Annotated in this window: 104 protein-coding genes (2 of these 104 only partly in view); 50 read left to right on the top strand and 54 right to left on the bottom strand. The window is 72.7% G+C overall.

Annotated elements, in window-relative coordinates; all coding sequences use genetic code 11:
• A protein-coding gene (locus tag HNR20_RS06250) for a low temperature requirement protein A (RefSeq protein WP_184177242.1) crosses the window boundary here: on the bottom strand, positions 1 to 532 show its beginning. The gene continues 806 nt to the left of window position 1, outside the view; the window shows 532 of its 1,338 coding nt (coding positions 1-532); it begins with the start codon at positions 530 to 532; its stop codon lies off the left edge, out of view.
• 212 nt (positions 533 to 744) lie between these two features.
• On the opposite strand from HNR20_RS06250, the gene HNR20_RS06245 reads away from it, so the two are divergent.
• Positions 745 to 1,680 carry an SDR family NAD(P)-dependent oxidoreductase gene (locus tag HNR20_RS06245; protein WP_184177241.1) on the top strand — a complete coding sequence of 312 codons (936 nt, stop codon included), beginning with the start codon at positions 745 to 747 and terminating at the stop codon, positions 1,678 to 1,680.
• A gap of 62 nt (positions 1,681 to 1,742) precedes the next feature.
• Here the strand turns inward: HNR20_RS06245 and sucB are convergent, their stop codons facing one another.
• Entirely contained in the window at positions 1,743 to 3,587 is a 1,845-nt protein-coding gene (gene sucB / locus HNR20_RS06240; protein WP_184177239.1) for a 2-oxoglutarate dehydrogenase, E2 component, dihydrolipoamide succinyltransferase, read from the bottom strand.
• Positions 3,588 to 3,652: 65 nt separating this feature from the next.
• On the bottom strand, positions 3,653 to 5,044 hold the full coding sequence (lpdA, locus tag HNR20_RS06235; RefSeq protein ID WP_184177237.1) for a dihydrolipoyl dehydrogenase: 1,392 nt from the start codon (positions 5,042 to 5,044) through the stop codon (positions 3,653 to 3,655).
• 178 nt (positions 5,045 to 5,222) lie between these two features.
• On the opposite strand from lpdA, the gene HNR20_RS06230 reads away from it, so the two are divergent.
• Complete coding sequence (locus HNR20_RS06230) at positions 5,223 to 5,552, top strand: hypothetical protein (RefSeq protein WP_184177235.1); 330 nt, start codon at positions 5,223 to 5,225, stop codon at positions 5,550 to 5,552.
• Positions 5,553 to 5,599: 47 nt separating this feature from the next.
• Here HNR20_RS06230 and HNR20_RS06225 read toward each other — a convergent pair whose 3' ends face one another.
• The gene (locus HNR20_RS06225; RefSeq protein WP_184177233.1) at positions 5,600 to 7,174 is read right to left on the bottom strand and encodes a leucyl aminopeptidase; all 1,575 of its coding nucleotides are present in this window, start codon (positions 7,172 to 7,174) and stop codon (positions 5,600 to 5,602) included.
• A gap of 162 nt (positions 7,175 to 7,336) precedes the next feature.
• On the opposite strand from HNR20_RS06225, the gene gcvT reads away from it, so the two are divergent.
• Positions 7,337 to 8,467, top strand: coding sequence for a glycine cleavage system aminomethyltransferase GcvT (gene gcvT / locus HNR20_RS06220; RefSeq protein WP_184177231.1), 1,131 nt, complete (start codon positions 7,337 to 7,339; stop codon positions 8,465 to 8,467).
• 133 nt (positions 8,468 to 8,600) lie between these two features.
• Here gcvT and HNR20_RS06215 read toward each other — a convergent pair whose 3' ends face one another.
• The 4 genes from HNR20_RS06215 to HNR20_RS06200 all read right to left on the bottom strand — a co-directional run bounded on the left by HNR20_RS06215 (position 8,601) and on the right by HNR20_RS06200 (position 14,533).
• Positions 8,601 to 9,890, bottom strand: coding sequence for a DUF2314 domain-containing protein (locus tag HNR20_RS06215; RefSeq protein ID WP_184177229.1), 1,290 nt, complete (start codon positions 9,888 to 9,890; stop codon positions 8,601 to 8,603).
• A gap of 68 nt (positions 9,891 to 9,958) precedes the next feature.
• Complete coding sequence (locus tag HNR20_RS06210) at positions 9,959 to 10,732, bottom strand: adenosylcobinamide-GDP ribazoletransferase (RefSeq protein WP_184177227.1); 774 nt, start codon at positions 10,730 to 10,732, stop codon at positions 9,959 to 9,961.
• Positions 10,722 to 12,632 carry a bifunctional adenosylcobinamide kinase/adenosylcobinamide-phosphate guanylyltransferase gene (locus tag HNR20_RS06205; RefSeq protein WP_184177225.1) on the bottom strand — a complete coding sequence of 637 codons (1,911 nt, stop codon included), beginning with the start codon at positions 12,630 to 12,632 and terminating at the stop codon, positions 10,722 to 10,724. The genes HNR20_RS06210 and HNR20_RS06205 overlap by 11 nt, the downstream gene beginning before the upstream one ends.
• Positions 12,633 to 12,691: 59 nt before the next feature.
• The gene (locus HNR20_RS06200) at positions 12,692 to 14,533 is read right to left on the bottom strand and encodes a serine/threonine-protein kinase (protein ID WP_373291044.1); all 1,842 of its coding nucleotides are present in this window, start codon (positions 14,531 to 14,533) and stop codon (positions 12,692 to 12,694) included.
• A gap of 143 nt (positions 14,534 to 14,676) precedes the next feature.
• On the opposite strand from HNR20_RS06200, the gene HNR20_RS06195 reads away from it, so the two are divergent.
• Both HNR20_RS06195 and HNR20_RS06190 read left to right on the top strand, forming a co-directional pair.
• A complete protein-coding gene (locus tag HNR20_RS06195) occupies positions 14,677 to 14,877 on the top strand; it encodes a hypothetical protein (RefSeq protein WP_121652208.1) in 201 nt (66 codons plus the stop codon).
• Positions 14,877 to 15,674 (top strand): site-2 protease family protein, encoded by a 798-nt coding sequence (locus tag HNR20_RS06190; RefSeq protein WP_184188066.1) that lies wholly within the window; start codon positions 14,877 to 14,879, stop codon positions 15,672 to 15,674. Before HNR20_RS06195 ends, HNR20_RS06190 begins: the two co-directional genes overlap by 1 nt.
• 58 nt (positions 15,675 to 15,732) lie before the next feature.
• Here the strand turns inward: HNR20_RS06190 and HNR20_RS06185 are convergent, their stop codons facing one another.
• From HNR20_RS06185 to nadA, 6 genes are all read right to left on the bottom strand, one after another.
• Positions 15,733 to 16,731: an aldo/keto reductase family protein gene (locus HNR20_RS06185; protein ID WP_184177223.1), complete on the bottom strand. Its 999-nt coding sequence runs from the start codon at positions 16,729 to 16,731 to the stop codon at positions 15,733 to 15,735.
• A gap of 44 nt (positions 16,732 to 16,775) precedes the next feature.
• A complete protein-coding gene (locus tag HNR20_RS32640; protein ID WP_268240288.1) occupies positions 16,776 to 21,545 on the bottom strand; it encodes a WG repeat-containing protein in 4,770 nt (1,589 codons plus the stop codon).
• A 384-nt stretch (positions 21,546 to 21,929) separates the two neighbouring features.
• Positions 21,930 to 22,490 carry a helix-turn-helix domain-containing protein gene (locus HNR20_RS06175; protein ID WP_184177222.1) on the bottom strand — a complete coding sequence of 187 codons (561 nt, stop codon included), beginning with the start codon at positions 22,488 to 22,490 and terminating at the stop codon, positions 21,930 to 21,932.
• Between the two features lie 283 nt (positions 22,491 to 22,773).
• Complete coding sequence (locus HNR20_RS06170; protein ID WP_184177220.1) at positions 22,774 to 23,367, bottom strand: DUF3043 domain-containing protein; 594 nt, start codon at positions 23,365 to 23,367, stop codon at positions 22,774 to 22,776.
• 74 nt (positions 23,368 to 23,441) lie between these two features.
• Positions 23,442 to 24,809, bottom strand: coding sequence for a UDP-N-acetylglucosamine 1-carboxyvinyltransferase (gene murA, locus HNR20_RS06165; protein ID WP_260322043.1), 1,368 nt, complete (start codon positions 24,807 to 24,809; stop codon positions 23,442 to 23,444).
• A gap of 200 nt (positions 24,810 to 25,009) precedes the next feature.
• On the bottom strand, positions 25,010 to 26,209 hold the full coding sequence (gene nadA, locus HNR20_RS06160) for a quinolinate synthase NadA (RefSeq protein ID WP_184188061.1): 1,200 nt from the start codon (positions 26,207 to 26,209) through the stop codon (positions 25,010 to 25,012).
• A 67-nt stretch (positions 26,210 to 26,276) separates the two neighbouring features.
• Between nadA and HNR20_RS06155 the strand changes: the two genes are divergently transcribed.
• From HNR20_RS06155 to HNR20_RS06145, 3 genes are all read left to right on the top strand, one after another.
• Positions 26,277 to 27,416, top strand: coding sequence for a glycerate kinase family protein (locus tag HNR20_RS06155; protein WP_184177216.1), 1,140 nt, complete (start codon positions 26,277 to 26,279; stop codon positions 27,414 to 27,416).
• 182 nt (positions 27,417 to 27,598) lie between these two features.
• Positions 27,599 to 27,967, top strand: a complete 369-nt coding sequence (gene erpA / locus HNR20_RS06150; protein WP_030337969.1) for an iron-sulfur cluster insertion protein ErpA — start codon at positions 27,599 to 27,601, stop codon at positions 27,965 to 27,967.
• Between the two features lie 211 nt (positions 27,968 to 28,178).
• Positions 28,179 to 29,159 carry a carbohydrate kinase family protein gene (locus tag HNR20_RS06145; RefSeq protein WP_184177214.1) on the top strand — a complete coding sequence of 327 codons (981 nt, stop codon included), beginning with the start codon at positions 28,179 to 28,181 and terminating at the stop codon, positions 29,157 to 29,159.
• A gap of 102 nt (positions 29,160 to 29,261) precedes the next feature.
• Here the strand turns inward: HNR20_RS06145 and HNR20_RS06140 are convergent, their stop codons facing one another.
• A complete protein-coding gene (locus tag HNR20_RS06140; RefSeq protein ID WP_110564157.1) occupies positions 29,262 to 29,495 on the bottom strand; it encodes a sulfurtransferase TusA family protein in 234 nt (77 codons plus the stop codon).
• Positions 29,492 to 30,643, bottom strand: coding sequence for a cysteine desulfurase family protein (locus HNR20_RS06135; protein ID WP_184177212.1), 1,152 nt, complete (start codon positions 30,641 to 30,643; stop codon positions 29,492 to 29,494). Before HNR20_RS06135 ends, HNR20_RS06140 begins: the two co-directional genes overlap by 4 nt.
• A 229-nt stretch (positions 30,644 to 30,872) precedes the next feature.
• On the opposite strand from HNR20_RS06135, the gene ctaC reads away from it, so the two are divergent.
• Both ctaC and HNR20_RS06125 read left to right on the top strand, forming a co-directional pair.
• Positions 30,873 to 31,844, top strand: coding sequence for an aa3-type cytochrome oxidase subunit II (gene ctaC / locus HNR20_RS06130; protein WP_184177210.1), 972 nt, complete (start codon positions 30,873 to 30,875; stop codon positions 31,842 to 31,844).
• A gap of 9 nt (positions 31,845 to 31,853) precedes the next feature.
• Complete coding sequence (locus tag HNR20_RS06125; protein WP_184177208.1) at positions 31,854 to 32,279, top strand: cytochrome c oxidase subunit 4; 426 nt, start codon at positions 31,854 to 31,856, stop codon at positions 32,277 to 32,279.
• Positions 32,280 to 32,544: 265 nt separating this feature from the next.
• Here the strand turns inward: HNR20_RS06125 and HNR20_RS06120 are convergent, their stop codons facing one another.
• From HNR20_RS06120 to HNR20_RS06105, 4 genes are all read right to left on the bottom strand, one after another.
• Positions 32,545 to 32,751 carry a hypothetical protein gene (locus HNR20_RS06120; RefSeq protein WP_184177206.1) on the bottom strand — a complete coding sequence of 69 codons (207 nt, stop codon included), beginning with the start codon at positions 32,749 to 32,751 and terminating at the stop codon, positions 32,545 to 32,547.
• Positions 32,752 to 32,900: 149 nt separating this feature from the next.
• Positions 32,901 to 33,947 carry an anthranilate phosphoribosyltransferase gene (trpD, locus tag HNR20_RS06115; RefSeq protein ID WP_184177204.1) on the bottom strand — a complete coding sequence of 349 codons (1,047 nt, stop codon included), beginning with the start codon at positions 33,945 to 33,947 and terminating at the stop codon, positions 32,901 to 32,903.
• Between the two features lie 91 nt (positions 33,948 to 34,038).
• Positions 34,039 to 34,434: a response regulator gene (locus HNR20_RS06110; protein ID WP_184177202.1), complete on the bottom strand. Its 396-nt coding sequence runs from the start codon at positions 34,432 to 34,434 to the stop codon at positions 34,039 to 34,041.
• 102 nt (positions 34,435 to 34,536) lie between these two features.
• Positions 34,537 to 35,457: a cytochrome c oxidase assembly protein gene (locus tag HNR20_RS06105; protein ID WP_373291043.1), complete on the bottom strand. Its 921-nt coding sequence runs from the start codon at positions 35,455 to 35,457 to the stop codon at positions 34,537 to 34,539.
• Between the two features lie 108 nt (positions 35,458 to 35,565).
• Here HNR20_RS06105 and ctaE point away from each other — a divergent pair, with 108 nt between their 5' ends.
• From ctaE to HNR20_RS06080, 5 genes are all read left to right on the top strand, one after another.
• On the top strand, positions 35,566 to 36,165 hold the full coding sequence (ctaE, locus tag HNR20_RS06100) for an aa3-type cytochrome oxidase subunit III (RefSeq protein ID WP_130403103.1): 600 nt from the start codon (positions 35,566 to 35,568) through the stop codon (positions 36,163 to 36,165).
• A gap of 70 nt (positions 36,166 to 36,235) precedes the next feature.
• Positions 36,236 to 37,072, top strand: coding sequence for a cytochrome bc1 complex diheme cytochrome c subunit (qcrC, locus tag HNR20_RS06095; protein WP_184177200.1), 837 nt, complete (start codon positions 36,236 to 36,238; stop codon positions 37,070 to 37,072).
• Positions 37,073 to 37,136: 64 nt separating this feature from the next.
• Positions 37,137 to 38,225, top strand: a complete 1,089-nt coding sequence (gene qcrA, locus HNR20_RS06090) for a cytochrome bc1 complex Rieske iron-sulfur subunit (protein ID WP_184177198.1) — start codon at positions 37,137 to 37,139, stop codon at positions 38,223 to 38,225.
• Positions 38,222 to 39,853, top strand: a complete 1,632-nt coding sequence (gene qcrB / locus HNR20_RS06085) for a cytochrome bc1 complex cytochrome b subunit (RefSeq protein WP_184177196.1) — start codon at positions 38,222 to 38,224, stop codon at positions 39,851 to 39,853. The genes qcrA and qcrB overlap by 4 nt, the downstream gene beginning before the upstream one ends.
• Positions 39,854 to 40,045: 192 nt before the next feature.
• Positions 40,046 to 40,732 (top strand): DUF4142 domain-containing protein, encoded by a 687-nt coding sequence (locus HNR20_RS06080; RefSeq protein WP_184177194.1) that lies wholly within the window; start codon positions 40,046 to 40,048, stop codon positions 40,730 to 40,732.
• A gap of 61 nt (positions 40,733 to 40,793) precedes the next feature.
• On the opposite strand, the gene HNR20_RS06075 is transcribed toward HNR20_RS06080, so the two are convergent.
• From HNR20_RS06075 to HNR20_RS06055, 5 genes are all read right to left on the bottom strand, one after another.
• Positions 40,794 to 41,081 (bottom strand): Lrp/AsnC family transcriptional regulator, encoded by a 288-nt coding sequence (locus HNR20_RS06075; protein WP_110564145.1) that lies wholly within the window; start codon positions 41,079 to 41,081, stop codon positions 40,794 to 40,796.
• Complete coding sequence (locus tag HNR20_RS06070; protein ID WP_184177192.1) at positions 41,078 to 42,016, bottom strand: nucleotidyltransferase family protein; 939 nt, start codon at positions 42,014 to 42,016, stop codon at positions 41,078 to 41,080. The genes HNR20_RS06075 and HNR20_RS06070 overlap by 4 nt, the downstream gene beginning before the upstream one ends.
• The gene (locus tag HNR20_RS06065) at positions 42,013 to 42,555 is read right to left on the bottom strand and encodes an NUDIX hydrolase (protein WP_184177190.1); all 543 of its coding nucleotides are present in this window, start codon (positions 42,553 to 42,555) and stop codon (positions 42,013 to 42,015) included. The genes HNR20_RS06070 and HNR20_RS06065 overlap by 4 nt, the downstream gene beginning before the upstream one ends.
• 53 nt (positions 42,556 to 42,608) lie before the next feature.
• Complete coding sequence (locus HNR20_RS06060; protein WP_184188056.1) at positions 42,609 to 44,402, bottom strand: RelA/SpoT family protein; 1,794 nt, start codon at positions 44,400 to 44,402, stop codon at positions 42,609 to 42,611.
• 128 nt (positions 44,403 to 44,530) lie between these two features.
• Positions 44,531 to 46,285: a DEDD exonuclease domain-containing protein gene (locus HNR20_RS06055; protein WP_184177188.1), complete on the bottom strand. Its 1,755-nt coding sequence runs from the start codon at positions 46,283 to 46,285 to the stop codon at positions 44,531 to 44,533.
• Between the two features lie 128 nt (positions 46,286 to 46,413).
• Here HNR20_RS06055 and HNR20_RS06050 point away from each other — a divergent pair, with 128 nt between their 5' ends.
• The 5 genes from HNR20_RS06050 (at position 46,414) to HNR20_RS06030 (ending at position 50,920) form a co-directional block, all read left to right on the top strand.
• On the top strand, positions 46,414 to 47,865 hold the full coding sequence (locus HNR20_RS06050) for an NYN domain-containing protein (RefSeq protein ID WP_184177186.1): 1,452 nt from the start codon (positions 46,414 to 46,416) through the stop codon (positions 47,863 to 47,865).
• 239 nt (positions 47,866 to 48,104) lie between these two features.
• Positions 48,105 to 48,323 carry a hypothetical protein gene (locus HNR20_RS06045; protein WP_184177184.1) on the top strand — a complete coding sequence of 73 codons (219 nt, stop codon included), beginning with the start codon at positions 48,105 to 48,107 and terminating at the stop codon, positions 48,321 to 48,323.
• Between the two features lie 73 nt (positions 48,324 to 48,396).
• Positions 48,397 to 48,543 carry a hypothetical protein gene (locus HNR20_RS06040; protein WP_184177182.1) on the top strand — a complete coding sequence of 49 codons (147 nt, stop codon included), beginning with the start codon at positions 48,397 to 48,399 and terminating at the stop codon, positions 48,541 to 48,543.
• Positions 48,540 to 49,799 carry a M48 family metalloprotease gene (locus tag HNR20_RS06035; protein WP_184177180.1) on the top strand — a complete coding sequence of 420 codons (1,260 nt, stop codon included), beginning with the start codon at positions 48,540 to 48,542 and terminating at the stop codon, positions 49,797 to 49,799. The genes HNR20_RS06040 and HNR20_RS06035 overlap by 4 nt, the downstream gene beginning before the upstream one ends.
• Positions 49,796 to 50,920: a glycosyltransferase family 4 protein gene (locus HNR20_RS06030; protein WP_184177178.1), complete on the top strand. Its 1,125-nt coding sequence runs from the start codon at positions 49,796 to 49,798 to the stop codon at positions 50,918 to 50,920. The genes HNR20_RS06035 and HNR20_RS06030 overlap by 4 nt, the downstream gene beginning before the upstream one ends.
• Before the next feature lie 102 nt (positions 50,921 to 51,022).
• On the opposite strand, the gene HNR20_RS06025 is transcribed toward HNR20_RS06030, so the two are convergent.
• The 9 genes from HNR20_RS06025 to HNR20_RS05985 all read right to left on the bottom strand — a co-directional run bounded on the left by HNR20_RS06025 (position 51,023) and on the right by HNR20_RS05985 (position 61,048).
• Complete coding sequence (locus HNR20_RS06025) at positions 51,023 to 51,949, bottom strand: endonuclease/exonuclease/phosphatase family protein (RefSeq protein ID WP_229687201.1); 927 nt, start codon at positions 51,947 to 51,949, stop codon at positions 51,023 to 51,025.
• A 160-nt stretch (positions 51,950 to 52,109) separates the two neighbouring features.
• Positions 52,110 to 52,781, bottom strand: coding sequence for a lysophospholipid acyltransferase family protein (locus HNR20_RS06020; protein WP_184177175.1), 672 nt, complete (start codon positions 52,779 to 52,781; stop codon positions 52,110 to 52,112).
• Between the two features lie 22 nt (positions 52,782 to 52,803).
• A complete protein-coding gene (locus HNR20_RS06015) occupies positions 52,804 to 53,385 on the bottom strand; it encodes a TetR/AcrR family transcriptional regulator (protein WP_184177174.1) in 582 nt (193 codons plus the stop codon).
• Positions 53,386 to 53,612: 227 nt separating this feature from the next.
• Positions 53,613 to 54,068, bottom strand: coding sequence for a hypothetical protein (locus HNR20_RS06010; protein WP_184177173.1), 456 nt, complete (start codon positions 54,066 to 54,068; stop codon positions 53,613 to 53,615).
• Positions 54,069 to 54,116: 48 nt separating this feature from the next.
• Entirely contained in the window at positions 54,117 to 55,775 is a 1,659-nt protein-coding gene (locus HNR20_RS06005) for a putative bifunctional diguanylate cyclase/phosphodiesterase (RefSeq protein WP_221310194.1), read from the bottom strand.
• Positions 55,776 to 55,854: 79 nt separating this feature from the next.
• The gene (locus HNR20_RS06000) at positions 55,855 to 56,664 is read right to left on the bottom strand and encodes an SAM-dependent methyltransferase (protein ID WP_184177171.1); all 810 of its coding nucleotides are present in this window, start codon (positions 56,662 to 56,664) and stop codon (positions 55,855 to 55,857) included.
• A 187-nt stretch (positions 56,665 to 56,851) separates the two neighbouring features.
• The gene (locus tag HNR20_RS05995; RefSeq protein ID WP_007072219.1) at positions 56,852 to 57,520 is read right to left on the bottom strand and encodes a response regulator transcription factor; all 669 of its coding nucleotides are present in this window, start codon (positions 57,518 to 57,520) and stop codon (positions 56,852 to 56,854) included.
• Between the two features lie 7 nt (positions 57,521 to 57,527).
• Positions 57,528 to 59,219: a GAF domain-containing sensor histidine kinase gene (locus HNR20_RS05990; RefSeq protein WP_184177170.1), complete on the bottom strand. Its 1,692-nt coding sequence runs from the start codon at positions 59,217 to 59,219 to the stop codon at positions 57,528 to 57,530.
• Positions 59,220 to 59,233: 14 nt separating this feature from the next.
• Positions 59,234 to 61,048 (bottom strand): AMP-dependent synthetase/ligase, encoded by a 1,815-nt coding sequence (locus HNR20_RS05985; protein ID WP_184177168.1) that lies wholly within the window; start codon positions 61,046 to 61,048, stop codon positions 59,234 to 59,236.
• Positions 61,049 to 61,166: 118 nt separating this feature from the next.
• On the opposite strand from HNR20_RS05985, the gene HNR20_RS05980 reads away from it, so the two are divergent.
• From HNR20_RS05980 to HNR20_RS05955, 6 genes are all read left to right on the top strand, one after another.
• The gene (locus tag HNR20_RS05980) at positions 61,167 to 61,622 is read left to right on the top strand and encodes an SRPBCC family protein (RefSeq protein WP_110564133.1); all 456 of its coding nucleotides are present in this window, start codon (positions 61,167 to 61,169) and stop codon (positions 61,620 to 61,622) included.
• A gap of 31 nt (positions 61,623 to 61,653) precedes the next feature.
• The gene (locus tag HNR20_RS05975; protein WP_184177166.1) at positions 61,654 to 62,358 is read left to right on the top strand and encodes a hypothetical protein; all 705 of its coding nucleotides are present in this window, start codon (positions 61,654 to 61,656) and stop codon (positions 62,356 to 62,358) included.
• 76 nt (positions 62,359 to 62,434) lie between these two features.
• Entirely contained in the window at positions 62,435 to 63,382 is a 948-nt protein-coding gene (locus HNR20_RS05970) for an ROK family glucokinase (RefSeq protein ID WP_184177164.1), read from the top strand.
• Between the two features lie 11 nt (positions 63,383 to 63,393).
• A complete protein-coding gene (locus HNR20_RS05965) occupies positions 63,394 to 64,098 on the top strand; it encodes an endonuclease/exonuclease/phosphatase family protein (RefSeq protein ID WP_184177162.1) in 705 nt (234 codons plus the stop codon).
• 112 nt (positions 64,099 to 64,210) lie between these two features.
• Positions 64,211 to 65,617 carry a flavin-containing monooxygenase gene (locus HNR20_RS05960; protein WP_184177160.1) on the top strand — a complete coding sequence of 469 codons (1,407 nt, stop codon included), beginning with the start codon at positions 64,211 to 64,213 and terminating at the stop codon, positions 65,615 to 65,617.
• 20 nt (positions 65,618 to 65,637) lie between these two features.
• Positions 65,638 to 66,432, top strand: a complete 795-nt coding sequence (locus tag HNR20_RS05955) for an alpha/beta hydrolase (RefSeq protein WP_184188053.1) — start codon at positions 65,638 to 65,640, stop codon at positions 66,430 to 66,432.
• A gap of 59 nt (positions 66,433 to 66,491) precedes the next feature.
• Here HNR20_RS05955 and HNR20_RS05950 read toward each other — a convergent pair whose 3' ends face one another.
• From HNR20_RS05950 to HNR20_RS05940, 3 genes are all read right to left on the bottom strand, one after another.
• A complete protein-coding gene (locus tag HNR20_RS05950; RefSeq protein ID WP_229687200.1) occupies positions 66,492 to 67,988 on the bottom strand; it encodes an alpha,alpha-trehalose-phosphate synthase (UDP-forming) in 1,497 nt (498 codons plus the stop codon).
• 158 nt (positions 67,989 to 68,146) lie between these two features.
• Positions 68,147 to 68,989 (bottom strand): DUF308 domain-containing protein, encoded by an 843-nt coding sequence (locus tag HNR20_RS05945; protein ID WP_184177156.1) that lies wholly within the window; start codon positions 68,987 to 68,989, stop codon positions 68,147 to 68,149.
• A gap of 290 nt (positions 68,990 to 69,279) precedes the next feature.
• On the bottom strand, positions 69,280 to 72,753 hold the full coding sequence (locus tag HNR20_RS05940) for an ATP-binding protein (RefSeq protein WP_184188051.1): 3,474 nt from the start codon (positions 72,751 to 72,753) through the stop codon (positions 69,280 to 69,282).
• 137 nt (positions 72,754 to 72,890) lie between these two features.
• On the opposite strand from HNR20_RS05940, the gene HNR20_RS05935 reads away from it, so the two are divergent.
• A complete protein-coding gene (locus tag HNR20_RS05935) occupies positions 72,891 to 73,154 on the top strand; it encodes a hypothetical protein (RefSeq protein ID WP_184177154.1) in 264 nt (87 codons plus the stop codon).
• An 80-nt stretch (positions 73,155 to 73,234) separates the two neighbouring features.
• Here HNR20_RS05935 and HNR20_RS05930 read toward each other — a convergent pair whose 3' ends face one another.
• Positions 73,235 to 73,927, bottom strand: coding sequence for a Crp/Fnr family transcriptional regulator (locus HNR20_RS05930; protein WP_007463121.1), 693 nt, complete (start codon positions 73,925 to 73,927; stop codon positions 73,235 to 73,237).
• Between the two features lie 272 nt (positions 73,928 to 74,199).
• Here HNR20_RS05930 and HNR20_RS05925 point away from each other — a divergent pair, with 272 nt between their 5' ends.
• From HNR20_RS05925 to HNR20_RS05905, 5 genes are all read left to right on the top strand, one after another.
• Complete coding sequence (locus HNR20_RS05925) at positions 74,200 to 74,703, top strand: polyadenylate-specific 3'-exoribonuclease AS (RefSeq protein WP_110564193.1); 504 nt, start codon at positions 74,200 to 74,202, stop codon at positions 74,701 to 74,703.
• Between the two features lie 89 nt (positions 74,704 to 74,792).
• Positions 74,793 to 75,296 (top strand): pyridoxamine 5'-phosphate oxidase family protein, encoded by a 504-nt coding sequence (locus HNR20_RS05920; RefSeq protein ID WP_184177152.1) that lies wholly within the window; start codon positions 74,793 to 74,795, stop codon positions 75,294 to 75,296.
• Positions 75,297 to 75,465: 169 nt separating this feature from the next.
• Positions 75,466 to 76,494: a 6-phosphofructokinase gene (locus tag HNR20_RS05915; protein ID WP_184188048.1), complete on the top strand. Its 1,029-nt coding sequence runs from the start codon at positions 75,466 to 75,468 to the stop codon at positions 76,492 to 76,494.
• A 71-nt stretch (positions 76,495 to 76,565) separates the two neighbouring features.
• Positions 76,566 to 77,384 (top strand): pyrroline-5-carboxylate reductase, encoded by an 819-nt coding sequence (gene proC, locus HNR20_RS05910; RefSeq protein WP_184177150.1) that lies wholly within the window; start codon positions 76,566 to 76,568, stop codon positions 77,382 to 77,384.
• A 46-nt stretch (positions 77,385 to 77,430) separates the two neighbouring features.
• Positions 77,431 to 77,781, top strand: coding sequence for a DUF2203 domain-containing protein (locus HNR20_RS05905; protein ID WP_184177148.1), 351 nt, complete (start codon positions 77,431 to 77,433; stop codon positions 77,779 to 77,781).
• 57 nt (positions 77,782 to 77,838) lie between these two features.
• On the opposite strand, the gene HNR20_RS05900 is transcribed toward HNR20_RS05905, so the two are convergent.
• Positions 77,839 to 78,528, bottom strand: a complete 690-nt coding sequence (locus tag HNR20_RS05900) for a class F sortase (protein WP_229687199.1) — start codon at positions 78,526 to 78,528, stop codon at positions 77,839 to 77,841.
• Positions 78,525 to 79,394, bottom strand: coding sequence for a DUF4397 domain-containing protein (locus tag HNR20_RS05895; protein WP_184177146.1), 870 nt, complete (start codon positions 79,392 to 79,394; stop codon positions 78,525 to 78,527). The genes HNR20_RS05900 and HNR20_RS05895 overlap by 4 nt, the downstream gene beginning before the upstream one ends.
• A gap of 168 nt (positions 79,395 to 79,562) precedes the next feature.
• On the opposite strand from HNR20_RS05895, the gene HNR20_RS05890 reads away from it, so the two are divergent.
• Positions 79,563 to 81,164, top strand: coding sequence for a glycosyltransferase 87 family protein (locus HNR20_RS05890; protein ID WP_184177144.1), 1,602 nt, complete (start codon positions 79,563 to 79,565; stop codon positions 81,162 to 81,164).
• A gap of 28 nt (positions 81,165 to 81,192) precedes the next feature.
• On the opposite strand, the gene HNR20_RS05885 is transcribed toward HNR20_RS05890, so the two are convergent.
• A complete protein-coding gene (locus tag HNR20_RS05885; protein WP_184177142.1) occupies positions 81,193 to 81,867 on the bottom strand; it encodes an NADPH-dependent F420 reductase in 675 nt (224 codons plus the stop codon).
• A 333-nt stretch (positions 81,868 to 82,200) separates the two neighbouring features.
• A complete protein-coding gene (locus tag HNR20_RS05880) occupies positions 82,201 to 82,695 on the bottom strand; it encodes a glutathione peroxidase (RefSeq protein ID WP_184177140.1) in 495 nt (164 codons plus the stop codon).
• A 168-nt stretch (positions 82,696 to 82,863) separates the two neighbouring features.
• Between HNR20_RS05880 and HNR20_RS05875 the strand changes: the two genes are divergently transcribed.
• The 4 genes from HNR20_RS05875 (at position 82,864) to HNR20_RS05860 (ending at position 87,755) form a co-directional block, all read left to right on the top strand.
• Positions 82,864 to 84,498: a glycosyl hydrolase family 18 protein gene (locus HNR20_RS05875; protein ID WP_184177138.1), complete on the top strand. Its 1,635-nt coding sequence runs from the start codon at positions 82,864 to 82,866 to the stop codon at positions 84,496 to 84,498.
• A 180-nt stretch (positions 84,499 to 84,678) separates the two neighbouring features.
• The gene (locus HNR20_RS05870) at positions 84,679 to 85,188 is read left to right on the top strand and encodes a nuclear transport factor 2 family protein (protein WP_184177137.1); all 510 of its coding nucleotides are present in this window, start codon (positions 84,679 to 84,681) and stop codon (positions 85,186 to 85,188) included.
• An 87-nt stretch (positions 85,189 to 85,275) separates the two neighbouring features.
• Positions 85,276 to 86,682, top strand: coding sequence for a class II 3-deoxy-7-phosphoheptulonate synthase (locus tag HNR20_RS05865; protein ID WP_184177135.1), 1,407 nt, complete (start codon positions 85,276 to 85,278; stop codon positions 86,680 to 86,682).
• A 38-nt stretch (positions 86,683 to 86,720) separates the two neighbouring features.
• On the top strand, positions 86,721 to 87,755 hold the full coding sequence (locus HNR20_RS05860) for a threonine aldolase family protein (RefSeq protein WP_184177133.1): 1,035 nt from the start codon (positions 86,721 to 86,723) through the stop codon (positions 87,753 to 87,755).
• Positions 87,756 to 87,849: 94 nt separating this feature from the next.
• Here HNR20_RS05860 and HNR20_RS05855 read toward each other — a convergent pair whose 3' ends face one another.
• Entirely contained in the window at positions 87,850 to 88,722 is an 873-nt protein-coding gene (locus HNR20_RS05855; protein ID WP_184177131.1) for a deoxyribonuclease IV, read from the bottom strand.
• Entirely contained in the window at positions 88,722 to 90,710 is a 1,989-nt protein-coding gene (pknB, locus tag HNR20_RS05850; protein WP_184177129.1) for a Stk1 family PASTA domain-containing Ser/Thr kinase, read from the bottom strand. Before pknB ends, HNR20_RS05855 begins: the two co-directional genes overlap by 1 nt.
• Before the next feature lie 189 nt (positions 90,711 to 90,899).
• Between pknB and HNR20_RS05845 the strand changes: the two genes are divergently transcribed.
• Positions 90,900 to 91,289 (top strand): Rv2175c family DNA-binding protein, encoded by a 390-nt coding sequence (locus tag HNR20_RS05845; protein ID WP_307813257.1) that lies wholly within the window; start codon positions 90,900 to 90,902, stop codon positions 91,287 to 91,289.
• A gap of 123 nt (positions 91,290 to 91,412) precedes the next feature.
• Here the strand turns inward: HNR20_RS05845 and HNR20_RS05840 are convergent, their stop codons facing one another.
• Together HNR20_RS05840 and HNR20_RS05835 are read right to left on the bottom strand one after the other, a co-directional pair.
• Positions 91,413 to 92,495 carry a polyprenyl synthetase family protein gene (locus HNR20_RS05840; RefSeq protein ID WP_184177127.1) on the bottom strand — a complete coding sequence of 361 codons (1,083 nt, stop codon included), beginning with the start codon at positions 92,493 to 92,495 and terminating at the stop codon, positions 91,413 to 91,415.
• Between the two features lie 9 nt (positions 92,496 to 92,504).
• Positions 92,505 to 92,894, bottom strand: a complete 390-nt coding sequence (locus HNR20_RS05835) for a helix-turn-helix domain-containing protein (protein WP_184177125.1) — start codon at positions 92,892 to 92,894, stop codon at positions 92,505 to 92,507.
• 252 nt (positions 92,895 to 93,146) lie between these two features.
• Between HNR20_RS05835 and metF the strand changes: the two genes are divergently transcribed.
• Entirely contained in the window at positions 93,147 to 94,064 is a 918-nt protein-coding gene (metF, locus tag HNR20_RS05830; RefSeq protein WP_184177123.1) for a methylenetetrahydrofolate reductase [NAD(P)H], read from the top strand.
• Between the two features lie 44 nt (positions 94,065 to 94,108).
• Positions 94,109 to 94,798 carry a CDP-alcohol phosphatidyltransferase family protein gene (locus HNR20_RS05825; protein WP_184177121.1) on the top strand — a complete coding sequence of 230 codons (690 nt, stop codon included), beginning with the start codon at positions 94,109 to 94,111 and terminating at the stop codon, positions 94,796 to 94,798.
• A gap of 35 nt (positions 94,799 to 94,833) precedes the next feature.
• Here HNR20_RS05825 and HNR20_RS05820 read toward each other — a convergent pair whose 3' ends face one another.
• The 6 genes from HNR20_RS05820 to HNR20_RS05795 all read right to left on the bottom strand — a co-directional run bounded on the left by HNR20_RS05820 (position 94,834) and on the right by HNR20_RS05795 (position 100,158).
• Positions 94,834 to 96,321 carry a phytoene desaturase family protein gene (locus HNR20_RS05820; RefSeq protein ID WP_184177119.1) on the bottom strand — a complete coding sequence of 496 codons (1,488 nt, stop codon included), beginning with the start codon at positions 96,319 to 96,321 and terminating at the stop codon, positions 94,834 to 94,836.
• Between the two features lie 10 nt (positions 96,322 to 96,331).
• Entirely contained in the window at positions 96,332 to 97,456 is a 1,125-nt protein-coding gene (locus HNR20_RS05815) for a glycosyltransferase family 2 protein (protein ID WP_184177117.1), read from the bottom strand.
• Positions 97,453 to 98,289, bottom strand: a complete 837-nt coding sequence (locus tag HNR20_RS05810; protein WP_184177115.1) for a carotenoid biosynthesis protein — start codon at positions 98,287 to 98,289, stop codon at positions 97,453 to 97,455. The genes HNR20_RS05815 and HNR20_RS05810 overlap by 4 nt, the downstream gene beginning before the upstream one ends.
• On the bottom strand, positions 98,286 to 98,837 hold the full coding sequence (locus tag HNR20_RS05805) for a GNAT family N-acetyltransferase (protein WP_184177113.1): 552 nt from the start codon (positions 98,835 to 98,837) through the stop codon (positions 98,286 to 98,288). Before HNR20_RS05805 ends, HNR20_RS05810 begins: the two co-directional genes overlap by 4 nt.
• A complete protein-coding gene (locus tag HNR20_RS05800; protein WP_184177111.1) occupies positions 98,834 to 99,604 on the bottom strand; it encodes a monooxygenase in 771 nt (256 codons plus the stop codon). The genes HNR20_RS05805 and HNR20_RS05800 overlap by 4 nt, the downstream gene beginning before the upstream one ends.
• A 65-nt stretch (positions 99,605 to 99,669) precedes the next feature.
• A complete protein-coding gene (locus HNR20_RS05795) occupies positions 99,670 to 100,158 on the bottom strand; it encodes a YbaK/EbsC family protein (protein ID WP_184177110.1) in 489 nt (162 codons plus the stop codon).
• Between the two features lie 443 nt (positions 100,159 to 100,601).
• Between HNR20_RS05795 and HNR20_RS05790 the strand changes: the two genes are divergently transcribed.
• The 10 genes from HNR20_RS05790 to HNR20_RS05745 all read left to right on the top strand — a co-directional run bounded on the left by HNR20_RS05790 (position 100,602) and on the right by HNR20_RS05745 (position 111,075).
• A complete protein-coding gene (locus HNR20_RS05790) occupies positions 100,602 to 101,051 on the top strand; it encodes an SAV_6107 family HEPN domain-containing protein (protein WP_007463070.1) in 450 nt (149 codons plus the stop codon).
• 101 nt (positions 101,052 to 101,152) lie between these two features.
• Positions 101,153 to 101,878, top strand: coding sequence for a DnaE2-dependent mutagenesis accessory factor ImuA' (gene imuA' / locus HNR20_RS05785; protein ID WP_184177109.1), 726 nt, complete (start codon positions 101,153 to 101,155; stop codon positions 101,876 to 101,878).
• Complete coding sequence (locus tag HNR20_RS05780; protein ID WP_184177108.1) at positions 101,875 to 103,437, top strand: DNA polymerase Y family protein; 1,563 nt, start codon at positions 101,875 to 101,877, stop codon at positions 103,435 to 103,437. The genes imuA' and HNR20_RS05780 overlap by 4 nt, the downstream gene beginning before the upstream one ends.
• Complete coding sequence (locus tag HNR20_RS05775) at positions 103,430 to 103,639, top strand: hypothetical protein (RefSeq protein WP_184177107.1); 210 nt, start codon at positions 103,430 to 103,432, stop codon at positions 103,637 to 103,639. The genes HNR20_RS05780 and HNR20_RS05775 overlap by 8 nt, the downstream gene beginning before the upstream one ends.
• Positions 103,636 to 107,031, top strand: a complete 3,396-nt coding sequence (locus tag HNR20_RS05770; protein WP_184177106.1) for an error-prone DNA polymerase — start codon at positions 103,636 to 103,638, stop codon at positions 107,029 to 107,031. The genes HNR20_RS05775 and HNR20_RS05770 overlap by 4 nt, the downstream gene beginning before the upstream one ends.
• A 92-nt stretch (positions 107,032 to 107,123) precedes the next feature.
• Positions 107,124 to 107,300 carry a hypothetical protein gene (locus HNR20_RS05765; protein WP_167454721.1) on the top strand — a complete coding sequence of 59 codons (177 nt, stop codon included), beginning with the start codon at positions 107,124 to 107,126 and terminating at the stop codon, positions 107,298 to 107,300.
• Positions 107,297 to 108,067 carry a methyltransferase domain-containing protein gene (locus tag HNR20_RS05760; RefSeq protein WP_184188039.1) on the top strand — a complete coding sequence of 257 codons (771 nt, stop codon included), beginning with the start codon at positions 107,297 to 107,299 and terminating at the stop codon, positions 108,065 to 108,067. Before HNR20_RS05765 ends, HNR20_RS05760 begins: the two co-directional genes overlap by 4 nt.
• Positions 108,064 to 109,236, top strand: a complete 1,173-nt coding sequence (locus tag HNR20_RS05755; RefSeq protein WP_184177105.1) for an alkaline phosphatase family protein — start codon at positions 108,064 to 108,066, stop codon at positions 109,234 to 109,236. Before HNR20_RS05760 ends, HNR20_RS05755 begins: the two co-directional genes overlap by 4 nt.
• Before the next feature lie 62 nt (positions 109,237 to 109,298).
• On the top strand, positions 109,299 to 110,558 hold the full coding sequence (locus tag HNR20_RS05750; RefSeq protein ID WP_184177104.1) for a DNA polymerase IV: 1,260 nt from the start codon (positions 109,299 to 109,301) through the stop codon (positions 110,556 to 110,558).
• Between the two features lie 118 nt (positions 110,559 to 110,676).
• Positions 110,677 to 111,075 (top strand): SCO2097 family morphological protein, encoded by a 399-nt coding sequence (locus HNR20_RS05745; RefSeq protein WP_110564093.1) that lies wholly within the window; start codon positions 110,677 to 110,679, stop codon positions 111,073 to 111,075.
• 393 nt (positions 111,076 to 111,468) lie between these two features.
• On the opposite strand, the gene HNR20_RS05740 is transcribed toward HNR20_RS05745, so the two are convergent.
• Together HNR20_RS05740 and HNR20_RS05735 are read right to left on the bottom strand one after the other, a co-directional pair.
• Positions 111,469 to 113,946, bottom strand: coding sequence for a transglutaminase TgpA family protein (locus tag HNR20_RS05740; protein ID WP_184177103.1), 2,478 nt, complete (start codon positions 113,944 to 113,946; stop codon positions 111,469 to 111,471).
• A 16-nt stretch (positions 113,947 to 113,962) separates the two neighbouring features.
• Positions 113,963 to 114,145 carry the final stretch of a DUF58 domain-containing protein gene (locus tag HNR20_RS05735; protein ID WP_184177102.1) on the bottom strand. It continues 1,116 nt past the right edge of the window, so the window shows 183 of its 1,299 coding nt (coding positions 1,117-1,299); its start codon lies beyond the right edge, outside the window — the gene reads right to left on this strand; the stop codon is at positions 113,963 to 113,965.

The raw sequence follows: 114,145 nt of genomic DNA, 5'->3' as shown, positions 1-114,145 counted from the left end.
CCCGGTCAGGGTCGGCGATCTGCGGCGGGATCAGCGCAGCGGCCAGCAGCAGCACGATGCTCACCGCCAGCTCCGGGGCGAAGCGCCGCAGTTGCCGGCGCTCCTGTGGGCTGTTGCGCACCACATGGGCGTAGAGGATCATGTGGACGGCGCGGACCACGACGTAGCTGATCGCCACCAGCATCGGGCCGGCAGCGCTGCCCTTCGGGTCACTGAACGCCTGCGGCAGCCCGAGCGCGAACGCGAACAGGGCGGCCATCGCGATCACCATGAGCACCGGGACGTAGCCCTCGCCGAGCCGGACCCGGGTGGCGACCAGACTGTGCACCACCCAGCACCACCAGAGCACGGCGAGCACCAGACCGGCATGCAGCAGTTGTTTGCCGGAGATGTTCGCGGCGGTCGCCCGGGTGATGATGAAGAACGAGAAGACGAAGACCAGGTCGAAGAAGACCTCGAACTTGTCCACCCGGGCACCGGGGGCGATCGGGACGGCAGGGCCCAGTTGCCCACCCCGCCGGTAGCCGCCCACGGTCCCACTCTGGCAGCGTCCGGACTGGTCGGAGGCCCGAACGGCGATGGCGGCGGTGCCGCGTGTTACCTCCGGCCCGGGGCGGGAAAACACCGGGACCGGCCTTCATTCGGTCCGGAGCGCCGCCTGTCGGCGCGGAGGCCGAATCATGGCCGCCTACGGCCTCCGGCAGTGGGCCGGTCGGTCCGACCCGCCCTGGACAAGGATGGATCATGACGACGAGCAAGCCGATCACCACTTCGTTCGCCCATACCTCCACGGCCATGGACGTGATCAAGGGCGTGGACCTCGTCGGGCGGCGGGCGATCGTCACCGGCGGGTCGTCCGGCATCGGCGTGGAGACCGCCCGTGCCCTGGCCAGCGCCGGTGCGGAGGTCACCCTGGCCGTCCGAAACCCCGACGCCGGCCAGAAGGCCGCCAACGACATCACCGGCACCACCGGCAACGACCGGGTCATGGTCGCCCCGCTCGACCTCGCCGACCAGGGTTCGGTCGCCGACTTCGTGGCCAACTGGGACGGCCCGCTGCACATCCTGGTCAACAACGCCGGCATCATGGCCTCCCCGGAGATGCGTACGCCGCAGGGTTGGGAGATGCAGTTCGCCACCAACCACCTGGGGCACTTCGCGCTCGCCACCGGGCTGCGGCCGGCGCTCGCCGCCGACGGTGCGGCGCGGATCGTCTCGGTCAGCTCCGCCGCCCACCTGCGCTCACCGGTGGTCTTCGACGACATCCAGTACGAGCGCCGGGAGTACGAGCCGTGGCAGGCGTACGGGCAGTCGAAGACGGCCAACGTGCTCTTCGCCGTGGAGGCGAGCCGCCGCTGGGCCGACGACGGCATCATGGCCAACTCGCTGATGCCCGGAGCGATCCAGACCAACCTGCAGCGCTTCGTCAGCGAGGAGGAGCTCAACCGGATCCGCGCGGGCAATTCCGCGGCCTGGAAGACCGTCGAGCAGGGTGCCGCCACCTCGGTGCTGGTCGCCGCGTCGCCGCTGCTCGACGGCGTGGGCGGGCGCTACTTCGAGGACTGTCAGCAGGCCGCCCCCGCCCAGCCCGGCGGACGGACCGGTGTCGCGGACTACGCGCTGGACCCGGAGGCCGCCGAACGGCTCTGGCAGGTCTCGACCGCCCTGCTGAAGGGCTGAGGACCGCAAACGGAAGGGCGCCCCGGTCGACGACCGGGGCGCCCTTCGGCGTTGGTGCTGAATCAGGCCAGGCCCAGCTCCGACTCGAAGTTGCCGGCCTCCAGCCGCTCCTTGACCGCGGCCAGGAAGCGGGCCGCGTCGGCGCCGTCGATGAGCCGGTGGTCGTAGGACAGGGCCAGGTAGACCATCGACCGGACCGCGACGACCTCGCCCAGCTCCGGGTCGTTGACCACGACCGGACGCTTGACCACGGCACCGGTGCCGAGCATCGCCGACTGCGGCGACGGCACGATCGGGGTGTCGAAGAGCGCGCCCCGGCTGCCCGTGTTGGTCAGCGTGAAGGTCGCCCCGGCGATCTCGTCCGGGCTGATCTTGTTGGTCCGGGTCCGCTCGGCCAGGTCCGCGACCCGCTTGGCGATGCCGCCCAGGTTGAGGTCGCCGGCGTTGTGGATGACCGGAACCAGCAGGCCCCGCTCGGTGTCCACCGCGATGCCGAGGTGCTCGGCCTCCGGGTAGGTGATCGTGCCGCCGGCCAGGTCCATCCGGGCGTTGACGATCGGGTACGTCTGCAGCGCCTCGACGGCGGCGAGGGCGAAGAACGGCAGGAAGGACAGCTTGACGCCGTGCCGCTGCAGGAAGGAGTCCTTCGCCTGCGACCGCAGCTTGGCGATCCGGGTGACGTCCACCTCGATCACCGTGGTGAGCTGCGCCATCTCGTGCAGCGACTCCTGCATCCGCGTGGCGATGGCCTTACGGATGCGGGGGAGCTTCTCGGTGGTGCCCCGCTTGCCGCTCGGCTGCGGCTTCGCGGCCGGCTTGGCCGGGGCGGCCGACGGCGCGGCGGCCGGCTGCGCGGCGGCGGGAGCGGCCTTGGCCGCCTTTGCCTTCTCGGCCGCGTCGAGCACGTCCTGCTTGCGGATCCGGCCACCAACGCCGGTGCCGTTGAGCGAGGACAGTTCGACGCCGTGCTCGCTGGCGAGCTTGCGCACCAGCGGGGTGACGTAGCCGGCTGCCTCTTCGCCACCACCCTGCGCGGGGGCAGACGGGCGCGGCGGCGTCGAGGTCGGCGCGGCCGGCTGCGAAGCCTGCTCGGTCTTCGCCGGTTGCGCCGAGCTCTCGGTCTCCGCGGACGGCTCGTTGTACGACAGGCCCGGCGTCGGCTCCTCGACCTTCGGGGCCGGCTTCGGCTCGGCCTTCGGCGCCGGCGCGGCCTCCGCCTTCGGCTCGGGCTTCGGCTCGGGCTTCGCCTGCGCGGGGGCCGCACCGGCAACGCCGATGATCGCCAGGTCGGCGCCGACCGCGGCGGTCTCGTCCTCGGCGACCTTGATCTCCAGCACGGTGCCGGCGACCGGCGACGGGATCTCGGTGTCCACCTTGTCGGTGGAGACCTCCAGCAGCGGCTCGTCGACCTCGATGGTCTCGCCGACCTGCTTGAGCCAGCGGGTGACCGTGCCCTCGGTGACACTCTCACCCAGGGCCGGCATCTTCACCGCGGTGCCCTCGCCCGACGTGGCGGCGGCCGGAGCCGGCGCCTCGGTCGGCGCCTCGTCCTGCGCCACCTCGTCGGCGGTGCCCTCGGCGGCGGCGGTCGGCTCGGTGACCGGCTCGACCGCGGCCGGGGCCTGCTGCTGCTCCTGCGGGGCGGCCTCGCCGCCACCGGTCGACTCGCCCTCACCGGCGATGACGGCGAGCTCGCTGCCGACCTCGGCGGTCTCGTCCTCGCCGACCACGATCCGGCTCAGCACGCCCGCCGCTGGCGACGGGATCTCGGTGTCGACCTTGTCGGTCGAGACCTCGAGCAGGGGCTCGTCGACCTCGACCGTGTCGCCCTCCTGCTTGAGCCAGCGCGTGACGGTGCCCTCGGTGACGCTCTCGCCGAGCCGGGGCATGGTGACCGATACCGGCATTTTCTGAGACTCCTTCATTCCCCTGGTGGGATCTTCGCCCGTCGCCGGACGCCGCGGTTGGATGATCAGGCGTGTGCGTGCAGCGGCTTGCCGGCGAGGGCCAGGTGCGCCTCGCCCAGGGCCTCGTTCTGGGTCGGGTGGGCGTGCACGAGCTGGGCAACCTCGGCCGGGTAGGCCTCCCAGTTGTAGATGAGCTGCGCCTCACCGATCAGCTCACCCACCCGGGCGCCGATCATGTGTACGCCGACGACGGGGCCGTCCTCCACCCGGACCAGCTTTACGAAGCCGGTGGTCTTGAGGATCTGGCTCTTGCCGTTGCCACCCAGGTTGTAGTTGTACGTCTTGACCTTGTCGGCGCCGTACTGCTCCTTGGCCTTCGCCTCGGTCAGACCCACCGACGCCAGCTCCGGGTCGCAGTAGGTCACCCGCGGGATGCCGACCTCGTCGATCACGGCCGGGGTCTGCCCGGCGATCTCCTCGGCCACGAAGATGCCCTGCTGGAAGCCCCGGTGCGCGAGCTGGAGGCCGGGCACGATGTCACCGACCGCGTAGACGTTCGGCACGCTGGTGCGCAGCCGCTCGTCGGTCAGCACGTAGCCGCGGTCCATCTTGACGCCCTGCTCCTCGTACCCGAGGTTGGCGGTGTTCGGGCCGCGACCCACGGCGACCAGCAGCAGCTCGGCCTCGACGGTCTCGCCGCCCTGAATGGTCAGCTTGACGCCGCTCTCGGTCTTCTCGACCTTCTCGAACGGCTTGCCGACCTTGAAGTTGATCTTCCGCTTGCGGAACGCCCGCTCCAGCGCCTTCGACGACTCCTCGTCCTCGGCGGCGACCAGTCGGGGCAGCGCCTCGACGATCGTCACGTCCACGCCGAAGGACTTCCACACACTGGCGAACTCGACGCCGATCACGCCACCACCGAGCACGATCACCGACGACGGCACCCGGTCCATCGTGAGCGCGTGGTCACTGGTGATGATCCGCTCGCCGTCGACCTCCAGGCCGGGCAGGCTCTTGGCGAACGAGCCGGAGGCCAGGACCACGTTGCGGCCGGTGTAGCGCTTGCCGTCGACCTCGACCACGTTCTTGCCGACCAGCTTGCCGTGGCCCTCGACGATGGTGATTCCCTTGTTGCCCTTCAGCATGCCCTGCAGGCCCTTGTAAAGGCGGGCGATAACGCCGTCCTTGTACGAGTTGACCCCGGCCATGTCGATGCCGATCAGCTCGGCCTTCACACCGAACTGCTCCGACTCGCGGGCCTGGTCGGCGATCTCGGCCGCGTGCAGCAGGGCCTTCGTCGGAATGCAGCCGTTGTGCAGGCAGGTGCCGCCGAGTTTGCCCTTCTCAACCAGCGCGACCTTCAGGCCCAGCTGGACGGCGCGCAGCGCGGTCGCGTAGCCGCCGCTGCCACCTCCGAGAATGACGATGTCGAAGGTCGCTTCGTTCGGCTCGCTCACGTCCAACTCCCAGGTCGCGTCGCTGCATCGGGGGTCACAGAGGTGTAACACAGACACACCCCACCTCGGTCATCTTGTCACCACCGGGCACAGGGTGCGTACCGAGGTGCCCAACGACACGTCATCGACACGTACCCTTGGCACCGTCGTCGATGACACAACGTGGGGGAGAGGTCCGGTGGGGTTGTTCCGGCGCCGCAAACAGGCGGCTGTGCCGAGTCATGACCGTGCCGCCGATCGGGGCGACCTGGACCATCTCGAGAATTTCATTCGGAGCCGGCGCGGTGTCGAGGCTTACATCGAGCCCCGGACGACGGTGACGGAGACCACGGTCATCCTGATCGCCGACGACGGAGAGTGGACCCGCCGGCGCATCGACGGCCCGGACGGCGCCCGACGCTTCGCGTACCGGATGGGCATCCCGGTGTACGACGTCCGGCTGATGGGCTACCCGCAGCGGATGCGCGACTTCAACGAGCGCCGCAAGCGTCGGCCCGAGCGGGGCTGAGACGCACGGAGGGGCCCCCACCCGGGGACCCCTCCGCATCACTTCCGTCAGCCGTTGGCCGCGACGTCCTCGACGAGCTGCACCAGCGTGCGGACCGGCACGCCGGTGCCGCCCTTGGTCCAGTAACCGGTCGGCTCGCCGGAGTGGTAGCTCGGCCCGGCGATGTCGATGTGCGCCCAGGCCACGTCGTCGGTCACGAACTCGCGCAGGAACACCCCGCCCTGCAGCATGTGACCGGCCCGGTCCATCCCGGCGTTGACCTGCGAGATGTCCGCCACGTCGGACTCCATGCCCTTACGCACGTCCTCAGGCAGCGGCATCGGCCAGGCGGGCTCGCCAACCGCGTCGCCGACCACCTGGACCCGCTCGCACAGCTCCGGAGTGCCCATCACACCGGCCACCCGCTTACCCAGCGCGACCACCTGGCCGCCGGTCAGGGTCGAGGTCTCGAACAGGTAGTCGGTGCCGTCCGCGCAGGCGCGGGCGATGGCGTCGCCCAGGACCATCCGGCCCTCGGCGTCGGTGTTGAGCACCTCGACCCGCTTGCCGTTGAACATGGTGATCACGTCACCCGGCCGGTAACTGGTGCCCGACGGCATGTTCTCCGCCATCGGCAGGTAGGCGCTGACCGCCACCGTCGGCTTCAACGCGGCGATCGCCAGCATGGCCGCGCCCACCGCGGCCGCGCCGCCCATGTCGGACTTCATCTCCCACATGCCCTGCGCGGGCTTGATCGAGATGCCGCCGGTGTCGAAGGTGATCCCCTTGCCGACCAGCGCGACCCGCTTGCCGTTACCGCCGCCCTGCGGCGTGTAGGTGAGCTTCACCAGCCGCGGCGGAGCCTCCGAGCCCTGCCCGACCGCGACGATGCCGCCGTACCCGCCGGCGGCCAGCGCCGCCTCGTCCAGCACCTCGACGCCGAGGCCCGCGTCACGGGCGGCGTCGGCGACCGCGTCGGCGAACGACGGCGGACGCAGCTCGTTCGGTGCGGTGTTCACCCAGTCCCGGGTGAGCCGGACCGCGTCCGCCACCACCTGCGCCCGGACGACCTCCGCCTGAGCGCCCGCGTCGCCGGCGTCCGGCACCGCGACGAGCACCTCGCCGACCGGCTCCCGCCGGGTCGGCTGGGGACGGGTCTTGTAGCCGGCGAACCGGTACCCGCCGAGCAGCGCGCCCTCGGCGACCGCGCGCAGCTCCGCCGACGCGTCCGCGTCGTCCGGCAGCGGCAGAGCCAGCGCGACCTTGGGCGCGCCCGCCAGAGCCCGGATCGCCGAACCCGCGGCCCGGCGCAGCGTCTCCGGAGCCGGTGCGGCACCCGACGGCTCCGGGCCGAGCCCGACCGCGGCCACCAGCGGGGCGGTCACGGTGCCCAGCGTGGCCAGCTTGATGACCTCGCCCGGCCCACCGGTCGCGCCGAGCAGCGCCAGCGTCTCGGTCAGCTTGCCGTCGAAGGCGGCGGCAATGCTCTCCGCGCCGCTGGCGAGCAGCAGGGTGCCGGCGAGGCCGCTGGTGGCGCCCTGCTCTCCGGGCTGGCTGTGCACGCCGATCACGATCGCGTCGACGGCGAGCTCGGCCGGGTCGGTGTCGACCAGGCTCAGGTTGGTGGTGCGGGGTGATGTCACTGAAGCTACTCCGGGCGGGCCGGGCCGGTCGCGGCGTCGCGTACCAGCGGTGAAGGTCTCCGGCGGAACGTACCCGCCGGACGTGATGGTTGTCCCGCCGACAGGGCCAGCGGGCTCCCGCCGATGCTAACCAGCGACGTTGCCCCCGGTAAGTTGCCACCCATGACCGACGTGACCTACGACGCCGCCGCGACCCGGCTGCGCCGTTCCCCGCTGCACGAGCGGCACATCGCCGCCGGCGCCAAGTTCGCCCCGTTCGGGGGCTGGGAGATGCCGCTGGAGTACGCCGGCGGCGGGGTGCTCAAGGAGCACACCGCGGTGCGTACCGCGGTCGGGGTCTTCGACGTGTCGCATCTGGGCAAGGCCCGGGTGAGCGGCCCCGGGGCTGCCGACTTCGTCAACGCCTGCCTCAGCAACGACCTGGGCCGGATCGGTCCGGGGCGGGCGCAGTACACGCTCTGCTGTGACGACGCCACCGGCGGCGTGGTCGACGACATCATCGCCTACCTGTACGCCGACGACCACGTCTTCCTCATCCCGAACGCGGCGAACACCGGTGAGGTGGTGCGCCGGTTGCGCGCCGCGGCGCCCGCGCAGGTCACCGTCACCGACGAGCACGAGGCGTACGCCGTGCTGGCCGTGCAGGGCCCCCGCGCGGCCGAGTTGCTGGCCGCTCTCGACCTGCCCACCGAGCACGGCTACATGAGCTTCTCCGCGGCGAGCCTGGCCGGGGTGGAGCTGACCGTCTGCCGTACCGGCTACACGGGCGAGTTGGGCTACGAGTTGGTGGTGCCGGCGGAGCACGCGGTGGCCGTCTGGGACGCGCTCTTCGCCACCGGGAAGGCGTTCGAACTGCGGGCCTGCGGCCTGGCCGCCCGGGACACGCTGCGTACCGAGATGGGCTACCCGCTGCACGGGCAGGACCTTTCCCTGGACATCACCCCGGTGCAGGCCCGCTCCGGCTGGGCGGTCGGTTGGGACAAGCCGGCCTTCTGGGGGCGTGACGCGCTGCTCGCCGAGAAGGCCGCCGGCCCCCGGCGTACGCTGCGCGGCCTGGTAGCCGTCGACCGGGCCATTCCGCGGCCCGGGATGACCCTGCACGTGGGCGACACCCAGGTCGGCACGGTAACCAGCGGCACCTTTTCCCCGACCCGCAAGCAGGGCATCGCGCTGGCCCTGCTGAACACCGACGCCAACCTGTCCGAAGGCGACGAGGTCGAGATCGACATCCGAGGCCGCCGAGCCCCCCTGAAGCTAACCAAACCCCCCTTCGTAACCCCCTCAGTGAAGTAACCCCCGCCCCAGAACCCTGTTGATCATGAAGTTATTGCCACGACACGCCGACGGCGGTGGCAATAACTTCATGATCAACGCGGGGGGCCGGCGGGGGTCCGGCGGGGGTCCGGCGGGGTGGGCCGGGGTGGGGTTAGGGGGTTGGGGGTTCGCCGGAGTCCAGGACGGCTTGGGTCCAGCCGCCCTCGATGACGCCGGTGGCGTCCAGGACCGCCCAGTCGACCACCTCGGTCGCCTCCACCACCACCGGAGCGCCGATCCGCACGCTCGGGTCGGTGGCGGCGTCGCTGGCGCTCACACCGATGATCCGCTCCGCGGTCTCCCACGAGGTGACGCCGGCCCAGACGTACTCCGGGCCGTCGTCGCCGGGCAGGCCGTACTTGACCACCAGCTGCGACTCCGTTGGGAGACGGCCCGCGACGAACCGGGCCCGCGCGTCACCCAGCGCCGCCCGGGCAGTGGCGACCGCCCGGCTCATCGCGTCACCCGATCGGGCGTAGCGCACGTCCGGTTGGATCCCGGAGAACAGGGTCGCGCAGGCCGCCGCGTAGTAGCGCCCGTCCGACCCCCGGTGCCCGGCCGGCGGACGCAGGCTGAGGAACGAGTCGGCCTCCGGGTCGGTCGCCGGGTCCAGTTCCAGGCGCAGCAGCACCGGGGCGGTCGCGCCGTGCTGTTCCGGGTTGCCGTACGCCACCGCGATGTCGTGCCCGGTGACCGTGGCCAGCACCGGCAGTTGCACGAACGCCGGCACCTCCTCGCCGGTGAGCCCGTCGGTCCAGTCCCGCAGCAGTCGGCGTGCCGCCCCGGTCATCACCGCACCCCAGGCGCGGGTGAGGTGGTCGGGCACCCCCTGGGTCTGCAACTCGAGCAGCCCGAAGCGGCGCAGCCCCTTGGTGGTGAACCACAGCCCCTCGGTGTCCGAGGAGTACGGCACCAGCACCCAGTCGACCAGCCGGATCCGGCCCTGCTCGTCGGGGAGTGAGCGCAGCGCGGTCGCCGGGTCGAGGAACTGCAGACCGAAGACGTCCACCACGTCGCTGTCGACGGACTCCGCCACGGCAGCCGCGACCGCGCGGGCCGCCCACTCGTGCGCGGGCGGCCAACCGGGCCGGTATTCGGCCTGCACGACCACCAGGTGGGTCGCCGCGGCCAGCCGGGCCAGCTGCTCCTCGGTGGCGCCGAACGCCGTGAGCAGGTCCGGCGGCAGCTCGGGAAAGTCGGCGATGGGCCGGGTGTCGACGCTCATCAGCGGGCTGTCCAGCATCTGCCGGGCCAGCCCGTGCACCGGCTCGGCCAGCCGGCCGGTCAGCGCCGCCACCGCGGTCTTCGCGCTGACCTTCGGTAGCCCCGCCATCGGCACCAGGTAGGTCGCGCTGAGCGACTCCGGCACCGGTACGGGCAGGAAGTCGTCCGTGATGAGCATTTTGGGGTCCCCCGGTGGCCGACGCCGGTGCTGTCGAGGCGAACGCTACCCGGCCCGCCGCGCCCGGTTCAGCCGGACAGCACCAGACCGAGGTAGACCAGCGTGGTGACCACCTCGACGGTCGCGCCGAGGACGTCCCCGGTTATCCCGCCCAGCCGTCGTACCACGTGGGTCAGCAGGCCGACCGCGACGGCGAGCGCGGCCGCGACGGCCAGTGGCCCCTGCCACGGGTGGCCCGGCACCGCGGGCACCGCCAGCAGCACGACGGCGACCGCGCCGACGGCCAGTGCCACCGGGCCGACCGTGCCGGCCACGAGCGCGCCGAGCCCGTCCGGCCGGGCCGCCGGCACTCCCCGCCGACAGGCCAGCGTGACGCCGAACCGCCCGGCGGCGGTCGCCGCGGCCACCGCCGCGAGACACGCCGGCCAGGACCGCCCCGCCAGGTCGGCGAGCGCCGCCGCCTGCACCAGGAGTACGACCACCAGCGCGACCACCCCGAACGGGCCGACGTCCGGCTTCTTCATGATCTCCAGCGCTGCCGCGCCCCGCCGGTACGAGCCGAGCGCGTCCACGGTGTCGGCCAGCCCGTCCAGGTGCAGCCCGCGGGTGAGCAGCGCGGCGGCGCCAACCGTCACACCGGCGGCCACCAGCGGGGGAGCGAACGCGCCGGTCAGCAGCAGCACGCCGGCCAGCAGGGCGCCGAGCAGCGCTCCGACCACCGGGGCGAGAGCCATCGCGGTGCCGGCGACCGGGCGGTCGATTCGTCCGGCCCGCACCGGCAGCGTGGTGAACGTGGTGACCGCCAGCCGGGTTCCCGCGAGGAACCGCGACTCAGCCGGCACGCCAGCCCGACGCCGGCTGCTCGTCCGCCCCGGTGGTGGCCGGGCCCGGGCCGGCCGGCTCCGGCTCGGCGAAGTCCGGCTCGGCGAAATCGGGCTCGGCGAAATCCGGCTCCGGTTCGTCGGGGGCCGGGCCTGGCTCCTCGTCACCGCCGAGCGACGGGTGGACCGGCAGCGCGGCGGCCAGCGCCAGCACCGAGCGCAGCAGCGGGAGCGCGACCAGCGCGTTCGCGCCCTCGCCGAGATCCAGCCGAAGGTCGAGCAGCGGGGTGAGACCGAGCACGTCGGCGGCGAGCCGCACCGCCGGGTGCCCGCCGTGGTCGGCGAGCAGGCACCAGTGTCGGGCCTGCCCGGCCAGGTCGCGGCTGACCATGCCGGCGGCGACTCCGACCGGCCCGTCGAGCAGCACCGGCACCCGACGGGCGGTGGCACCGAGCAGCACACCGGTGGCCACCGCCACGTCGCCACCGCCCAGCTCGGCCAGGATGTCCTTGGCGCCGCGCGACGAGCGGCGGGTGCGGTGCAGGGCGTCGCGTACCGCCGCGCAGCGGATCATCCACGCCGCGTCGTCGATCTCGCCGGCGTCGGTGATCACCCGGCCCAGCACGGCGGGCGGCTCCGCGCCCGCGGTCGCCGCGAGAACCGCCGCGGCCGCGGCCTCGGTGCCGGCTCCGCACGCCCCCAGCACCAGCAGCTGTACGCCGGCGTCGGCGGCCTGCTCGGCGAGCCGCCAGCCGTAGCGCAGCGCGGACTCCACCTGCTCGGGTGAGAGCGCCGGCTGGTCCTCCATCGCCGCGGCGGCCGGAGTGTCCACCACCTGCAGGCTGGCGCCACTCTCGGCGGCCAGCCGCGCCAACGCGCCCCGGCCAGCGCGGGCCTGCGCGGCCCGGCGCGCCGACTCACCGGCGACGGTGCCGGCCGACGCCCCGCCAGCGTGGTCGCCGTGCAGCAGCAACACCCGCACCGAACTCCAGGCCTGCGGGGTCGAGGTGCCCTGGGTGGCGGCCGCGAAACCGACCGCCCGGTCCAGCACGCCCAGCCCGGCCCCCGGCACGTCCAGCGTGGCCAGTCGGTCCACCGCCTGCGGGCCCGCGTACTCGTCGGGCATCGGCAGCTCCATGCCCGGCTGGATGACCAGACCGGTGGCCACCATCGGCAGCGCCATGGTCGGGGCCGCCCAGGGGTTGCCGGGCTCCTGGTTCGGGACGACCGGAGGCGTGTGGGTCAGCACATCGGGCAGCTGCACCTCGGGGGTGGGCTCGGCGTCGCCCAGGCTCGCCCCGACGGGTGCGGTCGCGGTGGCGGGAGCAGCCGGCAGCGTCGCGGTGGCGGGAGCCGCCGGCGCGACCGTGGTGGCGACCGGCTTCAGCCAGACCGGCTGGCCGGCGACGACCAGCGCCACCGCGTCGCAGGCGTCGGCGACCGCGCGGTTGGCCGCGCCCAACGCGTCGGTGAACGCCCGGCCCAGCGGGGTCGTCGGCACCAGCGACAGCCCCACCTCGGGGCTCACCAGCACCACCCGCGCCGAGCAGGTGCGGATCGCCTCGGCCAGCTCCGCGATCGTCGCCACGTCGTCGGCGGGCTGGTGATCCGGGTCGAGCAGCACCGTCACCCAGCCGCCCAGGTCGTCGACGAGCAGCGTCTCGTTGGGCTCGGCGGACGCGAGCACGTCGGCCAGCCGGCGTGGCTCCGCGGCGGTCTCCTCGGTGGTCCAACTGCCCGGCCGTCGGGCGCGGTGCGCCGCCAGCCGGGTCGCCCACTCGGTGTCCTCCGGGTCGCCCTCCGGCGCGGTGGCGAGGTAGCGGACCACCGGCGCGTCGGTGACCAGGGACTCGGCGAACTCGGACTTGCCGGACCGGGTCCCGCCGAGCACCAGGACCGTGTTCCACCCGTCTACGGACATGCCCGTACCTTAAGGCCGCCGGTGCTCGTGCTGCCTGCCGGCCCGGCGCTCACCGTTGATCAGTCGCAGTGTTCGAACCCACTGCCGTAACTGACCCCGCCGGTGGTGCCGCCCCACTTCACGCACGTCCCGGCGGCGCTGGCCCGCACCGGCCCGGCGTAGTAGTCGAAGGACCCGCTGTCGGTGCTGCGGGTCCGCCCCTGCACCTCCAGGTACGCCGAGGCCGCCGTCTTCGTGCCGACCGCGGTGTCCTTGAGGGTGACCACGCAGTTGGCGCCGGTGCCCGAGTGGTACATCAGGAAGACCCGGCCCTTGCGCTGGCCGTCGCCGCCGGTCAGCGTCGCCGAGTCGATCACCTGGTAGCCGCTGCCGCACGCCTGCGCGGCCGTGTACGGGTTGGGCCGGCCGGCCGCGCTGCCGGTGGGCGTCGGTCGGCTGCTGGCCTTCCCGGTCGGGGTGCTGCCCGGCGTCGTGGTGCGCGGGTCCGGGGCGCTCGTCGGCGCGTCGGTCCGGCCGCCGGAGCCGGTCGGCGCGGCGGACGCGGTGCGGCTGGCGTCCGGGGCGCCGCTGGGCGGAGGTCCCGAGGTGCTCGCATCTCCGGGGTTCAGCGCGACGTCGTCCGGGGCCGCCGCCGATTCGCCGGCCAGCGCCGGCGGACGGTCCGTCCCACCCGGCTCCTGGCCGGGCCGCAGGGCCACCACGGCCACGGCGATCAGCGCCACGAGGGCGACCGCGCCGGCCCCGATCAGCAGTTGCCGGCGTCGGCCGGACGATCCCTCCCGGAACACGTCCTCCCGGGTCGACCCCGACCCGGTCGTCGGCGAGGCCGCGAAGCCCGCCGGCGTGCGCACGGCAGCGGCCCCGATCGGCGCGGCCCCGATCGGCGCGGGCTGCCCGGTCGGCGTCGGCCCGACCGAGGGTGTCGGTGCGGCCGGCGGCGCGGGGGTCGGTGCGGGCGGTGGCGCGAAGGCCGGGACGGGCGGTGTGGCGGCCGGGGTGGCCGAGGGCGTCCCGGGGGTGGGCGCGGCCAGCGCCCACGGTGGGCGGGCGGAGACCGGGATGCTCGCCAGGGTCGAGTCGCGGGCGTCGGCGGCGGCAGCGGCCATGTCAGCGGCGCTGCCGAACCGGTCCGCCGGACGTTTCTCCAGCGCGCGGGCGACCACGGCGGCGACCGCCGGTGGGGTGCCCGGCGGCAGCGCCGCCGGCTCCTCCTGGGTGTGCCGCAGCGCCACCGCGAGCGGGTTGTCGCCCTGGAAGGGCGGCTGCCCGGCGAGGCAGAAGTACGCCACCGCGCCGAGCGCGTAGACGTCGGTGGCGGCCGAGACCGACTGCCCGGTGGCCTGCTCGGGGGACATGTACGAGGCGGTGCCGAGCACCATGTTCGCGGCGGTGAGCCCGGCCATGCTGCGGGACCGGGCGATGCCGAAGTCCACGAGCACCACGCTGCCGTCCGCCTTGACCAGCAGGTTGCCCGGCTTCACGTCCCGGTGCACGATGCCGGCGAGGTGGGCGGTGTGCAGCGCGTCCGCGGCCTGCGCCAGCACCGACATGGTGGTGGCCGGATCCAGCCGCCCCGCCGCGCGCACCCGAGCGGACAACGGCTCACCCTCGACGTACTCCATCACCAGGTAGTCGACCTGGCCGCCGTCGGCGAGCACGGCCTGCCCGACGTCGTGCACCGCGACCACGCCGGGATGCCGCAGCGCGGCCAGCATCCGCGCCTCGGCCCGGAACCGGGCGGTGAATTCCTGGTCGGCGACCAGCGACGGCAGCAGCACCTTCACGGCGACCTCGCGTTCCAGCAGCACGTCCGTGCCGCGCCAGACCGCGCCCATCCCACCTGTCGCCACCCGCTCGCTCAGCCGGTACCGGTCACCGAGCAGCACTCCCCGAGTCAGCACCGGGCCACCGTACCGGCCGACGCCAACGGGATTGATCCACCCTTGGACCCTGCGGGGGCGAGCGAGCGGCCGTCGCGCGCCGGGCCGACTACGCTGGCGAGGGTTCGTCCCACGGGGACTTCAGCGGCGAGGGGAGACGCGGCATGGCGTGGAGCTGGCGGTACGAGGGCACGGACGGCCAGACGGTCGAGGGACCGGCGGAGTCGTTCGGCAGCCAGGCCGACGCCGAATCCTGGATCGGTCAGTCCTGGCGGGAGCTCGCGGCGTCCGGCGTCACCTCGGTCGCGCTCGTGGAGGACGACCGGGTGGAGTACCGGATGAGCCTGCTACCCACGGCCGAGTGATGGCCTACGACCGGCCGGGCGGCGACGGGCTGGTTCTCGGCGTACCGAAGGCGGCGTTCCGGCCCAGCCCGGTCTTCCTCGGCCTGGTCGCCCTCTTCGCGGTCAGCGGGGTGCTGACCTGGAACGGTTACGGCAACGTCCGGTTCGACGTGTTCCTCTTCGTGGTGTCCGGCTGGCTGGTCTCGCTCTGCCTGCACGAGTACGCCCACGCGGTGGTCGCCTACCGGGCCGGCGACCGGGACATCGCCCACCGTGGCTACCTGACGCTCAACCCGTTGAAGTACACCCACCCGCTGCTGTCGATCGTGTTGCCGGTGGTGGTGGTGCTGCTCGGCGGCATCGGTCTGCCCGGCGGCGCGGTCTGGGTGGACCGGCACGCCATCCCGGGCCGACTGCGGCACACCCTGGTCAGCCTCGCCGGCCCGGCGACCAACGTGCTGTTCACGCTGGTGCTGGTGGCGGCACTGCGGATCGGCATCGAGTCGGGTGGCCCGGTGGAGTTCTGGGCCGGGGTGGCGCTGCTCGCCTTCCTGCAGCTCACCGCGAGCGTCCTGAACCTGCTGCCGGTGCCCGGCCTGGACGGCGGCAACATGATCCAACCGTGGCTCAACCCGCAGTGGCGCAAGATGTACGACCTGTTCGCCCCGTACGGGTTCCTGCTGCTCTTCGCGCTGCTGTGGAACCCGCGCATCGGCGGCTGGTTCTTCGACGTGGTCTTCGCGGTGGGTGACCTGCTCGGTCTGCCCTCGTGGCTCTACGCCACCGGCCTCGACCTGATCCGCTTCTGGCAGAGCTGAGCTGACCGAACCGGTCCGGTCGGCGCGAGAGGTTCGCGCCGACCGGACCGGACTGGCGTCAGGGACGCTGCGCGGGGGACTCGGTCTTCGCCGCGTCCCGCTCGGTGACCGGCTCGACGATCTCGTCGATCGCCTTGAGCAGCGCGGCGTCGAGCTTCACGCCGGCCGCCTTCACGTTGTCGTGCACCTGCTCGGGGCGGGACGCCCCGATGATCGCCGACGAGACGTTCGGGTTCTGCAGGACCCACGCCACGGCGAGCTGGGCCATGCTGAGACCGGCCTGCTCGGCGAGGGGCTTGAGCTGCTGGACCCGGGTGAGCACGTCGTCGCCCATCCACCGGGAGATGAAGCCCGCACCGGACTTCTCGTCGGTGGCGCGGGAACCGGCGGGCGGCGGCTGCCCCGGCAGGTACTTGCCGGAGAGGACGCCCTGCGCCATCGGGGACCAGACGATCTGTCCGATGCCCAGCTCCTCGCTGGCCGGCACGACCTCGGTCTCGATGACCCGCCAGAGCATCGAATACTGTGGTTGGTTGGAGACCAGCGGGATGTGCAGCTCGCGGGCGAGCGGGTGGGCGGCGCGCAGCTGCGCGGCGGTCCACTCGGAGACGCCGATGTAGTGCGCCTTGCCGGAGTGGACGACGTCGGCGAAAGCCTCCATCGTCTCTTCCAGCGGGGTGCTGGTGTCGTAGCGGTGAGCCTGGTAGAGGTCCACGTAGTCGGTGCGCAGTCGGCGCAGCGAGCCGTTGATCGACTCCATGATGTGCTTGCGGGACAGGCCACGGTCGTTGCGGCCCGGCCCGGTCGGCCAGTAGACCTTGGTGAAGATCTCCAGGCCTTCGCGGCGCTCGTTCTGCAGCGCCCGGCCGAGCACGTCCTCAGCCCGGGTGCCGGCGTACACGTCGGCGGTGTCGAAGGTGGTGATCCCCGCGTCGAGGGCGGCCCGGACGCAGGCGAACGCGGCGTCCTCCTCGACCTGCGAGCCGTGGGTGATCCAGTTGCCGTACGAGATCTCGCTGACCAACAGGCCGGAGCGGCCCAGGTGTCGGAATTCCATGTACCGACCCTAGCTCTAGTGGATCAACATCGTCGACCGGCCACTCAGAGCACCGGATTGGCGTCGGTGAGTAGTCGGTCGATCTCCTCCAGCACCTCGGCGCGATCCCGGTGCACCGGGTCGATCAGCGCCGCGCCGCGCCGGTCCAGGGCACCCCACCGCCCGGCACCACTGGCGACCAGGAACGCCACCGGGTGGATGACCAGCATCGCGTGCGACGGCGGGACCAGCACCGTGCCGGTGCGGTCCACCACCCCGCGCCGGCCGGCCACGTCGACCACGGCGAGCCCTTCGTCGGTGAAACCGTCGACCTGCTGGCCGTCGGCCAACTCGGTGACGAACCCGTGGTAGCGGGTGGGCACGACGATCCGGCCGGTCCGGTCGACCGCCCCCCACCCCTCGCGCCGGACGGCGGCCAGCCCGCGGCGGAACGGTCGTACCTCGGCGAAGTTGGGTGCGACGTGCACCGCGCCGGTCGCGTCGATCGCGGTCCAACCGCCCTCGCCGACCACCCAGGCCAGGCCGTCACTGAAGGGGTGGGCCGCCCGGAAGGACGGCGGGATCACCGTCGTACCGAGCAGGTTGATCAGCGACCACCGGTCGGTGTCCGGCCGGCGGACCCAGGCCAACCCGTCGTGGAACGGCTGCGCCTCGGCGTACCGGGCGGGGATGACCAGGTCGCCCTCCGGGTCGGTGTAACCCCACAGCGGCCCGTCGCGCTCCGGCAGCGGGGGCCGGTCACGGTCGAGCACCTCGTCCCGACCCCGGCGGTACGGCCCGAAGCCGTCCGTCGTGGCCCGGGCGGCGACCGCGTCGAGGGCCACCCGGACCCGGTCCAGCAGTTCGGCGTCGCCAGCGCCGCGCAGGTCCAGCGCCTGCTCGAAGTGCTGGCAGGCCTCCATGAGCCGTCCCTGGTCGTAACACGACCGCCCGGCGTGCTCGTGGAGTGCGGCCCGCAACCGGTCCGGCAGTTCGACCGAGTTGGCCTGTGCGAAGAGCTGGTCGGCCTCGGCGAAGTTCCCGCGCCAGCGCAGGACGTGGGCCAGCCGGGCCTGGGCCAGCGCGGTCCGGCGCAGCTCGCCGGTCGCCTCGGCGTAGGTGAGGGCGAGTCGACCGTCGGCCAGCGCGTCGTCCAGGTCGCCGAGGATCCGCGAGGTCACCGCCCGCAGGCTGAGTAACCGGGCCCGGGCGCGGTTGTCGATCGCCGACCCCAGCTTCTCGGTCAACCGCCGCCGGATGGCCCGCAGGTCGTCCGGCTCCGTCAGCTCCTCGCGCAGGGTCACCGGGTCCAGCCGCCAGCGGTACGCCGCGAGGACCTGCTCCGGATCGCCCGGGTCGGCCAGTGACGGTCGGGTGGCCGTCGGCGGAGCGTCGCCGGGTGGCGCGGAAACGGGCACGTCCTCCTCACGCGCGCCGGTCCTCGGGCCGGGAACGGTCGACGCGGGTGGGGCGGACGTCGGCACCGCCGACGCGGGTGGCGCGGAGATGGGTGGCGCGGACACGGGCGCTGCCGACAGCGGTGCGGGGGCCGTCGGCGGTGCGGAGACGGGCGCCGCGGGGGGCGGTGGCGCGGACGCAGGCGGCGCGGACACGGGTGGTGCGGACATGGGTGCCAGGGCTGCCGGCTCCGCCGGTGCGGGCGGCGCGAATACAGGTGCTGCGGGAATGGGTGCGGCGGAGTCTGGTTCTGCGAAGCCGGGTACCGGGGTGGTCGGCGGCGCGGACACGGGTGCTGCCGCGAACGGTGGCGCGGAGACGGGTGCGGCGAACGGTGGCGCGGACACGGGAGGCGCGGTGAACGGCGGCGCGGACACGGGTGCTGCGGCGAACGGTGGCGCGGACACGGGAGGCGCGGACACAGGTGCTACGGCGAACGGCGGCGCGGAGACGGGAGGCGCGGAGACGGGTGCCACGGAGGCCGGCGGTGCCGATGTGGGAGGTGCGGAGACGGGTGCCACGGAGGCCGGCAGCGTTGGCGCTGGCGGCGCGGAGATGGGCGCAGCGGCCGGTGCCGGGACCCTCGGCGCGGGGTTGTCAGCAACCGGCGGGGCCGACACGGGCGCTGCCGCGACGGGAGGGTACGTGTCGTCGTCAGCCGTCTCGGGTAGGGCTGGCAGCGCGGCGTCGACCGACCAGTCGGTTCGCCAGTCGTCCGTCGGACCTGCGGTGTTCGGATCGCCCTCCACGTCCGACGATCGGTCGCGCGGCTCGGCGTCGTCCGTCGGGTCGTGCTCAGCCGGGTCGGTGTCCCCGACGGGACGAGCGGCGGCCGGCTGGTGGTCGGCCTCGACGGCGGTTTCGGCCTGGTGGTGGGGTGTCGCGACGGTCGGTGTCGACGGCTCGGTATCCATTGTGGTCGGTGCGGTGGAGAGCTCGGGATCGCCGGCCGTCGACTCGTCGTCGGGGAACTCGGGCGACTGCCGGTCCGGCGCAGGCTCGCCCTGGTCGGTCTCGGCCGGCTGAGCGGGGCTGAACCACGCGTCCGGTCCACGGGTACCCGGGACCTCCTCCGACGCCGGAACGGGAGCGACCGGGCCTTCCGAGGGCGGCGGCGGTACGTAGCGGCGCGGTGTTCCGGGGGCGGGCGGGAGCGCCACCTCGGGGTCCTCCACCGAGGGCTCCGGGGCCGCAGTCGTCCGAGCCGCAGACGTCGGGGCTGCAGAAGTCGGGGCCGCAGAAGTCGGGGCCGCAGAAGTCGGGGCCGCAGAAGTCGGGGCCGCAGCCGTCGAGGCAGACGGTGGGTCAGGGACCTGCCAGGTTGGCGGCGGCGCGACCGGCGGGCGTGCCTCGGCCGCCGGATCCACCCGCTCCGGCGAGTGCGGGCGCTGCGGCGAGAGCGGTCGGTCCGGGGAGTGCGGGCGCTCCGGTGAGGCCGGGCGATGGTCGCTCGGCGCGGTGGAACTCGGCGCGGTGGAACTCGGCGCGGTGGAACTCGGCGCGCCGCCGATCCGGTGGCGGTCTGGGGTCGGCTCCCCGCCGCGCCGCTGGTCCACCGGGCGGTCCCCGTTGTCCGGGCCGGGGTAACGCGGCGGTGCGGTGGGATGCGCCCCGGCAGCCGGTGCCGGTTCGGTCGGTGGCCTGCGCCCAGGCGACGGGACATCCGACCGCTCGTCGGCGATCGGCGGGTCCACCGGCGCGGGCAGGTACTCCAGCCGAAGGCGTGCGGCGGGTGGACCCGAGATGGGCACGTCGGAGGCAGGGGATACCGGGGCGGCCGACACCGGGCGGTCTCGGCCGGGTGCGGCGGGGGAGACGGGCGCGGGCGACACCGGTCGCTCCGGGGAGACCGGCGGAACCGGCATGGCGCGGCCGGACGAGGCCGGTGCCGGCGGAGCCGACGCGGCTGGGCGCACCGGTCGCTCGTCGTACCGGGACGGGGTGGCCGCCGGTCGCTCGGGCCGGGCAGCCGGCCGCGGCGGGATACCCGGCTCGGCGCCGCGGTGTGGGTCCGCGGTGCGGTGCGGATCCGGAGTGCGGTGCGGATCTGGAGTGCGGTGTGGGTCCGGCGTGCGGTGCGGCTCGGCGCGGGGATCCGGCTCGCGGCTGCGGTCCGGGCGGAGCGGACCCGGTGGCGGCCAGGGCAGGCTGCCGTCCGGCCGTTGACCGGGCTGCGGCCGAAGCTCGCGGTGCCCGTCGTCGCGAGGCCGGTCCTCGCGGTGCCCGTTGTCGCGAGGCCGGTCCTCGCGGTACACGTTCTCGCGACGTCCGTCCTCGCGGTACGCGTCCGGGCGGGCCTCTTCGCGGGGACGCCGATCCGGGTACGCCTCGGCGCGGGCCGCGGTCTCGCGGGGCTGTTGCCGGTGCGGGTCGGGGTCGCGACGCCGCTCGTCGTCGCGGCGGGGCTGTTCGGGCATCTCCGGCTCGGGCCGGTGCCGTCGTCCACCGTTCGGGGACGGTGCTGCGCCGGCGCCCTCGTCCGCGCGGTAGCGCCGTTCCGGGCGGCGGACGTCGTCGGCGTTCCGGTCCGGGTACCCGTCGGCGCGGTACCGCGTGCGGCCGTCCACGTGCGCCCACGGGTCGGCGGCGTCGGCGACCCGGTCGTCGGCCATCCGGCCGTCGTGGTCCCGGGTGGGTCGTGCGCCGTACCCGTCGCCGGGGTGCCGCTCGTAACCGGCGGCCGGTCGCTCCTGCGCGCCGCGCCGACGCGGCGCATCGTCCGGCTCCGGCACCCGGCCGGAATCGGACCGGGGCGCGGGGGAGACCGGTGGCGTGCCCGGGTAACCCCGGTCCCACTCGGTGGGCTCCTGTCGCGGGCGGCGGCTGTCGTACCGCTCGGAGGTGGGCTGCTCCCGGTGCCAGGCGGCCTCCCGCGCCGGTCCTCGCTCCTCGGCGGGGCGTCGGTCGGACCAGGCGGTACGCCGGTCCGACTCGGGGGAGCGGCGGTCGTCGCGACGGGGTGGTTCGGGTAGAGGGCGACGGTACGGCTCGTGGTCGTAGTGGCGGGAGTCGGCGGTGTCGGACCGGCCGTAACTGGACGCGTCGGCCGGGCGCTCGTCGGCCCGGGGCCGACCGTAGGTCGGTGTCTCGCCCGGCTCGTCGTCCACCCAGGACCGGCCGTGGGGTGCCGGCTCGGCCGGTGGCTCGTCGGCCCAGGACCGGCCGAGGTAGGTGCCGTCCGGGCGGGTGGGCGCGAGCGGCGGCACCTCGGCCCGGCCGGTCACGGTCGCCCGTCCGCGCGGTGGCGGCTGATGGATCATGCCGATGTCGCCGGGGTAACGCTGACCGGGGAACTGGGGGTGCCATTCGGTGGTCGGTTCGGCCACCCAGGACGGCTCGTTCGGGTCTGGCCACGGGTCGTTGTAGCGGCCGTTCATTGACCGAGCCCGTCGCCACACCCGGCCACTCGGCCGATTCTCGCCGAAGGTGAGCTGTGCGTAGCCAGCGCCGAGTGACCGCTGGGCGTCCGGTCGCCGCCTGCCACGCCCCGGTGGCCGGCTCGCGTCCGCTCGCTCACGCGTTGTCACCTCGTTGCAAATTGTCGCGCTGGGGCCTCGCGTGCCGGTCAGGTCGCCCGCACCGGCAGGCCGTGGCTGCGGATGGAGGGTAACGGCGTGGGCTCGCTCACCGCCACTGTGCCGCCGCCCACGGGCGCAAACGTTATCCCAATGGTTTCGGACATTTGGGTCTATAACCCAATCTGGACTTCGACCCTACCGCATTCGACGACCGCCCGGCTCGGGCGGGATCGTCGCCCTCGGTCAGGGATGCTCCAGGATGAGGACGGCGAATGTGCCGGGAGCGAGCGCCTCGTAACGGTGCGGGGCGTCACCGGGGAACGTGGCGTAGTCGCCGGGGTTCAACTCGACCGAAGCCGCCTCGGGGCCGACCCGCAGTCGGCCCGCGGCGACCACCACGTGTTCGACGCTGCGCGGGGTGTGCCCGTCGGCGGCTCGGACGGCGCCCGGTTCCAATTCGATCAGGTAGACGTCCCGGCGCAGGTGTGCCGCCCCGGGGCTGAGCAGCGTGCCGGTGAAGTCGGCCTGCTCGGAACGGACCCGGGGCCCGTCCCCTGCCCGGATCACCCGTACGCCGTCATGGTCGGGCTCCACCAGCCGGCTGAACGGCACGCCGAGGGCCGCGCCCAACGCCCAGAGCGTCTCCACGCTCGGGTTACCGGTGCCCGACTCCAGTTGGGAGAGCGTGGACTTGGCCACCCCCGCCCGGCGGGCGAGCTCGGTCAGCGAAATGCCGACCCGTTCCCGTTCCCGGCGCAGGGCGGCGGCGATGGTGGCCAGCGGGGCGGCCGGTTCCGGAGACATCCGTTCGCTCCATCGGGATCAGCGTTCGTTGTGACGAACAGCATCAGCCTGTTCAGCATGATGAACCAAGCGCACGGTACAACGAACAGTGGGCGTCCGGATGCCGCACGGCGTGCTTGCCCTCCCGCGCGGCATCGAATGCCGGCAGCCCGCCCAAAAGCAAGATCCGCACAACGGCGGGGAGGCCGCTTCCTCCAGGCGTACCGGAGGTGCTCGTCCCCGCTGCTGTGCGGATCTTGGCAGGTGCGTGGGGGATTCTCACCCCGTCCGCCCGGAGGCGGGGTCAGACCTTGTCGCCCAGCTTGACCTGGGGGGCGGGAGCGCGCATCCGCCGGAACGTGATCGACCGCATGACCGCGTAGAGGAAGAGCGAGCCCATCCGCTGGCCGGTCTTCGGGAAGCGCTCCCGGACCAGCCTGCTGATCTTGCGGCAGATCAGCACCGAATCGACGACCACGCCCAGGGCCAGCGCGCCCCAGAGCACGTTGGAGATCAACCGGACCAGCGGCGGCATGGCCGCGTTCGACCCGATCAGCACGATCAGCGCGCCGCCGAAGAACCAGGTGCCGACGGTACGCCGGGAGTCGACCACGTTTCGGGCCAGCAGCCGCTCCGGGCCACGGTCGCGGGGGCCGCCCTCGCGGCGGAACTCCGACGCGGCCTCGCTGCGCAGTTGGCGACGGCGTTCCCGCTCCTCCTCCTTGGTGAGGGGGCGGCTGGGGCCGGCCGGGCGGCGGCCGACGGTCGGCCGCTTCGGCGTCTCCCGGCCCTTGGCCGGGGTGTAACCCCGGGCACGCTCGGCGGTCTCTTCGGGGGTCACCGAGGAGACGGCCTCGTCAACGAGGTCAGTGGACTTGCGGCGAAAGAGCGACGGCACGCGGCAAGGGTAGCCAACGGTTCGCGCCCGGTGCACATCGCGGTGCACCGGGCGCGAACGGAAGGTGATCGCGGTTACGGACGCTCGGCGTGCGCGCCCAGGTCGGCGAGCTTCGCCTCGAAGTCCTCGTAGCCCCGGTTGATCAGGTCGACGCCGTACACCCGGGAGGTGCCCTCGGCCGCGAGCGCCGCGATCAGGTGGCTGAAACCGGCCCGCAGGTCCGGGATGACCAGGTCGGCGGCGTGCAGCTTGCTCGGCCCGGCGATCACCGCCGAGTGCTTGAAGTTGCGCCGGCCGAAGCGGCACGGGGTGCCGCCGAGGCAGTCCCGGTAGACCTGGATGTTGGCGCCCATCGAGTTCAGTGCCTCGGTGTAGCCCAGCCGCTGCTCGTAGACCGTCTCGTGGACGATCGACAGGCCGCGGGCCTGGGTGAGCGCCACGACCAGCGGCTGCTGCCAGTCGGTCATGAAGCCGGGGTGCACGTCGGTCTCCAGCGCCACGGCGTTCAGCTCGCCGCCCGGGTGCCAGAAGCGGATGCCGCCCTCCTGGCCCGGGTCGCCCAGCTTCGGCGCGCGGGCGTCGGTGACCTCGTACTCGCCGCCGACCGAGCGGAAGACGTTCAGGAAGGTCATCATGTCGGCCTGCTGCGCGCCGAGGACCTCGACGTGACCACGGGTGGCCAGCGCGGCGGCCGCCCAGCTCGCCGCCTCGATCCGGTCCGGGATCGGCCGGTGGGTGTAGCCGTGCAGCTTCGGCACACCCTGAATCTCGATCACCCGGTCGGTGTGGACCTTGATGATCGCGCCCATCTTCTGCAGGATGCAGATCAGGTCGATGATCTCCGGCTCCACCGCGGCGTTGCGCAGCTCGGTGACGCCCTCGGCCATCACGGCGGTCAGCAGCACCTGCTCGGTGGCGCCGACGCTCGGGTACGGCAGGGCGAACTTGGTGCCGTGCAGCCCGTTCGGCGCGGACAGGTGCAGACCCTCCGGCCGCTTGTCGACGGTGGCGCCGAACTCCCGCAGTGCCTGCAGGTGGAAGTCGATCGGGCGCGGGCCGATGTGGCAGCCGCCCAGGTCCGGGATGAACGCGTGCCCGAGCCGGTGCAGCAGCGGGCCGCAGAACAGGATCGGGATCCGGCTGGAACCGGCGTGCACGTTGATCTGATCGGTGCTGGCGCTCTCCACGTTCGCCGGGTCGAAGACGAGCTCGCCGTCCTCGGCGCCGTCGGTGACCTTGACGCCGTGCAGACCGAGCAGACCCCGGACCACCTCGACGTCGCGGATCTTCGGCACATCGAACAGCCGGCTCGGGCTGTCGCCGAGTAGCGCGGCGACCATCGCCTTCGAAACCAGGTTCTTCGCGCCGCGCACGCGGATCCGCCCTTCAAGCGGAGTGCCTCCGTGTACGACCAGGACGTCGTCGGTCAACGCAACCTCCAGCGCGTCGGTGCTGCCGTGTTTTTGGGGGGGAGCCTGAACGTCGTCGGTACCCCGAATGCGGCCAAGTCGAAACGGCCCGCGTGTGTCGTCGCTCCGGCAGCATAGCCCTCGGTGACGAAAAACGACTCGGTCACATCGGCGTGTGTGGCATTAATCGGTGATCCGGCGCTTTTGCGTACCAAGAGCACTACGGATCGTGATCAGGACGCGGCCGGCGGCGGGGTGTCCGCACCGGGCAGGGCGAGCATCTGGTCCAGCGCGACCCGGGCGTGGTGCGCGGTGTCGGCGTCGACCGTGATCTGGTTGACGACCCGACCCGCGACCAGCTCCTCGAGAGCCCAGACCAGGTGCGGCAGATCGATCCGGTTCATCGTCGAGCAGTAGCAGACGGCCTTGTCCAGGAACATGATCTGCTTGTCCGGGTGCGCCAGCGCGAGCCGGCGAACCAGGTTCAGCTCGGTGCCGAGCGCCCACGCCGAACCGGCCGGAGCCGCCTCGACGGCCTTGATGATGTATTCGGTGGAGCCGACGTAGTCGGCGGCGGTGACCACCTCGTGCCGGCACTCCGGGTGGACCAGCACGTTGACCCCGGGCACCCGGGCCCGTACGTCGTTGACGCTGTCGAGGGTGAACCGGCCGTGCACCGAGCAGTGCCCCCGCCAGAGGATCATCTTGGCGTCGCGAAGCTGCTCCGGTGTGAGCCCGCCACCGGGCTTGTGCGGGTCGTAGAGCACGCAGTCGTCCAGCGACAGGCCCATCTCCAGCACCGCCGTGTTGCGGCCCAGGTGCTGGTCGGGCAGGAAGAGCACCTTCGACCCCTGCTCGAACGCCCAGTCCAGGGCGCGCTTGGCGTTGGACGAGGTGCAGACCACACCGCCGTTGCGGCCGACGAAGCCCTTGATGTCGGCCGAGGAGTTCATGTACGTCACCGGCACGGTCTCGGCGGCGATGCCCAGCTCGGTCAGGGTGTCCCAGGCGGCCTCGACCTGGCCCAGGACCGCCATGTCCGCCATCGAGCAACCCGCCGCGAGGTCCGGCAGGATCACCCGCTGGGAGTCGGTGGTGAGGATGTCCGCGCTCTCGGCCATGAAGTGCACGCCGCAGAAGACGATGTACTCCGCGTCCGGGCGGGCCGCGGCCTCCCGGGCCAGCTTGAACGAGTCGCCGGTCACGTCTGCGAACTGGATCACCTCGTCGCGCTGGTAGTGGTGCCCCAGCACGAAGACCTTGCTGCCCAGCTTCGCCTTCGCGGCCGTGGCGCGGGCCACCAGATCCGGATCGCTGGGCGCCGGCAGGTCGCCCGGACACTCGACGCCACGCTCGGTGTCGGGGTCGCTGCCCCGGCCGAGCAGCAGCAGAGCCGTCGCCGTGTTGGAGGGTTCCACCCAGGTCGAAGTCACGTAGCCATGGTCCCACAGCGCGAGCGCGACGCAGCTTCCCTCGGTGTGGGCTGCCACACTGCTCGGCATGCGCGTGCTGCTCTGTCCGGACAAGTTCGCCGGCACCCTGCCCGCACCGGAGGTGGCCGCCGCGGTGGCCGCCGGCTGGCGCACCGTCACCGACGGGGACGACCTGCTGATCCGGCCGCTGGCCGACGGTGGGCCGGGCTTCGTGGAGGTGCTCGCCGAAGCCCTCGGCGGCCGACGGGTGCCGGTGTCGACGGTCGACCCGCTGGGCCGTCCGGCGGCCGGTGAGATCCTGCTCACCGCCGACGGCGCGACCGCCTACCTGGAGAGCGCCCAGGCGTGCGGGCTGCACCTGCTCGCCAGCGCCGAACGTGATCCGAAGACCACCACCTCGTACGGGCTGGGCCTGTTGGTGGCCGCCGCGGTGGAGAGCGGCGCCCGGACGGTGGTGATCGGGCTGGGCGGTTCCGGCACCAACGACGCCGGAGCCGGAATGCTCGCCGCGCTGGGCGTCACCCCGCTCGACCCGGGCGGCGCCGCGCTGCCGTACGGCGGGGCGGCGCTCGCCGCGGTCGACGCGTTGGACGGCGTACCCCGGTTGCGTGGCGTCCGGCTCGTCGCGGCCACCGACGTGGACAACCCGCTGCTCGGCCTGCACGGGGCGAGCAACGTGTTCGGTCCGCAGAAGGGCGCCGACCGTGCCGACGTGCTGCTGCTCGACGCCGCGCTGGAGCGTTTCGCGGCCGTGCTGGAACGGGATCTGGCCGGTTGCCCGGCGGGGCTCGGCACGTTGCCCGGAGGCGGGGCCGCCGGTGGCATCGGCGCGGCCATCCTCGCCCTGGGCGGCGGCTGCGAGTCCGGAATCGGCCTTGTCACCCGGGCCACCCGACTGGACGCCGCGCTGGACACCGCCGACCTGGTGATCACCGGCGAGGGGTCGTTCGACCACCAGTCGCTGCGCGGCAAGGTGGTCGCCGGGGTGGCCGGCGCCGCCCGCGACCGGGGCGTCCCCTGCGTGGTGGTGGCCGGGCAGGTGAGCACCGGCCGGCGGGAGGCCGCCTCGGCCGGGGTGACCGACGCGTACAGCCTGGTCGAGCACTTCGGTGGCGAAGAGGGCGGCGGGCTCGACGCCGCGCTGAGCCGACCCGCGGAGGGCCTGCGTGAACTGGGCGCCCGGCTGGCCCGGCAGTGGAGCCGCTGAACGTCCCGACCACCCCGCCGGCCCGCGCAGGAGCGGGTCGACCTGCGGCGGGGGTTACGCCACGCGGGTGAGTCCGGCCGGGGCGGCGTACGATCGGCAGAGGACCACAACCGGGAATCACTGGACGGCGCGCGGCGTTGGCCAGTGCGTCCGGACCCAAAACCGCGCAGGGAGACTTCCACGTGACCACGCCAGCGCAGACCGAGTCGACCGAGGCCCAGGCCCCTACTTCCGTCGTCCTCACCGACGTCGCGGCGCAGAAGGTCAAGGCCCTGATCGAGCAGGAGGGCCGCGACGACCTGCGGCTCCGCGTCGCCGTGCAGCCGGGCGGCTGCTCCGGCCTGCGGTACCAGCTCTTCTTCGACGAGCGTTCGCTCGACGGCGATGTCGTCACCGACTTCGGTGGTGTCGAGGTCGTTGTCGACCGGATGAGCGCCCCGTACCTTTCCGGCGCGACGATCGACTTCGCCGACCGGATCGACGCCCAGGGCTTCACCATCGACAACCCCAACGCGGGCAGCTCGTGCGCCTGCGGTGACTCGTTCAACTGAGTCACACCACACCAGCACAGACGGGGCCGTCCTTCGGGACGGCCCCGCTGTCGTAGCGGTGTGAAGTCGTAGCGGTGTGAAGTCGTACCCGTTGGGAACGGTCGAAGAAGCGGCGGTGTCGGGCCGGTTGCCGATGACCGACCGACCGGTCAGTGTCGGGTTGCCCGGCCGGTAGGCTGACCGCGCCCTGCTCCCGACCCCGAGGGTTGACATGAAGATCGCCGTCACCGGCTCGATCGCCACCGATCACCTGATGAGCTTCCCCGGTCGCTTCGCCGACCAGCTCATCGCCGATCAACTGCACAAGGTGTCCCTCTCCTTCCTGGTGGATGACCTGGTGCTCCGTCGCGGCGGCGTGGCGGCGAACATCTCCTTCGGTATGGGTCAGCTCGGGCTGCGCCCGGTGCTGCTCGGCGCGGTGGGGGCGGACTTCGCCGACTACCGCTCCTGGCTGGAGCGCCACGGCGTGGACTGCGACTCGGTGCACATCAGCGAGGTGGCGCACACCGCCCGGTTCGTCTGCACCACCGACACGGACATGTGCCAGATCGCGTCGTTCTACGCGGGTGCGATGAGTGAGGCGCGCAACATCGAGCTCGCCCCGGTCGCCGACCGGCTCGGTGGGCTCGACCTGGTGCTGGTCGGTGCCAACGACCCCGAGGCGATGCTGCGGCACTCGGCCGAGTGCCGCACCCGGGGGTACGCCTTCGCCGCCGACCCCTCCCAGCAGCTCGCCCGGATGCCCGGCGAGGACGTGGTGGCGCTGATCGAAGGTGCCGAGTACCTGATGACCAACGACTACGAGAAGTCGCTGCTGCAGAGCAAGGCGCAGCTGAGCGACGACCAACTGCTGGACCTGGTCAAGGTGCGGGTCACCACGCTGGGCAAGGACGGTGTGGAGATCGCCGGGCGGGGCATCGACCCGATCCACGTACCGATCGCGCGGGAGATCCGGGCGGTCGATCCGACCGGGGTGGGCGACGGCTTCCGGGCCGGCTTCTTCACCGCGCTCTCCTGGGGGCTCGGCCTGGAGCGGGCCGCCCAGGTCGGCTCGCTGCTGGCCACGCTGGTCCTGGAAACCGTCGGGACCCAGGAGTACGACGTCCGGCGCGACCTGTTCGTCAAGCGAATGGCCGAGTCCTACGGCGACACCGCGGCGGACGAGATCCGCCCCCACCTCCTCCCGGCGTAGTCCCCACCCCCCATCCTCGGCGATCTTGCACTCTGTGTCGCCGGTTCGCGGCTTTTCATGGGTCTTGTCGCGCCAGAAAGTGCAAGATCGCCGGGGCGGGGGTCAGTGTTGGCGGCGGACGTCGTAGGCGGGGCCTTCGGGTCCGTTGACCGACCCTAGGAACTCCTGACCGCGCATCCGGCACCAGGCGGGAATGTCGACCGCCGCCGCCGGGTCGTCGGCGAGCACCCGGACCACCGTGCCCACCGGCACCTGCGGCAGCCGCCGGGCCGCCGCGATCACGGGCAGCGGGCAGCGCTGCCCCCGGCAGTCGATCACCTCGTCCGGCATCGTCACAGCCCCACCACCCCAGCCTCGGCGCGCAACTCGGCGATGATCCCGGGCAGTTCGGTGAGGAACCGCTCGACGTCCGCCTCGGTCGTCTCCCGATGCAGGCTGACCCGCACGTTGCCATGCGAGAGCACCCCCATCGCCTCCAGCACGTGTGACGGGCGCAGCGTCGACGAGGTGCAGGACGACCCGGACGACACGGCGAAGCCCCGCCGGTCCAGAGCGTGCAGCAGCGCCTCGCCGTCAACGTACAGGCACGAGAAGGTGACCAGGTGGGGGAGCCGGAGCACCGGGTCGCCGACCACCTCCACGTCCGGCACCTCCGTCGCGACCCGCGCCCGGATCCGGTCCACCAGCGGGGCCAGCCGGGTCGCCTCGGCCGCCGCGTCGGCCGCCGCCGCCCGCAGGCTCGCCGCCGCCGCCACCACCGCGGGCAGATTCACCACCCCGGGGGTACGTCCACCCTCCCGCTCGTCGGCCGGCCACGGTGACTCCCAGCGGGTGCCCTTACGGACCGCCAACACGCCCACCCCGGGCGGGCCGCCCCACTTGTGGGCGCTCGCGCTGAGCACCGACCAGCCGGCCGGCACGGGCACCCGGCCAACCGACTGTGCGGCGTCCACGTAGAGCGGCACCCCCACGTCGGCACAGGCGGCGGCCGCCTCGGCGACCGGCTGCACGGTGCCCACCTCGTGACTGGCGGTGATCAGCGCGGCCAGCGCGACCCCGGGGCCCTGCACAGCGGCCGACCACGCGGTCAGGTCCAGTCGGCCCGACCGGTCGACCGGCACCCCGGTAGCGGTCCCGCCCGCCGCGACGTGCCGCTCCGCGGCATGCAACACCGCCGAGTGCTCGATCGCCGAGTGCACCAGCGTCGACCCGACCCGATGCCGCCCCGCCAGGCCTCCGAGCACCGCGCCGTGGGCTGCGGTCGTACCGCTGGGGGTGAAGGACACCTCGTCGGCACGGACGCCGAGCGTCAGCGCGGTGGCCTCGCGGGCGGCGTCGAGCAGTTGCCGCGCCCGGCGGGCCTGGGTGTAGAGCTTGCCCGGGTCGGCCCAGCCGTCGTCGAAGGCGGCCAACAGCGCCTGCCGTGCGACCGGATGCATCGGCGCGGCAGTCGCCGCGTCCAGGTAGACCGGGGATGCGCTCACAGATCCGCCTTCGTTCGCGACTGCGGGGCTCGCAGCCCCGGCTCACTCCTCGCGCTCACAGATCCAAACGTTATCGCGGTGGTATGCCCAGGATCCCCCCGATGGGGGCGGACAGTGACCCCACCACGGTCGAGTCCGTCATGGTCGAGTAATCTGCGACCGTCGGTGACGCCTTTGCCGCCGGTGCTGAGGAAAGACGCACCGCGGCGCGCTAGGGAGGCAGGACCAGGTGGTCGCAAGGAGTTCGGAGGTACGGCCGTCGGCCGTACGGCACAGCGCTTCCCCAGGGGTCGGTGGACGCCGGGGGCGTGGTGCTGGTCGGTTGGCCGGGCTCGGTCTCGGTGGTGTGGCGCTGCTGGTTCTGCTCACCGGCTGTGACGTCGGTCAGACGTTCCACGGCTTCGGCTGGCCGCAGGGCGGCATCTCGCCGGAGTCCAAGCGGATGTACGACCTGTGGATCGCCTCCTGCATCGCGGCTCTCGCCGTCGGCGTCTTCGTGTGGGGCCTGATCTTCTGGTGCGTCGTGCGCTACCGCAAGCGTGGCAACGCGTTGCCGGTGCAGACCCGCTACAACATGCCGATGGAGTTCCTCTACACCATCGCGCCGATCCTGATCGTCTCCGTGCTCTTCTACTACACGGCGATCGTCCAGACGGACGTCGACAAGCTGTCGAAGAACCCGGACGTCACGGTCGAGGTCGTCGCCTTCAAGTGGAACTGGCAGTTCAACTACCGCGACGGCCAGGGCACCGAGGCCCGCACCACCGCGTCGACGCTCGGCACCAGCGAGGTCATCCCGGTGCTGGTGCTGCCGACCAACCGGTCCATCCGGTTCGAGGAGACCAGCCGCGACGTCATCCACTCGTTCTGGGTGCCGGAGTTGCTGTTCAAGCGGGACGTCATGCCGGGCAAGATCCGCAACGTGTTCGAGGTCTCCAGCCTGGACGCCGAGGGTGCCTACGTCGGGCGCTGCGCCGAACTGTGCGGCAGCTACCACGCGTTCATGAACTTCGAGCTGCGGGTGGTCTCGCCGGAGAAGTACGACCAGTTCCTGGCGGCCAAGCAGGCCGGCAAGTCGACCCAGGACGCGCTGACCGAGATCGGCGAGCAGCCGTACGCGGGGACCACGCAGCCGTTCGACACCCGGCGGACGCAGGACAACTTCAACCCGGACCACGCTCCGGCCCGCACGGGAAGCTGAGGCAGCCGCATGAAGACCGAGTGGCGTATCTTCCTGATCATCGCCGCGTTCCTTCTCGGCGCCACGATCCTCTATGGCGCCTGGACGAACGGCGCGTCGGGCGGCGTCGAGTGGGTGGGGACCGTCGCCCTGCTGCTGTCCTTCCTGCTCTGCTCGATGTGCGGTGGCTTCTTCTGGTTCGTCTCCCGCCGGATCGACCTGCGTCCGGAGGACCGTGCGGACGCCGAGATCGCTGATGGCGCTGGCGAGGTCGGCTTCTTCAGCCCGGGCAGCTACTGGCCGTTCGGTCTGGCGCTGGCCGCCGCGATCGCCGCGATGGGCATGGTGTTCTGGCAGTACTGGCTGATCGGCGCCGGTCTGCTGGCGGTCGTCTTCTCGGCCTGCGGGCTGCTGTTCGAGTACTACAGCGGCACCCGGCGCACCGCCGAGCACTGATCCACCCGGTCGCGGTCGCGACCGACCCGTACGCCACGAAGGCCCGTTCCCCCAGGGGAGCGGGCCTTCGTCGTGCCCCGGCCGCACGTGCTTTCGCGCCGGTGGTCGAATGATCGACTCCAGGTCGCCGATGTGGGGGTGAAAGCGTGATCGGATACCGCAACGTCGGCGATATGGAGTTGATCGAGACGCTGCGCGACCGAGAGGAGGCCTGAATGTGCCCGGACCGTGGGCGGAGTGGTGCCGGGCGGGGCGGGAGTGGGTCTCAGGCGGCGTGGCGGCGGGCGGGCTGGGGGCGTCGGCGTTCGGCCAGTCGGGTGACGGGGTAGGCGAACGTGGCGATCACCACGGCCGCGCCGCAGCCGGTGCAGATCAGCTCGGGGCAATCGGCGTCGTGGCCGTCGACGCAGGGCGGCGTCTCGAACGGCGCCATGCCCTCGCAGATGTCGCAGTAGAGCTCGCGGTGCGACACGGGCGTCTCCTTCTCACCTCAGGTGGACCCGCCCCGGACGCGACAGCGGCGCACAACGGGCACGGAGAACTACTCGGCTGTAGTTTTCCACGCGGGTCCGACAAATCCCCGACCACCGCCGGCCCGTTGGCAGAGGTTGGACGAGCGGGTCAGACGGTGGTGGCGGTCTCGATCCAGCGGTCGAGGGTCGCGGCGGCCGCGCCGGAGTCGATCGACTCGGCCGCGCGGTCCAGGCCGGCGCGTAGCGCCTCGGTCAGGTCGCCGTCGAGCGGGCCCTGGGTGGCGAGCGCCGCGGCGGCGTTGACCAGCACCGCGTCCCGGACCGGGCCCGTCTCGCCGGCCAGCAGGCGACGGGCCACGCCGGCGTTGTACGTGGCGTCACCGCCCCGCAGGTCCGCGAGGGTGGCCCGGGGTACGCCCAGGGCCGTCGCGTCCAGCACAACCTCGCGTACGGTGCCGCCCTGGGCCGCCCAGACCCGGGTCGGCGCGGCCGTGCTGAACTCGTCCAGCCCGTCCTCGCCACGCATGACGATGGCCGAGTCGCCGCGGGCGGCGAAAACGCTGGCCATCACCGGGGCCATCCGCAGGTCGAAACAACCGACGGCGCCGGCGCGGGGCCGGGCCGGGTTGGTCAGCGGGCCGAGGAAGTTGAAGAAGGTCGGCACGCCCACCTCGCGGCGGACCGGCCCGGCGTGCCGCATCCCGGGGTGGAACCGGGCCGCGAAGCAGAACCCGATGCCGGCCTCCTCGACGCAGCGGGCAACCTGCTCGGGACCCAGATCCAAGGGGATGCCGAGGAACTCCAGCAGGTCGGCGGTGCCGCACAGCGAGGACGCGGCCCGATTGCCGTGCTTGACGACGCGGACGCCCGTGCCGGCGACCACCAGCGCGGTCATCGTGGAGATGTTGACCGTGTGGGCGAGGTCACCGCCGGTGCCCACCACGTCGAGCGCGGTGCGGCGCAGCTCGTCGGGGAGCACCACCGGGATCGAGCGACCCAGCATCGCCTCCACCAGGCCGGCCAGCTCGCCCGGAGTCTCGCCCTTGGCCCGCAGCGCCACGGCGAAGCCGGCGATCTGCGCGGCGGTCGCCGAGCCGGTCATGATCTCGCCCATCGCCCAGGCGGTGTCGGCGGTGGTCAGCTCCTCGCCGCGCAGCAGCGAGTTGAGCAGGTGCGGCCAGGTCCGATCGCCCATGGCGGGCCTCCCGAGCGTACGAAGTGCGGGTGGGCTGGAATCGGCGCCGAGGAGATCCGGCGCCGTGACGGTGCCGGAGAGCTTGGGGACGTCAGGCGGGTGCGTGCGTCCGCAGCAGCTCGGCCACCGTGCCGCCGGTGGTCACCGGGTCGAGCGGGTGTACCAGCGTGGCGTCGACCTCGGCGTACGCGGCGAGCCATCGGTCGGCGGCGCGGGCGATCACCAGGCACGTCGGAGGAGCGTCGTCCCGGTCGTCCTTGATCTGCCGGGCGATGCCGATGCCGCCGCCCGGGCTCGCCTCACCGTCGAGCAGCAGCAGGTCGATCTCGTAGTCGTCGACCAGCCGGATGGTCTCCGCGTAGGTCGACGCGTCGACGAACTCGATCTGCAGCCCGGGTGCGGGCCGGGTGCCGACCGCCATCCGCATCCGATCACGAACCTGCGCGTCGTCGCTGTAGAGCAAGACGGTGCAAAGACGATCGCTCATGCCGGCACTCCCACCTCGTAGCTGCCCGCCGATCGTACCGGTCGGCGTGACGTAGCTGACATCCCGCCCGCCGCGCTCGCCGGGGCGTACCGTCCGGGCAGCTCAGGCGGCCGCGGCGTCGGCGGCGCGCTCGCGGGCCTCCTGGCGGTCGAGCTCGCGGTCGACCCGGCGGGCCTCCCGCTCGGACTGCTTGACCCACTGCACCACCAGCACCGCGAGCATGGTCACACTGACGAACTCACCGCCGGCCCAGAGGATGCCGCCGGCGACCACCTGGTCCGCCCAGGGGTCGACCCAGCTCAGGTTGAGCGACGGGTACCAGTCGCCGCCGAAGAGCGTGCTGCTCTGCATGATGGTGAGGCCGAGCACGGTGTGGAACGGCACGGAGAGCAGCATCAGCAGCGCCCGCGCCGGGTACGGCCAGCGGCCGGGCAGCGGGTCGAGGCCGAGCAGCGGCCAGAAGAACACGCAGCCGGTCATGATGAAGTGCGCGTGCACCAGCTCGTGCGCCCAGGCGTGTTCGAGGGTGAAGCGGTAGAGGTCGCTGAAGTACAGGGCGAACGGGTTGACCACGAAGATGGCGAACGCCACCAGCGGGAAGCTGTAGACCCGGGCGACGCGGCTGTGCACGATCGCCAGCAGGCGCTTGCGCGGCCCGACCGGCAGGGTGCGCAGGGCCAGGGTCATCGGCGCGCCCAGCGCCAGGAAGATCGGCGCCACCATGGACAGCACCATGTGCTGGATCATGTGCACGGAGAGCATCGCGGTGTCGTACGCGTGCAGCCCGCTGACCGTGACCAGCGCGATGCCGCCCAGCCCGGGGCCGAGGAAGAACACGGTACGGGTGATCGGCCAGCGGTCCCCGCGAAGGCGCAGCCGGTACACCCCGTAGAGGTACAGGCCGGCGGCGAGCACCAGGCCGAGGGCCAGCCAGCTGTCCAGGCGGGTCTCGGTCAGCACCGCGCCGACGGTGAAGGGCGGTGGGGCCGAGGTGGCGGCGAAGATCGGATCGACGTGCAGCACGCTTTTCAGGCTAGGCCAGGCGAACCGGACCCCGACGCCCGGGCCACGGAAGGCGCAGGTTTGCCACCCCGCTGATCGCGAGCCCCGGTCAGGGGCAATAATGACGGCGTGACTGCGGCCCCAGCCATTGACAAGAGCCGGATCCACTCTCTGACCCGACCGAACATGGTCAGCGTCGGGACGATCGTGTGGCTCTCCAGCGAACTCATGTTCTTCGCGGCGCTGTTCGCGATGTACTTCTCCATCCGCGCAGCTGCGCCGGAGCAGTGGGAGAAGCACACCGAAGCGCTGAACATTCCGTACGCGACCACCTTCACGGTGATCCTGGTGCTGTCCTCCGTGACGTGCCAGCTCGGCGTCTTCGCGGCGGAGAAGGGTGATGTGCACGCGCTGCGGCGCTGGTTCACCGTCACCTTCGTGATGGGCCTGATCTTCGTGCTCGGCCAGCTGAACGAGTACCGGCACCTGGTCGCCGACGGCGTCAAGATCAACGGAGACGGGTACGGGTCGGTGTTCTACCTGACCACCGGCTTCCACGGCCTGCACGTGACCGGCGGTCTGATCGCCTTCATCATCTTCATGGTCCGTACGACCATGGGCCGGTTCACCCCGGCGCAGGCGACCTCGGCGATCGTCGTGTCGTACTACTGGCACTTCGTCGACGTCGTGTGGATCGGGCTGTACGCCATGATCTACTGGCTCCAGTGATCTTGCGCGTCACATTCCGCGCTGCTGCTCCGTCCCCTGAGACAGGTCCAACCGGTTAAGGACACCGCTCATGACTTCTGACAACGACCGCCGACGCGGTCTGCTCGCGCGGTTGCGCGAGCGGCCCGCCGCGCGCAGCAGGGGCCGCCGCCGGCTGGGCGCCGCGGTCCGGCTGATCGCCGCGCTGATGCTCGCCGGCGGCGCCTACACCGTCTTCGCCCCGGGTGCCCAGGCGCAGGACAACCCGCAGCTGACCGGCGCCGCCGCCGAGGGCAAGGCGCTGTTCGACGTGAGCTGCGTGACCTGTCACGGCCGTAACGCCCAGGGTGTCGAGGGTCGCGGGCCGAGCCTGATCGGCGTCGGCGCGGCCTCGGTCGAGTTCCAGGTCAGCTCCGGGCGGATGCCGCTGGCCCGCCAGGAGGCCCAGGCGCACCGCAAGCCCCCGGTCTTCACCGACGAGCAGACCCGTCAGCTCGCCCAGTACATCCAGGAGCTCGGCGGCGGCCCGGTCGTGCCGGACGGCGACGATCTCCGCGAGGACGGCAACGTCGCGGCCGGCGGTGAGCTGTTCCGGATCAACTGCTCGCAGTGCCACGCGTTCGGTGGCGGCGGCGGTGCGCTCTCCTCGGGCAAGTTCGCCCCGAGCCTGCACCCCGCGACCGACCGCCAGATCTACGCGGCGATGCTGAGTGGCCCGCAGAACATGCCGGTGTTCGGCGACAACCAGCTTCGGCCGGAGCAGAAGGCCGACATCATCGCCTACATCCAGGAGACGCTGAAGCACGACCAGGACCCGGGTGGGTTCAACCTCGGACGGTACGGCCCGTCCACCGAGGGTCTGGCGATCTTCCTGATTGGCATCGTGGCGCTCGTCTTCGCTAGCCTGTGGATTGCGGGTAAGTCGTGACCGAGCGGATCATCCGAATCAGTGCTGTGGTGCCGCTCGGCGCCACCCGTAGCGAGGTGACGGCATGAGCACCCACACCGAGCACCAGGCCCCGCAGGGCCGGGAGCCGCTCGACGTGAACGACCCCAAGCTGACCCGGTTCGACATCGTTCGTGAGGGCGCGCGCCGGGACGACATCGAGATCGTCCACTACGAGCCGCAGGTGCTGCCCGGCACCAAGGCAGAGCGTCGGCTCTCCCGCGTGGTCGCCGGGTTCTTCCTGATCACCGGACTGGCCGCGACCGCCTTCCTGGCCATCTACATCTGGTGGCCGTGGAAGTACGAGGCGGGCCGCGGCGGCGACAAGTTCTACACCCCGCTGTTGGGCTTCACCCTCGGCGTGGCGCTGCTCGCCGTCGGCTTCGGCATCCTGACCTGGGGCAAGAAGTTGCTGCCCAAGGAGGTCTCGATCCAGGACCGGCACGAGGGCGCGGTTGACGCCGACGGTCGCACCATCACCGGCCAGACCATGCTCTACATGGCGGACGAGTTGGGTGTGAAGCGTCGCCCGCTGCTGGGCATCTCGCTGCTGGCCGGTCTCGCGCCGGTCGGCGCGGTCCTCGCGGCGCCGCTGGTCGGCGGTCTGATCTCCCAGCCGCACAAGAACAACCAGATGTTCACGACCGGGTTCGCCACGGCCGAAGGCGGCCAGCCGATCCGCCTCGTCCGCGAGGACGGCCGGCCGGTCCGCCCGGCGGACATCAGCGCCGGTGGACAGCTGACCGTCTTCCCCGGCATCGACCACGGTGTGAGCAACAGGCACGCCGACTCGCCGACGCTGCTGATCCACCTTCGGGACACCGACGCGCAGGAGTCGCGCCGGGCCAACGAGCGGGTCGGCCACGGCGACTTCATGTGGGGCAACTACGCGGCGTTCTCCAAGGTGTGCACGCACGCGGGCTGCCCGGCCAGCCTCTACGAGCAGCAGACCAACCGGCTGCTCTGCCCGTGCCACCAGTCCCAGTTCCTGATCACCGACAACGCCCGGCCCGTCTTCGGCCCCGCCAGCCGGCGGCTGCCGCAGCTGCCGATCGAGGTGGACTCCGAGGGCTTCTTCGTGGCGAAGTCCGACTACACCGAGACCGTCGGGCCTGATTTCTGGGAGCGGCCATGAAGCGTCGAAAGTTTGACCTTGCGGCGACGCCGGGCAAGGCCGCGGTGGGAGTGGACGACCGCTTCCAGGTGGCCACCCCGCTGCGCAAGCTGCTGAACAAGGTCTTCCCGGACCACTGGTCCTTCCTGCTCGGCGAGATCGCGCTGTTCTCGTTCGTCGTGCTGCTGCTGACCGGTGTGTTCCTGACCCTCTTCTACGAGCCGGCGATGACCGAGGTGGTCTACGACGGCAGCTACGCGCCGTTGCAGGGCACGCCGATGTCCGCCGCGTACGCCTCCAGCCTGGACCTGTCGTTCGACGTCCGTGGTGGTCTGGTGATGCGCCAGATGCACCACTGGTCGGCGCTGCTGTTCATGGCCGCGATCGTCGTGCACATGCTGCGGGTCTTCTTCACCGGCGCCTTCCGCAAGCCGCGCGAGACCAACTGGATCATCGGTTCGCTGCTGTTCTGGGTCGGCTTCCTGGCCGGCTTCACCGGCTACTCGCTGCCGGACGACGGCCTGTCCGGCACCGGTCTGCGGATCGCCTCGGCGATCATGCTGTCCATCCCGGTGATCGGTTCCTGGGTCACCTCGTCGATCTTCGGTGGCGAGTTCCCCGGCACGATCATCATCAGCCGGTTCTTCATCGCCCACGTGCTGCTCATCCCGGGTCTGCTGGTCGCCCTGATCAGCGTCCACCTGGGCCTGGTCTTCAAGCAGAAGCACACCCAGTGGCCCGGCCCCGGCCGGACCAACGGCAACGTGGTCGGCGAGCGGATGTTCCCGCGGTACGCGTTGAAGCAGGGCGGCTTCTTCATGGTCGTCTTCGGCGTCATCGCGCTGATGGGCGGTCTGTTCCAGATCAACCCGATCTGGCTGTTCGGCCCGTACGAGGCATGGGTGGTCTCGGCCGCCAGCCAGCCCGACTGGTACGTCATGTTCCTCGACGGGTCGACCCGACTCATGCCGGCCTGGGAGATCAACATCCCGCTCGGTGACGGGTACGTCATTCCGCCGCTGTTCTGGCCGACGGTCGTGTTGCCAGGCATCCTCGTGGGCCTGTCGACGATGTACCCGTTCCTGGAAGCCCGGCACCTCAAGGACCGCAAGAGCCACAACCTGCTCCAGCGGCCCCGTGACGTCCCGGCCCGGACCGCGGTCGGCGCCATGGCCGTCTCGTTCTACGTCGTGCTGACGCTCACCGGCGCCAACGACGTGATCGCCGACAAGTTCATGATCAGCTTGAACGCGATGACCTGGGCCGGCCGGATCGGTCTGCTGGTGGTCCCGCCGATCGCGTACTACGTCACGTACCGGCTCTGCCTGGGTCTGCAGCAGCACGACCGGGAGGTGCTCGCGCACGGCGTGGAGACCGGCATCATCCGGCGTATGCCGGACGGCCGGTTCGTCGAGGTGCACCAGCCGCTCAGCGCGTCGAACGGGCACGCGGACGGTCACGGCGAGCTGGAGTACGTCGGCTGGGTCGTGCCGAAGAAGATGAACCGGCTGGGGGCCCTCGGCCCGGCCATCCGGGGCTTCTTCTACCCGATCGAGAAGCCGGTCGAGGCGCCGGTCTCGCCGGGGCACCCGCCGGTCGAGGCCCGGCCCGAGCGCGAGGAGATCGGCAGCGGCGAGAGCCGCCGCTGACCGCCCCAACGCACCGTTACGTGGCGCCCGCCGGATTCCGGCGGGCGCCACGTCGTATTCGCACCCAGCGCCCATCCGACCAGGAGTCGGACTGCCACGGCGGGACCGGTCGACCCTGCGCGACAGGCGATCGCAGGAATAACCCCGGTGAGTCGGGTAACCGTGCGGTCCAACGTCTCAAGGGGGGGAAGCATGTTGGGTATCAAACGCCTCGGCCTGTTGGCCGCGCTGGTACTGGTCGGGGTCGCGCCGGCTGCGGCCGCGCAGGCCGCGGCGCAGCCGTCGACGCAGGACACCCAGTACCTGCAGGCGATTCACCAGGTCAACCTGTTCGAGATCACCGCCGGTGACCTGGCCCAGCAGAAGGGTCAGGACCAGGGGGTCAAGGATCTGGGCGCGATGCTGAAGACCGACCACACCCAGCTGGACCAGACGGTGCAGCAGACCGCGTCCCAGCTCGGGGTGGAGCTGCCGAACGAGCCGAGCGCCGATCAGCAGGCGGTCATCGACAAGTTGAACAACGCCAGCGGTGCGGAGTTCGACCGGCTCTGGGTGACCAGTGAGCTGGCTGGCCACGTCCAGGCCATCCAGGCCACCCAGACGGAGATCTCGCAGGGCTCCGAGCAGTCGGTGGTCCAGTTGGCGCAGACCGCACTGCCGACGCTGCAGGCCCACTACGACGAGTTGGTGCAGCTCGCCAACAAGCTGGGCATCCCGGTTCCGCAGACCAGCGCCAGCGGTACGCCCAGCCCGGGTGGTACCGGCACTGAGTCGCCGGCTCCGGGTGGCGGCACCGAGTCGCCGGCTCCGGGCGGTGGCACAGAGTCCCCGGCTCCGGGCGGTGGCACCACCGAAACGCCGGCTCCCAGCGTGAGCTGACGTAGCGACAGCAGACGGCCGGTCCGCCCGCGGGGTGGACCGGCCGCCGTGCGCGCGCTGGTCAGTCGGCGCTGGACAGGCCGATCGCGAACGCTTCCTCCAGGTCGTGCTGGGAGTACGCCCGGAAGGCGATGTGCGACTCGGTGTTGAGCACACCCGGCACCTTGGAGATGCTGCCGGCGATGACCTGGGCGATCTGGTCGAACTCGCGGACCCGGACGATGGCGATGAGGTCGACGTGCCCGGCCACCGAGTAGACCTCGCTGACGCCGGAGAGGTTGGCCAGGGTCTCCGCCACCTCGGGGATCGCGTCGGTGGCGCAGTCGATCAGCACGATAGCGGTGATCACGGGACATTTCTCCGTTCGTCGGCGTCGTCGCCCATGCTAGATGTTTTCCGCCCGGTCGAGGTCGAGGGTGGTGGACTGGTGACCGGCACGGTCAGGTTGTCCCCGGCCCGGATCGCGTCGCGCAGCCGCTCGCCCTCGTGCACCGTCGCGCCCGGCCAGACCACGGTGCGCTCCACGTCGCCGCGCACCCGAGCGCCCGCGCCGACCACCGACTCCACACAGCGGCCGGTCACCGTGGCGGACGGGTCGGCGAGGGTGCCGCCGGCCGCGGCGTGCAGGTTGGCCGCCAGATAGTCGGCCGGGGTGCCGGTGTCGTAGAAGGTGCCCGGGTAGGGCACCACCTCCAGCGCACCCGCCGACTCCGCCGGGCGCCACACGGCGTGGACCAGGTCGGAGTGGACTGCCCGCAGGTCGCGCACGAGCCGCCAGGGCAGCAGCGAGAAGCCGGTGAAGCAGTGCCCGGCGAAGGTGCCCGGCGCCGTCGGGTCCGCGGCGGGCTGGCCGAGCAGGCGTACGGTGTGGCCGTCCCACCCGTCGAGCAGGGCGGCCACGTCCGGCCCCGGCGGTGCCGCCGGATCGGCGAGGTACGCGTCGGCGTTGCCGACCAGCACCGGCCGCCCGTCGATCCAGTCCCGCAGGTTGGCCACCCCACCTGCGGTGCCCAGCGGGTCGCCGGGCTCGACGGACAGGTGCGCGCGGTCGCCCACGTGCGCGACCACCTGGTCGCCGAGGTAGCAGGCGTTCACCGCGACCCGGGCGGGACCGGCCAGGCCGAGCCCCACCAGCCGGGCCAAGGCCCGGTCCAGCAGCGGCACGTTGCCCACCGGGCAGAGCGCCTTGGGCACCCGTTCGGTGAGCGGGCGCAACCGGGTGCCCTCGCCGGCGGCGAGCACCACCGCGCACAGCTCCGCCGGCCCGCCAACCAGGCCGGTCATGGCATGTCGTCGGGGACCGGTGGCGGGAACTGCCCGGCCAGCGGCCCGATGTCGTAGTAGGCGAGCAGCCGGGCGGTCGGCCAGGTCAGCTTGGGTAGGTCGTCCAGGGGATGCCACGCGGCCTCGAAGACCTCCGCGCCGTCGACCGCCAGCTCGGTGCTGGACGCCGGTACCTCGGTCTCGAAGACCATGTCCACCCAGCCCTTGGCGTGCACGATCGCGTTCGGCACCGCCGGACGCAGCCGGGACGGGGGGAGTCGGATGCCGGATTCCTCGAACAGCTCGCGGGCCGCGCCCGCCACCGGTGCCTCACCGCGGTCCAGCAGGCCGGCGGGGAGCGACCAGCCCTTGCCGGGTGGCTGGCGCAGCATCAGCAACCGACCCGCGCCCGTAGCCTCGGCGTCGCGGACCAGAGTGACCGCCCCGACGATGTACTTGGGCACGGCCAGCCGAACCAGGCGCCGACGCACCGGCAGCGGCAGGCGATAGAAGGCCTGGTAGAACAAGGCCCGACCGGTGGCTCGGGAGCGGGGGATCATGACCCCAGGTTAGTGGTCACGAATGTCCTTCGGACGCGCTGGGGCCCGTCGGCTCACTGTCGATGGTCGACCAGGTCGATGAGCTGGCGTACCACGGTGTCTGGTTCGATCACCCGGTCGAAGACCGCGACCAGCAGGGTCTCCAGGTCGGGATAGCCCAACTCCTCGGAGAGGCGCAGCAGCGGCAGGTCACTGGCGAGGCCTCGGTTGTGCTGACGCAGGGCGAGCCCGATGGTGGCCCGACCGAGGCGGACCTTGTCGCTGATCGTGATGCCCGGCTCGGTGTGCTCGGCGAACCACCGGTTGATCTGCATCTGCGCGTGCGGCGACTTGACGAAGCTCAGCCACTCCCGGCGGGGGCCGCGCGACGCCACGCCGGCCTCGAAGCCGTTGTCGCCGTCGTTCTCGGTGAAGATCTCCACCACGTCGCCCTCGTCCAGCTCCGAGCTCAGCGGGGCCAGTCGCCCGTTGATCCGCGCGGCGAGGCAGTGGTCGCCCCGTTCGCTGCCCAGCTCGTACGCGAGGTCGACCGGCGTGGCGCCGGCCGGCAGCACGACCTGCTGTCCGTCGGCGAAGACCTGGATCTGGCCCTCGGCGAGGTCGCAGCGCAGCGACTCGAGGAACTGCGCCGGGTCGGCGGCGTCCGGCTCCCAGTCGAGCACCCGGCGCAGCCAGTCCAACTGCTCGGCGCGGGCCGTGGCGTTGCTGCTCGCCGAACGGGGGAAGCGGAAGCCGGCGGCGATGCCGTACTCGGCGGAGCGGTGCATCTCTTCGGTGCGGATCAGCACCTCCACGGTGCGGTCCTGCGGGCCGCAGATGCTGGTGTGCAACGAGCGGTAGAGGTTGTTCTTCGGTGAGGCGATGAAGTCCTTGAAACGGCCGGGCACCGGTCGCCAGGTGCCGTGGATCGCGCCCAGCGCGGCGTAACAGTCGGTGGCCGGGCCGTCGACCACCACCACGATGCGGGGCAGGTCGTACGGGGCGGTGTGGCCGCCGGCGATGGTGTCTTTCCAGATCGAGTAGAGGTGCCGGGGGCGGGGGCTCACCTCGGCGTCGACCCGGCTGCGCTTCAGCGCGGCCCGGGTCCGGGTGACCACCGAGTTGAGGTAGTTGTCCCAGCCCGGCCGATCGTGCACGTGCCGGGCCAGCCGGGCGTGCTCGTCGGGCTCCAGATGCAGCAGCACCACGTCGTCCAGCTCGCGCTTGAGGGTCTGGATGCCCAGCCGGTCGCAGAGCGGGACCAGCACCTCCTGGGTCTTACGGGCGATCCGTTCCCGCGACGACGCGGAGCGCACCCCGAGGGTGCGCATGTTGTGCAGCCGGTCGGCCAGCTTGATGATCAGCACCCGGACGTCCTTCGCGGCCGCCACGATCATCTTGCGGATCGTCTCCGCCTCGGCGGCCTTGCCGTAGAACGCCTTGTCGAACTTGGTCACCCCGTCGACCAGGTGGGCCACCTCGCCGCCGAAGTCCTCGGAGAGCGCCTGGAGGGTGTAGCGGGTGTCCTCCACGGTGTCGTGCAGCAGCGCCGCGACCAGGGTGGTGGTGTCCATCCCCAGCTCGGCGCAGATCTGCGCCACCGCGAGGGGGTGGGTGATGTACGGCTCCCCGCTCTTGCGGAACTGCCCGCGGTGCATGTTCTCCGCGATCGTGTACGCACGGCGCAGCACGGCGGGATCGGTGCCGGCGTGGATGCCCCGATGGGTGCGAACCAGTTGGGTGACCGGGTCGGAGTCGGTGGTCGGCCAGCTGAGCAACGACCGCAGCCGGCGCGCGAGCGGCAGCTCACCTGGCTGTGTCGGAAGGGCGCCCCCCAGGGCGGCGCCGTGTCCGGCGTCGACGTCCACGAGGGACACCTCCTCACCCCGGCTCCACATCGCCGGACGCCGGCGGCGGGGAGCAGGCCCACTAATCGGGCAGGACTGCACTTCTCTAACAGCCTAAGCGAGTCGACGTAGTCCGATCGGTCAGTTGGTCATGAGCGTTCGGTCGAGAGTTGGTGGGACGCCCCGTTCTCTGCCTTCGCCAGCAGGTCACGGAACCGCCCCGCGCCACCCACCGGGGAGGACCAACCGGAGGACATCTCGACCAGTCGGGTCTCCGGTCGTTCCAACCAGGACAGGATCCGCTCGGACTCCTCGGCGGTGGCCGCCGGCACCGGGCCGTGCCCACCCGACACCGTCTCGGCGGTGGCCCGGATGGCGTTCAGCGTGGGCCGCGGGTGGACGCCCGGCGGGGACACGCCCGCGCCGGCCAGCCGGCCGTGCCGCACCAGCGCCAACTCCCAGCCGCCCCGGGCGGCCGGCCGGGCCGCGGCCAACTCGCCGATCCCGGTCAGCGCGGCCAGCCGCTGCATCCGCACGGTGGCCCGCAGCACCGCGGCCAGCCGGGACCGCACCACCGCGGCCTCCTCGTAGCGCTGGTCGGCCGAGAGCACCTCGATCCGGGCGAGCAGCGCGTCCACCACCGGCTGTGGGTCGCTGGTCGTGGCGGTGCGGAAGGGCGCGGCGGCGCTGTCGTCGTACTCCTCGGGGGTGATCTTGTGCTCGCAGGGTGCCGGGCAGCGACCCAGCTCGGCCAGCGCGCAGGCCGGCGTGACGGTGCGCAGCGAGAGCCGGTGCGTGCACTGGCGCAGCGGCACGGCGTCGTGGAAACCGGCGGCGGCCAACTCCGCGGCCCGCCGGGACGTGAACGGCCCGAGGTAGGCGGTGTCGGTGGGGGAGAGGTCACGGACGATCGAGAGCCGAGGGTACGGACCGTCGGTGAGCTTGAGCCAGACCATCCGCTCCGGGTATTTCGACCGCCGGTTGTACGGCGGGGCGTGCGCGGCGATCAGACGCAGCTCGCGGACCTCCGCCTCCAACGAGTGGGCGCACTCCACCGCCTCGACCCGCTCGGCCACGCCCAGCATCTCGGAGATCCGGGCACGCTTCTCCCCGGCCGTGAAGTAGCTGCGCACCCGGGTGGCGATGTCGACCGAGGTGCCCACGTAGAGCGGGCGGTCGTCGGCGGCCCGGAAGATGTAGACGCCGGGGACCTTGGGCAGCCCTTCGGCCAGGTGCCGTTTGCGACGCTGCGTCGGGGTGACCGCCCGGGCGAACTCGATGGCGTCGCCGACCGTGTCCACCCGGTGCCCACCGAGCCGACCGATCAGCCCGTGCAGCACGTCGACGGTGGCCTTCGCGTCGTCCAACGCCCGGTGGGTGGGCTGGGTGGTGGTGCGGAAGTAGGCGGCCAGTGTGCCCAGCTTGCGGTTGGGCACCTCGTCCTTGGTCAGCACCCGGCGGGCCAGCGCCGCCGTGTCGAGCACGCGGGGGTTGGGCCAGCGGTAGCCGTGCTTCGCGCAGGCGGCCTTGAGGAAGCCCACGTCGTACGGGGCGTTGTGCGCCACCAGCACCGCGTCGGCGATGAACTCCAGGAAGCTCGGCAGCACCTGCTCGATCGGCGGCGCCGGCACCAGCATCGCCTGGGTGATCCCGGTCAGCACGGTGATGAACGGCGGGATCGGCTGGCCCGGGTTGACCAGAGTCGCCAACACGCCCAACTGCTCGCCACCGCGCACCTTGACCGCGCCGATCTCGGTGATGCCGCCGCCGTCCGGCGCGCCGCCGGTCGTCTCCAGGTCGACCACCACGAAGGTGGTCGCGTAGAGCGGCAGCGCCGGGTCCACCCCGCCCGCCGCCGGGTCGAAACCGGCCAGCGACTCCTGGACGTACTCCGCCTGTGCCATCGGCGGCACGCTAGCCGCCCGGTCCGACACTCCTGTCGCAGCCGCCCCATCCGTCACCATGGGGGCTAGGATGAGAGATCGGCTCACTCACCGGGCGGTGGGCCCGGTCGCGGTGGGAGACTTGCCACATGCCCCTCACCGAGCCCTACGACGATCACCTCCCGCAGGAGGATCTGGTCGCGCTCGACGGTGCCGCGGGCAACCCGGACGACAACGTAGTCAGCGAGACATCAGACGCATCCGGCCCGACACCGGACGACGGTCCGGCTGTCGAACCGGAGCCGACGCTGCCCGAGCCGGTCCGCCAGCGGATCGTGACGCTGACCGCCGCGGTGCTGCCCACCCTGCCCGCCGACGAGGTGCCGGTGCCGTTGCGCCGGGTGGCCAAGTTCGCCCCCAACCGGCGGGCCCGGCTCGGTGCTCCCGCCATCGCCGCCCAGCTCACCGCCGACCCGCTGTTCCGGCAGCGGGTCACCGCCCGGGTCCTGACCGACGCCGGTGACCTCGGTGCTGCCGTCGTCGAGGGCACCGCTCCCGCCGCCGCCGACCCGGTCGAGGTCGCCGCGCTGGCCTACCTGGCCCGGCCGCGCGGCTGGCGGGAGCTGATCGACGCCAGCGGCGCCGCCGTGCGCGCCGAGGCGGACAGCGCGGTCGTCGCCGAGTTGGTCCGGGAGGCCGAGCAGCGGGCCACCCGCGCCGAGCACGACCGAGCGGTGGCCCGGGTCGAGGCCGAGAAGCTCCGCGACGAGCTGGCCCGCGTCCGTGAGGAGCTGGGTCAGCTCCGCGAGGAGTCCCGGCAGGTCGCGCGCACCCTGCGGGAGACCCAGGCCCGCGAGCGCAAGGCCACCGAGCTGCTGGCCACCGAGCGCGGCCGGGCCGCGCGCGCCAGCGCCGACGTGGACGCCGAACTACGTCGCGCCCGGGCTCGGCTGGCCGAGGCCGAGTCCGCCGCCGGCGTGGCGCGGGCCAGTGCCAAGGAGGCCCGTTCGGTCGACGACGCCCGGCTCTGGTTGCTGCTGGAGACCATCGGCCAGGCCGCCGTCGGGCTGCGCCGGGAGCTGGCACTCGACCCGGTCGACAAGCTCCCCGCCGACTTCGTCGCCGACGCGTTCGCCGAGCAGCCGGGCACCGCGCCGGCTAGCCCGGCCGCACGTGCCCGCGACACCGACGACCCGGCCCGACTCGACCAACTGCTCGCCCTGCCCAGGGCGCACCTGGTGGTGGACGGCTACAACGTCACCAAGCGCGGCTTCGGTGAGATGTCCCTGGAACAGCAGCGCAAACGCCTGATCACCGGGCTGGGCGGGATCGCCGCGCAGACCGGCGACGAGATCACGGTGGTGTTCGACGGCGCCGAGCGGATGCACGGGCTGCCGCCCGCGCCGCGCGGCGTACGGGTGCTCTTCTCCCGCAAGGGCGAGACCGCCGACGAGCTGATCCGGCGACTGGTCCGCGCCGAGCCGTCGGGCCGCCCGGTGGTGGTGGTCTCGTCCGACCGCGAGGTCGCCGACGGGGTACGCCGGCACGGCGCGTACCCGCTGGGCGCGGACTCGCTGCTGCGTCGGCTCGCCCGCTCCTGACCGCGCCGGCGGCCTGGCTCGGGTCGCCGCCGGGCCATGATCGACACCAGATCGGCGATGTCGGGGTGTCCGGCTCATCGGGATACCCCGATATCGCTGATCTGGAGTGGGTCTAGCCCCTAAACGGGCGGTCGGACGTGGTTTCTGTCGTACCCGGTGGTTAGCGTCGATGTGACCGACGGTGCTCGGGCGGCGACGACATGGCGTCGGCCACGCATCGCGAGCAATCAGGAGGCGTGATGCTCATCGACTGCGACGGGTGCGCGAGGCGGGCCGACGGCTGCTCCGGCTGCCCGCTGACCGCCCTGTTCGACGAGACGTCCCCGGCGTCCGGGCTGGTCGCCGCCGAGGTCGAGGCGATCGAGGTGCTCGCCCGAGCCGGCTTTGACGTCGAGGTGCTGGCCGCGCCCGCGCGTCCCGGCACGGCTCGCCGCCGCGGCGCCCGCCGGGTCGCCTGAGCGCGACACCGCGCCCGGAAGCGGGCTTCTCGCGGGCCATAGGATGGGCGGTCACGGCGGGAGGAGCGGCGCGATGAGCGGGGTACGACGGGACGACGACGGACTCGTCGACGGTGCGCTCGTCAATGGCGCTGCACTCGATGGCGCTGCACTCGGTGGCGCTGTGCACGGTCGCGGCCGCAGGGCCCGCCGTGCCGTGGGCACGGCGGTGGTCCGGTGACTCCGCGCGGCTGGGCGCTGCTGACCCTGGCCGGGTTGACCGTCGTGTTGGTCGTGATCGCCGCGTTGTTCATTCCGTGGCACCGACCGCCAGCCCCACGCGCCGACCAGCTCGCCGCGCTTCGTGACCTGCCGGCCGAGCAGGTGGCCAAGGGACGGGAGTTCCGGTCGGCGCTGCGCCCCGGCGGATACACCGCGCTCGCTGTGGGGCTGCTGGTCGCCCTCGCTCTCGGGTTGACCCCGCTGGGCAGTCGCCTGGTCGAGCTGATGGGCCGGCCGTTCGGGGGGCACTGGGCCGCGCAGGCGGTGCTCGGCGGGCTGGCGGTGGTGCTCGTCGCCGACCTGGTGACGCTTCCGTTCGCCGCCTGGCGCCAGAGCGTGCTCACCCGCTACGAGCTGAGCACCAACGGCTGGAGTGGCTGGGCGGTCGACCTGCTCAAGTCGTACGCGGTCAGCGCGGTGATCGGCGCGGTCGCGCTGTTCGGCTTCTACGCGGTCATCCGGCTCGCGCCGCGCTGGTGGTGGGCGTTCGGCGCGGCCGGCGCGGCTCTGCTGGTGGTGCTGCTGTCGTTCGTGCTGCCGGTGCTGGTGGAGCCGGTCTTCAACAAGTTCACCCCGATGGAGCAGGGCCCGCTGCGCACCGAGCTGATGAGCATGGCCGCCCGCGACGGGGTGCCGGTGCGTGACGTGCTGGTCGCCGATGCTTCCCGCCGCACCAAGGCGGTCAACGCGTACGTCTCCGGTCTCGGGCCGACCCGCCGGGTGGTCGTCTACGACACGCTGCTGCGCGAGGCGACCCCGGCCGAGGTGACCGCGGTGGTGGCGCACGAGTTGGGCCACGCGAAGGACTCCGACGTGACGGTCGGCACGCTGACCGGGGCGCTGGGTGCCGCGGCCGCCGTGGTGGCGCTCTACCTGCTCGGCTCGTGGGGGCCGCTGCTGCGGCTGGCCGGCGTCGACTCGGTCGCCCAACCCCGCGCCTTCGGGTTGCTGCTGGCACTCGTCACGGTGGCCGGGTTGGTCGCCGCGCCGGTGCAGGCGCTGATGTCGCGACGGGTGGAGGCACGGGCCGACGCACACGCGCTCGCGCTGACCCGGGACCCGGAGGCCTTCGAGTCGATGCAGCGCCGGCTCGGGTCGGTCAACCTCGGAGACCCCGACCCGCCGCGCTGGGAATACCTCTACTCGGCCTCGCATCCGTCCACCGTCGAGCGGATGGCCGCCGCCCGCGCGTACGCCCGGGAGGCCGGCCGATGACCCGCACGCTGCTGATCACCAACGATTTTCCGCCCCGCCCGGGCGGCATCCAGTCCTTCGTGCACAACCTCGCGGTCCGTCAACCGGCCGGCTCGGTGGTCGTCTACGCGTCGAGCTGGCGCGGGGCCGAGAAGTTCGACGCCGACCAGCCGTTCGAGGTGATCCGGGAGCGCACCAGGGTGCTGCTGCCCACCCCGTTGATCGCCCGGCGGGCGGCGCGGCTGGCTCGCGCGTACGACTGCGACACGGTGTGGTTCGGCGCGGCGGCTCCGTTGGGGCTGCTCGCCGCCGGCCTGCGTCGGCGGGCCGGCGTACGCCGGGTGGTGGCGCTGACCCACGGCCACGAGGTCGGTTGGGCGGCGCTGCCGGCCGCCCGGCCGGCGCTGCGGCGTATCGGTCGGGGCGTGGACGTCACGACCTATCTCGGTGAGTACACCCGTAGTCGGCTGGCCCGTGTGCTGGACGGGGTGACCGAGTTGCGCCGGCTCGCGCCCGGGGTCGACGTGGACACCTACCACCCGACCGTGGACGGTGAGCAGGTCCGGGCCCGGCTCGGTCTGACCGACCGGCCGGTGGTGGTCTGTGTGTCCCGGCTGGTGCCGCGCAAGGGGCAGGACATGTTGATCCGGGCTCTCCCGGAGATCCGCCGTCGGGTGCCGGACGCGGCGCTGCTGATCGTCGGCGGCGGGCCGTACCGGGCGACCCTGGAGAAGCTGGCCCGGCAGGCCGGTGTGGAGCGGGACGTGGTGTTCACCGGCTCGGTGCCGTCGGCCGAGTTGCCGGCGCACTACGCGGCCGGCGACGTCTACGCGATGCCGTGCCGCACCCGCAACCGTGGGCTCGACGTGGAGGGGCTCGGCATCGTCTACCTGGAGGCGTCCGCGACCGGCCTGCCGGTGGTGGCTGGCGACTCCGGGGGCGCACCGGACGCGGTCCGCGAGGGGGAGACCGGCTACGTCGTACGTGGGCGGGACCTCGCCCAGCTCACCGACCGGGTCGCCCGACTGCTCGCCGACCGGGATCTGGCCCGCCAACTGGGCGCTGCCGGTCGGGCGTGGGTGGAGCGCGAGTGGCGCTGGGAGGCGCAGGCGGAACGGATGGCGGCGCTGCTCGCCGGCTGACGGCTACCTGACGGCAGTAGGCCCTGCCTCCATCGTGAACGTAGGGGCCTCGTCGCCGTGGACGGGGCCCCTACGTTCCGGGCTTGCGTGCGATCTGGTGGATCAGGAGGCTACCGTCACGGTCACCGATCCGATGACGATCCGGTGATCGGAGCAGGCGCCACCGCAACTGTTGGAAATGGTCAGCGAGTCGCCGTCGTAGGCACCGACGATCTTGTCCTCCCGTACGAAAATCAGATCGATCTTCTTGCCGGGACCGCATGGACCGGGAGGGGTCCCGTCGTCCTGGCTGTTCTCGCCGTATCCGACGCAGCGCGAATCACGATCGTCAAGCTCGCGGTGGGCGCCGACGTTGTTGGAATTGTTCGCCGTGTTCACCGACGGCGCATACCACCTGTCCAAGCGGTTGTAGCTGGGCTGGGCGTTGAAGTCGCCCGCGATGATCACGGTGTCGCCGGCAGCGTTGAACGCATCCACGCGAGCGCGGACCGCGTCGAGTTGCTGCTGGTTGATCGGGTTGCCCCCGATGGTCTCGCTCGACGTGGTGATGTGGGTCGTGCAGAACCGCAGGTGTGGCCGGGCCTCGAGTGGGGCGCACAACAGCTTCCGCTTCTCCACCCGGCCGTCGTCCGGCAACGTGATGCGGTTGGCCGTGCCCATCGGCGCCTTGCTGAAGAGGGCGATGCCGGACTCCTGTCCGCCGCAGCCGGTGTCGTTGGTGCTCTCGAACCGTGAGTAGTTCTCCTCGTCCTCGCCCCAGCCGGACGCGCGGAGGTTCGCCTGCACCGCCTTGTACTGCCCCCAGCAAAGCTCGTTCAGCGCGGCAAGGTCCGTCGAGCGGTTCCGAATGGAATTGGAGATCACGTCGATCAAACCGTTGCTGGTGGAGCCGCGGTGCATCGTCCAACCCGCCACGTTCCAGGTCCATACGTTGTAGCTGACGTTGGCGGCGGCAGAACTGACACCGGCGCTCGCCAACAGAACAGTGAGAACGGTCGCGGCCACCAGGCCGCCCTTCCAGATACGCACATCTACCCCCGTAAATAGCGTGAGATTGTGCATCGTAACGCCCGGCTGTACTCCTATGTGGACCCAGCGGTTCGGAACGGGGAAACTCGCGTATCGGGCCATGGCGGGCCCATTCGCGGGCGCGGTCACCCCGCGCTCGGCGGGGTGGTTGCGAACGGGTTCAGGTGGTCAGGTGCTCCCGAGTGGGTGCGTAGCGCGGCACGTACTCCTGGCCGGTGAGCTTCTGGATCGCCGCCATCACCTCGTCGGTGACCGTCCGGATGTCGCGGGGCCCGTTGATGCGCTCGGCGACCGGGATCGGCGGGCCGAAGCGCAGGGTGACCGGGTGCCGGCGGGGCAGCCGCGCGTCGACCGGTAGCACCTCGGCGGTGCCGAGCACGCCGACCGGGATGATCGGCACCCCGGCGTCGCGGGCCAGCCGGGTCATTCCGACGCGGCCCCGGTAGAGCCGCCCGTCCGGGGAGCGGGTGCCCTCCGGGTAGACGGCGACCAGGCCTCCGGCGCGCAGCACCGGCACGGCGGCGTCGAGGGCGCGCAACGCGGCCCGGCCGTTGGCGCGGTCGACCGGGATGGCGCCCATGCCGGCGACGATCCGCCGGTTGAGCCAGCCACCGGGACCACGGCCGGTGAAGTACTCGACCTTCGCCCAGAAGGTGACGTGTCGGGGCGTCAGGCAGGCGAGGAACAACTCGTCGGCGACGGACAGGTGATTGCCGGCGAGGATCGCGCCGCCGTGCGGGGGCAGATGCTCCAGCCCCTCCACGCGGGGCAGCCAGCCCCACCGCAGTGTGGTGCCGACGGTCAGTTTGGTGAGGTCGTACAGCAGGGGCACAGGTCCTCCGGGAGCGGGTGGTTCAGTCGAGCGTGGGGCCGAGATGGGCGTCGAGGGCGGCGCGCAGCAGGGCCTCGTCGTCGAGTGCGCCGGTGGCCAGCGGCAGGCTGCCCCAGGCCCAGAGTTGGGCGATGCCGTGCAGGTTGGCCCAGAGCACGCCGGCGAGCACCGGTGCGGGCGCGTCGGTCGGCCGGCGGACCTGGGCCACCAGGTCGGCCAGGACGGCGAACAGCGGCAGGCTCGTCTCGCGTAGCCGCAGCCGGCCGCTGTCCAACAGGTCGTGGCGGAACATCAGCTCGAACATGCCGCGGTGGGCCGCCGCGAAGTCCAGGTACGTCCGAGCCAGTGCGGCCAATCGGGTACGCGGGTCCGGGCCGGCGTCGCGCATCGTCTGCTCGACGCGGGAGGTGAGGTCGGCGAAGCCCTCCCTGGCGATGGCCGAGAGCAGGTCGACGTGGGTGGGGAAGTAGCGGCGCGGTGCGCCGTGGGAGACCCCGGCGCGGCGGGCGATCTCCCGGAGCGACACCGCCGCCTGGCCCTCGCTCAGCACCAGGTCGACTCCGGCGGCCACCAGCCGGTCCCGTACGGCGCCCTCGTTGGTCATAGACACTGTCTACCAGGCAGGCGTAGACGCTGTCTACGCACACGTGATCGGGCGCAATATGCCGAGGTGAGCGTCACGAGGGCTCCCTCGCCTGCGCGATCTTGCACTTTCTGCCCCGACCTAAGGTGCATGTCACGCAAAACAGCGACCGAATGTGCAAGATCGCTGGTTACGACCCGGGGACCCGAGAGCCCGGGGAAGGGGGGCTGGAGTCGGGGACCCCGCTGTTACTCCTGAAGGAGCACGGACCAGATGTTGTCCCCGGCATCGTCTGTAACGACGACGTCGAGCTCGTGGCTTTGATACATCTCAACCTGATTCAGCGTGTGCGGGATTCCGGCCGGGGTGCAGGGCACCTCGAAGCGGCCCAAGGGCTCATACGAGAGGTCGATGCTTCCCGTACCCCTGCAGACTGCCGAAACCCAGAGCGTGCCTCTCGTGACCTTGACCCGGCCAACAACTCCGCTTCCCACGATGTTGGAAGCGGCAAGAAGTTCGCGCGCCCCGTCGACCTGTTGCGGCGTCGGCATGCTGGTCGTCGTCCGCGGGGTGGCGGTTGTCGTGCTCGTGCTGCCCTGGGAGACGGAAGGGTGAGGAGCGGCGGCCTGAGGGGATGTCTCGGTGCAGCTGGACAACGACCAAGCCGTCATGAACGCCAGAACCGCGCCTGCCGCCTGGTGCATCGTGCTCCCCTTCCACCTGGAGCCGTATCTGATGGAACTGTGCGGGGCTCAGCGGATGCGGGCCAGGATCCGGTCGGCGGGGGCCGGACGGCCGAAATGCCAGCCCTGGGCGGCGTCGCAGCCGATCGCCCGCAGCCTCTCGGCCTGACCGGCGGTCTCCACCCCCTCGGCGGTGACCGTCAGGTCCAGCGCGTGCGCCAGCGAGACCAGCGAGGCGAGGATCCGCTCGTCGGTGCGGCCGACCGAAGGCGACCGCAGGCCGGCGACGAACTCCCCGGCGACCTTCAGCTCGGTCACCGGCAGGTCCCGCAGATACGCCAGATTGCTGTAGCCGGTGCCGAAGTCGTCGATGGCGATCCGCACACCGAGGTCTGCCAGCACCCGCAGGGCGCGTACCGGCTCCTCGGCGGTGCTCATCATCGTGCTCTCGGTGATCTCCAGTTGCAGCCGCTCCGGCGGCAGGCCGGTCTGCCGCAGCAGCGCGCGGACCTCCTGCACCAGGCCGGGTCGGTGCACCTGCCGTACCGCCAGGTTGACGCTGACGAACGGCGCGGCGACGCCACCGGCCGACCAGGCCTCCGCCTCACGGCAGGCCTCGGCCAGCACCCACCCACCCAATTGGACGATCAGGCCGGTCTCCTCGGCCAACCCGATGAAGCTGTCCGGGCGTAGCACCCCCAGCTCGGGGTGGCGCCAGCGGACCAGCGCCTCGACGCCGACCAGGCTGCCGTCGCGCAGGGAGGTCAGCGGCTGGTAGTCGAGGTAGAACTCGCCCCGCTCCAACGCGGCGGGGATGGCGGCGGAGAGCGCGTACCGGGCCAGTTCACGTTGGTTGCGCTCGGCGTCGTAGAGCGCCCAGCGTGCCCCGCCGGCGGACTTCGCCCAGTGCAGGGTGCTGTCCGCGGCCCGCATCAGGTCACTGGGGTTGGCTCCGGCCACCTGCCGCTCGACGATGCCGATGCTCGCCGAGATTTGCAGCTCGTGCCCGTCCACAACGGCCGGTGTCCGTACTGCGGCCAGCGCGGTCTCGGCCACCGCCACCATGTCGTCGGTGCCTCCGGTGCGCTCCACCAGGATGACGAACTCGTCCCCGCCGAGCCGGGCCACCAGGTGCTCACCCATGGCCTGGCACAGCCGTTCGGCCACCGTGACCAGCAGCTGGTCACCGACCTGGTGCCCCAGGGTGTCGTTGACGACCTTGAAGCGGTCCAGGTCCAGGAAGCACACCCCGACCCGCTGGGCTCCCCGGCCAGGCTCGTTGAGCGCGGCGGTGAGCCGCTCGGTGAACAGCGTCCGGTTGGGCAGGCCGGTGAGCGGGTCGTGGGTGGCCTGATGCCGGAACCGGGCCTCGCTGGCGCGCAGCGCCCGCTCGGCCTGCGTCCGGGCCCTCATCGCGGCCCGGCGGATCGACTCCTGCTCGTCGAGCGTCCGGTCGCGCAGCGCGCGGGCGTAGCCGGTCGCCACGGCCGCCAGCAGCCGGGCCATCCGGTCCTCGACGTCCTCGGCCACCAGACCCAGGTCGCGCACCAACCGGAGCTGGATGACCTCGACGGTACGACCCAGCCCCTCCGCGGAGGCGATGTGCGCGGCGACCAACTCGGCACCGACCCGGTGCCCGGCCCGCAGGTCGAACGGCTCCGTCAGCAACGCGCCGGCCAGTTGCCCGGTGAGCCGGTCCAGCAGGGCCTCCAACTGGGCCTGGGTCATCGGCAGGTAGCTGGTGCCGGAGACCGCTTTCGCCCAGGCCCGGGCGAACGTGCCCGGGCGAGAGCTCGCCGCGGGCGTCTCAGGCACCGAGTCGCCCGACGCCGCCCATGAAGACCGCGCGCTCGGCGTCCTCCGCGCTCTCCGGAGTGTCCGGTCGCCACTGGGGCACCCAGACCACGCCGGGGTCGAGCAGCTCGAACCCGTCGAAGAGCGCGGTCAGCTCGGCTCGGCTGCGCACCCACAGTGGGTTGTCGGTCCGCCGGTAGACCCGTTCCGCCTCGGCGCGTTCGTCTTCGCTGCGCCCGTCGTCGCTGGCCTGCGACAGCACGAGGAAGCTGCCGGGGGCCAACGCGTCACGCAACACTCGCAGCAACTCCGCCGGTCGGTCGTCGTCGGAGACGAAGTGCAGGACGGCCACCACCATCACGGCCACCGGTTGGCTCAGGTCGAGCAGCTTGCGGACGTCGGGATGGGCCAGGATCGCCTCCGGGCGCCGCAGGTCCTCCTGCACCACCACCGCCCGGTCGTTGCCGGCGAGGATTTCGCGGCTGTGCGCCACCGCCACCGGGTCGACGTCCACATAGACCACCCGCGACTGCGGGTCGAGCCGCTGGGCGATCTCGTGCACGTTGCCGACGGTCGGGATGCCAGAACCGATGTCCAGGAACTGCCGGATCCCGGCCTCGGCGAGGTGGTGCACGGCCCGGCGCAGGAACGCCCGGTTGGCCTGCGCCATCAGCGGCGCCTCGGGCACCGCCGCGACCATCGCCTGCGCAGCGGCCCGGTCGGCGGCGAAGTTGTGCGAGCCACCGAGGTAGTAGTCGTACATCCGCGCGACACTCGGGCGCTCGATGTCGATGGTGTCGGGTGCCCAGTCCGGCCGCTGCATGCGTTCACCCCTCGAGTCCGCGACACGGGCAACGTCGCCCGCGCCGGTATTGTGCACCCGCCACGCACGCCAGACCATAGCGCGCCGAAGGTTGTCCGCCGACGTCGGTCGATGCGCGACGGTCCGCGCCAGCCGAAGCTGGCGCGGACCGTCGGTCGCGATGTCCCGCTCGACGAGCGGGGTCAGATCAGAACTTCGGCGCGTCCGGTGCCTCGAGCAGGCCGAGCCGCAGCGCGGTCATCAGCGCCTGCGCCCGGTTGGCCGCCCCGAGCTTCTCGTAGAGCTTGGAGATGTGGGTCTTGGCCGTGGACTCGCTGACGAACAGCTGCTTGGCGATACCCGCCACGCTCATCCCGTCGGCGAGCAGCCGCAGCACCTGCCCCTCCCGGGGAGACAACTGCGGGCCGGACGGAGCGAGCCGGCGCTTCATCGCCTCGGCCAGGTCGGCGGCGGTGAAGGCGCTGGGGGAGGAGGCGGCGTGCCGTGCGGCGGCCACCACCTCGTCGGCCGGGGCGGTCTTCGGCACGAAGGCGCTCGCGCCGGCCTCCAGAGCGCCGAAGAGCTGGTCGTCGCCGGCGTACATGGTCAGCACCACGATGCCCATCGACGCGCTGGACTTGCGCAGCGCGCGAGTGGCCTCCAGGCCGCTGCCGTCGGGCAGCCGCAAATCCATGATCACCACGTCCGGCTGCAGGGCGCCGGCCTGGCGTACGCCCTCCGCCGCCGTGGCGGCCTCACCGACGACCTCGAACTGGCGGTCGCGCTCGAAGGCGTGCCGCAGGCCCTTACGAATCAGATCGTGATCATCGACAAGGAGGACCTTGGTGCGGGTGGCCGGTGTCGGACTTGTGGTCATCCTCGGGTTACTCCCCTTCTGGTGCTGCGCTGTCGCGCACGTTATCTCGGCGGGACGAGGTGCCAACAACCACCGCCACGGTTGTGCCGCTGGGTTGCCGTGGCCTGATCTCCAACCGGCCCCGGATACGTTCCGCCCTCTCGGCCATGATCGCAAGACCGTACCGTCCGTCGGGGCGCTGGTCAGCCATCCCCTGACCGTCATCCGACACTTCTATTTGCGCGTACGGGGGGTCGATCTCACACGTGACCCACAAATTCGAGGCTCCGGCGTGCTTGCGCGCGTTGGTCACCGCCTCCTGCGCGATGCGCAGCAACTCGGCCTCGGTGGCGGCCGGCAGTCGGGCCGTGGACTCGTCCAGCGAGAGGTGCACCCGCAGCCCGCCGGACGCACCGACGGTGCGGGCGTACTCGGCGATCGCCGCCGCCAGCCCGCCCTGCCGGTCCACCTCGCTGCGCAGCTCGAAGAGGCTCAGCCGCAGCTCCTGGATCACCCGGGTCACCTCGCCGCGCAGCGTACGCAGGGCCTCGGCGGTCTCGTCGGCGTCGTCGAAGACGGTGGCCATCGCGTTGTCGATGCCGTAGCCGACCATCACCAGTTCCTGCGCCACCCCGTCGTGGATCTCCCGGGCCAGCCGCTGCCGCTCCTCGTTGGTGGCCAGCGAGCGCACCTCGTCGAAGAGCAGCGCCGCCTCCAGCCGCAGTGCGGCCGGGCGGGTCAGGGCGGTCACCCGGGACACCACCGGCGGTGGGTACGCGTGCGCGACGTCCGCCTCCAGCACCACCAGCCCCACCGTGCGCACCCCGGCGACCAGCGGAACGATCAGCGCGGACACGTCGGCGCCCCGGTGCGAGCGGGACTGCGAACGCGCGGCGGTCTGTGCCTGCTGGCTGGCCCAGGCGTCGGCGATCGCCGAGTCCGCATCGAGCGTCGTCTCCCAGTCCACCCGGTCGACGCCGGCCTGGGCGAGCACCACGAGCCGGCCACCGCCGCTGGCCGACAGCACCGCGCCCCGGTCCGCCCGGGCCACCGTGCGCAGCTCCTCCAGCAGGTGCTCGGAGATGCCGCCCGGGTCCAGGGTGGCCCCGGGCAGCTGCCGGGCCACCGTACGCAACTGGGTCAGCAGCCGGGTGGCCTCGGCGTACGGCTGGGGTTTGCCCTCACCGCGGACCGCCATCACCCGGTGCAGGGTGCCGGCGGCGTAGAGGCCCAGCGCCGCCAGGATCAGCCACTGCGCGCAGACCGCGAGGTAACCCGCCTGGCTGAGCTGGAGCCCTCCACCGACCTCGGTCAGCGCGCCGCTGACCAGGAGGGTGGCGGCGGCGACGGCGAGCAGGGCGGCGCCCTCACGGAAGCGTCGGCGCAGCGCGGTGACGGTCACCGGGACGGCCAGGTAGGGCAGCACCGCCGAGGCGCCGAGCCCGTCGACGGTGCCGCCGATCGACGCCACCGCGGCCACCTGGCTGGCGGCCAGGCCCAGCACCACCACCTCGGCGACCCGGCTCAGCGGCGCGATCAGCCGGTGCTGCGGGGCCAGCAGCGACGGCAGTCCGGCCACCGCCAGCAGCGCGATCCACCACAGCTGGGCGACGTCGCGGGTGGCGAACAGGGTCAGGATGGCGATCAGCGCCAGCATCACCAGGCGGGCGGCCGCGGCGAGGGGATGCGGGTGCGGTGCGGTGGCTGTGGATGCGGGCACGTGACGGATGGTAGTCAGCCTCGGTAGATATCGGCGATCTCCGCCGCGTACGTCTTGTGGACGACCTGGCGCTTGACCTTGAGCGACGGGGTCAGCTCGCCGGTCGTCTCGGCGAAGTCGCGGGGCAGGACCCGGAACACCTTGATCGCCTCGGCCTTGGAGACCGCCTGGTTCGCGGTGTCGATCGCGGCCTGGATCTCCTTGCGCATGGCCTCGTGCTCGCGCAGTTGCTCGACCGAGGTTTCGGCGGGCATCCCGGCACTCTCCAGCCAGGCCGGCAGCGCCTCCTCGTCGAGGGTGACCAGCGCCGCGATGAACGGCTTCCGGTCACCGACAACGACACACTGGCTGATCAACGGGTGTGCCCGGACCAGGTCCTCCAGCACCGCCGGGGCGACGTTCTTGCCGCCGGCGGTGACGATCAGCTCCTTCTTGCGCCCGGTGATGCTCAGGTAGCCGTCGGAGTCGAGGTTGCCCAGGTCGCCGGTACGGAACCAGCCGTCGCTGCTGATCGCCTCGGCGGTCGCCGTCTCGTTGCGCCAGTAGCCCTGGAAGACCAGATCGCCGGAGATCAGGATCTCGCCGTCGTCCTCGATCCGCACGGTCACACCGGGCAGCGGGCGACCGACGGTGCCCATCCGGGTGCCGGTGGGCAGGTTCGCCGCGGCGGCGGGCGAGGTCTCGGTCAGGCCGTAGCCCTCCAGGACAGTCACGCCGATGCCCCGGAAGAAGTGACCGAGCCGAGCGCCGAGCGGTGCGCCGCCGGAGATGGCGTCGCGGCACCGCCCGCCGAGCGCGGCGCGCAGCTTGCCGTAGACCAGCCGGTCGAAGACCACGTGCTGGGCGCGCAGCGCGATGCCGGGTCCGCCGGGGGTCTCCAGGGCCTCGCTGTACGCGATGGCGACCTGCTCGGCGCGGGCGAAGATGCCGCCCTTGCCGTCGGCCTCGGCCTTCTGCTTGGCCGCGTTGTAGACCTTCTCGAACACCCGGGGTACGGAGAGCACGAAGGTCGGGCGGAACGCCTGCAGCTCGGCGACCAGGTTCTTGGTGTCGGCGCAGTGCGCCATGGTGGCCCGTGCCTGCACGAGGCCGATCTGGATCAGCCGGGCGAAGGCGTGCGCCAGGGGGAGGAACAGCAGGGTGGACGCGCCGGCGTTGAACAGGTTCGGCAGCACCGGCACCGCGTTGGCGATGTCGGCGTACATGTTGCGGTGGGTGAGCACGCAGCCCTTGGGCCGGCCGGTGGTGCCGCTGGTGTAGATGATCGTGGCCAGGTCGTGGGCGTGGACCGCCTTGCGCCGCCGCTCGACCTCGGCCAGCTCGACAGTGGCGCCGGTCGTGACCAGCTCGTCGACCGCACCGAGGTCGATCTGCCAGACGTGACTGAGCTCGGGCAGCCGGTGCCGGACACCGGCGACCAGGGCGGCGTGCGCGTCGGTCTCCACCACGACGGCGACCGCGTTGGAATCCTCGAGGATCCATGCGGCCTGCTCGGCGCTGGACGTCTCGTAGATCGGCACGGTGACCGCGCCGACGGTCCAGATGGCGTAGTCCAGCAGCGTCCACTCGTAACGGGTGCGGCTCATCAGCCCGACCCGGACACCCGGTTCGATGCCGGCGGCGATCAGCCCACGGGCCACGGCGGCCACCTCGTCGCGGAACTGCAGGCAGGTCACCTCGGTCCAGGCGGTGGTGGTGCCGTCGGCGCCGGGGGTGGGGCGGGCGAACTGGACGGCGTCGGGCGCGACTTCGGCGTTGTCCCAGACCGGATCGGTGAGGTTGGCCGCGTCGCCAACGGTGACGATCGGCGGGACGGAGAACTCGCGCACCTGCACTCCTTCGTGCTCGCACTGGCGGGGCCGGCGGCCACCCTGGGCGTCGGCTGTGTCGAAACCTACCCGGCGGGCGGTCCAGATGGGTCAAGCAGGATGCGGGTAGCCTCCCCCCATGGCGGACTCCTCCACCCAGTCGATCATCATCGGCGCCGCACCGGATCGGGTGACGGCGGTCATCTGCGACTTCGCGCGCTACCCGGAGTGGACCGACGCGGTGCGTCGGGCCGAGGTCGTCGAAGAGTACGAGGACGGCTACGCCAGTCAGGTGCACTTCACCATCGACGCCGGGGTGATGGCCGACGACTACGTGCTCGCCTACGAGTACGCCGAGGACCTGTCCCGGATCGAGTGGCACCTGGTGGCCCCCTCGAAGATGCAGAAGAGCCAGCGCGGTTCGTACGACCTGGTGGGTAACCCGGATGGCAGCACCACGGTGACCTACACGCTGGAGGTCGACCTGTCGGTGGGGATGCTGGGGATGTTTCGGCGTAAAGCCGAGAAGATGATCATGGACACCGCGTTGAAGCAGCTCAAGCGCCGGGTAGAAGCAACCGGTGCGGCGCAGTGACGTGTCCGGTGGCACGGTAGAGGAGCCGACGGTGGGCGGAACGGATCCGGGCTCGGCCCGGGAAGAGGCGGAGCGGCTGGTCGCCACCCTGCTCGCAGGGGCGCGACTGGCCTCCACGGGCTCGGCCAGCGGCGCGTTCGGCTCGCTGGGCGGGGTGCTGTCCGGTGTCCTCGGTCACAGTGCCGGCCCGGATGGGCGCTCCGGGACCGGCGGTGCTTTCGCCACCGGTTCGGCCGAATGCTGCGTCTGCCCGGTCTGTCGCGGCATCGCCGCGTTACGCGACCCTAGTCCCGAATTCGCCGAACGCCTCGCCACCGGCGCCGGTGACCTCGCGGCAGGCGTCGCCAGCCTGCTCCGTGCGTTCTCCCCGGCGGAGCCGCCCGCGACGAGCCCATCCGAGCCGGCATCCGGGTCGAGCGCCCCGCCAGCGCCGACGCCCGCCGCGAGCACCGACGACGTGCTCCCGGAGCCGGCACCGAGTGACCCGTCCACCGGGGCCGGCGACGACCACGTGTGGCGCGATGCCACCCGCACCGGGCATGATTCTCAGCCGGCGCCGGAGCGGGATGTCTGGTCGGTCGCCACCCGGACGGCGGACCCACTCGCCCCGGCCGCCGCACCACCCGTCGACGACGCCGGGCCGGCGACCGTGCCGGCACCGACCACTCGTCCCGCGGTGCCCGCCTCGCGGGTGCCCGACGACACCGGTGCGCAAGCGCCGGGCGACGGCGCCTGAGCGCGGGACATACCGACCCGGACCGGCATGCGGCCGGGACACGGGTCGGACAGCACAGCAGAGGGGAGCGGCAGCGGTGACGCTGACCATCGGAGTCGACGTCGGTGGCACGAAGGTGGCCGGCGGTGTCGTGGACGACACCGGCGAAGTCCTCGTGCAGGCCCGACGGGACACCCCCGCCGATGACGTCGGCAAGACCCGCGACGTCATCATCGAGCTGGTCGGCGAGTTGGCGGCCGGACGGACGATCGAGGCCGTCGGTATCGGCGCGGCCGGCTGGATCGACGCCAGCCGCTCGACCGTGCTGTTCGCCCCCAACCTGGCCTGGCGCGACGAGCCGCTGCGGGAGTACGTCAGCAAGGCTGTCGGCCTGCCCGTGATCGTGGAGAACGACGGAAACGTCGCCGCCTGGGCCGAGTTCCGCTACGGCGCGGCCCGCGCCGCCGACGATTCAATGATCATGTTCACCATCGGCACCGGCGTGGGCGGCGGCATCGTCCTCGGCGGCGAGCTGATGCGGGGCGCCCACGGCATCGCCGCGGAGCTGGGCCACATGCTGGCCGTGCCGGACGGGCACCAGTGCGGCTGCGGGCGGCTGGGCTGCATCGAGCAGTACGCCAGCGGCAGCGCCCTCGTACGCTTCGCCCGAGCCGGCGCCCGGCAGGAGCCCAACCGGGCCACCGCGCTGCTGGCCCTGGCCGGCGGGGAGGTCGAGGCGATCACCGGTCCGATGGTGACCGCCGCCGCGCAGGGTGGCGACCCGATCTCCGCCGAGGCGTTCGCACAGATCGGCCGGTGGCTGGGCACCAGCCTCGCCGACATGGCGCAGATCCTCGACCCGCAGACCCTGGTGGTCGGTGGCGGTGTGATCGACGCCGGTGACCTGCTGCTCGGCCCGACGCGCCGCTCGTACCTCGACGCGCTCGCCCAACGCGGTCGCCTGCCGGTGGCCGAGGTGCTCCCGGCCGAGCTGGGCAACAACGCCGGGGTGATCGGCGCCGCCGACCTGGCCCGCAGGATCTGAAGCGGTCCGGGATGGGCCAGGGTGCGGGCGTGCCGCTGCGCGTGGTGTCGTACAACATTCACGGCCAGCGCGACGACACGGCCGCGCTGGCGGCGGTGGTCCGCGCCGCGACGCCGGACGTGGTGATCGTGCAGGAGGGGCCACGGCGGTTCCGGTGGCGGCAGAAGTCCGCCACGTTGGCCGAGTCGTTCGGCCTGGTGGTTGCCGCCGGCGGGTTGCCCGCGCTGGGCAACCTGCTGTTGACCAGCCTGCGGGTCCGGGTGCTGGGCACCCGGTGCCAACGCTTCCCGCTGACCCCCGGCCGGCACCTGCGCGGCGCCGCGTACGCCGACTGCCGGGTCGGCGACGCCCGGTTCACCCTCGCCGGCTCGCACCTGTCCACCGACCCGACCGAGCGTCCCGCACAGGCCGCCGAGTTCCGGCGTGGGCTGGACGCGGCGACCAGCCCGGTGCTGGCCGGGGCGGACCTCAACGAGGGTCCGGACGGGCCCGCGTGGGCAACGGTGTCCCGGGGGTTGACCGACGCCGCGGTGGCGGCCGACCGGGCGGACCGGCTCACCTACTCCTGCGCCGACCCGCGTCGGCGCATCGACGCGCTCTTCGTCGACCCGCGGATCACCGTGGTCGACTACGACGTGGTGGACACTCCGCAGACCCGCCGGGCCAGCGACCACTTCCCGGTCCTGGTCGACCTGCTGCTGCCCACCACCGGCTGACCTCAACCCGGCCCGACGTCGATTTGTCCGCGTCAGGGCTGGACATCCGGCTCCGTTGTGGAGAGGATTTCGCGGCGACCGGCACCCGTGCCGTACAAAAGGAGATGTCCCGGTGTCCACCTCCACCGACCACGGCCGGCCCGACCCGGAGGCGACCTCGTCCGGGCTGGGCAGCGACGACCGCCCGGTCTCCGACCGCGGCGACACGGTCTGCGTCATCGGGGCCGGGGCCAGCGGCCTGACGGCCATCAAGAACCTGCGCGAACACGGTTTCGGCGTCGACTGCTACGAGCGGGAGACCGGCGTCGGCGGCGCCTGGAACTGGCGACACGACCGCAGCCCGGTGTACGCCAGCACCCACCTGATCTCGTCGAAGCCGTTCACCCAGTTTCCCGACTTCCCGATGCCGGACTCCTGGCCGGACTATCCGCACCACAGCCAACTGCTGTCGTACTTCGAGCGGTACGCCGACCACTTCGACCTGCGCTCCCACATCTGGTTCGGCACCGAGGTCATCCGGGTGGAGCCGGCCGAGGGGGAACGGTGGGACGTGACCACCCGCTCCACCGGCGGGTACGGCCCGGAGCGCACCTCCCGGTACGCCGCCGTGGTGATCGCCAACGGCCACAACTGGTCGCCGAAGCTGCCCCGCTACGAGGGCCTCGAACAGTTCCGCGGCGAGATCATGCACGCCTCGTCCTACAAGGACCCGGCGCAGCTGCGCGGCAAGCGGGTGCTGGTGGTCGGTGCGGGCAACACCGGCTGCGACATCGCCGTGGAGGCCGCCCAGCAGGCATCGCGTTGCTGGCACTCCACCCGGCGCGGCTACTGGTACGCGCCGAAGTACGTGCTCGGCCGCCCCGCCGACCAGGTGAACGACAGCCTGTTGGCGCTGCGCGTGCCGCTGCGGTTGCGGCAGTGGCTCTACCACTGGACGCTGCGGTTGACCGTCGGCGACCTGACCCGCTTCGGCCTGCCCAAGCCCGACCACCGGGTGTACGAGACGCACCCGATCGCGAACAGCCAGCTCGTCTACTACGTGGGCCACGGCGGGATCGGCCCGGTGCCCGACGTCGCCCGGTTCCACCCGTACGCCGTGGAGCTGGCCGACGGCCGCGAGATCGACCCCGAGGTGGTCGTCTTCGCCACCGGCTATCTGCCGCGCTTCGAGTTCCTCGACGCGTCGGTGTTCGGTGACAGCGCGGGGGCGGGCCGGCCAGGGCTGTGGCTCAACGCGTTCACCCCGGGGCATCCGACGCTGGCGGTGGCCGGCCTGGTGCAGCCCGACTCCGGCCTGTTCACCCTGTCGCACTGGCAGACGGTCCTCTTCGCCCGACTGCTGCAGGCCCGCCGCGACCGACCAGAGCGGGCCGCGGCGTTCGGGCAGCGGGTGCGGGAACGGGCCGGCGAGCGCTACTCCGGGCCGGTCAAGGAGAGCAGCCGGCACTGGTTCGAGGTCGGTCACGCCGACTACCTGCGCGCCGTCGAGCGCGCCCTGGTCGAGCTGGAGGGCAAGTGAGCGCGAGTCAGCTGCGGATCATGCGGGGCCGGGAGTGGTCCCGTCCGGTCCGGCCGGCCCGGCGGGAGGTGCTCAGCGCCGTTCCCCAGTTGGAGGAGGGGCGGCCGCCGCTGCTCTTCGTTCCCGGTTTCGGGCACGGTGCGTGGGCGTTCGCCGAGCACTGGTTGGGTCACGCGGCGTCACGGGGCTTCCCGGCGTACGCGGTGAGCCTGCGCGGGCACGGTGGCAGCGAGCCGGCGCCGGAGGCGACGCTGCGGGCGTACGCCCACGATGTGGTTCAGGTGGCCGCGGGCCTGCCGCGCCAGGCGGTGCTGGTGGGGCACGGTGCCGGGGCCCTGGTGGTGGCGCACGCGTTGGCCCGCTACCCGGCGCGGGGTGCGGTGCTGGTGGCGCCGGTCTTCGGGGGTTGGGGAGTGCTGGGGGCGGCGTTGCGCCGCAACCCGGCCGGCACGTTGCCGGCGGTGTTCGGTGGGCCGTTGCGGCTCAGTCGTGGGCAGTTGTTCAGCCGCGAGTTGCCCGACGAGGAGGCCCGGCGCTACGTCGGACGGCTCGGTCGGGCGGGCCGGCGGGCGCAGTGGGCTCTGCTGGGCGAGCCGGAGGCCGAGCCGGCTGTGGGCGCACCGCCGGTGCTGGTGCTGGGCAGTCCCGATGACCGGGTGGTGCCGGCGTCGACGTTGACTCGGGTGGCCCGCCGGTACGGTTCGGCGCCGCTGCTCTTCCCCGGGATGGGCCACGACGTGATGCTGGACGCCCGTTGGGCGGAGCCGATCGACGCGATCCTGGACTGGCTGGAGAAGGAGCCCGCGGGGCACTGAGCAACCAGGCCGGCCGCACACCGGTCAGGTCTGCGCCGCCGGCCTCGCGGGTGGCCGGGTCAGCCGCTGGTCTGGCGGGTGGCCTGGCCGGCGGTCGGGGTGGCGGGGCGGGGCACCCGGGCGGCGTCGTCGGGGTTGGCGTCGGTGCTGGTCAGACGGCCGACCAGGGCGCCGCGCTCGTCCAGCGCGTGGAGGTAGGAGCGGGCCCAGGCCCGGATGTCGTGCTGGCTCAGGTGGGCGCGCATGGCCCGCATCCGCTGGGTGATGTCGGCCGGGCTGGCTCGCAGCGCCGCGCAGATGCCCTGCTTGAGCCCTTCCAGGTCGTGCGGGTTGACCAGGTACGCCTGGGACAGTTCGGCGGCGGTGCCGGCGAACTCGCTGAGCAGCAGAGCGCCCGTGTCGTCCACCCGGGCGGCCACGTACTCCTTGGCGACCAGGTTCATCCCGTCGCGCAGCGGGGTCACCGCCATGACGTCGGCGACCCGGTAGAGCGCGGCCAGCTCGGCGCGGTCGAAGGGCTGGGTCAGGTAGTGGATCGCGGGTTCGCCGACCCGGCCGAACTCGCCGTTGATCCGGCCCACCTCGCGTTCGATCCGCTCACGCAGGATCTGGTACTGGCCGACGCGTTCCCGGCTCGGCATGGCGACCTGCACCAGCACCGTGTCGCGGACCTTCACGTCGCCGCTGGCGAGCAGTTCGCTGTACGCCTTGAGGCGCTGCTCGATGCCCTTCGTGTAGTCCATCCGGTCCACGCTGAGGATGACCTGCCGGGGGTCGCCGAGGTCCTGCCGTAGCCGGCGGGCGCGAGCGGCCACGTCCGGGCGGGCGGCGAGCGCGCCCATCTCCGCGGTGTCGATCGAGACGGGGAACGCGCCGATGCGGACGACCCGGTCGTCGATGCCGATTCGCCGGTCGGTGGCCGGCAGATCCAGGACCCTGGTCACCAGTTGGGCGAAGTTGTGCGCCGCCTGCACGCGCTGGAAGCCGACCAGGTCGGCGCCGAGCATGGCGCGCAGCAGTTCGGCCCGGCGCGGCAGCTGCATGAAGAGCTCCGGCGGCGGAAACGGCACGTGCAGGAAGAACCCGATGCGCAGGTCCGGACGGAGCGCCCGTAGTTGGCCGGGGACGAGTTGCAGGTGGTAATCCTGCACCCAGACCATCCCGCCCTGCTCGGTCACCTCGGCGGTCGCCTCGGCGAAGCGCTGGTTGACCCGCTGGTACGCCTCCCACCACCGACGGTGATGCTGCGGCTGCTCGACGGCGTCGTGGTAGAGCGGCCAGAGGGTGGCGTTGGCGAACCCCTCGTAGTGGTCTCGCAGGTCATCGGGGCTGAGCGCGACGGTGTGCATCCGGACACCGTCCACGTCCGGTAGTGCGGGCGCGGGCCCGGTGCCGCCGGCCCAGCCGACCCAGGTGGCCGGGGTGTGCCGCAGCAGTGGGTGCAGCGCGCTGACCAGCCCGCCCGGGCTGCGCCGCCATTCGCAGGCCCCGTCGGGCGCCTGGTTGTCGTCGATGGGGAGGCGGTTGGCCACCACCACAAGGGAACTCTGTCGCATCTCGGGCATTCCGATCAGCAGAGGGCTGACCGCCGCGAGCAAGGAAAAACCGGTCAGTCAGCGGGGGAAGTGACGTACAGCGGTATTCCTACTGACAGTAAGTTACACCACTGTTACGGCCTCGGCGGGTCGGTGCCGTCCCGGGATGCGGGCCAGGGTCAGACGACGGCGCCGTTGTCCGGGTCGTCCTCGTCCTCGTCGCCGGGGCGCAGCCGCCAGATCAGCGTGACGAAACCGGCCAGAATGCCGGTGAACCCGAACAGGGTGACCGCCGAGCGGTCCACCGGGAGCAACCAGGGGAAGAGGAAGAGCACGAACCCGATGACCACGCCGAGCACGCCGACCACCGCGTACTTGCTGACCCGGGGCAGCGGCGGCGGTGGCGGCGGGTGGTAACCCTCGTCGTCCTCGTCGTCGGGCAGGTCGGCGCCGAAGGTGTCCAGCCCGTCCAGCAGCGACGGCTCGTCCGGCCGGGCGCCGCGCCCGACCGAGATCCCGGAGATGTCGGTCGCGGACGGTAGCCGGCGGACGTCGGTGGCGGTCGGACCGGGCTCGTCGGCCCCGGAGCGGGCCAGCGGGCCAGCGGACGGCTCGTCCCGCTCGTCCACGTCCTCCGAGGCCGGCCACGGGTGCTCGCCGACAGTGGAGGAGGTGTGGAAGCCGGCGACGATCCGCGCCCACTCGGCGTCGATGTCCGGTTCGTCCCGGGCGGGTGGCTGCTCGGGAGTGCTCTCGTCGGCGAGCTGGGTCAGGTAGTCGCGTGCGGTGGTCAGGTGCGAGCGGTCGACGTAGAGCCGGTCGACCGGCCGGGCCGGAACGGTGGTGGTGCGGGTGACCGGGTTGAGGTCGGCGGAGGGCTGCAGGTAGGCGGCGATCCCGCCGGCGGCCAGCACGTCGAGCAGGTGCTCGCCGACGCGCGGATCGACGTCGCCGACGACGGCGTACTCGTTCGCGTCGAGCCCGTTGTCCCGCCGTCCCCGGCGGGCACCACCCGCTGACACCCGGACATCCCCCTTAACGCGCCGCTCGACGCGACCGCCCCTGGCTCCCTCGACGCCCGACCGCACGCCGTGCTCTGAATCGTGACACGTCCGGGCATGGTTCCGGGAGTGCGTTGTGTCGCGTCTTCCAAAGTCACGGCTACCGCCGCAGGTCGCGGCGGGGGTTCTTTGTCCCTTCTTGCTCAACAAGTGCGATCTCGATGATCGATGGCACCTGGGCGACCCGACACGCCGAGCATTGCCCTGCTCAACTGCCGGCGATCGAGGGGCTGACTCGACGGGTGCGGCCCTCAGGGCAGGTGGAGCAGGGTGGGGGCGTGGTGCCGGGCGGCGAAGTCGTGCAGGCGGGCGCGGGCGGTCGCGGCGGCGGGTGGGTCGATCTCGGCCAGCGGGCCGATCGCCAGGGCCATGGTGATGATCTCGTCGGTCACGTCGGCCATCTGGGCGTAGCTCGCCGACGCGGACGTCAGCAGGCCCGCGGCGGTGGCCGCGTCCCCGTCGTGCCGGGCCAGGGTGGCGTCGGCGACCTGGCGGGCGGCGCGGGCCCACGGGGTCATCCGGGGGGCCCGGTCGAGCAACTCCCGGACCAGCCGGGCGGCGTCGGCGCCGAGTACCCCGGCGACGTGCCCGACGGCCGGCACCCACTCCGCGAACGGGATCATCCGGGTCCGTCGCCAGTCCTCGTCCAACTCGGTCAGCAGCTCCATCGCCTCGCCCCGGCGGCCCTGCACGGCCCGGCACAGCGCGGCGTGCGCCAGGGTGGAGCGCAGCACCCGATGGAATCCGCTGCGGCGCGCCGCCACCAGAGCCTGCTCGACCAGATCCGGCCCCGCCCCGCCCGGTCCCGCAGCCCCGCCCGGCTCGGCGCCGGCCAGCCCGCGCATCCAGCCGGAGACCGCCACGATGTGCAGGTCCCACTCCGCGGTCGGCCGACGGGTCGACTCCGCTGCCATCGCCAGCGCGGCCGTCCAGTCACCCGCGTAGTACGCCCGCGCCCACTGGTCGGCGAAGCTGGTCGCCAGGCTGTGCTCGCCGCCCAGATCGAGGGTGAGCTGCTCGTCGACCAGCCGAGCCGAGCCGGCCAGGTCGCCCTCCTCCTGCAACGCCCAGGCCAGGTTCTGCACCGCCCGACGTCGACTGGTCAGCCGCTCCACCCTGCAGTGCTCGGTCACCTCGACCAGCTCCGGGTACGCCGAGGCGGAGCCGGCCAGGTAACGCGCGACCGCCAGGGTGATCCGCGCGTTGGCCTGCACCTCACGCAGGTGGAGCCGCTCGGCGAGGGTCTCCGCGGCCCGGGCCGCGGCGCACGCCGGGTCGGTCTCCGCGTTGAGCATGTGCACGCGGGCCAGCTCCAGCAGGGCGCCCGCCTTCTCCTGGCTGTCCGGTAGCTCGCTGTAGATGCCGATCGCCTGGTCCAGGCAGTGCAGGGTCGCGGAACGGTCGGCCCGACTCCACGCGGCGGTGGCCAGCAGCGTCCAGGCCCGCGCCGCACCCGTCCGGTCGCCACCCGCGGTGAGCCGCTCGGCCAGCCGGGTGAGTGTGTCCGTGCCACCAGCGACCAGGAACGCGTCGCCGTCGCGGTAGAACGCCAGCTCCGCGTCGAACAGCTCGAGCGCCGGGTCCGGCCCGACGTCGAGGGCCAGCGCCCGACTGACAAGCGCGGCGGCCGTGTCCAACGCGTGCAGCTCGTACGCCCGGCGGGCCGCCCGGTGCAGCGCGGCCCGCGCGGGCGGGGCGTAGGGGGCCGTGTCCAGCCCGACGGTCCGGGCGATCTCGTGGGCGGCCCACCGATGGTTGGCGAGCACCTCGGCCAGGTCGTGTTGTCGGCCGTCATTGAGCTGCGCCATCCAGTCGGCGGTGCGCTGGTGCCGTAGGACCCGCTCGGCCCTCGGCAGCCGCTGGTAGCAGACGTCCCGCACCAGGATGTGCCGGAACCGGTACTCGGACTGGCCGGGCATCGTCGACGTGTCCTGCTCGTACACCAGGTCACGCCGTTGCAGCCGGTCCAGCGCGCGCTCCACCCACTCCACCGGCCGCCCCAGCGCCGTCGCCACCGGCGCGGCCCAGAACTGCACGCCGACCACCGCGGCGGCCTGGAGCACCGCCCGGTCGGCCGGGTCCAGCAGGTCGAGCCGGTTGGCGATGACCGCCTGCACCGTCCGGGGCATCTCCGCGCCACCGTCGGGGTCGAGGCGGGCGGGCGAGCGCACCGCGTCGAGCAGGCCGCCGTCGAGCAGCATCCGGGCGTACTCCTGGGCGTAGAGCGGGTTGCCGTCGGCGAACTCGATCAGGGGAGTGCGCGCGGTCGTGGGCAGCGTGGACTGTCCGAGTAGCAGCGAGTAGAGCGTGTCGATGTCGGTGTCGTGCATCGGCGGCACCGAGATGGACATCGCGCCGCTGATCGTCGCGGTCCACGCCGGGTGTCGTTCCCGCAGCTCCGGCCGCGCGGTCGCGACGACCAGCAGCGGTACGCCGCGCGCCGTCGCGCCCAACTGCTCGACGAAGGCGAGCATCGCCTGGTCCGCCCAGTGCATGTCCTCGAAGGCCAGCACGGTCGGACCGGTGGCGGCCAGGGCGAGCAGGAAACGTCGCCAGGAGGCCTCGGTCTCGCCGGGGGTGAGCCGTTCGCCGGGTACGCCGATCAGCGGTCCGAGCGCCTCGGCCAGCCGGGTCGCGTGCGGGTCGGCGAGCTGCCCCAGACGGGCCCGCAACCGTTCGCGCAGGGCGGCCGGGTCGTCGACCTCCGGCACGCCCACCCAATTTTTCACGATGTCCGCCAACGCGGCCCAGGTGACGTTCTCGCCGAACGGCGGGCACTGCCCGACGAGCCAGGTGACCGGAGGTCCGGGCAGGCTTGCGGCGTGCCGTGCGAGCTCGCGCAACAGCCGGCTCTTGCCCACGCCGGCTGGGCCGAACACCGTCACCAACTGGGAGGTCCGCTCGGTCACCGTCCGGTGCAGCGCGTTGACCAGCAGGCCGCGCTCGTGCTCCCGGTCCACCATCGGCGTCAGCTCGGCGGTGCGCAGGTCCCGGTGCGGCCGGACCTGCACGGCCAGCCAGATCCGGCTCTCCGCGGACCGGCCGCGCAGCGTGACCGGCGGTTGGTCGGCGTACTCCATCTCGTGGCGGGTGGCCGACCAGGTGCTCTCGTCGACGACGACGCCGCCGGCCGGGGCGAACGCCTGCAACCGGGACGCCGTGTTGACCACGTCGCCGGTGACGAAGGCCTGCCCGCCGTCGCGGGTGGCGGAGAGGTCGACCAGGGCCTCGCCGGTCGCGATGCCGACCCGGAAGCCGAGCGGCGGCTGCGGGCCGCTGGGCTGGTGGGCCAGGCTGCGTTGAAGCTCCAGACCGGCGCGGACGCACCGCAGCGCGTCGTTGTCGGTGGCCACCGGCGCGCCGAACAGCGCCATCGCCGCGTCCCCGATGTACTTCTCGACCACCCCGCCGTACTGGTGCACGATCCGTCGCACCGTGGCGAAGTAGGTCTGCTGCAGGCCGCGGGCCTGTTCCGGGTCGGCCCGTTCCGCGTACCTGGTGAAGTCGACGATGTCGACGAAGAGCACGCTGACCTGGCGCCGGTCCTCCTGCACCACGACCACGTGCTCCCGCAGCGGTTGACCGCAGCTGGTGCAGAAATTGACCTCGGTGCTGTTGGGGTGCCCACAGTGCGCGCAGTTGACCGCGAGCGGCTGGCCACACCCACCGCAGAAGCGGTCGTCCGGCCCGGCCGCGCGGGCGCAGTGTCCACACCTGAGGTCGATGTTCAGCTCCGTGGGCGAGAGGGGTCAGTATCGCGGCGGCCCCGGCCAGTCGGCTACCCGACGTGCGGGCGGGCCACGTCATCGATCGGTCGGAGTTAGTGTTCCGTATCAGGAAGTTTCATGTCAGGGAGAGTGCCGTGCAGGTACGACTGTCCGCCTCGTGGACCGATCCGGGTGGTATGCGGTGGGCTCCGGGCGACACGATCGACGTCGATGCGGTCACTCTCGCCGAACTTGAGGAGCAGGGCATGGTGGAAGAGCCTGAAGGTCAGGGGGGCGGGTCGGGGGAGACCACGACCACCTCGTCGAGCACGTCCACGTCCACGACCGCTAAGCCGACCGATCCGAAGAAGATCGGCCCGGGGCCGGGCGCGCCGCCGGCCGACGACAACGGCAACTGATCGGCCGGATGAGGCCGGCGGACCCGTGGGGGTCTGCCGGCCTCACCCGTTGCCGGGGGCGTCCTCGGGTGGTGTGCGGGTCAGCGGTCGTTCATGCCGGCGCGGCGGCGCAGTGCGGCCACGTCGGTCACCACGATCCGGCGACCTTCGGTACGCAGCCAACCACGGCTGGCGAAGGAGCCGATCGCCTGGTTGACGCTCTGCCGGGAACCGCCGGCCATCTCGGCCAGCTGGCTCTGGTTGAGCTCGATCGTGATCATCGGCGCCTGGCTCTCGCCGGCCAACCGGACCAGCGTCTTGGCCACCCGACCGGGCAGGTCGAGGAAGACGTGGTCGGCGTTCTGCTCGGTGAGCCGGCGGATCAGCCCGCCCAGCGAGCGCATCACCGCGTCCAGGATGCGGGGGTTGGAGTGCACCAGCTCCATGAACGCGCCCCGCGAGAGCGCGAGCGCCGCGCAGTCCTCAATGGCCTCGGCCGAGGCGGACCGGGTGGACGCGTCGAGCAGGGAGACCTCGCCGAGCACGTCCGGTGGACGGATCACCGACAGCACGGCCCGCTCGCCGGTGGGTGCGGTGCGAAAGACGGCCACCGCGCCGCGGCGCAGCACGATCAGCGACTCGCCCGGGTCGTTCTCCACGAAGAGCAGCTGGCCCTTGCGGTAGGTGCGCGGGACGGCGGCGGCGATGACGCGCTGCCGCACCTCGGGCTCCAGGCCGGCGAACATCTCGACACCCGTGAGCGCGTCACCCGGCTCCGGCAGGCGCATCTCCACGGCCCAACCCCTCCCCGGTCATGGACCACAAACTCGCTCACCGGGTGAACCTCATGGCCCTGACAAGGTGAACTGACACCGATTCGGCGTCCGGTAGCGGTACACATCAGATCATGACGGTCCGGTCGCTTGCTGTACACCCCTCGAAGCACTTCCGTGACCGTCGCGAGCTGCTGCGTACCGTTGGCTGAGGTGCCGGACCGGCCCGCCGCCAGCGTCGGGGCAGGCCCCCGCCGGGCACGGCCGCGCGGCGGTGGGCGAGGATGGCCGGAATGGTCTACCGCTACTTCTACGACTGCGAGTTCATCGAGGACGGCACAACCGTCGACCTCGTCTCGATCGGTGTCGTCGACGAGTACGGCCGTGAGTTCTACGCGGTCTCCACCGAGTTCGACGATTCCCGCGCCGTGCCCTGGGTCCGGCGCAACGTGCTGGACAAGCTGCCCTCCCCGGCGGACCGGGCCTGGCGCTCACGCGAGCGCATCCGCGACGACCTGTACGACTTCCTGGTCGAGCCGATCCGGGACCGGCCGGGGGAGCAGCTGGAGCTGTGGGCCTGGTTCGCCGCGTACGACCACGTGGTGCTCGCCCAGCTCTGGGGTGCGATGCCGGCGCTGCCCCGGGAGATTCCCCGCTACACCAAGGAGCTGCGGCAGCTCTGGGACGACCGTGGTCGGCCGTCCCTGCCGGACGCGGACGCGGCCCGGCACGACGCGCTGGTCGACGCCCGGCACAATCTGGCCCGCTGGCGGGCGATGACAGCTGGCGGGCGCTGACGAACCGTTGAGTGGCGGTCGTACTGTCGTAGGTTTGACCGGTTCTGTCCCGGGCATCGGTTCGACCAGCCGAGCCGAGGGAGTGTGCCATGAGCAACCAGCCGACCAGCGCCGCCGAGGCCCGCGCCCGGGTGACCGAGCTGGCCCGGGCCGCGCGGATCTGCATGCTCACCACGATCGCTCTGGACGGGCGGCAGGTGAGCCGGCCGATGGGGCTCCAGGAGGTCGAGTTCGACGGCGATCTGTGGTTCTTCGCCTCCGCCGACTCGGCCAAGGTCCGCCAGCTCCGGGTGAACCCGGAGGTCAACGTCGCCTTCTCCGACCAGAAGCACCACGCCTGGGTGTCGATCTCCGGCACCGCCACCGAAGGGCTCGATCGCGCCCGTGCCGAGCAACTGTGGAACCCGCTGCTCAAGGCGTGGTTTCCCGGTGGGCTGGACACCCCCGGCCTCACGTTGATCAAGGTGCACGCCAGCTCGGCCGAGTACTGGGACTCGCCGAGCAGCGCCGTGGTCAACCTGCTCGGCTACGCGAAGGCCGCGGTCACCGGCCAGCCGCCCAGTGTCGGCGAGAACAACGAGGTCACCTTCTGAGCGGCGATCGTGGGCCCTCGCCCGGGGCGCGCTGTCGCCGTACCAGCGGGCCGACTACAGTGCGCAGTGACGGCCCGCCCCGGGCCGGCAACGGCGCCGATGGTCTGACCTGACACATATCCTGGGGCAAATCGGGCTTTACCTGATGCTCCAGGAGGATGAGCGGATCATGCGTATCGGCGTGCTCACCGGCGGCGGCGACTGCCCCGGTCTCAACGCGGTCATCCGGGCGGTGGTCCGCAAGGGCGTCGCCACTTACGGTCACGAGTTCGTGGGCTTCCGGGACGGCTGGAAGGGCCCGCTGGAGGGCCTGTCCCGGCCCCTGGGCATCGCTGACGTCCGTGGCATCCTGCCCCGTGGCGGCACCATCCTCGGCTCGTCCCGTACCAACCCGTTCAAGATCGAGAACGGCGTCGAGCGGATCAAGGACAACCTCGCCGAGCAGGGCGTGGACGCGCTGATCGCGATCGGCGGCGAGGACACCCTCGGCGTGGCCACCAAGCTCTTCGAGCTGGGCGTGCACGTGGTCGGCGTGCCGAAGACGATCGACAACGACCTCGGCGCCACCGACTACACCTTCGGCTTCGACACCGCGGTCAACATCGCGATGGAGGCCATCGACCGCCTGCACACCACCGCGGAGAGCCACCACCGCACCCTGGTCGTCGAGGTGATGGGCCGGCACGCCGGCTGGATCGCCCTGCACGCCGGCCTGGCCGGCGGCGCCAACGTGATCCTGCTGCCGGAGCGGCAGTTCGACGTCGACCAGGTGGCCGGCTACGTCGAGAAGCGCTTCCAGCACCAGTACGCCCCGATCGTGGTTGTCGCCGAGGGCGCCCAGCCGCTGGACGGCCAGATGGTCCTCGCCAACCAGGAGCTGGACTCGTTCGGCCACGTCCGCCTCGGCGGCATCGGCCAGTGGCTCGCCGAGCAGCTGGAGGCCAAGACCGGCAAGGAGGCCCGCACCGTGGTGCTGGGCCACATCCAGCGCGGTGGCACCCCGACCGCCTTCGACCGGGTGCTCGCCACCCGCCTGGGCCTGCAGGCCATCGACGCGGTCAACGACGGCGACTGGGGCAAGATGGTCGCGATGCAGAGCACGGACATCGTCCGGGTGCCGCTGGCCGAGGCCACCCGCGAGCTGAAGACCGTGCCGCTGGAGCGGTACGCCGAGGCCGAGGTCTTCTTCGGCAGCTGATCGACGGTCGGCGGCGCGGCGGGCCTGCGGGTCCGCCGCGCCGCGACCCGACGCGAGGAGGTACGGGCGACATGTCAGCCGGGGTGCACACGGTCGCGGTGATCGGTGCGGGCAAGATCGGTGAGCTGATGCTCTCCGGGCTGCTGCGCTCGGGATGGCCGGTGGACCGGCTGCTGGCCACCGCCCGCCGTCCGGCCCGCGCCGAGGAGTTGACCGCCCGCTACGGCGTACGGGTCGTCGACAACCTGACGGCGGTGGACGAGGCGGCGGTGCTCGCGGTTTCGGTGAAGCCGCAGGACGCCGCCGCTCTGCTCGACGAGATCGGCCCGAAGGTGCCGGCGGACAAGCTCGTCATCTCGCTCTGCGCCGGTCTGCCCACCAGCTTCTTCAACCGCAGGCTGCCCGATGGCACCCCGGTGGTCCGGGTGATGACCAACACCCCGGCGCTGGTCGACGAGGCGATGACGGCGATCTCGGCGGGCGCGTACGCCACCGGGACGCACCTGGCGTTGGCCGAGGAGATGTTCAAGCCGCTCGGGCAGACGATCCGGGTGCCGGAATCGCAGCAGGACGCGGTCACCGCGCTCTCCGGCTCCGGCCCGGCCTACTTCTACCTGCTCGTCGAAGCCATGATCGACGCGGGGATCCTGCTCGGGCTGCCCCGGCAGGTGGCGCACGAGCTGATCGTGCAGACCGCGATCGGTTCCGCGGTGATGCTGCGCGACTCCGGCGAGCACCCGGTCAAGCTGCGCGAGGCGGTCACCTCACCGGCCGGCACCACCATCTCCGCGATCCGTGAGCTGGAGAAGCACGGCGTACGCGCGGCGTTGCTCGCCGCGCTGGAGGCTGCCCGGGATCGCGCCCGCGAGCTGGCGGCCCAGGCCGACTGACCGTTCCGGGCGCCTCGCGGGGCTGCGCGTGCCGCATACTGGCCCCGTGTTCACACTTGCCCAGGCCCGGCACCTGGTGGCCACCCTGCAGCCGCGCGTCGACGAGCTGATCCGGGTCCGGGCCGACCTGACCGAGCTGCGCGCCGACCTGGCCGACCACGGCGTGAGCGCGCTCGGCGGGCTGGCCGAGGTGAAGGGGTTGGAGGCCCGGCTGCACGCCGTCGTCGACGAGCTGCACCAGCACGACATCCAGGTCAAGGGCATCGCCCCGGTGCTGCTCGACTTCCCCGGCGAGCGGGCCGGCCGCGCCGTGCTCTGGTGCTGGCTGGAGGGCGACTCCGACGTGCGCTGGTACCACCGGGCCGAGTGCGGCTTCGCCGGCCGCCGGCCGCTCTGACGCGGCGCCTGGGCTATCGACCGCTCTGACGCCGCACCTGGGCTGCCGACCGGCGGCCTAACCCGCGGCGGAGTCCGGCAGCATCGGGCCGGCGGCCTCGGTCACCGCGAAGACCACCACGTTGTCCCGGTAGTGCCCGCTGCGCCGGTCGAAGTCACCCCCGCAGGTGACCAGGCGTAACTCCGCACCCGGCGTCGGCCCGTACACCGCTTCCGTGGGAAAGCGGTCCTTGCGGGTCCGCAGCGACCCGGTCACCCGGAACGACAGCCGCTGCCCGCCGCGCCACACCTCCACCCGATCACCGGGGCGCAGCTCACCGAGCCGGGCGAACACGGCCGGGCCGCGCCGCGAGTCCAGGTGCCCGGCGAGCACGGCCGGGCCGGTGTCGCCGGGGGCCGGACCACCCCCGTACCAGCCGGCGGCGTCGAAGTCGGTCGGCGGGATCAGCGCACCAGCGCGGTCCAGGCCCAACACGGTGAGCGCGGAGTCGACACCGATGCGGGCTACGCGTACCCGGGTGGGTGGACCCTGCGGCACGGGCGCCGCGGCCACGGACGGGCAGTCGTCGGTGCAGCCGGGGTGCCAGCTCGCCATCGGCGGCGCCGAGCCGGGCGACGGGCCGCTGATGGCCAGCCCGACCCCGGTGCCGGCGGCCAGGCAGACTGCCGCGCCGGCCGCGACCAGCGCGGCCAGCGGCACCCGCCGGTCGCGGTGCCGCCGGATCGACGCGTCGGCCCCGGTGTTCACCAGGTGGTGCGCCGCCGTCGGCGCCAGAGCAGCAGGGTCACCGCGACGGCCACCGCGGCCAACCCGCCGGCCACCAGGGGGTACGCGCCGAACCCGGCCCGGGCGGTGCCGCCGGCGCCGGTGTCCACCCCGCCGGCAGGGACGACGATGCCGCCCTTTGCGTCGCGGCGCAGCTCAGCGGTCAGCCCGCCCTGTTTCGCATCGAGCACCAGCAGTGAGTAGACCGCGCCGCCGGTGAGCCGCACCTCGGCGTCGGCGCTCGGCCCGGCGGCACCGGTGAGCCGCAGCCGAAAACTGCCCGGCTCGACCTGCTGGTATTCGGTCGTGGTCGCGAACTGCACGCCGTTGGCGATCGTCGGGCCGTCGGCGGCGGCCACGTCCAGCATCGGGGTACGCACGGAAGCCTGCACGACCCGCACCTTCGCGTGGCCCTGAGCGGGCGCGCTGAGGTCATCGTTGATCACCCGCAGCCCCAGGTCCGCGTGCCGACCGACGCCGGCCACCGTGTAGGCGTCACCGCTGGTCACCGCGACCTCGGTGGTGAGCACCGGGGGATCGCTGGCGGGAGCGCCGGCCTCGCGCATCGCCACCGCGTAGCGACCGGGTGCCAGCTTCAGATAGTCGGAGACCACGCCGTAGGCGACCCCGTCGAAGACCATGGGCTTGGCGGCGCCCGGCGCGGCGAGGTAGACGTCGACGGCCGGGGTGTCCGGGGAGAGGTGGGCGAGCCGGACGTATCCGACGGTGTCCACAGCGGTCGCGGCGCTGGCCGGCACAGGCGTGCCGGCGGCGGCGAGGGCGGTGCTGAGCAGGAGCGCGCCGGAGCCGGCCAGCAGCCGGCGAGGCGCGGTACGGAGCGTGTGCATGTCGCCTCCGGAAGCACGTTCAGTAAGCGGGCGGCAACCCAGAGAACAGGGTCCCGTTTACAGGACTCCAGCGCAAGTTGCCGAAAGGATGTTTTTCAATGGCCCTCCACCCCGGGTCTGCCGCTGACGGGGCCGACGTCGACCGTCGTGCTCCCTTATCCTCGGTCGATGCGGGATCGCCGGGTGGCGCTGATGTGGGCGGCGTTCGTCGTCGTCGCGCTGGTGTCCTGTGTGCTCGTCCTCCGGCGTCCGGATCGCCTCTCCGACCTGCACATCTACTACGGCGCACTGTCCGACCTGCACAGTGGTCGACCGCTGTACGAGTACGCGGCGGGCAACGGCGGACCGTTCACCTACCCGCCGTTCGCCGCCCTCGTACTGGGACCGATCACCGTCGTGAGCGAGGGCGTACTGCAGGGGATCTGGCTGGTCGCGACCTGCGCGGCCGTCGTCGCCATCGCCGGGGCCGTCGGTGTCGCGCTGACCACCCGGCAGTCCCGGCGGCCGCTCGTCGTGGCGGTGGCGGCGACCGTGCTGATGCTCTCCGCGCCGGTGCAGAGCAACCTGCGCTTCGGCCAGGTCAGCATCTTCATCGTGCTGATGGCCCTGCTGGACGGGATGGGCGCCGTCCCACCCCGGCTGCGCGGGGTGCTGGTCGGGGTCGCCGCGGCGATCAAGCTGACCCCACTGCTGTTCGTGGTCTACTTCCTCGCCACGGGCCGCTACCGCGATGCCGGCCGGGCGGTCGCGACGTTCGTGGCCTGCGCGGGTCTCGCCGCGATCGTGTTGCCGGGCGAGAGCTGGACCTACTGGAGCGAGGCGGTGCGGCAGACCTCGCGGATCGGCAACCTGGCCTCGCTGGGCAACCAGTCCGTGCACGGGATGCTGCTGCGCGTCGGCGTCGACGAGTCGGCGCTGCCCCTGCTCTGGGCAGGCCTGGTAGCACTCATCTGCGCGGCGGCGCTGCTGCGGGCCCGGCACCTGGCGTCCGGGGGCCGCCCGAGGCACGCGGCCGTGCTGGTCGGCTGCGCCACCGTCGCCGCGTCCCCGGTGTCCTGGACCCACCACCAGGTGTGGCCGGTGCTCGCGGCGATGCTGCTGATCGGCGCGTCCGGCGTCACCCAGCGGGCCGCTGGCGCGGCGCTGCTCGCCGCCATGATCGTCTCGTTGGGTGCGGTCCTCAGCCCGGTGTCGATGCGGCCGGGCGTGCAGTTCCTCTTCGAGAACGCCCGCGCCGTCGGGGTGTGCCTGCTGTGTCTGGCCGGCTTCGGTGGTGTCGCGGTCGCCGCCGCTCGCACCAACCGAAGGCCGGCGGCCGGGAGGGGCTGGCTGCGGGTGGGCGTCACGGCCACGGTGGCGGTCGCCTTCTTCGCCGTGCAGCCGTTGCCCGCCGGAGCGGACCCGACCTTCAAGGCGTACGCCCTCGACGACGTGGCCAACCCGCGATACTTCTTCGTCTGCCGTGGCCCGGTCGAATGCGCCGCCTACGGCACCGACGCGCCGGTCACCTTCGGCACCCGGGCCGAGAAGACCAAGGTCCGGGTCAACGGCGTGGTCTCCCCGCAGGTGGCGAGGCTGGAATACTTCTCCGCCCCGGGCGGGGCACCTCGGGTGATCCCCCTGCTCGACGCCTACCCGGGGACGAGGACGTTCTCGTTCCGCTCGGCGAACATGGCCCAGGGCCGACTCCTCGCGTACACCGCGGACGGTCAGCCGATCGCCAGCTACGACGAGGAACTCGCCGCCGCCCTCCGCACCACCACCCGGTAGGCGATCGCGGGGAGGGCGGCGGCGTCGCTCAGCGGGTCGCGGCCGCCAGCGCGGCGCGCAGCTTCTCGGTGTCGCCCTGGGCCGGGTGCGACCAGTCCGTCGGGTCGGCGGAGTAGAGCGTGCCGTACGCGGGGGTGTCCGGCTGGTAGCGCCATCCGTCGGCCAGCGACCCCGCGTCGACCGCGTCGTAGCCGATCCGGTCGAGGAACGCCGTCACCTCGGCCTTCGCGGCGGCGTCGTCACCGGCGATCGCGAGGGCGCTGCGGTCCGTCGCCCCGGACGGTCGCGGCAGCGCGGCCAGGTGCGCGAAGTAGATGTTGTTGAAGACCTTGACCACCCGGGCCTCCGGCAGGTGCTGCTGGAGCAGCTCGCTGCTGGTGATCTCGCCGGCGTCCAGTTCCGGGAAGGCCCCGTCGCGCTGCGGGTAGTAGTTGTTGGTGTCGATCACGACCTTGCCGGCCAGCGGCTCCACGGGCACCGCCCGGTAGGCCTTCAGCGGCACGCTGACCACCACCAGGTCACCCACGTGCGCCGCGTCCTGGGCCGTGCCGGCGCTGGCGTGCTCGCCCAGCTCGTCGGCGAGGTCCTTCAGCGTCTCCGGCCCACGCGAGTTGCTCAGCACCACCTCGTAGCCGGCGTCCACCGCCAGCCGGGCCAACGTGCCGCCGATGTTGCCGCTGCCGATCAGTCCCACAGTTGTCATGTTGGTCCCCAACTCCGCCCACCAGCGACGCATTCCTGACTGGAGCGGTGGGTTGTTCCGGTTGCCGCGCTGTCGACCGGCTGCGCCGAGAGTCCGCCCTGCACAACGTACTGCTCACGCTGGTCGCCAGTCGGCTCTCCGAGGACATGCCACTCTCCGGTGACGAGCAGTTCGCCCTGCGCCGTCGACCCGACAAGATCACGCGCCGTCGACCCAGCAGGATCGTGCTCGATCCAGGATGTAGTGGCCTCCGGGAGGCCGGGAGACCACTACATCCGTGTTCGAGCGCGATCAAGGCGGGGCGGGGCGGCGCGGGGCGGCCCGGGGCGCGAGTCAGGCCGGGGTGGGTAGGGCCTTCTCGATCGCGGCGCGTAGGTCGTCGGCGTCGGGCTCGACCGTTGGGGCGAAGCGGGCGGCGATGCTGCCGTCCGGGGCCACCAGGAACTTCTCGAAGTTCCACCGGACGTCCCCGGTGTGCCCGTCGGCGTCCGGGGTCTCCACGAGCGCGGCGTAGAGCGGGTGCCGGTCCGGACCGTTGACGTCGACCTTCTCGGTCAGCGGGAAGGTGACCCCGTAGTTGACCTGGCAGAAGTCGCTGATCTCGGCGGCGCTGCCCGGCTCCTGCCCGGCGAACTGGTTGCAGGGCACGCCGAGCACCACCAGGCCGCGGTCGGCGTAGGAGTCCGCGAGCGTCTGGAGGCCGGCGTACTGCGGGGTGAGGCCGCAGCGGGAGGCCACGTTGACGACCAGGAGCGCCTTCCCGCGGTAGCGGGCCAGGTCGGCGGGGCCGCCGTTGAGGGCGTCGATCGGGATGTCGAAGACGGTCATGGCCCGAGGCTACGCGCCGGCCGGGCGAGGCCCCGGGGGCGGGCGGAGCAGGGGCACTCCACGCACCAGGAGAAATCGAAACATGCACATCTTGACTAAGTGATGACGCCGTGAGTACCGTCTCACCATCTCTTTTGGAAAGTTTCCTAACAGTTCGGGAGACGCCTCATGAAAAGATCGCTCCGCCGGGCCCTCTGGGCCGGTGCCGTGGTCGCCGTGACCGTCGCAGCGGTGCCGATGACCACCGCGTTCGGCGCCGGCAGTGTCACCACCACGTTCACCAGGGCACAGGACTGGGGGACCGGTCACGAGACGAAGGTGACCGTCACCAACGGGTCCAGTGCCACCGTCAGCACCTGGCGCATCGAGTTCGACCTGCCGTCGGGCACCACCATCAGCAGCGCCTGGGACGCCGACGTGACCAGCAGCGGCAACCACTACGTCGCGGTCAAGAAGAGCTGGGCCGGCGGCCTCGCCCCGGGTGCCTCGTTCAGTTGGGGTTACAACGGCACCGGCGCCTTCAAGGCCCCGCTGAACTGCACCGTCAACGGCGCACCCTGCGGCGGCGGCACCCCCACCAGCCCGCCGACCACGACCCCGCCACCGACCACCACCCCGCCGACCACGGCACCGCCGACCACGGCGCCGCCCACCACGCCACCGCCGACCACCAACCCGCCGAACCCGGGCGGCAAGAAGGTCGTCGGTTACTTCGCCGAGTGGGGCGTCTACGGGCGCAACTACCACGTCAAGAACATCCAGACCAGCGGCTCCGCGGCCAAGCTGACCCACATCCTGTACGCCTTCGGCAACACCACCGGTGGCCGCTGCGCCATCGGTGACAGCTACGCCGACTACGAGAAGGCGTACACGGCGGCGGACAGCGTGGACGGCGTCGCCGACACGTGGGACCAGCCGCTGCGGGGCAGCTTCAACCAGCTGCGCAAGCTCAAGCAGCTGAACCCGCACCTCAAGGTGATCTGGTCGTTCGGCGGCTGGACCTGGTCCGGCGGCTTCACCCAGGCCGCGCAGAACCCGGCCGCCTTTGCCGAGAGCTGCTACAACCTCGTCGAGGACCCGCGCTGGGCCGACGTCTTCGATGGCATCGACGTCGACTGGGAGTACCCCAACGCCTGCGGCCTGACCTGTGACAGCAGCGGCCCCAACGCGTTCAAGAACGTGATCAGCGCCCTGCGGTCGAGGTTCGGCTCCAGCGCCCTGGTCACCGCCGCGATCACCGCGGACGGCAGCAACGGCGGCAAGATCGACGCCGCCGACTATGCCGGTGCCATCGGCAACCTCAACTGGCTGATGCCGATGACCTACGACTACTTCGGCGCCTTCGCCGCCCAGGGGCCGACGGCACCGCACTCCCCGCTCACCTCGTACACCGGCATCCCGCAGCAGGGCTTCAACTCCGATGCGGCGATCCAGAAGCTCAAGAGCAAGGGCGTCCCGGCCAACAAGTTGCTGCTCGGCATCGGCTTCTACGGCCGGGGCTGGACCGGGGTCACGCAGGCCGCCCCGGGCGGCAGCGCCACCGGCGCGGCGCCGGGCACCTACGAGGCGGGCATCGAGGACTACAAGGTCCTCAAGAACACCTGCCCGGCCACCGGCACGGTCGGCGGCACCGCGTACGCCAAGTGCGGCAGCAACTGGTGGAGCTACGACACCCCGTCGACCATCAACGGCAAGATGCAGTACGCGAACAACCAGGGCCTCGGTGGCGCGTTCTTCTGGGAGCTCTCCGGTGACACCAGCAACGGCGAGCTCATTGGCGCCATCAAGGGCGGTCTCGGCTGAGCCGAGGGCCGACGCACCACCCACACGGCGGGGAGGGGCGCGCACCGTCCCTCCCCGCCCGTGACAACCGGCCTGGTCGACGCCCAGCGTCGGCCGGGCCGCTGTCGTTGGGCCGGGCCGGCTCGATGTGGCAGACTCGCGGCTCGGCAGGTCTCGATCTCACCGTCGACGGAGGTGGTCATGCGCCCGACCCACCGCAAGCTGGCGGCAACGGCCGCCGGGCTGGTGCTGCTGCCGGTCACCCTGGTCGGCTGTGGGATCGGCGGCGGTGCCAAGGACGAGCCGCCCGCCAAGCCCGCGCGAGCCCCCGCCGAGGAGGCCGCCGCCCGCTCCCGCGAGCGCGTGCAGGCGTACCTCGACGCGATGGCCGCCAAGGACGTCGCCGCTGGCCGCAGCCAGCTCTGCGCTCTCCTGCACGACGGCTTCGACCTGGGTGCGACCGGCCCCAACGGCGACTTCGCCGATCACTTCCAGGTGCCTGAGGCGGCCATCACCGACATCCGGTCCGGTCCGCTCGGGCAGGAGGTCAGCGTCTCGGTCTCGGTCACCGCCGGCAAGCGCACCGTCGCCCGGCCGCTGGTGTTCACCGTCACCCGCGACGGAAGCGACTGGTGCATCGCCGGGGAGGCGCCAGGCGGCCCGGCCGCCAGCCCGACGCCGACCGGTGTCGTTCCCTCTCCCGCGGCCTGACCAGCGCCCGGCGGATTGATCTCCCAACTGCCGGAACCGTCCCCCTCGCCGCCCGGGCACCCCGACCGTCGCCGTAGGCTTCCTGTCATGCGCCATGAGTGGCATCAGCTGAGCCATCCTCCGGTGGGCAGCCCGGGCCTGCAGACCAGCCGACCGACCGTCGACTCCGCCGAGGACGCCGCGCTCGGCCTGGACCGATGGCGGGAGCTGCCCCGCGAGCAGGTCCCGCCGTGGTCCGACCCGGCGGCCGTCGCCGAGGTCTGCAAGGTCCTCGACACCGTGCCGTCGGTCGTCGCGCCCTACGAGGTGGATCAGCTCCGGCAGAAGCTCGCCCTGGTCTGCGAGGGCAAGGCGTTCCTGCTCCAGGGCGGTGACTGCGCCGAGACGTTCGCCGACAACACCGAGAGCCACCTGCTGGCCAACGCCCGCACCCTGCTGCAGATGGCGATCGTGCTCACCTACGGTGCGTCGCTGCCGGTGGTCAAGGTCGCCCGGGTCGCCGGGCAGTACACCAAGCCCCGCTCGCTGCCCACCGACGCGCGCGGCCTGCCCGCCTACCGCGGCGACATGATCAACTCGCTGGAGGCCGATCCGGCCGCCCGGATCGCCGACCCACGACGCATGATCCGGGCGTACGCCAACTCGGCGGCGGCGATGAACATGCTCCGGGCGTACCTCGCCGGAGGGCTCGCCGACCTGCACGCCGTGCACGACTGGAACAAGGGCTTCGTGAAGAACTCCCCGGCTGGGGAGCGCTACGAGGCGATCGCCCGCGAGATCGACCGGGCGCTGGCCTTCATCCGGGCCTGCGGGATGACCGACGACGAGGCGCTGCGCACCGTCACCCTCTACTGCTCCCACGAGGCACTCGCCCTGGAGTACGACCGGGCACTCACCCGGGTCTCCGACCGTCGGGCGTACGGGCTCTCCGGGCACTTCCTCTGGATCGGCGAGCGCACCCGGCAGATCAGCGGTGCGCACATCGACTTCATCTCCCGGATCGCCAACCCGATCGGCGTCAAGCTCGGCCCGACCACCTCCCCGGACGAGGCGATCGAGCTGTGCGAGAAGCTGAACCCGGACAACATCCCCGGCCGGCTCACCCTGATCAGCCGGATGGGCAACCACCGGGTGCGCGACGCCCTGCCGCCGATCGTCGCCAAGGTCACCGCCGCCGGCGCCAAGGTGGTCTGGCAGTGCGACCCGATGCACGGCAACACGCACGAGTCGTCCAACGGCTACAAGACCCGGCACTTCGACCGCATCGTCGACGAGGTGCTCGGCTACTTCGAGGTACACCGAGGGCTGGACACCCACCCCGGTGGCCTGCACGTCGAATTGACCGGCGAGGACGTCACCGAGTGCCTCGGCGGCGCCCAGGGCATCGAGGATCTCGACCTGCCCGACCGGTACGAAACCGCCTGCGACCCGCGACTCAACACCCAGCAGTCGTTGGAGCTGGCCTTCCTAGTAGCCGAGATGCTTCGTGGCTGAGCTGGTGAGCCCCGCACTCGGCAGCCGAGAGGATCATTGTGGCTGACCTGTTCGTGGACCTGCGCTCCGACACGGTGACCCGACCCACCGCCGGGATGCGGGAGGCGATGGCCACCGCCGAGGTCGGTGACGACGTCTACGGCGAGGACCCGACCGTCAACGCGCTGGAGGCCGAGGTCGCGGCGCTGTTCGGGCACGAGGCGGCGCTCTTCGCCCCGAGCGGGTCGATGGCCAACCAGATCGCCCTGCAATTGCTGGTGTCGCCCGGCGACGAGCTGCTCTGCGACGCCGACGCGCACGTGGTCACGTACGAGATCGGTGCCGCTGCCGCGTACGGCGGGATCTCCTCGCGGACCTGGCCTGCGGTCGGCGCGGACATCGACCCGGAGGCGGTGGCCGCGATGATCCGTCCGGACGGCTACTTCGCCGTCCCGACCCGCGCGATCGCCGTCGAGCAGACCCACAATCGCGGCGGCGGCGGGGTGATTCCGCTGTCCACCCTGCAGAAGCTGCGCGGGGTCGCCGACGACGCGGGCGTCGCGCTGCACTGCGACGGCGCCCGGATCTGGCACGCGCACGTTGCCGACGGGGTCCCCCTGATCGAGTACGGCCGGCTCTTCGACACCATGTCGGTGTGCCTCTCCAAGGGCCTCGGCGCGCCGGTCGGCTCGCTGGTGGTGGGCAGCGCGGAGAAGATCGAACGAGCCCGGATGATCCGTAAGAGGATGGGCGGTGGCATGCGTCAGGCCGGCATCCTCGCCGCCGCCGGCCGGTACGCGCTCGCGCACCACGTCGACCGGCTGGCCGACGACCACGCCCGGGCAGCCCGGCTCGCCGAGGCGGTCGCGCCGTTCGGTGTGCTCGCCACCGGGGCCCGCACCAACCTGGTCGCGCTGGACCTCACGAAGCACGCCCTGGACGCGCGTGCCCTGGCCGCCGCCGCGCGGGCCGAGGGCGTGCTGATCTCGGTGCTCGGCCCCCGGAGCGCCCGCCTGGTCACCCACCTGGGTCTCAACGACGCGGACATCGACCGCGCCGTCGCAGCCCTGCCCCGCATCCTCGCCGCGGCCTGACCTCAGCTCCGCGGCCCCGCGTTTCGGCGATCAAGAGGTTCGCGTCAGATCCCGGTCCCCCGGACGACGCGAACCTCTTGATGAAGGCGGTGGGTCAGGAGGATGGGGACAGCCGGGTGAGGGTGGCGATGTCGGCGGCGTGGCCGATGTGCTTCTCGCTCGGGGTTTCCACGACGATCGGGACGCCCGCGGTGGCCGGGTGGGCCATCAGCTCGGCGAAGGCGGGCTCACCGATGGTGCCCTTGCCGATGTTCTCGTGCCGGTCCCGGGTGGAGCCGCGCAGATCCTTCGAGTCGTTGGCGTGGATCAGCCGCAGCCGGTCCGCACCCACCGTGGCCACCAGGGTGTCCAGGGTCGCCGTCATGCCGCCCTCGGCCGCCAGGTCGTGGCCGGCGGCCCAGGCATGGCAGGTGTCGAAGCAGACCCCGAGCATGGGGTGCCGGTCCACCGCGTCCAGGTAGGGCCCGAGCTGCTCCACCCGGGAGGCGAGTGACCGGCCACCGCCCGCGCTCGGCTCGACCAGCAACATCGGCCCACCGGCGTCGGCGGCCCAGTCCAGCAGCGGCAGCAGTTCCCGGCGGACCTGGCGCATCGCCTCCTCGGCGTACCCCTCGTCCACCGAACTTCCCGCGTGGAACACCACCGCCTGAGCGCCGATCGCCACGCCCCGACGAAGCGCGTGCGCCAGCGTCTGCGTCGACTTCTCGACCGTCGCCGGGGTGGGCGACCCGAGGTTGACCAGCAACGCGGCGTGGATGAACGCCGGAATGCCCCGTTCGGCGCAGCCGTCGCGGAACAGGGCGTCCTGTTCGGGGTCGCCAGCGGGCAGGGCCCAGCCCCGCGAGTTGGAGACGTAGACCTGCACCACCTGGGCGCCGGTCGTGTCGGCGTACGGCAGGGCGGCCTTGGCCAGCCCACCGGAGGCCGGAGTGTGGGCGCCCACCGGGCGCGAGTGGACCGTCGGCATCAGAAGCATGTGATGACGACCTGGGTGCCCGGCGGCACCGGTGAATTCTCGCCCGGGGCCTGGATCCGGGCCACGGCGTTCGGGTTGACCGCGACCGTCACCGGGAAGCCCTGGCTCTCCAACACCTGCTTGGCCTGTGGGCAGGGCAGGTCGATCACCCGGGGCACGACGACCAGCGCCGGGCCCTTGCTGACGTCCAGCTTGACCTGGGTGCCCTTCTCCACGCCGGCACCGTCGGCCGGGCTCTGGCCGAGCACCTCGTCCCTGGGCTTGTCGGAATCCTTGTAGGTCTCCACCAGCACCAGGTTGAGCTGGGCCAGGGCGGTCCTGGCGTCGTTCAGGCTCTTACCGACCAGGTTCGGCACCGTCACGGGCGCCCGGCCCTTGCTCAGGATGAGGGTGATCTTCGCACCCGGTTTGACCTCGGCGCCCACCTTGGGAGAGCTGTCCAGCACGACCCCGGCGGGCAGGGTGTCGTCATAGCGGGCGGCTCCCTTGGCCACCACCAGCTTCACGTTGGTCAGGTCCGCCTCGGCAAGCTCGAACTCCTTGCCGATCACGTCCGGCACGGGGAAACGCTCCGGGCCGAGCGAGAGGGTCAGGGTGATCGTGCCACCCTTGACGATCTTGCTGGTGGACGTCGGGCTCTGCCCCAGCACGCTGTCCTTCGGGGCGGCCTCGTCGAAACGCGGCTCACCGTACTTCAGGACCAGCCCGGCGCGATCGGCCTGCGCCTGCGCATCGGCCTTGCTCAGGCTCACCAACTGCGGAGCGGTCGTGTAGCGGCCGGCGCCGAACCACCAACCCCCGACGGCGGCCACCAGACCCAGCACCACCACCACGGCCGCGACGGCCAGCCGGCCGCGCGGATTGTTCAACACCGTGGTGCGCAGCGCGGCGAGCCGGGCCCCCAGACCCTCCGCCGGCTCCGGGGCGGCCCGACGTCGACCAGGCCCCTGGCTGCCGCCGCCCTCGGGGAGCCGCGCCCAGGCCGGGCGGTCGGTCGGGCGGACCGTCGCGACCATCATGGTCGGCTGGGAGAGCGACGCGTCGTCGGTCACCGGGCGGAGCACGGCGGTACGGGTGTTGGCGTCGCCCAGGCGATCCCGGGCAACCTGCACCTCGGCCAGCAGTGCGCTGGCGTCGGCGGGCCGCGCGTCGGGATCGCGTCGAGTGGCCCGCTGCACCAGGTCGTCGAGGACCGGCGGCAGGCCGGGCACCAGCGTCGAGGGTGCCGGCACGTCCCGGTCGACGTGCTGCCAGGCGACGTCCACCGGGCGGTCCGCGTCGTACGGCACGCGGCCGGTGAGCATCTCGAACAGCACGATGCCGGCGGAGTAGACGTCGGTGCGCGGATCGGCCCGGCCCTCGGTGACCAGCTCCGGGGCGACGTACGCCACGGTGGCCATCAGCTGGTTGCCCTGCTCCTCGTCGGCGCTCGCCTCGACCGCCCGCGCCAGCCCGAAGTCGGCCACCTTGACGACGCTGTCGACCAGGTTGGCGACACCGCGGGTGGGTGCCTCGGCGACCAGAACGTTCTCCGGCTTGACGTCGCGATGGACGAGACCGGCCCGGTGCGCGGCGGCGATCGCGGCGAGCATCTGCTCGGCGATGGCCAGCGCCTCGTCCGGGTTGAGCCGGCGGCGCTCGGCCAGCACGTCACGCAGGGTGCGGCCGCGGACATACTCCATCACCAGGTACGGCAGACCGGCGTGAGTGCCCTGGTCGTAGACCGCCACCACGTTCGGGTGGGTCAGCCGGGCGATGGTCTTCGCCTCGTCGGTGAACCGGGCCACGAAGTTGGCGATCCGGGCCCGAGCCTCGGGGGCCTGGGTCGGATGAATGATCTTGACAGCGACGGTGCGCTCGAGGCGTTCGTCGGTGGCGGTGTACACGGTCGCCATGCCACCACGGGCCACGCGACCGCGAATGCGGTAGCGCCCGTCGATCAGCGAGCCCAGCAACGTGTCGGCGACCTGTGTGTCCATCGGCAGGGAGTCTATGTGTCCAGAGGGTGAAGGTTGAACAGGATGCTACAGCCGGACGCCAAACTGGTCCGTCCCGCCGCGCTCGCTGCCCCTCGTCCGCTGGTCAGCGGCGCTCACGAGAGTGGGCTCGGCTCGGTCGTCCGGGGGTGCCGGTGGCCCGTCTCGGCGGCGACGTGGCAGGGTGGTCGGGTGACCGAACCCGTACCCGACCAGGCCGTGCCCGGCCTGGAGCTCGCCGGACCCGCCGACCCGGCCGGCTGGCTGACCCTGCCCGACGTCGCCGAGCGCCTCGACGTGTCGATCAGCAAGGTGCACCAGATGATCCGTGACCGGGAGTTGCTGGCGGTCCGCCGCGACGGCGTCCGCCGAATCCCGGCGGACCTGGTTGCCAACCAGACGGTGCTCAAGCACCTGCCCGGCGTGCTCAACCTGCTCACCGACAACGGCTACGACGACGAGGCCGCCCTGCGCTGGCTGTACGAGCCGGACGACACCCTCCCCGGCGCCACCCCAGCCGCCGCCCTCTCCGGCGACCAGGCCCGCGAAGTGAAACGCCGAGCCCAGGCCCTGGGCTTCTAACCCCAGCCCCTGCCCGCGTTGATCATGAAGTTAGCGGCGCGACACGCCGAGGCGAAGGGCAACAACTTCATGATCAACCCGGGCGGGGGTGGGGCGCGGGGGGCCCGGAGGGGCCTGGGGGGGTTAGTCGGCTCGGCGGGTTGCGGCTATGGCCAGGTCTACCAGGGCTTGGCGGGCTTCGGTTTCCAGGTCGGCAGCGGTCAGGGCCGCCAGGGCGGCGTCGGTGAGGGTGACGATCCGCTGTTCGGTGCGGGCCAACGCCCCGCTCGCGGAGATCAGCTCGCGCAGCCGAGCCACCCCCTGCTCGTCCAGATCCGGGTCGCCGAGCCGGCTGAGCAGCAGCTCGCGGCCCGCGTCGTCGGTGGTCTCCACGGCTGCCGCCACCAGGTAGGTGCGCTTGCCCTCGCGCAGGTCGTCCCCGGCCGGCTTGCCGGTCAGCGCCGGGTCACCGAAGACACCCAGCACGTCGTCGCGGAGCTGGAACGCCTCGCCCAGCGGCAGCCCGTACGCCGAGTAGGCCGTCCGCACGTCGGCCGTCGCGTCGGCCAGCGCGGCGCCGAGCAGCATCGGACGCTCGACGGTGTACTTCGCGGACTTGTAGCGGGCGACCTTGCTGGCGCGTTCCACCGAGGTGTCCCCGGTGGCCTGGGTCAGCACGTCGAGGTACTGCCCGACGGTGACCTCGGTGCGCATCTCGTCGAAGACCGGCCGGGCGCGGGCCAGCGACCACAGGTCCAGTCCGGCGGAGTGCAGCAGCTCGTCGGACCAGACCAGGCAGAGGTCGCCGAGCAGGAGGGCCGCGGCGTCGCCGAAGCCGTCGGGGTCACCGCCCCAGCCGGCCTCCCGGTGCCGGGCGGCGAACCGCCGGTGCACCGCGGGCTCGCCACGGCGGGTGTCCGAGCGGTCCATCAGGTCGTCGTGGATCAGGGCACTGGCCTGCACGAACTCCAGCGCGGCCAGGGCGGTGAGCACCTGGTCGCCGTCCACCCCGCCCGCGCCCCGGAACCCCCAGTACGCGAATGCTGGACGTAGCCGCTTGCCGCCGCCGAGGACGAAAGCCTCGATCGCCTCGGCCACCGGGACCAGGGCCTCGTCCACGGCAGCGAGCCGGACCCGTTGGCTGGCCAGGAACTCGGTGAGGGCCTTGTCGACCCGCTGGCGCAGGCCGGCGCGGTCGACGGGGGACACGGGAGCAGCGTGGGTCACGCTCCGACGCTAGCGGGTCGCCGCGGCGCGCGCTCCACCGCCACGCGTAGTCCCGCCGGTGCGGCCGGGACCGGTTCGCCCGGCCGGTCGCGTGCCGGGCACCGCGGTGCGGCCCGGCCCGGTGGCTCGCGTCGATCCGGCGCGACGGCTGGCCGCGGCAGCCTCGGCGAGCGCCACCAGCGGCACGTCCAGGACGACGGCGAGCCAGCCGAGCCAGAACCCACCGGGCACCCGACGCTGTCGTTCCCACCGGGACACCTCGTGCCGGCTCAACGTCGGCACCCCGGCGGCGGCACACAACTCGGCGGCGGCACGCTGCTGGCTCCAGCCACGGGCCAGTCGGCACCGGGCCAGCAGCGGCCCGAGCTGCGCTGGGCGCGGCGATGCGGGCGGGGTCATGGGTCCTCCTGGCGGGCGTCGGTGTCGGTGACGACCCTCCCGCGCCCGACCGGACGGGACCGGCGTCACCGCGCGGTTGCTGACCCCCGCGCGGGGACCTCGGAGCCGCCCCCGCCGCCCCTCCCACGCCACCCATTCCTACCCCGGGGGTACGACGCCTTCCGCCCGCCGGACCCGGGCGCGCGGGTCGGTACCGCCCGCCGGGGTGGGAAGCTCCTGGGTCGCGGTGGCGTCGCCCGCTAGAGTCGGGTCGTGGCGCTCGGTCTTCCCTCGGTACTCCCCAATCCGCAGCCGGCGATCGGGGAGCTCATCCGTGAGCGCCAGCCGACCTTCTCGTTCGAGTTCTTCCCACCCAAGACCGAGGTGGGGGAGCGGCTGCTCTGGCAGGCCATCCGGGAGCTGGAGTCACTGCGCCCGTCGTTCGTGTCGATCACGTACGGCGCTGGCGGCTCGACCCGGGACACCACCGTGGCGGTGACCGAACGGATCGCCACCGACACCACCCTGCTGCCGATGGCCCACCTGACCGCGGTCAACCACTCCGTCGCCGAGCTGCGGCACGTGATCGGCCGGCTCGCCGGGGTGGGGGTGCGCAACGTGCTGGCCGTCCGCGGCGACCCGCCGGGCAACCCGGGCGGTGAGTGGATCCGCCACCCCGAGGGCGTGGACTACGCCGAGGACCTGGTCCGACTGGTACGCGACGCCGGCGATTTCAGCGTCGGCGTGGCGGCCTTCCCGTACAAGCACCCGCGCTCGCCCGACGTGGCCACTGACACCGCCCAGTTCGTCCGCAAGTGCCGTGCCGGTGCGGAGTTCGCGATCACGCAGATGTTCTTCGAGGCCGACGACTACCTGCGCCTGCGGGACCGGGTGGCGGCCGCCGGCTGCGACACCCCGATCCTGGCCGGCGTGATGCCGGTGACCCAGATCGGCACCATCGAGCGGTCCGTGCAGCTGTCCGGTGCGCCCTTCCCGCCGGCTCTGGCGGCCCGCTTCGAACGCGTCGCCGACGACCCGGAGGCCGTCCGCCGGCTCGGCATCGAGCAGGCCAGCGAGATGTGCCGCCGACTGCTCGACGAGGGTGTGCCGGGAATCCACTTCATCACCCTCAACCGGTCCACCGCGACCCGCGAGGTCTGGCAGAACCTGAAGGCCGGCGCGCGGTTGTGAATCCTGAGCCGGCGATACCTGATGCCCGGCACGACGGTTGATCAGTGGTGAGCACACAGCTGAACTGGGATCAGTACGCCACGGCGTGGGCGCGGTTGCACGGCGGGTTCGACCCTCGGGTCGCGGCGCCGGTGGTGCGCGCCTGGCTGCGGTTCGCGTACCACGTCGGGTATGTGCTGGGCCGGCTGCGGGTCAGCCCGACCGCGGTCACCGTGGTCGGGGTGCTGCTCTGCTTCTGCGTACCGTTGCTGGTGACCCAGCCGGGGGACGGGCCGTTCCTCGGCGCGTTGTTCGTCCTGCTCGCCGCCGTGGCGGACAGCGTGGACGGTGCGGTGGCGGTCGCCACCAGCCGCACCACCCGGCTCGGCTACGTCTACGACTCGGTCGCCGACCGGCTCGGTGAGGTGGCGTGGTTGCTGGCGTTCTGGCTGGTGGGCGCGCCGGGTGCGCTTGTCGTCGCGGGCGGCGCGCTGTCCTGGTTGCACGAGTACGTCCGAGCCCGGGCGGTCGCCGCCGGCATGCGCGACATCGGCGCGGTGACCGTGGGCGAACGTCCCACCCGGGTCTCGGTGGCGCTGGCCGGGTTGCTGGTCGCCGGGTTGGCCGGGCTGATCGAGCCGGACCTGGCCGCCGGCACCATCACCATGGCGACCGCGGTGTGGGTGCTGCTGGCCGGGTTCGGCCTGGGGCAACTGCTCTCCACCATCCGCCGCGCCCTGCTCGACGCCGACTGACCGACCGCGCCCTGCGCGACGCCGACTGAGCGGCGCTACCAGGCGGGGCCGATCTCGTCGGCGACGATCTGCGCGGAGAGAGTCACCATCGGTAGCCCGCCGCCCGGGTGGGTGGAGCCGCCCACCAGCCACAGCCCGTTCACCGGGCCCCGGTTGGCGGGGCGGAGCAGGCCACCGGCGGTGCCGTAGATCGAGCCACCGGGCGCACCGGTCGCCACGTCCAGGTCGGCCGGGGTGCGGATCTCCCGGAACAGCAGCCGGTCACGCACGTCCACACCGCGCCGCGCCAGCACGTCCAGGATCCGGTCGGCGTACGCGTCGGCCAGCCCCGGGCGTCGCCAGTCGACCGCCCCCGCTGCGGTGCCGTGGCGGGGTGCGTTGACCAGCACGAACCACGCCTCATGCCCGGCCGGGCGGACCATCGGGTCGTCGGCCACGGTGACGAACACCGTCGGGTCGGCCGCCGGCCGGGCCCGCACACCCCGCCCGGGGTCGCCGAAGACCGCGTCGAACTCCGCGTCGTAGTCGTCGGGGAAGAAGACGTTGTGGTGGGCCAGCCCGGTGCTGCCGGAGACGCCGAGCAGCAGCACGAAGCCGGCGAGGCTGCGGTCGGTCAGCCCGGCCAGCCGGCGCGGGTGCGGCAGCAGGTCACGGTAGACGGTGAGCGCGTCGGTGTTGGCCACCACCACGTCGGCGGGCACCGGCGCGGTGACGCCGGCGAGGCGTACCCCGTGCACTCGACCGCCGGTCGCGTCGATCCGGGTCACCGTGGCGTCGGTCTGCACGACCACGCCGAGGTCCAGGCAGCGGGTCAGCAGCGCGTCGGCGAGCGTGCCCAACCCGCCGCGCAGATACCAACCGCCGAAGGTCAGCTCGGCGTACGGGACCGCGACCAGCGCCGCCGGCGCCCGCCGCGGGTCGGCGCCGGTGTAGGTGGCGTACCGGTCCAGCAGCATCCGCAGCCGTGGGTCGGACAGGTGCCGGCGGCCCAACCCGCGCAGCGTGCGGCCCGGGGCGATGGCGGCCAGGTCACCGACCCGCCAGGCCAGCGACGCGAGATCGCGGGGGGAGTCGACGGTACGGCGCAGAATGTCCCGCTCGGAGGCGTGCCACACCCGTTCGGCCCGCCGCCACAGCCGCTGCCAGTCGGCCGCCGCCCGGTCACCGAAGGCGGCCCCGATCCGGGTGGCGAACTCCACCGGGTCGGCGCACGAGTCCAGTGTCGGCCCGCCGCCGGGGAAGACGTGCCGGACGATCGGGTCCAGTGGAACCAGGTCCAGGTACTCGTCGAGCTTCGCCCCGGTCGCCTCGAACAGGTCCTGGAAGACCTCGGGCAGAGTGAGCAGGCTCGGCCCGGTGTCGTAGTGGAACGACCCGGCCGGCGTGTCGTGCGCGTACCGGCCGAGCTTGCCACCGACCGTGTCGGCGCGTTCGAAGACGGTCACCTGGTGCCCGGTGGCGGCGAGCCGGGCGGCGGTGGCGAGGCCACCCACCCCGGCGCCGACGACCACGATCCGCGCCATCCCGCGCCTCCTAGCTGACCGGGCGGCCCCGCCAGGTCAGGCGGCGTCGCTTTCGCAGATGGTACGACCGCAGGGTCAGCCAACCGAGGACCACGACCGACACGGGGTGTGCGAGCGCGTCGGGCCACCACCGGCCCCCGGTCGCCCGCGCGGTGAGCACCCGCCCGACCACGCCCAGCAGGTATGCGATGAGCGCAACCATTGACACCCGGGGAGCTGTCGAGGCGAGCCCCAGCGCGATCAGCGGCGGGGCGGTGTAGAGCAGCAGCAGCGACGCCACCACGGCCGCGGCGGCGCCCGGGTGCCCGAACGACGCCCAGAGCGACTTCGAGTAGCCGTCGCGCAGTTGCGGCCAGTCGTCGTACATCCGGCAGGTGGCCAGCCGGGAACCGTCGGCCAGGGCGATCCGGCCACCGGCCCGCTTGACCGCCCGGGCCAGCTCGACGTCCTCCAGGATCCTGTCGGCGACCACGGCGTGCCCGCCGGCGGCGGTGTAGCCGGCCCGGTCCAGCACCAGGAACTGTCCGCCCGCCGCGGCCAGCGACGGCCGCGGCGAGCGTTCCATCGCGCGCAGCGGCAGGAACGTCAACCAGAGCCACTGCAGCAGCGGCTGCACCAGCCGGTCGGCCGCCGTCGCCACCACGATCCGGGGGTACGGGGACAGCAACGTCACGCCGGCGGCGCGCAGCTCGGTGACGGCCGCCGCGATCGCGTGCGGGGCGAGCACCACGTCGGCGTCGACGAAGACCAGCGCGGTGGCGTCCGGGTCGGCCCGGGTGGCCAACTGCCAGCAGGCGTGCGGCTTGCCCAGCCAGCCCGGCGGCGGGGCGACCCCGGTGAGCAGCGTGACCCGCGGGTCGTCGCCGACCACCGCGCGGACCACGTCGGCGGTGCCGTCGGTCGACCCGTCGTCGAGGACCACGACGCGCAGCCCGGGCACGCCACGCTGGGCGAGCAGGGCACGCAGGCAGCCGGTGACGCGGGCGGCCTCGTCGCGCAGCGGCAGCAGCACCGCGACCGGCTCGTCGACCTGACCGGGTCGGTCCGTGGGTCGGCGCAGCCACCCGGCGGCGTTGAGCCAGGTGTGCCCGGTCAACGCGGCGACGGCGATCAGCAGGGCGAGCAGGACGGTCATCGGGTCGCGTCGACGCCGGTGCGATGCGGCTGGTGGTCGCCGAAGACGGAGTCACGGCCCCGACGGGCACGCAGCAGGGTCACCGCCAGCGGCACGGCGGTCACCGACATGCCGGCGGCGCCCCAGAGCGCCGAGGCGGGCAGGTCGAGGAAGACGGCGTGGGCCAGGATGCTGGAGAAGTACGTCCACAGGTAGAGCGCGACCATCGGGTGGTCCCGCCGGTCGGTGTGCTCGACGGTCGGCCCGGCCAACGGGCGCAGCGCGCTCATCATCAGCACCGCGAAGAGCAGCCAGCCCAGGTAGTTGCTGACCGGGATGCCGGGCAGGCCGGGCAACGCCGGAGTGGCGTCCCGCCAGACCCAGTACCCCTCCGCCACCATCTGTGGATCGAGGAAGAGGTCCCAGGCGGCCAGCCCCACCGTGGCCAGCGCGATCCTCCCCACCCACCGGCCGGCCGTCGCCCCGGCGCCGCCGGTCAGCCGGACCGCCGCCAGCCAGGCCGGCCAGGCCATCCAGGTCCAGGCCAGCGGAATGATCAACGGCACCCCGGCCAGCTTGGGACCCAACTCGCCGGAGTAGTCGTAACTGCCGAACGGCACACCGGTGGCCACCCCGATCGCCTCGATCGCGAACCCGCCGCCGGTGGCGACCGCGACCAGCGCCGCCGCGACCCGGGGACCCCGGCTGAGCAGCGCGTGGCCGACCGAGAGCAGCCAACCGAGGACGACGGTGGCCACGGTGAGCCCGGCCCTGGTGGCGCCGGTGGTGAGCGGGTAGCAGATCTGGGCGAGCACCAGGACGGCGAGCAGCGTCCAGGAGATCCGCCGGGTCATGACGCCGGTGGCTCGACCGGCAGGTCCCGACCGAGTACGCCGAACGGTCGCTCGTCGCCGGGGAAGTGGAAGTTGCGCAGCACGTCGACGAAGCCGAACCGCCGGTACAACCGCCAGGCCCGCGAGGTCTGCTCGTCGGCCTCCGGGGTGGACAGCAGCGTGGTGTCGCCCTCGGCCATGCCGAGCAGCGCGCGCAGTTGGCCGGTGCCCAGGCCGTGCCCCTGAGCCGGTGGCCGGACATGCAGCTCGACCACCTCGAAGCAGTGGGTGAGCCAGCGCGTACGGGTCCGGGCGTCCAGCGCTCGGTGCACCTGGTCGTGCCACCACTGCCCGGAGGCGCCCAGGTAGCCGTAGCCGAAGCCGGCGAGGTGACCCTCGCTGGTCAGGCTGGCGACCGCCCGGAAACCCGGTCGGCGGACGTGGGTGGCGATGTAGCCGCGCCGGGCCTCCAGCAGGTCGGTGCGGTACCCCATCGCCTCGCCGTAGACGGCCACCACGTCGTCCAGCCGCCGGACGAGATCGTCCGGCGTCCAGCGCACCAACCTCATGCCCGTCCACCCTTCACCGTTGCCGGGCCGCCGTCGCTGACCCATCCGAGCACCGTCCGGTCGCCGATCACGTCGCGCACCTCGAACCGGGCGAACAGCTCCTCGGCGTACCAACCCGCGGTGGGGGTTCGCATGATCGCCGCCCGGTGCTCCGGGTGACGGTACGCGAACGCCACCAGGTCCGTAGGGTCGCGCCACACGCTCACCGTGCCCTGCCAACCCAGTGGCGCCTCCCCGACCCCGAACCGGGCCAGCAGACCGGGCGCGTCGCGCAGGGCGGCGGCCACCGGGGGGACCGCCCGCCAGAAGGTGGCCGCCCGACGGACCCGCAACCGGGCCCGGGTCAGCGCCAGCACCGGGCCGGTGACCCGGCCGCCGGAGGGCTCGCCGAACGGCCGCTGGCCGGACCACTCGCCCCGGCTGGTCAGCGGACGCAGGTCGACCCGGGCCTGGGCGCGGGCGATGCGCGCCCAGGCGCGCCCGACCGACGAGTCGTCGAAGTCGGCAGCCGCGGCGGGGGAGTCCCAGACGGTCAGCGCCGCCCACCGGGTCAGGTCGGCGTCGCCCGGCCCGAAGCCGGTGCCGGTCCCGGTGCCCAGCAGCTTGCCGAACCGGACGCCCGGGAGGGCCCGCAGCCGGCGCGGGTCCACCGCCATCCGGGTCAGCGCCCGGGGCAGCGCGCCACGGGCGGTCCGCCACACGTGCAGGGTGACCAGCTCCGGAGCCGCGCTGCTGTGCCTGCTGGTTCGCTCGCTCCGCTCGCTCACGCCACCGCTTCGCGGCGGCGCGAGCGCGTCGCTGCTGTGCCTGCTGGTTCGCTCGCTCCGCTCGCTCACGCCACCTCGGCCGGGCTGCCGGCGGTGACTCGCAGCAGCTCGGCGTAGGTGGTCGGGAAGACCGCCTGCGGTACGCCACCCGCGGCCCAGATCTCGGGGTACGCCGCCAGCGCCGTGTCCACCAGGGTGCGCAGCGGGTGCGGGTGCCCGAGCGGGGCGACTCCGCCGATCGGCTGCCCGGTGTGCGCCCGGACGAACTCCGGGGTGGCGCGGCGCAGCCGGGTGGCACCGATCGACGCCGCCAGGCCGGCGGTGTCGACGCGGTGCGCGCCGGAGGTGAGCGCGAGCAGCGGCGCGTCGTCGGCGTCGAAGATCAGCGAGTTGGCGATCTGGCCGACCTCGACGTCGAGCGCCTCGGCGGCCGCGGCGGCGGTGTGCACCGCGTCGGGCAGCAGGCGGACGGTGCTGGGCTCACCGGCGCCGTCGAGCGTGCCGGCGGCGGTGAGCGCGTCCTGCACCGCCCGTACGTTCGGGTGTGGCTGCATGTCGCCATTCTTCCCGGTCCGCCGCTTTCGGTTCACCCGGCCGGCAGGCCCCGCGCGTCACACGTTGCATTTTCGTCGGAGGGGAGGTGTACTGTCAGCAGCAGTTAGAACGAGTGTTCGATTGCCTCGAACGCCCGTTCCAACCAGCCGGAGCGCGGCGTTTCGCGGCGCCAGCTCCGGGCGGTGCGGCTCCGCGGGCCGCACCTGGGTTTCCGGGCAGTCGCGAGCCTGGTCCCGACAGGCAGGAGCGTCGCTCGCCGCCCACGACCCCCGGGCGGCGAGCGACGCACCCGCCGGTACGCCGGCCGGGTGTGGTGTGGGGAAGCATCCACACCCGGCCGGCCACACCCGGTGCGTCTTCCTCCGCACCACCCGACCTCGGCGTCTCATCGGCGGCACCAGCGCGCCGAGGCGACGCCCCGGCCACGTGGAGGAGACACCCCATGCCGACCAACCCGGCTCAGGCACCGACGGTGCCGGCGCATGTGCTGCCGCACCGCACCCCCGCCCAACTCCTCACATTGGCCCGGCGCGGGCTGGTCGAGGCCGGCCAGACCCGACCTGACGGCCTGCGCTACGCGGCTGCCCACCTGGCGGCGCTGCGTGCGGCGGCTGCTCTGCTCGCCGCCCGTGCCCGCCCCGCGCCGAGTCGGCGCAACCGGATCACCAGCGTCTGGGTCCTCCTCTGCGCCGTCGCGCCGGAGCTCGACGAGTGGTCTCGGTTCTTCGCCGCCGGGGCCAGCAAGCGAGCCGCCGCCGAGGCCGGCATTCCCCGGGTGGTCAGCGCCCGGGAGGCCGACGATCTGCTCCGCGCCGCCGAACAGTTCGTCACGGTGGTGGAGACCGCGCTCGGCGTGGCCCACCAGCCGGCCCTGGACGGCCTCGCCGCCTGATCCCGCCGTGTCACCGACCGCCCCGCGGGGGGAGCCGGGCGGCCGGTGGCACGGCGTGCCGATCCTGATCTGATCCACAGCAACGACGGGGGGCTGGTCCAATGGCGGGCCGCATGGTGGTCGGTTCCGCCGCACTGGCCGATCTGGTGCGCCCGGCGAGCGCGCCCGACCCGGTCGGCGGCCACCGGGTGCTGCCGGTGGTGCCCGAGCTGACCGGTCTGCTGCCCAACCGAGGCCTGCGCCGGGGGAGCACCATCGCGGTCGCCGCCGGCCAGCCCCGGCGCAGCGGTGGCACCTCGCTGATGCTGGCCCTGCTCGCCGAGGCGTCCCGGGCCGGCTCGTGGTGCGCCGTGGTCGGTGTGCCGACGTTCGGTGCGGGCGCGGCCGCCGAGCTGGGCATCGCCCTGGACCGGGTGGCCCTGGTGCCGAATCCCGGCCCTGAGTGGGCCACCGTGGTCGCGGCGCTGATCGACGGGGTGGACGTCGTGGTCACCACCGTGCCGGCCGCGGTCTCCGCCTCGGTCGCCACCCGGTTGGCCGCCCGGGCCCGGCAGCGCGGCAGCGTGCTCGTTCCGTACGGCCGGTGGGACGGCGCGGACGTGACACTGCAGGTGGTCCGTGGAGTCTGGGAAGGGCTCGGGCAGGGCCGGGGGCGGCTGCGCCGCCGGGAGGTCACCGTCTCGGCGCGCGGGCGCGGGGCGGCTGCTCGACCCAAGGAGATCAAGGTCTGGCTCCCGGGTGACGAGCTGACCCGGGTGATTCCCCGTCCGGTGCCGTCGACCGTGGGCCGACCGGCCGCGCCGCTTTCCCTGGTCGGTCGGGGGTGACCGGTTCGCCGGCACGGACCCTGCTGCTGTGGTGCCCGGACTGGCCGGTGCTCGCCGCCGAGATCGTCGACGGGGTGCCGGCAACCGGCCCGGTCGCCGTGCTGCACGCCAACCGGGTGATCGCCTGCTCCGAGCGGGCCCGCGCCGAGGGGGTGCGCCGAGGGCTGCGCAAGCGGGAGGCGCAGGGGCGATGCCCGCAGCTCACCGTCGTGGAATATGACCCGGGCCGGGACGCCCGGGCGTTCGAGCCGGTGGTCGCCGCGGTGGAGGAGTTGGTCGCCGGCGTGGAGGTGGTCCGTCCGGGCGCCTGCGCGGTGGCTGCCCGGGGGCCGAGCCGTTACCTCGGCGGTGAGGAGGCGGCCGCCGAGCGGATCATCGAGCACGTCGCCCAGTCGTGCCTGGTGGAGAGCCAGGTCGGCATCGCCGACGGGGTGTTCGCGGCCGGGTTGGCCGCTCGCGGGGGCCGGGTGGTGGCACCGGGCGGGACGCCGGAGTTCCTGGCCGGGTTGCCGGTCGAGGCGCTTGGCCGGTCGGCGCTGGCCGACCTGCTGCGCCGGCTCGGCGTGCGTACCCTCGGCGACTTCGCCGCGTTGCCGGCTGGCGACGTGCTGGCCCGGTTCGGCTTCGACGGCGCGCTGGCCCACCGGCTGGCCGCCGGGCGGGACCACCGCCCACTCGCCGTCCGGCAGCCGCCGGCCGATCTGACGGTTACCTCCGAGCACGACGAGCCGATCGACCGGGTCGACGCGGCGGCGTTCGTGGCCCGGGCGCTGGCTGAGCAGTTGCACGAGCGGCTGGCCGGGCACGGGCTGGCCTGCACCCGGCTCGGCATCGAGGCGGTCACCGAGCACGGGCAGGAGCTGCACCGGGTGTGGCGGCACGACGGCCTGCTCACTGCCGGGGCCATCGCCGACCGGGTGCGCTGGCAGCTCGATGGATGGCTCTCCGGCAGCAACGGCCGCACGGGCGCCCGACCGGCTCGACCGACGTCCGGCATCATCCGGCTGCGACTGATCCCGGACGGGGTGATCGCCCAGGCCGGTCTGCAAGCCGGCCTGTGGGGGGAGACCGGCGAGGAGCGGGAACGGGCGCACCGGGCGTTGAGCCGTGTGCAGGGCATCCTCGGCCCGGAAGCGGTGGTCACCGCGGTGCTCGGCGGTGGGCGCTCCCCGGCCGACCAGGTGCGACTGGTGCCGTGGGGCGACGAACGTCTCCCCGCCCGCCCCGATGCTCCACCGTGGCCCGGTCGGCTCCCGGCGCCCGCGCCGGCGGTGGTGCTGCCCAGCCCGCTCGCGGCGACGGTGCACGACTCCGCTGGCGAACCGGTGGTGATCAGCGCGCGGTTGGCGGTGAGCGCCCCACCGGCCCGGCTGGTGGTCGGCACCGGCCAACCGGCGGAGATCGTGGGCTGGGCCGGCCCGTGGCCGGTGGACGAGCGCTGGTGGGCCTCGGCCGAGGCCCGCCGCCGGGCCCGGTTCCAGGTCGGCCTCGCCGATGGCACCGCTCTGCTGCTCGCCGTCGAGGCCGGTCAGTGGTTGGTGGAGGCGATCTATGACTGAGGTGGCGCTGTCCCGTCCCGGGACCGAGGTGGCCCTGTCCCGTCCCGGGACCGAGTTGGCCCTGTCCCGTCCCGGGACCGAGTTGGCCCTGTCCCGTCCCGGGACCGAGGTGGCGCTGTCCCGTCCCGGCCGGTCGGTCCGCTCCGCTCCGGAGGCGGAGCCGGCGGTCGGGATCCGGCCACCCGTGCGGGCGGCTCGATGAGCTTCCACAACCCGAAGATGCCCTGGTCGGAGCTGGAGCGGGTGCTCTCCGGGCGGGCCGGTGCCGGCTCCGGCGGGTCGGGTGGCTCCGGCGGCGGGCGGTCGCGCGAGGAGCGGCACCTGCACGTGGTGGACCCGCTCGCCGTGGACGCCGACGGTGGGGACTCCCCGGCCTGGAGCCGCCGGCGCGAGCAGTACCAGCCGCCGGAGCTGACCCGCCCCGACGGTGTGGTGCCCTACGCGGAGCTGCACGCGCACACCAACTTCAGCTTCCTCGACGGTGCCAGCCACCCGGAGGAGCTGGCTGAGGAGGCGGCCCGGCTGGGGCTCACCGCGCTCGCCGTCACCGACCACGACGGCTTCTACGGGGTGGTCCGTTTCGCCGAGGCGGCTCGTACGTTGGGCCTGCCGACCATCTTCGGCGCGGAGCTCTCCCTCGGGCTGCCCGGCCCGCAGAACGGCGAACCCGACCCGCACGGCGCGCACCTGCTGGTGCTCGCGCACGGCCATGAGGGGTACGCCCGGCTGGCCACCACCATCGCCCGCGCCCAACTGCGCGGCGGGGAGAAGGGCCGCCCGGTCTACGGGGAGTTGGAGGAGGTCGCCGAGGAACTGCGCGACCATGTGCTGGTGCTGACCGGCTGCCGCAAGGGGCACGTGCCGGGGGCGCTGCTCACCGAGGGGGTGGACGCGGCGGCCCGGGAGTTGGACCGGCTGACCGCGCTCTTCGGTGCGGAGACGGTGGCGGTGGAGCTGACCGACCACGGTCATCCGGTCGACGCCGACCGCAACGACGCGCTCGCCGAGTTGGCCGCCGAGGCCGGGCTGCCGACGGTGGCCAGCAACAACGTGCACTACGCCAGCCCCGGCCGGCGTCGGCTGGCCACCACTGTCGCCGCCGTGCGGGCTCGACGCAGCCTGGACGAGATCGACGGCTGGCTGCCCGCGGCGGCCACCGCCCACCTGCGCAGCGGTGTGGAGATGGCGGCCCGGTTCGCCGCGTACCCGGGTGCGGTGGCGCGGGCCGCGGAGTTCGGCGCCGAGTTGGCCTTCGACCTCCAACTGGTCGCGCCGCAACTGCCGGCGTACCCGGTGCCGCCGGGGCACACCGAGATGAGCTGGCTGCGCAAGCTGACCGCCGACGGCGCGCGGGAGCGCTACGGGCCGCCGCAGGCGCACCCGACGGCGTACGCGCAACTCGACCACGAGCTGAACATGATCGAGGAGCTGGGCTTCCCCGGCTACTTCCTGGTGGTCTACGACATCGTCACGTTCTGCCGTGACCAGGACATCTACTGCCAGGGCCGAGGTTCGGCGGCCAACTCGGCGGTCTGCTACGCGTTGCGGATCACCAACGTGGACGCGGTCCGGCACCGGCTGCTCTTCGAGCGGTTCCTCGCGCCGGAGCGGGACGGCCCACCGGACATCGACGTGGACATCGAGTCCGACCGCCGGGAGGAGGTGATCCAGCACGTCTACACCCGCTACGGCCGGGAGCACGCCGCCCAGGTCGCCAACGTCATCTCCTACCGGCCCCGTTCGGCGGTGCGGGACGTGGCCAAGGCGTTCGGTTACTCGCCGGGGCAGCAGGACGCCTGGAGCAAGCAGATCGACCGGTGGGGCTCGGTCGCCACGGTCGACGTCGAGAACATCCCGGAGCAGGTGGTGGAGTACGCCAACGAGTTGCAGACGTTCCCGCGACACCTGGGCATCCACTCCGGCGGCATGGTGATCTGCGACCGGCCGGTGATCGAGGTCTGCCCGGTGGAGTGGGGGCGGATGCCCGGGCGCAGCGTGCTCCAGTGGGACAAGGACGACTGCGCCGCGGTGGGCCTGGTCAAGTTCGACCTGCTCGGCCTCGGCATGCTCTCCGCCCTGCACTACGGCTACGACATGATCGGGTCCCGGCTCGACCTCGGTGACATGACCCTGGACGACCCGGAGGTCTACGACATGCTCTGCCGGGCCGACTCGGTCGGGGTGTTCCAGGTGGAGAGCCGCGCCCAGATGGCCACCCTGCCCCGGCTCAAGCCCCGCGAGTTCTACGACCTGGTGGTCGAGGTGGCGCTGATCCGGCCCGGTCCCATCCAGGGCGGTTCGGTGCACCCGTTCATCCGGCGCAAGAACGGGCAGGAGCCGGTGACCTTCGCCCACCCGCTGATGCGCAACGCCCTGGAGAAGACCCTGGGTGTGCCGTTGTTCCAGGAGCAGTTGATGCAGCTCGCCATCGACCTGGCCGGCTTCGACGCCGCCGAGGCCGACCAGTTGCGTCGGGCGATGGGCGCCAAACGGTCCGTCGAGCGGATGACCCGTATCGCCGACCGGCTCTACGAGGGAATGGCCGAGCGGGGCATCACCGGAGAGTTGGCCGACGACGTCTACCGCAAGCTCACCGCGTTCGCCAGCTACGGCTTTCCGGAGAGCCACGCGATGAGCTTCGCCTACCTGGTCTACGCCAGCTCCTGGCTCAAGCGCTACCACCCGGGGCCGTTCCTGGCCGCGCTGCTCAACGCCCAGCCGATGGGCTTCTACTCTCCACAGACCCTGGTCGACGACGCCCGCCGGCACGGGGTGGAGGTCCGTCGTCCGGACATCAACGCCAGCGGAGCGAAGGCGGTGCTGGAATCCACCCCGGACACCCGGTGGGGCAGCGGTCCGGGGGAGCCACCGCACGCCTGGGGGCTGGGCGGCCCGGCCGTCCGGCTCGGCCTGTCCAGCGTACGGACCCTCGGCGCCGACGTGGCCGAGCGCATCGAGGCCGAACGGGCCACCGGTGGGCCGTACCGGGACATGCCTGATCTGGCCCGGCGGGTCGGTCTCACCTCCGCGCAGCTGGAGGCGTTGGCCACCGCGGACGCCTTCGCCTGTTTCGAGCTGACCCGGCGACAGGCGCTGTGGGCCGCCGGCGCGGCTGCCCAGGACCGGCCGGGTCGGTTGCCCGGCACGGTGACCGGCGCGGCGGCGCCCACGCTGCCCGGGATGGAGGCGGTGGACCGGCTGGTCGCCGACGTGTGGGCCACCGGGTTGTCGCCGGAGAGCCATCCGGCCCGGTTCATCCGGGGTCAGCTCGACGTGCTCGGCGCGGTGCCGATCGCCCGGCTCGGCCGGGTGGAGCCGGGGCAACGCATCCGGGTCGGCGGCATCGTCACCCACCGGCAACGCCCGGCGACCGCGGGCGGGGTCACCTTCATCAACCTGGAGGACGAGACGGGGATGCTCAACGTCACCTGTTCACCGGGGCTGTGGCAGCGCTACCGGCGGGTGGCCCGGACCAGCGCCGCGCTGGTGGTCCGGGGGCGACTGCAGCGGCACGAGGGGGTGACCAACCTGGTCGCCGACCGGCTGGACGCCATCGAGCCACCGGTCAGTCCCGCCTCCCGTGACTTCCGCTGAAGAGTGATCCACATTACGGTTTCCTGCGGCGTCGGGCGGGAGACTCGTCCTGAGCGGGCAGAGTCGCCCGTGATCCGTGAGGGGGAACTGAAGTGACGGGCAATCACGCGTACACCGGTGGAATCGCCAACGCCCGGCGGACCCGATTGGGTGCCGGTTGGGTGCCGTCGCACCTCGCCGACCCTCGCGAGTACGAGGTGACCAACGGCCCGGTGGCCAACGAGCGCCGTTCCCGGGCGGAGGACGAGGTCGAGGGCACCGAGTCCTGACCACTAGGCTCGACCGGGTGGAGCAGACCCGAGGCCGGTTCGCCGGGCCGCCGCTGACACCCCGCACCGCCGTGATCTGGTCGGTGCTCCGCGCCGAGCTGGACCGGCGCGGCGACACCGAGCTCACCGTGCTGGACGTCGGCGGCGGCACCGGCGGTTTCGCCGTCCCGCTGGCCCGCGCCGGGCACCGGGTCACCGTGGTCGACGCCAGCCCTGACGCGCTGGCCGCGCTCACCCGCCGGGCCGCCGAGGCCGGGGTGGCCGACCGGATCGCCGCCGTGCAGGGCGACGGTGACGCGTTGGCCGGGCTGGTCGAGCCGGCCGGCGTCGACCTGGTGCTCTGCCACGCCGTGCTGGAGGTGGTCGACGACCCGACGCCGGTGGTGGCCGCGTTGGCCACCGCGCTGCGTCCCGGCGGCGCGGCCAGTGTGCTGGTGGCGGGCCGGGCCGCCGCCGTGCTGGGCCGCGCGATGAACGGGCATCTGGACGTCGCGGCCGCGTTGGCCGCCGACTCGGCTGGCACCGCCGGGCCGCGGGACACCCTGCGCCGCCGCTACGACGCCCCGGGCGCCGCCGCGCTGCTCGGCGCCGCCGGGCTGGTGGTCGAGGAGATCCACGGGGTACGCGTGCTGGCCGACCTGCTGCCGGCCGCGGTCGCCGACGGGCAGTCCGCCGCCCTGGTCGAGTTGGAACGTGCGCTGGCCGCCCAACCGCCGTACCGGGACCTGGCCGCCCAACTGCACCTGTTCGCCCGCCGGCCGGCATGATCGCCGAGCCGGGTGGCGGGCCGGCGCCGCTGGAGGTCCTCGGGCCGGACCACGGCGGCGGCCGTATCGCCGATGTGCTGCCCAGCGCGCTCGCCGTGCTGGGCGTGCCCGGTGCGGCCGATCCGCTCGGGCTCGTTCCCGCGTTGGCCGGGGTACGCCGGATCGCCGTGCTGCTGGTCGACGGGCTCGGTTGGTACCAGTTGCCGACCGCCGCTCCGTACGCGCCGACCCTCGCCGGGCTCGCGGCGACGGTGGCCCGGCCGCTCATCGCCGGCTTCCCGTCCACCACCCCGACCAGTCTGGTGTCGTTGGGCACCGGCGTCGCGCCGGGCGCGCACGGGGTGCTCGGCTTCACCGTGCGGGTGCCCGGCACCGATCGGGTGCTCACCCACACCGACTGGGCAGCCGACCCGTCGCCGTTGCGCTGGCAGCCGGTGCCCACCCAGTTGGAGCGGGCCCGCGCCGCCGGCGTGACGGTCACCGTGGTGAGTCGGCCGGAGTTCGGCGGCAGCGGGTTGACCCTGGCCGCCAACCGGGGCGGCGACTTCCAGGGGGCCGCCGGCGGGGACGCGGTGGCCGCCGCCATGCTGGCCGCGCTGTCCGCCGGCTCCGGGCCGACCCTGGTCTCCGGCTACCACGCCGACCTGGACCGGCACGGTCATCTCAGCGGCGTCGACTCGGCGCCCTGGCGGGTCGCCGCCACCGAGGTGGATGCCATGCTCGCCCAACTGGTCGACGGGCTGCCGCCGGACGCGGCACTGCTGGTGACCGCCGACCACGGGCAGCTCGACGTACCCGCCGCGCACCGCTTCGACCTGGACACCGATCCGCGGCTGCGGGCCGGGGTGCGGCTGGTGGCCGGCGAGGCCCGGGTGCGTTACCTGCACGTCGAGCCGGGCGCGGTCGACGACGTGCTGGCCGCCTGGTCGGAGGTGCTGGGCGCCGCGGCGCGGGTACGCACCCGTGCCGAGATGGTGGCCACCGGTTGGTTCGGGCCGGTGCCCGAGGAGCACCTGGGCCGGATCGGCGACGTGGTGGTGACCTGCAACGACACGTACGCGGTCATGGCCAGTCGCACCGAGCGGCCGATGGCGTCGAAGTTGGTGGCGTACCACGGGTCGGACACCGCCGCCGAGCTGACCGTGCCGCTGTTGGTCGTGCGCGGCTGACCGGGGCAGGGTCCGGCCGGCCGACGGCTGGTGGTGTCGTACCCCCGGGTTAACCTGCCGGGATGGGCCGCAGTCAGTCGTTGCCCCGGGGCGACGATCCGCGCTTCGGGCCGGACGCCGACGACTCCGGCAGCCCGATCCTGCACGTCGACATGGACGCCTTCTTCGCCGCCGTCGAGGTGCGCCGCCGACCCGAGTTGCGCGGCCGGCCGGTCATCGTCGGCGGGGTCGGGCCGCGCGGGGTGGTCAGCTCGGCCAGCTACGAGGCCCGCCGTTACGGCGTGCGCAGCGCGATGCCGACCAGTCAGGCCCGGGCCCGCTGCCCGCACGCGGTCTTCCTGCCACCGGAGTTCACCGCCTACACGGCCGCTTCCCGGGCGGTCATGCAGATCTTCCGGGACGTCACCCCGCTGGTCGAGCCGCTCTCCCTCGACGAGGCGTTCCTCGACGTGGCCGGCGCCCGCCGGCTCTTCGGCTCCCCGGCCACCATCGCCCGGCTGATCCGCCGCCGGGTCGCCGAGGAGCAGGAGCTGACCTGCTCGGTCGGGGTGGCGCCGAGCAAGTTCGTGGCCAAGCTGGGCTCCACCCGGGCCAAGCCGGACGGCCTGCTGGTCGTGCCCTCGGGGCAGGTGCTCGACTTTCTGCACCCGCTGCCGGTGGACGCGCTGTGGGGGGTGGGGGAGCGGGCCGCCGAGGCGCTGCGCCGGCTCGGCCTGGCCACCGTCGGCGATCTCGCCGAGGCACCGGTGGGCATGCTCCGCCGAGCGGTCGGTGCCGCCTCGGCGACGCACCTGCACGAGCTGGCCTGGGGACGAGACTCGCGCCGGGTCAGCCCCGAGCACGTCGACAAGTCCATCGGTGCCGAGGTGACCTTCGACGTCGACGTGGCCGACCCGCTGGAGATCCGCCGCGCGTTGCTCGCGCTCAGCGCGAAGGTCGGCGTGCGGTTGCGGGGCTCCGGACAGGTCGGGCGCACCGTCTCACTCAAGGTGCGGCTGGCCGACTTTCGCACCGTCAGCCGCTCGCGCACCCTCGACGTGCCCACCGACACCGCCCGCGAGATGTTCGACACGGTCTGGGCGCTCTACACCGCACTCGACCCGGGTGAGCGGATCCGACTCGTTGGTGTCCGGGTGGAAGGGCTCGCGGCGGCGGTGGGCGCGCCTCGGCAACTCACCCTCGGCGCGCCGGAGCGTGGCTGGCGTGAAGCGGAAGCTGCCGCCGACGCCGCTGCTGCCCGTTTCGGGCGGTCCGTCATAGGTCCGGCCAGTCTGATGGGCGACCGTGATCCCCGTCGGAAGGAAAATCCACCCCACCCGTAGGTCGTCCCGCTTTCCGACGCGCGACCCCCCTCGTAGACTTGCGGGTAAGCAGTCGGTTGGCTGCCACGGTCTGTCGGCCCAAGTGGGCCCGACCAACGCGTGACCGGGGAGGAGTGCCGTGCCGCTCTCGGAGCACGAGCAGCGGCTGTTCGAGCAGATCGAGCGGTCGCTTGCCGAGGACCCCAAATTCGCCTCGGCCGTGCGCGCCAGCGATCCGCGCTTCCATGCGCGGCGTCGCCTGCTCGTCGCTGCCGGCGTGATCATCGCTGGCTTGGCTCTACTGGTCTACGGCGCGGTGATCAAGACTCCACCGTTGGCGGTGGCGGGCTTCGTCGTCATGCTGGCGTCGGCCGCGTACGCGGTGCAGTCGCACCGACGGGCGCAGTCACCCGACCTGCACGTGGTGGGCGGCACGACGAGTCGTCGCCGTCCGCGCGGTGGCCGATCCGGTCGCCGGTCGTCAATCCTGGACCGCATGGAGGACAGGTGGCGGCAGCGCCCGGAGGGGCACCGCTGAGCCAGTCCCGCCGCTGAGGCGGGCCGTACGCCGCGACGAGCGAGTCGCCGGGCGCAGCCCGGCGACCTCCGTCGTATCCGCGCGCCCGTATCCGCGCGCCCTCCCGCTGACAAGCGCCGCCGAGCGGCCCATCCCCATGATCGACACCAGGTCGGCGATGTGGGGGTATCCGGGCCGCGGGACATCCCCACATCGGCAACCTGGTGTTGATCACGCCCACCTCGACCACCACCATCAATTGATCGAGGCGCTGGCGGCCGGGTACCGGCGACGGCGGGGCACGGCGACGGCGGGCGGGGCTAGGCGGGGCGGGTGGTGGTGCCCGAGTGGGGCGGCGGTTGGTGGACCGCCGCCCCAGATCTGGATCTGGACCTAGACCTGGACGAGCGTGGGTCAGCGGGCCGCCCGGTCCGCCAGCAGCCGTCGGGGGTTCCAGCGCAGCAGCCGGTGCCGGGTTCGCCCGGTCAGCGCCACCATTCGGCCGGACGTGTCCGCCATTGCGGTCCTCCACCGCAGCAGCACCGACGGCGGCAACACGGCGGCGAGCAGGCGGGTCCGCCGGTCGGCCCGTGCGGCGAGCGCCCCACGGACCGCGCGTAGTGCCGGCACCAACCGCTCACCGGTTAGCGGGTCCCGCGCGTAGCGGGCCCGCTCCTCCGCCCGACCGAGCAACTGCGCCGACCCGATCGCGGCGGTGTCGTCGCTGAACGTGTCCCGAACAAGCCGGTCGGCGGTCGCCCTGGGGGTCTCGGTCATATCGACGGGGATCCGGAAGTCCACCATCGTGTCGAGGAGCTCCGCCCAGGCGGCGTGCGCGTCCGCGCGTGCCGCGTTGGCGTCCGCGCCGACCACCACCACCCGGGTTTCCGGCTCGGCGCCGTCGTCGACGGTTGCGGAGGCCACCGCGGCGCTTGCCGCCTGGCCACCACCCCGTCTACGGCGCAGGGCCAGTCGGCGCAGGGCGGGGATCGCGAGCAGTGCCAGCAGGGCCAGCAGGCCCGCCGTCCACCAGGGCCAGACCGGTGGCTGCTCGGCCGGCGTCGTGCCGCTCAGGGAAAGCCCGTCGTCGAGGTCCCGGTCGGCGTTGTCGGGCCCGGTCGGACCAGCCGAGGCGTCGGTGCCCGCCGGGGTGTCCGAAACACCAGTGCCCGGGGCGGACGGCTCCGGGGCGTCGGTGTCCGGCGCCCAGGCCGATCGGGTGGACCCCGGCACCCCGGACGCCGGGGTGGCGTCGAACGGCACCCAGCCGACCCCGTTGAAGAAGACCTCGGTCCAGGCGTGCAGGTTGAGGTTGGTCAGCGTGAAGGTGTCGCCGTCGCGATTGCTGCCGTTGGTGAACCCGAACGCCACCCGCGCGGGGATGCCGGCCGAGCGGACCAGCCAGGCCATCGCCGCCGCGTACTGCTGGCAGTAGCCGACCTTGTTGGTCAGGAAGTTGACGATGTCCTGCCCACTGCTGCCGCTCGCGGTGCTGAGCCGGTAGGCGAACCCGTTGTCCGCCGAGAAGTGCTGGTAGATCGCCAACACCCGGTCGTAGTCGGTGCGCTTGTCCTGGATCAGCCCCTTCACCAGATCCTCCACCTCCGGCACCGGCCCGGGGGTGGACGTCAGCTGCCGGCGTACCGGGTGGTCGGCCGGCAGCGGTTGCGCGGCTCGCAGCGCCGCGGGCGTGTACGTCGAGCGGACGTAGTCGAAGGAGTACTTCCGGCCCCGGGAGTTTTCCCGGTTGGAGAAGACGACCTGCTGGTTGGGGTCGTAGAGCCAGTTGCCGTTGAGGTCCTCGGTGCGTACCGGCTCGGCGTACACCGGCATCAGCGACATGCTCAGGCTCTTGGTGACCTCGACGGTCGCCCGGTAGGTGGTCTGCTGCACGCCTGGGCCGGCCCGGTCGGCCGGGTTGGGCAGGTCCCGGTTGGTCGGCCGGCCGCTCGGGTTGCGCGCCTGGAAACCGGTCGGGCGCAGCTCGTCGGCGACCGCGTACCGCAGGTAGAACGGGTTGGGCTCGGACGTGGTGACCTTGACCAGGTCGGACACCTGGGACTGATTGAGCTGGCCGGCGAGCGAGGCGAACAGGTCGATCCGACCCGAGTTGCCGCCCGATCCGGTCCCGTTACCGGTGCCGTTGCCCGGTCCCCGACTGAGGGAGTCGAGGAGCCCGCCGGTCATGCCGGGCACCGCCAACGGCAGCGCCACCGCCAGCGCCACCCCGACCGCCGCGAGCCGACGGCCGGCCGAGGCCAGTGGCGAGGCCTCCCACACGTCGATGTCGCGACCGTCGCCGGTGAACCGGCGTCCAAACCTGCGTACCCGGTCGACGTTGTCGGTGACCAGCAGCCAGAGGTAACCGGCGGCGCCCACCACGAACGGCGTCGCGGGGACGCTGTCCACGTAGACGGCGACCGGCACCGAGTAGATGGCGAGCATCGGCAGCCCCGCCAGCGCGGGCCGGCGCAGCCCCACGGCCAGTACGTCCACCAGGACGGCGACCGCGCCGACGCCGAGGACGGCGATGAACAGCAGCGGGTCGGTGTCCGGGACCTCGACTCCGTAGGAGCGCATGTCCTGCGCGGAGCCGGCGAGGAGATCGGCGAAGTGCGCGAACGTGCCGGGCGTGGGCAGGACGCCGACCAGCTCCTCGCCGCTGGGGAACAACCAGGTCAGGGCGAGGATGAGGCCGGCCAGCATGCCCAGCACCTGACCCCACAGGGGTGCCCGGGCGAGCCTGGTCAACGCGGCCACCCCGGCGACCACGGCGACCGCGATGACGGACTCGATCAACCACGTCCAGCTCTGGAAGATGGCCGACAGCGGCGCGGCGGCCAACACCGTGGCCGCGGCCGCCACCACGCCGATGTTCCGACTGGCGATCATGAGGCGAACCTCCCGTTCATCGCACGCCGCCCGCGACCGTCTCGGCCAGCGCGGCGCGCAGGGCGAAACCCTGGGAGCCCCGGCCGGCCTGCGGCCACAGCGCCGGCAGCCGGGCGCCGTGGTCGACGCCGACCACGCGCCAGCCGCTCTGCAGCATGGCCAGGACGGCGGCGCCGTGCGCGTGCTCGGCCTCGGCCCG

The organism is Micromonospora parathelypteridis, from assembly GCF_014201145.1.
Classification (GTDB): domain Bacteria; phylum Actinomycetota; class Actinomycetes; order Mycobacteriales; family Micromonosporaceae; genus Micromonospora; species Micromonospora parathelypteridis.
Note: the sequence above shows the minus strand (reverse complement) of the source record. Positions and strands in the feature narration are given on the sequence as shown.

Coding starts and splice junctions, on each gene's coding strand:
- HNR20_RS06195 (WP_121652208.1), top strand. CDS start 14,677: ATGGCGTGGAGCTGGCGGTACGAGGGCACGGACGGCCAGACGGTCGAG.
- HNR20_RS06190 (WP_184188066.1), top strand. CDS start 14,877: ATGGCCTACGACCGGCCGGGCGGCGACGGGCTGGTTCTCGGCGTACCG.
- HNR20_RS05790 (WP_007463070.1), top strand. CDS start 100,602: ATGCCGACCAACCCGGCTCAGGCACCGACGGTGCCGGCGCATGTGCTG.
- HNR20_RS32640 (WP_268240288.1), bottom strand. CDS start 21,545: ATGAACGGCCGCTACAACGACCCGTGGCCAGACCCGAACGAGCCGTCC.
- HNR20_RS05995 (WP_007072219.1), bottom strand. CDS start 57,520: ATGACCACAAGTCCGACACCGGCCACCCGCACCAAGGTCCTCCTTGTC.
- HNR20_RS06045 (WP_184177184.1), top strand. CDS start 48,105: ATGCTCATCGACTGCGACGGGTGCGCGAGGCGGGCCGACGGCTGCTCC.
- HNR20_RS05815 (WP_184177117.1), bottom strand. CDS start 97,456: ATGACCGTCCTGCTCGCCCTGCTGATCGCCGTCGCCGCGTTGACCGGG.
- HNR20_RS05965 (WP_184177162.1), top strand. CDS start 63,394: ATGGGCCAGGGTGCGGGCGTGCCGCTGCGCGTGGTGTCGTACAACATT.
- pknB (WP_184177129.1), bottom strand. CDS start 90,710: ATGGACACACAGGTCGCCGACACGTTGCTGGGCTCGCTGATCGACGGG.
- qcrA (WP_184177198.1), top strand. CDS start 37,137: ATGAGCACCCACACCGAGCACCAGGCCCCGCAGGGCCGGGAGCCGCTC.
- HNR20_RS05820 (WP_184177119.1), bottom strand. CDS start 96,321: ATGGCGCGGATCGTGGTCGTCGGCGCCGGGGTGGGTGGCCTCGCCACC.
- HNR20_RS06015 (WP_184177174.1), bottom strand. CDS start 53,385: ATGACCAACGAGGGCGCCGTACGGGACCGGCTGGTGGCCGCCGGAGTC.
- HNR20_RS05835 (WP_184177125.1), bottom strand. CDS start 92,894: ATGACCCCGCCCGCATCGCCGCGCCCAGCGCAGCTCGGGCCGCTGCTG.
- HNR20_RS06155 (WP_184177216.1), top strand. CDS start 26,277: ATGCGCGTGCTGCTCTGTCCGGACAAGTTCGCCGGCACCCTGCCCGCA.
- HNR20_RS05805 (WP_184177113.1), bottom strand. CDS start 98,837: ATGAGGTTGGTGCGCTGGACGCCGGACGATCTCGTCCGGCGGCTGGAC.
- proC (WP_184177150.1), top strand. CDS start 76,566: ATGTCAGCCGGGGTGCACACGGTCGCGGTGATCGGTGCGGGCAAGATC.
- HNR20_RS05925 (WP_110564193.1), top strand. CDS start 74,200: ATGGTCTACCGCTACTTCTACGACTGCGAGTTCATCGAGGACGGCACA.
- HNR20_RS05875 (WP_184177138.1), top strand. CDS start 82,864: ATGAAAAGATCGCTCCGCCGGGCCCTCTGGGCCGGTGCCGTGGTCGCC.
- sucB (WP_184177239.1), bottom strand. CDS start 3,587: ATGCCGGTATCGGTCACCATGCCCCGGCTCGGCGAGAGCGTCACCGAG.
- HNR20_RS05920 (WP_184177152.1), top strand. CDS start 74,793: ATGAGCAACCAGCCGACCAGCGCCGCCGAGGCCCGCGCCCGGGTGACC.
- HNR20_RS06110 (WP_184177202.1), bottom strand. CDS start 34,434: ATGAGCGATCGTCTTTGCACCGTCTTGCTCTACAGCGACGACGCGCAG.
- HNR20_RS05885 (WP_184177142.1), bottom strand. CDS start 81,867: ATGACAACTGTGGGACTGATCGGCAGCGGCAACATCGGCGGCACGTTG.
- HNR20_RS05740 (WP_184177103.1), bottom strand. CDS start 113,946: ATGATCGCCAGTCGGAACATCGGCGTGGTGGCGGCCGCGGCCACGGTG.
- HNR20_RS06010 (WP_184177173.1), bottom strand. CDS start 54,068: ATGCACCAGGCGGCAGGCGCGGTTCTGGCGTTCATGACGGCTTGGTCG.
- qcrC (WP_184177200.1), top strand. CDS start 36,236: ATGACTTCTGACAACGACCGCCGACGCGGTCTGCTCGCGCGGTTGCGC.
- HNR20_RS06055 (WP_184177188.1), bottom strand. CDS start 46,285: ATGGCACAGGCGGAGTACGTCCAGGAGTCGCTGGCCGGTTTCGACCCG.
- trpD (WP_184177204.1), bottom strand. CDS start 33,947: ATGGGCGATCGGACCTGGCCGCACCTGCTCAACTCGCTGCTGCGCGGC.
- qcrB (WP_184177196.1), top strand. CDS start 38,222: ATGAAGCGTCGAAAGTTTGACCTTGCGGCGACGCCGGGCAAGGCCGCG.
- imuA' (WP_184177109.1), top strand. CDS start 101,153: ATGGCGGGCCGCATGGTGGTCGGTTCCGCCGCACTGGCCGATCTGGTG.
- HNR20_RS05955 (WP_184188053.1), top strand. CDS start 65,638: ATGCGGGGCCGGGAGTGGTCCCGTCCGGTCCGGCCGGCCCGGCGGGAG.
- HNR20_RS06065 (WP_184177190.1), bottom strand. CDS start 42,555: ATGATCCCCCGCTCCCGAGCCACCGGTCGGGCCTTGTTCTACCAGGCC.
- HNR20_RS06145 (WP_184177214.1), top strand. CDS start 28,179: ATGAAGATCGCCGTCACCGGCTCGATCGCCACCGATCACCTGATGAGC.
- HNR20_RS05880 (WP_184177140.1), bottom strand. CDS start 82,695: ATGACCGTCTTCGACATCCCGATCGACGCCCTCAACGGCGGCCCCGCC.
- HNR20_RS05915 (WP_184188048.1), top strand. CDS start 75,466: ATGCGTATCGGCGTGCTCACCGGCGGCGGCGACTGCCCCGGTCTCAAC.
- HNR20_RS05855 (WP_184177131.1), bottom strand. CDS start 88,722: ATGCCGACGGTCCACTCGCGCCCGGTGGGCGCCCACACTCCGGCCTCC.
- HNR20_RS06125 (WP_184177208.1), top strand. CDS start 31,854: ATGAAGACCGAGTGGCGTATCTTCCTGATCATCGCCGCGTTCCTTCTC.
- HNR20_RS06080 (WP_184177194.1), top strand. CDS start 40,046: ATGTTGGGTATCAAACGCCTCGGCCTGTTGGCCGCGCTGGTACTGGTC.
- gcvT (WP_184177231.1), top strand. CDS start 7,337: ATGACCGACGTGACCTACGACGCCGCCGCGACCCGGCTGCGCCGTTCC.
- HNR20_RS06040 (WP_184177182.1), top strand. CDS start 48,397: ATGAGCGGGGTACGACGGGACGACGACGGACTCGTCGACGGTGCGCTC.
- HNR20_RS06070 (WP_184177192.1), bottom strand. CDS start 42,016: ATGACCGGCCTGGTTGGCGGGCCGGCGGAGCTGTGCGCGGTGGTGCTC.
- HNR20_RS06185 (WP_184177223.1), bottom strand. CDS start 16,731: ATGGAATTCCGACACCTGGGCCGCTCCGGCCTGTTGGTCAGCGAGATC.
- HNR20_RS05895 (WP_184177146.1), bottom strand. CDS start 79,394: ATGCACACGCTCCGTACCGCGCCTCGCCGGCTGCTGGCCGGCTCCGGC.
- HNR20_RS05770 (WP_184177106.1), top strand. CDS start 103,636: ATGAGCTTCCACAACCCGAAGATGCCCTGGTCGGAGCTGGAGCGGGTG.
- HNR20_RS05810 (WP_184177115.1), bottom strand. CDS start 98,289: ATGACCCGGCGGATCTCCTGGACGCTGCTCGCCGTCCTGGTGCTCGCC.
- HNR20_RS05750 (WP_184177104.1), top strand. CDS start 109,299: ATGGGCCGCAGTCAGTCGTTGCCCCGGGGCGACGATCCGCGCTTCGGG.
- HNR20_RS06000 (WP_184177171.1), bottom strand. CDS start 56,664: ATGCAGCGGCCGGACTGGGCACCCGACACCATCGACATCGAGCGCCCG.
- HNR20_RS05980 (WP_110564133.1), top strand. CDS start 61,167: ATGGCGGACTCCTCCACCCAGTCGATCATCATCGGCGCCGCACCGGAT.
- HNR20_RS06030 (WP_184177178.1), top strand. CDS start 49,796: ATGACCCGCACGCTGCTGATCACCAACGATTTTCCGCCCCGCCCGGGC.
- HNR20_RS05865 (WP_184177135.1), top strand. CDS start 85,276: ATGCGCCATGAGTGGCATCAGCTGAGCCATCCTCCGGTGGGCAGCCCG.
- HNR20_RS06205 (WP_184177225.1), bottom strand. CDS start 12,632: ATGTCCGTAGACGGGTGGAACACGGTCCTGGTGCTCGGCGGGACCCGG.
- HNR20_RS05890 (WP_184177144.1), top strand. CDS start 79,563: ATGCGGGATCGCCGGGTGGCGCTGATGTGGGCGGCGTTCGTCGTCGTC.
- HNR20_RS06005 (WP_221310194.1), bottom strand. CDS start 55,775: ATGACCCAGGCCCAGTTGGAGGCCCTGCTGGACCGGCTCACCGGGCAA.
- HNR20_RS05775 (WP_184177107.1), top strand. CDS start 103,430: ATGACTGAGGTGGCGCTGTCCCGTCCCGGGACCGAGGTGGCCCTGTCC.
- HNR20_RS05950 (WP_229687200.1), bottom strand. CDS start 67,988: ATGCGACAGAGTTCCCTTGTGGTGGTGGCCAACCGCCTCCCCATCGAC.
- HNR20_RS06175 (WP_184177222.1), bottom strand. CDS start 22,490: ATGTCTCCGGAACCGGCCGCCCCGCTGGCCACCATCGCCGCCGCCCTG.
- HNR20_RS06215 (WP_184177229.1), bottom strand. CDS start 9,890: ATGCTCATCACGGACGACTTCCTGCCCGTACCGGTGCCGGAGTCGCTC.
- HNR20_RS05795 (WP_184177110.1), bottom strand. CDS start 100,158: ATGCAGCCACACCCGAACGTACGGGCGGTGCAGGACGCGCTCACCGCC.
- HNR20_RS05870 (WP_184177137.1), top strand. CDS start 84,679: ATGCGCCCGACCCACCGCAAGCTGGCGGCAACGGCCGCCGGGCTGGTG.
- HNR20_RS06245 (WP_184177241.1), top strand. CDS start 745: ATGACGACGAGCAAGCCGATCACCACTTCGTTCGCCCATACCTCCACG.
- HNR20_RS06050 (WP_184177186.1), top strand. CDS start 46,414: ATGCCCCTCACCGAGCCCTACGACGATCACCTCCCGCAGGAGGATCTG.
- HNR20_RS05755 (WP_184177105.1), top strand. CDS start 108,064: ATGATCGCCGAGCCGGGTGGCGGGCCGGCGCCGCTGGAGGTCCTCGGG.